The 111,723-nt window shown below is 61.4% G+C and carries 109 protein-coding genes and 2 tRNA genes (1 of these 111 only partly in view); 61 read left to right on the top strand and 50 right to left on the bottom strand.

The window, feature by feature from the left end; all coding sequences use genetic code 11:
* Positions 1 to 32 precede the first annotated feature (32 nt).
* Positions 33 to 455 carry a DUF1489 family protein gene (locus RBB29_RS12565; protein WP_306115260.1) on the bottom strand — a complete coding sequence of 141 codons (423 nt, stop codon included), beginning with the start codon at positions 453 to 455 and terminating at the stop codon, positions 33 to 35.
* A 163-nt stretch (positions 456 to 618) separates the two neighbouring features.
* Between RBB29_RS12565 and RBB29_RS12560 the strand changes: the two genes are divergently transcribed.
* The gene (locus tag RBB29_RS12560; protein WP_306115255.1) at positions 619 to 2,913 is read left to right on the top strand and encodes an adenosylcobalamin-dependent ribonucleoside-diphosphate reductase; all 2,295 of its coding nucleotides are present in this window, start codon (positions 619 to 621) and stop codon (positions 2,911 to 2,913) included.
* Between the two features lie 189 nt (positions 2,914 to 3,102).
* Here the strand turns inward: RBB29_RS12560 and RBB29_RS12555 are convergent, their stop codons facing one another.
* Positions 3,103 to 3,378, bottom strand: a complete 276-nt coding sequence (locus RBB29_RS12555) for a hypothetical protein (protein ID WP_306115254.1) — start codon at positions 3,376 to 3,378, stop codon at positions 3,103 to 3,105.
* A 355-nt stretch (positions 3,379 to 3,733) separates the two neighbouring features.
* The gene (locus RBB29_RS12550) at positions 3,734 to 5,518 is read right to left on the bottom strand and encodes a trypsin-like peptidase domain-containing protein (protein ID WP_306115253.1); all 1,785 of its coding nucleotides are present in this window, start codon (positions 5,516 to 5,518) and stop codon (positions 3,734 to 3,736) included.
* 165 nt (positions 5,519 to 5,683) lie between these two features.
* Here RBB29_RS12550 and RBB29_RS12545 point away from each other — a divergent pair, with 165 nt between their 5' ends.
* From RBB29_RS12545 to RBB29_RS12515, 7 genes are all read left to right on the top strand, one after another.
* The gene (locus tag RBB29_RS12545; RefSeq protein WP_306115252.1) at positions 5,684 to 6,625 is read left to right on the top strand and encodes a glycine--tRNA ligase subunit alpha; all 942 of its coding nucleotides are present in this window, start codon (positions 5,684 to 5,686) and stop codon (positions 6,623 to 6,625) included.
* On the top strand, positions 6,622 to 6,984 hold the full coding sequence (locus RBB29_RS12540) for a glyoxalase superfamily protein (protein ID WP_306115251.1): 363 nt from the start codon (positions 6,622 to 6,624) through the stop codon (positions 6,982 to 6,984). Before RBB29_RS12545 ends, RBB29_RS12540 begins: the two co-directional genes overlap by 4 nt.
* The gene (locus RBB29_RS12535; RefSeq protein WP_306115250.1) at positions 6,981 to 7,508 is read left to right on the top strand and encodes a DUF6446 family protein; all 528 of its coding nucleotides are present in this window, start codon (positions 6,981 to 6,983) and stop codon (positions 7,506 to 7,508) included. Before RBB29_RS12540 ends, RBB29_RS12535 begins: the two co-directional genes overlap by 4 nt.
* A gap of 21 nt (positions 7,509 to 7,529) precedes the next feature.
* On the top strand, positions 7,530 to 9,788 hold the full coding sequence (gene glyS / locus RBB29_RS12530; RefSeq protein WP_306115249.1) for a glycine--tRNA ligase subunit beta: 2,259 nt from the start codon (positions 7,530 to 7,532) through the stop codon (positions 9,786 to 9,788).
* A gap of 106 nt (positions 9,789 to 9,894) precedes the next feature.
* Positions 9,895 to 12,468, top strand: a complete 2,574-nt coding sequence (locus RBB29_RS12525; protein WP_306115248.1) for a putative PEP-binding protein — start codon at positions 9,895 to 9,897, stop codon at positions 12,466 to 12,468.
* Positions 12,469 to 12,636: 168 nt separating this feature from the next.
* Positions 12,637 to 13,245 (top strand): cell wall hydrolase, encoded by a 609-nt coding sequence (locus RBB29_RS12520; RefSeq protein ID WP_306121160.1) that lies wholly within the window; start codon positions 12,637 to 12,639, stop codon positions 13,243 to 13,245.
* Positions 13,246 to 13,402: 157 nt separating this feature from the next.
* Complete coding sequence (locus RBB29_RS12515) at positions 13,403 to 13,900, top strand: DUF2244 domain-containing protein (RefSeq protein ID WP_306115246.1); 498 nt, start codon at positions 13,403 to 13,405, stop codon at positions 13,898 to 13,900.
* Between the two features lie 57 nt (positions 13,901 to 13,957).
* Here RBB29_RS12515 and RBB29_RS12510 read toward each other — a convergent pair whose 3' ends face one another.
* Positions 13,958 to 14,419, bottom strand: coding sequence for a GatB/YqeY domain-containing protein (locus RBB29_RS12510; protein ID WP_306115245.1), 462 nt, complete (start codon positions 14,417 to 14,419; stop codon positions 13,958 to 13,960).
* Positions 14,420 to 14,604: 185 nt separating this feature from the next.
* Here RBB29_RS12510 and carA point away from each other — a divergent pair, with 185 nt between their 5' ends.
* Together carA and RBB29_RS12500 are read left to right on the top strand one after the other, a co-directional pair.
* The gene (gene carA / locus RBB29_RS12505) at positions 14,605 to 15,750 is read left to right on the top strand and encodes a glutamine-hydrolyzing carbamoyl-phosphate synthase small subunit (RefSeq protein WP_306115244.1); all 1,146 of its coding nucleotides are present in this window, start codon (positions 14,605 to 14,607) and stop codon (positions 15,748 to 15,750) included.
* Positions 15,751 to 15,850: 100 nt separating this feature from the next.
* Positions 15,851 to 17,782, top strand: coding sequence for a glycosyltransferase (locus tag RBB29_RS12500; RefSeq protein WP_306115243.1), 1,932 nt, complete (start codon positions 15,851 to 15,853; stop codon positions 17,780 to 17,782).
* On the opposite strand, the gene RBB29_RS12495 is transcribed toward RBB29_RS12500, so the two are convergent.
* A complete protein-coding gene (locus tag RBB29_RS12495) occupies positions 17,723 to 18,367 on the bottom strand; it encodes a GntR family transcriptional regulator (protein ID WP_306115242.1) in 645 nt (214 codons plus the stop codon). The genes RBB29_RS12500 and RBB29_RS12495 overlap by 60 nt on opposite strands.
* A gap of 108 nt (positions 18,368 to 18,475) precedes the next feature.
* Between RBB29_RS12495 and RBB29_RS12490 the strand changes: the two genes are divergently transcribed.
* The 3 genes from RBB29_RS12490 to RBB29_RS12480 all read left to right on the top strand — a co-directional run bounded on the left by RBB29_RS12490 (position 18,476) and on the right by RBB29_RS12480 (position 21,066).
* Positions 18,476 to 19,120, top strand: a complete 645-nt coding sequence (locus RBB29_RS12490; protein ID WP_306115241.1) for a pyrimidine 5'-nucleotidase — start codon at positions 18,476 to 18,478, stop codon at positions 19,118 to 19,120.
* A 62-nt stretch (positions 19,121 to 19,182) separates the two neighbouring features.
* Positions 19,183 to 20,382, top strand: a complete 1,200-nt coding sequence (locus RBB29_RS12485) for a UbiH/UbiF family hydroxylase (protein ID WP_306115240.1) — start codon at positions 19,183 to 19,185, stop codon at positions 20,380 to 20,382.
* A gap of 3 nt (positions 20,383 to 20,385) precedes the next feature.
* Positions 20,386 to 21,066, top strand: a complete 681-nt coding sequence (locus tag RBB29_RS12480; RefSeq protein ID WP_306115239.1) for a M50 family metallopeptidase — start codon at positions 20,386 to 20,388, stop codon at positions 21,064 to 21,066.
* A gap of 296 nt (positions 21,067 to 21,362) precedes the next feature.
* Here the strand turns inward: RBB29_RS12480 and RBB29_RS12475 are convergent, their stop codons facing one another.
* The 3 genes from RBB29_RS12475 to RBB29_RS12465 all read right to left on the bottom strand — a co-directional run bounded on the left by RBB29_RS12475 (position 21,363) and on the right by RBB29_RS12465 (position 23,500).
* Complete coding sequence (locus tag RBB29_RS12475) at positions 21,363 to 22,490, bottom strand: aminotransferase class V-fold PLP-dependent enzyme (protein ID WP_306115238.1); 1,128 nt, start codon at positions 22,488 to 22,490, stop codon at positions 21,363 to 21,365.
* 99 nt (positions 22,491 to 22,589) lie between these two features.
* A complete protein-coding gene (locus RBB29_RS12470; protein ID WP_306115237.1) occupies positions 22,590 to 23,048 on the bottom strand; it encodes an Lrp/AsnC family transcriptional regulator in 459 nt (152 codons plus the stop codon).
* Positions 23,045 to 23,500 (bottom strand): Lrp/AsnC family transcriptional regulator, encoded by a 456-nt coding sequence (locus RBB29_RS12465; RefSeq protein WP_306115236.1) that lies wholly within the window; start codon positions 23,498 to 23,500, stop codon positions 23,045 to 23,047. The genes RBB29_RS12470 and RBB29_RS12465 overlap by 4 nt, the downstream gene beginning before the upstream one ends.
* Before the next feature lie 128 nt (positions 23,501 to 23,628).
* Between RBB29_RS12465 and ilvC the strand changes: the two genes are divergently transcribed.
* Positions 23,629 to 24,651 (top strand): ketol-acid reductoisomerase, encoded by a 1,023-nt coding sequence (gene ilvC / locus RBB29_RS12460; RefSeq protein ID WP_306115235.1) that lies wholly within the window; start codon positions 23,629 to 23,631, stop codon positions 24,649 to 24,651.
* Between the two features lie 82 nt (positions 24,652 to 24,733).
* The gene (locus RBB29_RS12455; RefSeq protein WP_306115234.1) at positions 24,734 to 25,651 is read left to right on the top strand and encodes a DMT family transporter; all 918 of its coding nucleotides are present in this window, start codon (positions 24,734 to 24,736) and stop codon (positions 25,649 to 25,651) included.
* Positions 25,652 to 25,912: 261 nt separating this feature from the next.
* Here the strand turns inward: RBB29_RS12455 and folP are convergent, their stop codons facing one another.
* The 3 genes from folP to RBB29_RS12440 all read right to left on the bottom strand — a co-directional run bounded on the left by folP (position 25,913) and on the right by RBB29_RS12440 (position 28,625).
* Complete coding sequence (folP, locus tag RBB29_RS12450; protein ID WP_306115233.1) at positions 25,913 to 26,929, bottom strand: dihydropteroate synthase; 1,017 nt, start codon at positions 26,927 to 26,929, stop codon at positions 25,913 to 25,915.
* 104 nt (positions 26,930 to 27,033) lie between these two features.
* Complete coding sequence (locus RBB29_RS12445) at positions 27,034 to 27,963, bottom strand: dihydroneopterin aldolase (RefSeq protein WP_306115232.1); 930 nt, start codon at positions 27,961 to 27,963, stop codon at positions 27,034 to 27,036.
* Between the two features lie 431 nt (positions 27,964 to 28,394).
* Positions 28,395 to 28,625: a YdcH family protein gene (locus tag RBB29_RS12440; protein ID WP_306115230.1), complete on the bottom strand. Its 231-nt coding sequence runs from the start codon at positions 28,623 to 28,625 to the stop codon at positions 28,395 to 28,397.
* Between the two features lie 141 nt (positions 28,626 to 28,766).
* On the opposite strand from RBB29_RS12440, the gene RBB29_RS12435 reads away from it, so the two are divergent.
* Both RBB29_RS12435 and RBB29_RS12430 read left to right on the top strand, forming a co-directional pair.
* Positions 28,767 to 29,699: a hydrogen peroxide-inducible genes activator gene (locus RBB29_RS12435; RefSeq protein WP_306115229.1), complete on the top strand. Its 933-nt coding sequence runs from the start codon at positions 28,767 to 28,769 to the stop codon at positions 29,697 to 29,699.
* 132 nt (positions 29,700 to 29,831) lie between these two features.
* On the top strand, positions 29,832 to 30,146 hold the full coding sequence (locus RBB29_RS12430) for a hypothetical protein (RefSeq protein WP_306115228.1): 315 nt from the start codon (positions 29,832 to 29,834) through the stop codon (positions 30,144 to 30,146).
* A gap of 107 nt (positions 30,147 to 30,253) precedes the next feature.
* Here RBB29_RS12430 and ctaD read toward each other — a convergent pair whose 3' ends face one another.
* From ctaD to RBB29_RS12415, 3 genes are all read right to left on the bottom strand, one after another.
* A complete protein-coding gene (gene ctaD, locus RBB29_RS12425) occupies positions 30,254 to 31,927 on the bottom strand; it encodes a cytochrome c oxidase subunit I (protein WP_306115227.1) in 1,674 nt (557 codons plus the stop codon).
* A 243-nt stretch (positions 31,928 to 32,170) separates the two neighbouring features.
* Positions 32,171 to 33,532 carry a diguanylate cyclase domain-containing protein gene (locus tag RBB29_RS12420; protein ID WP_306115226.1) on the bottom strand — a complete coding sequence of 454 codons (1,362 nt, stop codon included), beginning with the start codon at positions 33,530 to 33,532 and terminating at the stop codon, positions 32,171 to 32,173.
* Positions 33,533 to 33,634: 102 nt separating this feature from the next.
* On the bottom strand, positions 33,635 to 34,177 hold the full coding sequence (locus tag RBB29_RS12415; RefSeq protein ID WP_306115225.1) for a TetR/AcrR family transcriptional regulator: 543 nt from the start codon (positions 34,175 to 34,177) through the stop codon (positions 33,635 to 33,637).
* A gap of 96 nt (positions 34,178 to 34,273) precedes the next feature.
* Here RBB29_RS12415 and RBB29_RS12410 point away from each other — a divergent pair, with 96 nt between their 5' ends.
* Positions 34,274 to 34,894, top strand: a complete 621-nt coding sequence (locus RBB29_RS12410) for a glutathione S-transferase family protein (protein WP_306115224.1) — start codon at positions 34,274 to 34,276, stop codon at positions 34,892 to 34,894.
* A gap of 18 nt (positions 34,895 to 34,912) precedes the next feature.
* Positions 34,913 to 35,587: a cupin domain-containing protein gene (locus RBB29_RS12405; protein ID WP_306115223.1), complete on the top strand. Its 675-nt coding sequence runs from the start codon at positions 34,913 to 34,915 to the stop codon at positions 35,585 to 35,587.
* A 107-nt stretch (positions 35,588 to 35,694) separates the two neighbouring features.
* Here RBB29_RS12405 and RBB29_RS12400 read toward each other — a convergent pair whose 3' ends face one another.
* The 4 genes from RBB29_RS12400 to RBB29_RS12385 form a co-directional block, all read right to left on the bottom strand.
* A complete protein-coding gene (locus RBB29_RS12400) occupies positions 35,695 to 36,471 on the bottom strand; it encodes a hypothetical protein (RefSeq protein ID WP_306121159.1) in 777 nt (258 codons plus the stop codon).
* Positions 36,472 to 36,691: 220 nt separating this feature from the next.
* Entirely contained in the window at positions 36,692 to 37,852 is a 1,161-nt protein-coding gene (locus tag RBB29_RS12395) for a M20 aminoacylase family protein (protein WP_306115221.1), read from the bottom strand.
* A gap of 100 nt (positions 37,853 to 37,952) precedes the next feature.
* Positions 37,953 to 39,299 carry an FAD-binding oxidoreductase gene (locus RBB29_RS12390; RefSeq protein ID WP_306115220.1) on the bottom strand — a complete coding sequence of 449 codons (1,347 nt, stop codon included), beginning with the start codon at positions 39,297 to 39,299 and terminating at the stop codon, positions 37,953 to 37,955.
* Positions 39,296 to 41,110, bottom strand: coding sequence for an ABC transporter ATP-binding protein (locus tag RBB29_RS12385; protein ID WP_306115219.1), 1,815 nt, complete (start codon positions 41,108 to 41,110; stop codon positions 39,296 to 39,298). Before RBB29_RS12385 ends, RBB29_RS12390 begins: the two co-directional genes overlap by 4 nt.
* A gap of 298 nt (positions 41,111 to 41,408) precedes the next feature.
* On the opposite strand from RBB29_RS12385, the gene RBB29_RS12380 reads away from it, so the two are divergent.
* The gene (locus RBB29_RS12380; protein ID WP_306115218.1) at positions 41,409 to 43,106 is read left to right on the top strand and encodes a peptide ABC transporter substrate-binding protein; all 1,698 of its coding nucleotides are present in this window, start codon (positions 41,409 to 41,411) and stop codon (positions 43,104 to 43,106) included.
* Positions 43,107 to 43,292: 186 nt separating this feature from the next.
* Here RBB29_RS12380 and RBB29_RS12375 read toward each other — a convergent pair whose 3' ends face one another.
* The gene (locus RBB29_RS12375; protein ID WP_306115217.1) at positions 43,293 to 43,838 is read right to left on the bottom strand and encodes a hypothetical protein; all 546 of its coding nucleotides are present in this window, start codon (positions 43,836 to 43,838) and stop codon (positions 43,293 to 43,295) included.
* Positions 43,839 to 43,953: 115 nt separating this feature from the next.
* Complete coding sequence (gene lipB / locus RBB29_RS12370) at positions 43,954 to 44,670, bottom strand: lipoyl(octanoyl) transferase LipB (RefSeq protein ID WP_306115216.1); 717 nt, start codon at positions 44,668 to 44,670, stop codon at positions 43,954 to 43,956.
* 161 nt (positions 44,671 to 44,831) lie between these two features.
* On the opposite strand from lipB, the gene RBB29_RS12365 reads away from it, so the two are divergent.
* The 7 genes from RBB29_RS12365 (at position 44,832) to speB (ending at position 48,404) form a co-directional block, all read left to right on the top strand.
* A tRNA-Leu gene (locus tag RBB29_RS12365) sits at positions 44,832 to 44,917 on the top strand.
* 56 nt (positions 44,918 to 44,973) lie between these two features.
* Positions 44,974 to 45,318, top strand: a complete 345-nt coding sequence (locus RBB29_RS12360) for a hypothetical protein (RefSeq protein WP_306115215.1) — start codon at positions 44,974 to 44,976, stop codon at positions 45,316 to 45,318.
* A 249-nt stretch (positions 45,319 to 45,567) separates the two neighbouring features.
* Positions 45,568 to 45,858 carry a hypothetical protein gene (locus RBB29_RS12355; RefSeq protein ID WP_306115214.1) on the top strand — a complete coding sequence of 97 codons (291 nt, stop codon included), beginning with the start codon at positions 45,568 to 45,570 and terminating at the stop codon, positions 45,856 to 45,858.
* 92 nt (positions 45,859 to 45,950) lie between these two features.
* Positions 45,951 to 46,376: a hypothetical protein gene (locus RBB29_RS12350; protein WP_306121158.1), complete on the top strand. Its 426-nt coding sequence runs from the start codon at positions 45,951 to 45,953 to the stop codon at positions 46,374 to 46,376.
* A gap of 24 nt (positions 46,377 to 46,400) precedes the next feature.
* A complete protein-coding gene (locus RBB29_RS12345) occupies positions 46,401 to 46,781 on the top strand; it encodes a hypothetical protein (protein ID WP_306115212.1) in 381 nt (126 codons plus the stop codon).
* A 200-nt stretch (positions 46,782 to 46,981) separates the two neighbouring features.
* Positions 46,982 to 47,230: a hypothetical protein gene (locus tag RBB29_RS12340; RefSeq protein ID WP_306115211.1), complete on the top strand. Its 249-nt coding sequence runs from the start codon at positions 46,982 to 46,984 to the stop codon at positions 47,228 to 47,230.
* Positions 47,231 to 47,447: 217 nt separating this feature from the next.
* On the top strand, positions 47,448 to 48,404 hold the full coding sequence (gene speB / locus RBB29_RS12335; RefSeq protein ID WP_306115210.1) for an agmatinase: 957 nt from the start codon (positions 47,448 to 47,450) through the stop codon (positions 48,402 to 48,404).
* 40 nt (positions 48,405 to 48,444) lie between these two features.
* On the opposite strand, the gene RBB29_RS12330 is transcribed toward speB, so the two are convergent.
* From RBB29_RS12330 to RBB29_RS12310, 5 genes are all read right to left on the bottom strand, one after another.
* Positions 48,445 to 49,251, bottom strand: coding sequence for an ABC transporter permease (locus RBB29_RS12330; RefSeq protein ID WP_306115209.1), 807 nt, complete (start codon positions 49,249 to 49,251; stop codon positions 48,445 to 48,447).
* An 82-nt stretch (positions 49,252 to 49,333) separates the two neighbouring features.
* Positions 49,334 to 50,218: an ABC transporter permease gene (locus RBB29_RS12325; RefSeq protein ID WP_306115208.1), complete on the bottom strand. Its 885-nt coding sequence runs from the start codon at positions 50,216 to 50,218 to the stop codon at positions 49,334 to 49,336.
* Positions 50,219 to 50,241: 23 nt separating this feature from the next.
* Positions 50,242 to 50,544, bottom strand: a complete 303-nt coding sequence (locus RBB29_RS12320) for a hypothetical protein (protein WP_306115207.1) — start codon at positions 50,542 to 50,544, stop codon at positions 50,242 to 50,244.
* Positions 50,545 to 50,562: 18 nt separating this feature from the next.
* Complete coding sequence (locus RBB29_RS12315; protein WP_306115206.1) at positions 50,563 to 51,279, bottom strand: transporter substrate-binding domain-containing protein; 717 nt, start codon at positions 51,277 to 51,279, stop codon at positions 50,563 to 50,565.
* 34 nt (positions 51,280 to 51,313) lie between these two features.
* Entirely contained in the window at positions 51,314 to 52,090 is a 777-nt protein-coding gene (locus RBB29_RS12310; RefSeq protein ID WP_306115205.1) for an ABC transporter ATP-binding protein, read from the bottom strand.
* Positions 52,091 to 52,424: 334 nt separating this feature from the next.
* Between RBB29_RS12310 and RBB29_RS12305 the strand changes: the two genes are divergently transcribed.
* On the top strand, positions 52,425 to 52,961 hold the full coding sequence (locus RBB29_RS12305; RefSeq protein WP_306115204.1) for a J domain-containing protein: 537 nt from the start codon (positions 52,425 to 52,427) through the stop codon (positions 52,959 to 52,961).
* Positions 52,962 to 52,978: 17 nt separating this feature from the next.
* Here the strand turns inward: RBB29_RS12305 and RBB29_RS12300 are convergent, their stop codons facing one another.
* From RBB29_RS12300 to RBB29_RS12290, 3 genes are read right to left on the bottom strand one after another with little or no spacing between them, the layout of a single operon-like run.
* Positions 52,979 to 54,274, bottom strand: coding sequence for a tetratricopeptide repeat protein (locus RBB29_RS12300; RefSeq protein ID WP_306115203.1), 1,296 nt, complete (start codon positions 54,272 to 54,274; stop codon positions 52,979 to 52,981).
* Between the two features lie 22 nt (positions 54,275 to 54,296).
* Positions 54,297 to 54,737, bottom strand: a complete 441-nt coding sequence (locus RBB29_RS12295) for a TerB family tellurite resistance protein (protein WP_306115202.1) — start codon at positions 54,735 to 54,737, stop codon at positions 54,297 to 54,299.
* Between the two features lie 39 nt (positions 54,738 to 54,776).
* A complete protein-coding gene (locus RBB29_RS12290; RefSeq protein ID WP_306115201.1) occupies positions 54,777 to 55,214 on the bottom strand; it encodes a TerB family tellurite resistance protein in 438 nt (145 codons plus the stop codon).
* A 164-nt stretch (positions 55,215 to 55,378) separates the two neighbouring features.
* Between RBB29_RS12290 and RBB29_RS12285 the strand changes: the two genes are divergently transcribed.
* Both RBB29_RS12285 and RBB29_RS12280 read left to right on the top strand, forming a co-directional pair.
* Positions 55,379 to 55,627, top strand: a complete 249-nt coding sequence (locus RBB29_RS12285) for a hypothetical protein (protein ID WP_306115200.1) — start codon at positions 55,379 to 55,381, stop codon at positions 55,625 to 55,627.
* Between the two features lie 88 nt (positions 55,628 to 55,715).
* On the top strand, positions 55,716 to 56,297 hold the full coding sequence (locus RBB29_RS12280) for a hypothetical protein (RefSeq protein WP_306115199.1): 582 nt from the start codon (positions 55,716 to 55,718) through the stop codon (positions 56,295 to 56,297).
* Between the two features lie 385 nt (positions 56,298 to 56,682).
* Here RBB29_RS12280 and RBB29_RS12275 read toward each other — a convergent pair whose 3' ends face one another.
* The 5 genes from RBB29_RS12275 to RBB29_RS12255 all read right to left on the bottom strand — a co-directional run bounded on the left by RBB29_RS12275 (position 56,683) and on the right by RBB29_RS12255 (position 61,071).
* Positions 56,683 to 58,326 carry a CTP synthase gene (locus RBB29_RS12275; RefSeq protein WP_306115198.1) on the bottom strand — a complete coding sequence of 548 codons (1,644 nt, stop codon included), beginning with the start codon at positions 58,324 to 58,326 and terminating at the stop codon, positions 56,683 to 56,685.
* Between the two features lie 162 nt (positions 58,327 to 58,488).
* Positions 58,489 to 58,848, bottom strand: coding sequence for a preprotein translocase subunit SecG (gene secG, locus RBB29_RS12270; RefSeq protein WP_306115197.1), 360 nt, complete (start codon positions 58,846 to 58,848; stop codon positions 58,489 to 58,491).
* Positions 58,849 to 59,355: 507 nt separating this feature from the next.
* A complete protein-coding gene (locus RBB29_RS12265; RefSeq protein ID WP_306115196.1) occupies positions 59,356 to 59,715 on the bottom strand; it encodes a hypothetical protein in 360 nt (119 codons plus the stop codon).
* Positions 59,716 to 59,824: 109 nt separating this feature from the next.
* Positions 59,825 to 60,220: a DUF6524 family protein gene (locus RBB29_RS12260; RefSeq protein ID WP_306115195.1), complete on the bottom strand. Its 396-nt coding sequence runs from the start codon at positions 60,218 to 60,220 to the stop codon at positions 59,825 to 59,827.
* Between the two features lie 116 nt (positions 60,221 to 60,336).
* Positions 60,337 to 61,071 (bottom strand): hypothetical protein, encoded by a 735-nt coding sequence (locus RBB29_RS12255; protein WP_306115194.1) that lies wholly within the window; start codon positions 61,069 to 61,071, stop codon positions 60,337 to 60,339.
* A gap of 153 nt (positions 61,072 to 61,224) precedes the next feature.
* On the opposite strand from RBB29_RS12255, the gene RBB29_RS12250 reads away from it, so the two are divergent.
* The 4 genes from RBB29_RS12250 (at position 61,225) to RBB29_RS12235 (ending at position 64,185) form a co-directional block, all read left to right on the top strand.
* The gene (locus RBB29_RS12250; protein ID WP_306115193.1) at positions 61,225 to 62,520 is read left to right on the top strand and encodes an adenylosuccinate synthase; all 1,296 of its coding nucleotides are present in this window, start codon (positions 61,225 to 61,227) and stop codon (positions 62,518 to 62,520) included.
* Positions 62,521 to 62,524: 4 nt separating this feature from the next.
* Entirely contained in the window at positions 62,525 to 62,773 is a 249-nt protein-coding gene (locus RBB29_RS12245; protein ID WP_306115192.1) for a DUF2842 domain-containing protein, read from the top strand.
* A gap of 107 nt (positions 62,774 to 62,880) precedes the next feature.
* Positions 62,881 to 63,870: a sodium-dependent bicarbonate transport family permease gene (locus RBB29_RS12240; RefSeq protein ID WP_306115191.1), complete on the top strand. Its 990-nt coding sequence runs from the start codon at positions 62,881 to 62,883 to the stop codon at positions 63,868 to 63,870.
* A gap of 3 nt (positions 63,871 to 63,873) precedes the next feature.
* Positions 63,874 to 64,185: a P-II family nitrogen regulator gene (locus tag RBB29_RS12235; protein ID WP_306115190.1), complete on the top strand. Its 312-nt coding sequence runs from the start codon at positions 63,874 to 63,876 to the stop codon at positions 64,183 to 64,185.
* 4 nt (positions 64,186 to 64,189) lie between these two features.
* Here RBB29_RS12235 and RBB29_RS12230 read toward each other — a convergent pair whose 3' ends face one another.
* Complete coding sequence (locus tag RBB29_RS12230; RefSeq protein WP_306115189.1) at positions 64,190 to 64,747, bottom strand: TIGR00730 family Rossman fold protein; 558 nt, start codon at positions 64,745 to 64,747, stop codon at positions 64,190 to 64,192.
* A gap of 104 nt (positions 64,748 to 64,851) precedes the next feature.
* Here RBB29_RS12230 and RBB29_RS12225 point away from each other — a divergent pair, with 104 nt between their 5' ends.
* The 3 genes from RBB29_RS12225 (at position 64,852) to RBB29_RS12215 (ending at position 68,343) form a co-directional block, all read left to right on the top strand.
* Positions 64,852 to 66,024, top strand: a complete 1,173-nt coding sequence (locus tag RBB29_RS12225) for a LysM peptidoglycan-binding domain-containing protein (RefSeq protein WP_306115188.1) — start codon at positions 64,852 to 64,854, stop codon at positions 66,022 to 66,024.
* Between the two features lie 69 nt (positions 66,025 to 66,093).
* Positions 66,094 to 67,920, top strand: coding sequence for an ABC transporter ATP-binding protein/permease (locus RBB29_RS12220; RefSeq protein ID WP_306115187.1), 1,827 nt, complete (start codon positions 66,094 to 66,096; stop codon positions 67,918 to 67,920).
* A 30-nt stretch (positions 67,921 to 67,950) separates the two neighbouring features.
* The gene (locus RBB29_RS12215; protein WP_306121157.1) at positions 67,951 to 68,343 is read left to right on the top strand and encodes a hypothetical protein; all 393 of its coding nucleotides are present in this window, start codon (positions 67,951 to 67,953) and stop codon (positions 68,341 to 68,343) included.
* A 36-nt stretch (positions 68,344 to 68,379) separates the two neighbouring features.
* Here the strand turns inward: RBB29_RS12215 and RBB29_RS12210 are convergent, their stop codons facing one another.
* Together RBB29_RS12210 and RBB29_RS12205 are read right to left on the bottom strand one after the other, a co-directional pair.
* Positions 68,380 to 72,129 carry an efflux RND transporter permease subunit gene (locus RBB29_RS12210; RefSeq protein ID WP_306115185.1) on the bottom strand — a complete coding sequence of 1,250 codons (3,750 nt, stop codon included), beginning with the start codon at positions 72,127 to 72,129 and terminating at the stop codon, positions 68,380 to 68,382.
* Positions 72,126 to 73,358 (bottom strand): efflux RND transporter periplasmic adaptor subunit, encoded by a 1,233-nt coding sequence (locus RBB29_RS12205; RefSeq protein WP_306115184.1) that lies wholly within the window; start codon positions 73,356 to 73,358, stop codon positions 72,126 to 72,128. The genes RBB29_RS12210 and RBB29_RS12205 overlap by 4 nt, the downstream gene beginning before the upstream one ends.
* Positions 73,359 to 73,588: 230 nt before the next feature.
* Here RBB29_RS12205 and RBB29_RS12200 point away from each other — a divergent pair, with 230 nt between their 5' ends.
* The 4 genes from RBB29_RS12200 (at position 73,589) to RBB29_RS12185 (ending at position 78,779) form a co-directional block, all read left to right on the top strand.
* Positions 73,589 to 74,254: a tetratricopeptide repeat protein gene (locus RBB29_RS12200; RefSeq protein WP_306115183.1), complete on the top strand. Its 666-nt coding sequence runs from the start codon at positions 73,589 to 73,591 to the stop codon at positions 74,252 to 74,254.
* Positions 74,255 to 74,316: 62 nt separating this feature from the next.
* Entirely contained in the window at positions 74,317 to 75,645 is a 1,329-nt protein-coding gene (locus RBB29_RS12195) for a PQQ-binding-like beta-propeller repeat protein (RefSeq protein WP_306115182.1), read from the top strand.
* A 52-nt stretch (positions 75,646 to 75,697) separates the two neighbouring features.
* The gene (gene der / locus RBB29_RS12190) at positions 75,698 to 77,155 is read left to right on the top strand and encodes a ribosome biogenesis GTPase Der (protein ID WP_306115181.1); all 1,458 of its coding nucleotides are present in this window, start codon (positions 75,698 to 75,700) and stop codon (positions 77,153 to 77,155) included.
* 478 nt (positions 77,156 to 77,633) lie between these two features.
* Complete coding sequence (locus tag RBB29_RS12185) at positions 77,634 to 78,779, top strand: DUF2235 domain-containing protein (RefSeq protein ID WP_306115180.1); 1,146 nt, start codon at positions 77,634 to 77,636, stop codon at positions 78,777 to 78,779.
* Here RBB29_RS12185 and RBB29_RS12180 read toward each other — a convergent pair.
* Entirely contained in the window at positions 78,776 to 79,468 is a 693-nt protein-coding gene (locus RBB29_RS12180; protein WP_306115179.1) for a hypothetical protein, read from the bottom strand. The genes RBB29_RS12185 and RBB29_RS12180 overlap by 4 nt on opposite strands.
* Positions 79,469 to 79,639: 171 nt before the next feature.
* On the opposite strand from RBB29_RS12180, the gene RBB29_RS12175 reads away from it, so the two are divergent.
* Positions 79,640 to 80,236 (top strand): hypothetical protein, encoded by a 597-nt coding sequence (locus RBB29_RS12175; protein WP_306115178.1) that lies wholly within the window; start codon positions 79,640 to 79,642, stop codon positions 80,234 to 80,236.
* 4 nt (positions 80,237 to 80,240) lie between these two features.
* On the opposite strand, the gene serS is transcribed toward RBB29_RS12175, so the two are convergent.
* The gene (gene serS, locus RBB29_RS12170) at positions 80,241 to 81,533 is read right to left on the bottom strand and encodes a serine--tRNA ligase (protein WP_306115177.1); all 1,293 of its coding nucleotides are present in this window, start codon (positions 81,531 to 81,533) and stop codon (positions 80,241 to 80,243) included.
* 344 nt (positions 81,534 to 81,877) lie between these two features.
* Here serS and yajC point away from each other — a divergent pair, with 344 nt between their 5' ends.
* The 9 genes from yajC (at position 81,878) to RBB29_RS12125 (ending at position 88,721) form a co-directional block, all read left to right on the top strand.
* Positions 81,878 to 82,156 (top strand): preprotein translocase subunit YajC, encoded by a 279-nt coding sequence (yajC, locus tag RBB29_RS12165; RefSeq protein ID WP_306115176.1) that lies wholly within the window; start codon positions 81,878 to 81,880, stop codon positions 82,154 to 82,156.
* A 43-nt stretch (positions 82,157 to 82,199) separates the two neighbouring features.
* Positions 82,200 to 84,833 carry a protein translocase subunit SecD gene (gene secD / locus RBB29_RS12160; RefSeq protein WP_306115175.1) on the top strand — a complete coding sequence of 878 codons (2,634 nt, stop codon included), beginning with the start codon at positions 82,200 to 82,202 and terminating at the stop codon, positions 84,831 to 84,833.
* On the top strand, positions 84,826 to 85,578 hold the full coding sequence (locus tag RBB29_RS12155) for a sulfite exporter TauE/SafE family protein (protein ID WP_306115174.1): 753 nt from the start codon (positions 84,826 to 84,828) through the stop codon (positions 85,576 to 85,578). Before secD ends, RBB29_RS12155 begins: the two co-directional genes overlap by 8 nt.
* A 12-nt stretch (positions 85,579 to 85,590) precedes the next feature.
* On the top strand, positions 85,591 to 85,944 hold the full coding sequence (locus tag RBB29_RS12150; RefSeq protein WP_306115173.1) for an Mth938-like domain-containing protein: 354 nt from the start codon (positions 85,591 to 85,593) through the stop codon (positions 85,942 to 85,944).
* Positions 85,945 to 86,009: 65 nt separating this feature from the next.
* Positions 86,010 to 86,627 carry a heme ABC exporter ATP-binding protein CcmA gene (gene ccmA, locus RBB29_RS12145; RefSeq protein ID WP_306115172.1) on the top strand — a complete coding sequence of 206 codons (618 nt, stop codon included), beginning with the start codon at positions 86,010 to 86,012 and terminating at the stop codon, positions 86,625 to 86,627.
* A complete protein-coding gene (ccmB, locus tag RBB29_RS12140; protein ID WP_306115171.1) occupies positions 86,624 to 87,280 on the top strand; it encodes a heme exporter protein CcmB in 657 nt (218 codons plus the stop codon). The genes ccmA and ccmB overlap by 4 nt, the downstream gene beginning before the upstream one ends.
* A 28-nt stretch (positions 87,281 to 87,308) precedes the next feature.
* Positions 87,309 to 88,040 (top strand): heme ABC transporter permease, encoded by a 732-nt coding sequence (locus RBB29_RS12135; RefSeq protein WP_306115170.1) that lies wholly within the window; start codon positions 87,309 to 87,311, stop codon positions 88,038 to 88,040.
* Positions 88,037 to 88,195: a heme exporter protein CcmD gene (gene ccmD / locus RBB29_RS12130; RefSeq protein ID WP_306115169.1), complete on the top strand. Its 159-nt coding sequence runs from the start codon at positions 88,037 to 88,039 to the stop codon at positions 88,193 to 88,195. The genes RBB29_RS12135 and ccmD overlap by 4 nt, the downstream gene beginning before the upstream one ends.
* Positions 88,188 to 88,721 (top strand): DsbE family thiol:disulfide interchange protein, encoded by a 534-nt coding sequence (locus RBB29_RS12125; protein WP_306115168.1) that lies wholly within the window; start codon positions 88,188 to 88,190, stop codon positions 88,719 to 88,721. The genes ccmD and RBB29_RS12125 overlap by 8 nt, the downstream gene beginning before the upstream one ends.
* A gap of 77 nt (positions 88,722 to 88,798) precedes the next feature.
* Here RBB29_RS12125 and RBB29_RS12120 read toward each other — a convergent pair whose 3' ends face one another.
* A complete protein-coding gene (locus RBB29_RS12120; protein ID WP_306115167.1) occupies positions 88,799 to 88,933 on the bottom strand; it encodes a hypothetical protein in 135 nt (44 codons plus the stop codon).
* Between the two features lie 366 nt (positions 88,934 to 89,299).
* On the opposite strand from RBB29_RS12120, the gene RBB29_RS12115 reads away from it, so the two are divergent.
* Positions 89,300 to 91,168: a DUF3857 domain-containing protein gene (locus RBB29_RS12115; protein ID WP_306121156.1), complete on the top strand. Its 1,869-nt coding sequence runs from the start codon at positions 89,300 to 89,302 to the stop codon at positions 91,166 to 91,168.
* 194 nt (positions 91,169 to 91,362) lie between these two features.
* Positions 91,363 to 91,737 carry a hypothetical protein gene (locus tag RBB29_RS12110; RefSeq protein ID WP_306115165.1) on the top strand — a complete coding sequence of 125 codons (375 nt, stop codon included), beginning with the start codon at positions 91,363 to 91,365 and terminating at the stop codon, positions 91,735 to 91,737.
* Positions 91,738 to 91,798: 61 nt separating this feature from the next.
* On the opposite strand, the gene RBB29_RS12105 is transcribed toward RBB29_RS12110, so the two are convergent.
* Positions 91,799 to 92,494, bottom strand: coding sequence for a thioredoxin family protein (locus RBB29_RS12105; RefSeq protein ID WP_306115164.1), 696 nt, complete (start codon positions 92,492 to 92,494; stop codon positions 91,799 to 91,801).
* A 220-nt stretch (positions 92,495 to 92,714) separates the two neighbouring features.
* Between RBB29_RS12105 and acnA the strand changes: the two genes are divergently transcribed.
* Positions 92,715 to 95,402 (top strand): aconitate hydratase AcnA, encoded by a 2,688-nt coding sequence (acnA, locus tag RBB29_RS12100; RefSeq protein ID WP_306115163.1) that lies wholly within the window; start codon positions 92,715 to 92,717, stop codon positions 95,400 to 95,402.
* Between the two features lie 307 nt (positions 95,403 to 95,709).
* Here the strand turns inward: acnA and RBB29_RS12095 are convergent, their stop codons facing one another.
* Positions 95,710 to 96,924, bottom strand: coding sequence for a bifunctional alpha/beta hydrolase/OsmC family protein (locus RBB29_RS12095; RefSeq protein WP_306115162.1), 1,215 nt, complete (start codon positions 96,922 to 96,924; stop codon positions 95,710 to 95,712).
* Between the two features lie 331 nt (positions 96,925 to 97,255).
* On the opposite strand from RBB29_RS12095, the gene RBB29_RS12090 reads away from it, so the two are divergent.
* Both RBB29_RS12090 and RBB29_RS12085 read left to right on the top strand, forming a co-directional pair.
* Complete coding sequence (locus RBB29_RS12090) at positions 97,256 to 97,966, top strand: GGDEF domain-containing protein (RefSeq protein WP_306115161.1); 711 nt, start codon at positions 97,256 to 97,258, stop codon at positions 97,964 to 97,966.
* A gap of 254 nt (positions 97,967 to 98,220) precedes the next feature.
* Entirely contained in the window at positions 98,221 to 98,427 is a 207-nt protein-coding gene (locus RBB29_RS12085) for a hypothetical protein (RefSeq protein WP_306115160.1), read from the top strand.
* Between the two features lie 27 nt (positions 98,428 to 98,454).
* Here RBB29_RS12085 and dddP read toward each other — a convergent pair whose 3' ends face one another.
* Positions 98,455 to 99,798, bottom strand: coding sequence for a dimethylsulfonioproprionate lyase DddP (dddP, locus tag RBB29_RS12080; protein WP_306115159.1), 1,344 nt, complete (start codon positions 99,796 to 99,798; stop codon positions 98,455 to 98,457).
* Positions 99,799 to 100,039: 241 nt separating this feature from the next.
* Between dddP and RBB29_RS12075 the strand changes: the two genes are divergently transcribed.
* Complete coding sequence (locus RBB29_RS12075; RefSeq protein WP_306115158.1) at positions 100,040 to 100,483, top strand: hypothetical protein; 444 nt, start codon at positions 100,040 to 100,042, stop codon at positions 100,481 to 100,483.
* Between the two features lie 46 nt (positions 100,484 to 100,529).
* On the opposite strand, the gene RBB29_RS12070 is transcribed toward RBB29_RS12075, so the two are convergent.
* From RBB29_RS12070 to RBB29_RS12040, 7 genes are all read right to left on the bottom strand, one after another.
* On the bottom strand, positions 100,530 to 100,961 hold the full coding sequence (locus RBB29_RS12070; protein WP_306115157.1) for a glyoxalase superfamily protein: 432 nt from the start codon (positions 100,959 to 100,961) through the stop codon (positions 100,530 to 100,532).
* 218 nt (positions 100,962 to 101,179) lie between these two features.
* On the bottom strand, positions 101,180 to 102,154 hold the full coding sequence (locus RBB29_RS12065) for a metallophosphoesterase (protein WP_306115156.1): 975 nt from the start codon (positions 102,152 to 102,154) through the stop codon (positions 101,180 to 101,182).
* Between the two features lie 3 nt (positions 102,155 to 102,157).
* Positions 102,158 to 102,946: a lytic transglycosylase domain-containing protein gene (locus tag RBB29_RS12060; protein ID WP_306115259.1), complete on the bottom strand. Its 789-nt coding sequence runs from the start codon at positions 102,944 to 102,946 to the stop codon at positions 102,158 to 102,160.
* Between the two features lie 134 nt (positions 102,947 to 103,080).
* The gene (locus RBB29_RS12055) at positions 103,081 to 103,953 is read right to left on the bottom strand and encodes a hypothetical protein (protein ID WP_306115155.1); all 873 of its coding nucleotides are present in this window, start codon (positions 103,951 to 103,953) and stop codon (positions 103,081 to 103,083) included.
* Between the two features lie 213 nt (positions 103,954 to 104,166).
* Positions 104,167 to 105,120 carry a DNA repair protein RadC gene (gene radC, locus RBB29_RS12050; protein ID WP_306115154.1) on the bottom strand — a complete coding sequence of 318 codons (954 nt, stop codon included), beginning with the start codon at positions 105,118 to 105,120 and terminating at the stop codon, positions 104,167 to 104,169.
* Between the two features lie 188 nt (positions 105,121 to 105,308).
* Positions 105,309 to 106,715 carry a type I glutamate--ammonia ligase gene (glnA, locus tag RBB29_RS12045; protein ID WP_306115153.1) on the bottom strand — a complete coding sequence of 469 codons (1,407 nt, stop codon included), beginning with the start codon at positions 106,713 to 106,715 and terminating at the stop codon, positions 105,309 to 105,311.
* Between the two features lie 35 nt (positions 106,716 to 106,750).
* Positions 106,751 to 107,089 carry a P-II family nitrogen regulator gene (locus RBB29_RS12040; RefSeq protein WP_306115152.1) on the bottom strand — a complete coding sequence of 113 codons (339 nt, stop codon included), beginning with the start codon at positions 107,087 to 107,089 and terminating at the stop codon, positions 106,751 to 106,753.
* Between the two features lie 170 nt (positions 107,090 to 107,259).
* On the opposite strand from RBB29_RS12040, the gene RBB29_RS12035 reads away from it, so the two are divergent.
* Positions 107,260 to 108,939 carry an NAD(P)H-hydrate dehydratase gene (locus tag RBB29_RS12035; protein WP_306115151.1) on the top strand — a complete coding sequence of 560 codons (1,680 nt, stop codon included), beginning with the start codon at positions 107,260 to 107,262 and terminating at the stop codon, positions 108,937 to 108,939.
* Positions 108,940 to 108,979: 40 nt separating this feature from the next.
* Here the strand turns inward: RBB29_RS12035 and RBB29_RS12030 are convergent, their stop codons facing one another.
* Complete coding sequence (locus RBB29_RS12030) at positions 108,980 to 109,441, bottom strand: Hint domain-containing protein (protein ID WP_306115150.1); 462 nt, start codon at positions 109,439 to 109,441, stop codon at positions 108,980 to 108,982.
* Between the two features lie 188 nt (positions 109,442 to 109,629).
* Between RBB29_RS12030 and RBB29_RS12025 the strand changes: the two genes are divergently transcribed.
* From RBB29_RS12025 to tig, 3 genes are all read left to right on the top strand, one after another.
* Positions 109,630 to 109,714: transfer RNA gene (locus RBB29_RS12025), tRNA-Leu, on the top strand.
* A gap of 574 nt (positions 109,715 to 110,288) precedes the next feature.
* A complete protein-coding gene (locus RBB29_RS12020) occupies positions 110,289 to 110,525 on the top strand; it encodes a hypothetical protein (protein ID WP_306115148.1) in 237 nt (78 codons plus the stop codon).
* A gap of 176 nt (positions 110,526 to 110,701) precedes the next feature.
* On the top strand, positions 110,702 to 111,723 hold the 5' portion of the coding sequence (gene tig, locus RBB29_RS12015) for a trigger factor (protein WP_306115258.1). Its footprint extends 310 nt past the window's final position; only the first 1,022 of its 1,332 coding nucleotides appear in the window; its start codon is at positions 110,702 to 110,704; its stop codon lies off the right edge, out of view.

The following is a 111,723-nucleotide window of genomic DNA, read 5'->3' as shown; positions in this document are numbered from 1 at the left end:
GTCCGCCCTCATGAGGCGATTTGGGGCAGTGTTCAGAGGACGCCGATATCGGCGAGCGCCGCCGAGAGGTCGTCGGGCAGGCTGTCGTCGCTCTCCCGGGTCCGTGGCAGATCTGCGGGGGCATCTGCGGGGTCGAGGTACCGCCATCCCTGGAACGGGCGGCGTTTCGCACTTGTGGTGCGGATAAGGTGCGGTTCCAATACGAAGGCGCAGCGGCGGATACCGTCATTGCCAATCACCTCGTCGAAGCGCAGGATGCGTTGGCGGCAGCGGATAAAGCCCTGAATGACCCAGAAGATACTGCCGCCTTCGAGGATTTCGGCCTCCCGTTTGGGCCACATGCGGGTGACGTGGCGGGGCAGGCCGTCAGGGCCTTGCGCGCGCTTGGTTTTATGCCATGCGGCCAGGCTGTCGACGCTTTCAGTGCCAACACTGAGTTTGAGCAGGTGCATCATCGCCACAGAATCCCCCTTTGGGCCGCATATGGTAGTCGAAAATACGGTTGCTGCAACTTGTTGTGGTTACTTGCGGGATTAACACAATGAGAACAAAGTAGTTTTTTCTGCTGTCACCGCCCTTCGATTGCGCTATTCTGGGTCCTCTCGAGAGGACCCAGACATGACCCGTTTCGCCGCGCCGATTGCCGAGCAGATTTGGAATATGAAATACCGTTTTTCGCCGATGGGCGAGGAGGGGGGTGATCAGTCCGTTGAAGATACCTGGCGGCGGATTGCGCGGTCTTTGGCGGAAGTTGAGGATCAGCCGTCGCAATGGGAAGACCGGTTTTATGCGGCGCTCGAGGATTTCAGGTTTCTGCCGGCGGGGCGGATTACCTCGGGGGCCGGGACCGGCCGGGCGGTGACACTCTTCAACTGTTTCGTCATGGGGACGATCCCGGACGATATGAGCGGCATTTTCGATGCGCTGCGCGAAGCGGCGCTGACCATGCAGCAGGGCGGCGGGATTGGCTATGATTTCTCGACAATCCGGCCCAAGGGGGCCGAGGTCAAGGGCGTGGGTGCGGATGCCAGCGGCCCGCTCAGCTTCATGGATGTGTGGGATGCCATGTGCCGTACGATCATGAGTGCAGGGAGCCGCCGCGGGGCGATGATGGCGACCATGCGGTGCGATCACCCGGATATCGAGGATTTCATCAGCGCCAAGGCCGATGCGGCGCGTTTGCGCATGTTCAACCTCAGCGTCCTTGTGACCGATGATTTCATGGAGGCAGTCAAGGCGGATGGCCCGTGGGAGCTCTCGTTTGGCGGCAAGGTCTATCACACGATCCAGGCGCGCGATCTGTGGAACCGGATCATGCAGGCCACGTATGATTTCGCCGAGCCTGGCGTGATTTTCATCGACCGGATCAACCAGGCCAACAACCTGGCCTATTGCGAGACCATCGCGGCCACCAACCCGTGCGGAGAGCAGCCATTGCCGCCTTATGGTGCCTGCCTGCTGGGCTCGATCAATCTGGCGCGGCTGGTCAATGATCCGTTCGAAGAGGCGGCAGGGCTTGATGAAGCGCAGTTGAATGATCTCGTCGCCACCGCGGTTCGGATGATGGACAACGTGGTGGACGCCTCGCGCTTTCCGCTGGAGGCGCAGGCGCGCGAGGCGCAGGCCAAGCGCCGGATCGGGTTGGGAGTGACAGGGCTTGCGGATGCGCTCCTGATGGTGGGCCTGCGCTATGGCTCGGACGAGGCGGCGCGTCAGACGTCGCACTGGCTCCGCGCGATTGCCCGCGCCGCGTATCTGGCGTCGGTCGATTTGGCGAAGGAAAAAGGGGCGTTTCCGCTGTTTGACGCGGGCGCCTTCCTGGCCAGCGGCACCATGCAGGCGATGGACGAGGATGTGCGCGCCGCGGTGGCCGAGCACGGCATTCGCAACGCGCTTCTGACCTCGATCGCGCCCACCGGGACGATCAGCCTTTACGCGGGCAATGTGAGCAGCGGGATCGAGCCGGTCTTTGCCTATTCCTACACCCGGAAAGTGCTTCAGAAGGATGGCTCGCGCACCGAGGAAGAGGTTGTCGATTACGCGGTGGCGCTCTGGCGGGAGAAATTCGGCGATGCGCCCCTGCCGGACTATTTCGTGAACGCCCAGACATTGTCGCCCGCCGATCACGTCAAGATGCAGGCAGCGGCGCAGAAATGGGTCGATAGCAGCATCTCCAAGACCATCAACTGCCCCGAGGATATCAGTTTCGAGGCGTTCAAGGATGTGTACCTGCAGGCCTGGGATACGGGTTGCAAGGGATGCACCACGTACCGGCCCAATGACGTGACCGGGTCGGTCCTGAGCGTCAACGAGGCGGAGGACAAGACGCCGAGCGAGGCGCCTGCGCAGGTACCCGGCGATTTCCCGGCGGAAGGCGGCGAGATCGTCTACATGTCCGAGCCGCTCGACCGCCCGAACGCCTTGGAGGGCAACACCTACAAGCTGAAATGGCCCGACAGCAACCACGCGATTTACATCACCGTGAACGACGTGGTCCTGAACGGCCATCGCCGACCGTTCGAGGTCTTCATCAACTCCAAGAACATGGAGCATTTTGCCTGGACCGTGGCGCTGACCCGGATGATTTCGGCGGTGTTCCGGCGCGGTGGCGATGTGTCTTTCGTGGTGGAAGAGCTCAAGGCGGTATTCGATCCGCGGGGCGGGGCGTGGATGCAGGGGAAATATGTGCCGTCGATCCTGGCGGCGATTGGCGGCATCCTTGAAAAACACATGATCCAGACCGGGTTCCTGGCCGGTGAGGGGATGGGCCTGAAGGCGGACCCGCAAGCGGAAGTGGTCAATCTTGGTGAGGCGCCGCGTGGTCAGGCCTGCCCGTCCTGTGGAGAATACGGCCTTCGGATGGTCGAGGGCTGCATGACCTGCCCGAGCTGCGGCCATTCGAAATGCGCGTGACCTGCTAAACCATCGGAAATCGGGAAAAAGGGGGCGCCGCGCGGTGATTGCGTTTGCTGCTGGACGGGCAGATTGCGATCACCACGCGGCGCTACTCACCAACCGCCCGGTCGGGATGGTCATGCGGGTGCTTTGGTTACAGGACAGGAAAAGGGACCAAAGCGGTGCATGCAACCGGGCGGCCGGAGATCAGTAGGCGTCGCTGAACCCGCGTTGCACGATATGGGTCGGGCAACCCGGTTTGACGGTATTGACGATCAGGAACCAGACGATCTCGCCGGGGCGGCCCGCGCGGGAATACTCGCAGCCTTTCGGATGGGTCCACCATTGGGCGCTATAGCCGTCCGGGGGCATGACCGTGTCATGGCGGACGATCTGAACCGTCTCATCGCCGCTGGCCGCTATGGACGGACCGGCACAGGCGAATGCCGCGAGGGCGGCGGTGAGAAGGGTGGCATTTTTCATGGCAGGGCTCCGGGCATTCCTGACGAACTGTTTCCACGGAGCATGCGAAGGGCAGATGGCAGTTTGGGTGAGAAAATACGGCGGAAAACTGGATATTGCCTCGGGTTTTTGTTGAATTTTCGAGGTTTGGTTGGTGCGCCGACTAGGAGCCACGGAAGACCTGTTCCGCAATGGTCAAAGGCGGCTCGCACGCCGCTACTCAAATATCGCCAGAGGTTGGTCGCGGGAAATGAGGGCAGGAGATGACTGTGGGCCGGGCCCGAGTGCCTCTAATCCCCCCGAAGTCCGTTTCGGTCGTCATAACCCGGCAGCTTGTGACACCTGGATCAGATAGCGAAATGTCCGCGTAGGCGGGCTATTCCCAGCAACTCACCAACACAGTCATGTCCGCCGCCTTGCGGGTCAGTACCTCGGGCGCGATCTGGGTGATACCGGCGGTATCTTCGGCCGAAACACCGGCCTCGGCCAGAACCTCTTGTACCGCGCCGGCATTGGCGGCGAAACTGACGCCGTCGGGCAGTTGCCGACCGCTTTCCGGTTCGGGCAGAAGCATGCCCAGGACCGCGCCACCGGCATCAATCACCGGGCCGCCGGCGTCACCATCCAGGGGCGCCAGCGCCAGGCGCTTGACGCTTTCCTCGCCGTTCAACCCCCGCAGATCGGCCAGCTTTCCGAAGGTCAGGGTCGGCGCGCCAAGCAGCCCACCATAGGAATACCCGGCGACGGCCACGACCGATTGAAGACGCGGGATGTTACTCTGGAACCGGGCGATGGAAATCGGCGCGAGGCTCTCCTTGGGGCGCAACACGGCGATGCCAAGCCGGTCATTGTTGAGGGTGACCTGCGCCTCGTACTCCTGGTCTATGGTGATCCGGCCGCAGCTTTGCACCACATCGGCGGTGGTCACGACGGTCCCCTTGGTGTCAACGTAGAAGCCGGAGCGAGAAATACGCGGTTTGCGGATTTCGAGCCCGGCGACCAGATCGACACTCTGATCTTCGACCGAGCCTGTTGTCGGGTCGAGAACACCGTCAATCCGCCGGAAACTGGCCTGCATCTCGCTCAGGAGGCGCGTGCGCCGCTCTTCGTCGCCAGCGGGCCAGAGCAGGGTGAACCCCTTGATCTGACCATCTTCTAGCTGGGCCTGGGTGAAGGAGATGTTCAACGCCCCTTCGCCGATCAGGGTGAAGCCGTTTTCATCAATCATGCGCGGGCCGGTCTCGGGTACGATCTCAAGCGTTTGCATGATGTCGTAAAGCCCTTGCAGCGTGTTGGCATCGCCCTCCTGGCTGATAAGCAGGATCTTGGCGTCCACATCGCCGACCGGGTTGAAATGGGCGAAGGGGGGTTCGTATTTGGCGAACTCGACCACCCCCGATGGCAGCTTCATTTCGATACCCATATTCTCGTCGCGGACAACCTTCAGGTCCAGGCCTTCAAGCACCGCATTATACTGACGGAAAAGCTCCGCCCGTTGCTTGGTGGTCAGCACACCGGTCGTCTCGAACGAATTGGCTTCCTGCCAGCGGGACATGGAGGCGCGCGTTCCCCGTCCGAATGAGGCATCAATCCGACCCTCATAGAAACCCGCCCATTTCAGCGCCACCTGCAATTGCGCACGTTCCTCCCGGCTCAGCAGGCGCTCGTTGGCGCGCGCTTCGCGCAGGGTTTCATCGGCGGGTTCCGGTTCGATCACCGGGGTGGTTTCGGGCAGGGCCGTTTCTTCCGGCTCGACCCGGGCGGTTTCGGTGTCCGGCGTGGCCTCGGGTGCCGGGGTCGGCTCGGTCAGGGCAGGGCGGTCCAGGACGTTCACGCCCACCGGCCAGAATTGCTGGCGATAATCCGCGCTTACCGCGATGTAGCTATCGCGCGGGATCGCCCGCTCTGCGCGGTAGACCTGCAGGACGCGCTCGGCATCTTCGCGCGTGTAAGGGCCAAGCGCGATCGCGTACCAGCCGCCGCGAATGGTGAACCCGTTGACGTCCTGCAATTCGGTGGCGTAACGGCGGATGCTTTCCTGCGCCCGGGCGAGGCTCGGCTGCGCCTCGATCTGCACCCATGCCAGGTTCTGCCCTTGTGAAAATGCCGCCGGAACTGCCAAACTCATGGCAAACACCACCGCGATAAAAATGCGCGTCATACGTTACCCCTGCTCATCTCTGGAACAACCTGTTCCTGTCGCTCGATGCCTTTTATCAAATCTGTCGGCAAGCGCACTTAAAATATGCGCGCGCGCGCAATTGACGCTGCTGCAACTGGGCCGTAGGTAAGGGCGGCAAATCCGGGTCAGCCCAAGGGAAGAACCATGACCGCAGCCACCGAGAAACCACGCAGTTTTCAGGAAATCATCCTGCGGTTACAGGCCTATTGGGCGCAGAAGGGCTGCGCGGTGATGCAGCCCTATGACATGGAAGTCGGCGCGGGGACGTTCCACCCTGCCACGACGCTGCGCTCGCTCGGCTCGCGCCCCTGGGCGGCGGCCTATGTGCAACCCTCGCGCCGCCCCACGGACGGGCGATATGGCGAAAACCCCAACCGGTTGCAGCACTATTATCAATACCAGGTGCTGATCAAACCCAGCCCGCCGGACCTGCAGGACCTCTACCTCGGCTCGCTCAAGGCGATCGGGATCGACATGGGGATGCACGATATCCGCTTTGTCGAGGATGACTGGGAAAGCCCGACACTTGGCGCCTGGGGCCTCGGCTGGGAGGTCTGGTGTGACGGGATGGAGGTCAGTCAGTTCACCTATTTCCAGCAGGTCGGCGGCCATGACTGCCATCCGGTCTCGGGCGAGTTGACCTATGGTCTGGAACGCCTGGCGATGTATGTGCTGGGCATCGACCATGTGATGGACATGCCGTTCAACGATCCCGATGCGATTATCCCGCTCAGCTATGGCGACGTTTTCCGCCAAACCGAGCAGGAGTATTCCCGCTGGAACTTCGACGTGGCCAATACCGAGGTGTTGCTCAGACACTTTGAGGAGGCCGAGGCGGAATGCGAGGCGATCCTCACCCAGGAACATGAGGACCCAAAGACCGGCAAGCGCATTATCATGGCCCACCCGGCCTATGACCAATGCATCAAGGCAAGCCACATCTTCAACCTGCTCGACGCGCGCGGCGTGATCTCTGTCACCGAGCGCCAGGCCTATATCGGTCGCGTCCGGGCGCTGGCCAAGAAATGCGCCGATGCCTTCGTGCAGACCGAAGCCGGAGGATGGGCCGAGGAGCCGGCCGCATGAGTTTTGAAAACATCAGCCCGATGATCCGGGTGAGCGACTACGCCCGCGCCAAGGCGTTTTACATGGACGTGCTTGGCTTTGACACGCTGGTCAACGAAGCAGGTGAACCTGAGCCGGGTTTTGGCATCCTGCGCTGTGGCAACGCGCAACTTTTCCTGCATTCCTGGGACGGTCCCGGCGAGACTTGGGAGAACTGGCGCGCCTATGTCTATGTTACCGATCTGGACGCGTTCGTGGCCCGGCTGACGGAAAAAGAACAGCCGTTCAAAGGCCCCGAAGTGACGTGGTACGGGATGCGCGAGGTCGAGGTTGCCGATCCCGACGGAAACGTACTGTGTTTCGCGCGGGATGCAGCATGACCGGGAAACTACTGGGGATTGCAATCGTGTTGACCGCATTGGTGGCCGGGGCGGTCATGTATTACCTGCAGGTGTATTACTTCTATGACGAGGTCTCGGCGACAGGCACCGATGACGTGCAGATGGTTTCCCTGGTCACGGGAGAATCTGAGCCCGTGCTCTACGACGACTTCAAGGCCATCGACGCCACCAGTTCCCCGATCCGCTACCGCGCCTGTTTCACCACCACCATGTCCACCGCGATGCTGACCGAGACCTATGTCTATTACGACGCGCCGGAGCCCCTGACCGCGCCCGATTGGTTCGCGTGTTTCGACGCCGAGGCCCTGGGCGCCGCGCTGGAGGACGGCACGGCGCTGGCCTTTCTGGGCGAGAAAGACGTGCAATACGGCATCGACCGGGTGGTTGCGGTCACCGATGACGGCCGCGGCTATGTCTGGCACCAGATCAACGATTGCGGCGAGGTTGTCTTTGACGGCAAACCCGCCCCCGAACACTGCCCTGAGCCACCCTCGGGGTACTGAGCGAAATGAGAACCAACCGATATGCCTGATCTTCTGATCGAACTCTTCTCCGAGGAAATCCCCGCCCGCATGCAATCCCGCGCGGCGGAGGATCTGAAAAAACGCATGACCGACGGTCTGGTCGAGGCCGGGCTGACCTATGCGGGCGCGGCGGGGTTTTCGACGCCGCGGCGCCTGACATTGGCGGTTGACGGGCTGCTTGCCGAAAGCCCGACGGTCCGAGAAGAACGCAAAGGCCCGCGCACCGACGCACCCGAGAAAGCCATCGAGGGCTTTTTGCGTGGCGCAGGGGTCTCGCGCGATGATCTCGAAGTGCGTGACGAGAAAAAGGGGCAGGTCTATTTCGCCACCATCACCAAACCGGGCCGTCCTGCCGCGGGTATCGTGGCCGACGTGCTCGACGATGTGATCCGCAACTTCCCCTGGCCCAAATCCATGCGCTGGGGCGCGGGCACGCTCCGCTGGGTGCGGCCGCTGCATTCGATCCTCTGCATCCTGACCGATGACGCGGGGGAGGCGCAGGTGGTGCCGCTTGACGTCGACGGGATCGCGGCGGGCAACACCACGCGCGGTCACCGTTTCCTGGCGCCGGACGCCTTTGCGGTCACGTCCTTTGACGACTACGCCGCCAAGCTCAAACGCGCCTCGGTGGTGCTCGACCCGGCGGAACGGGCCGATCACATCTGGCAGGACGCCACCAATCAGGCCTTCGCCGCGGGCCTCGAAGTGGTCGAGGACAAGGGATTGCTGGCCGAGGTCGCGGGGCTGGTGGAGTTGCCGGTGGTGCTGATGGGGACAATCGACGATGATTTCCTCGACCTGCCGCCCGAAGTGCTGCAAACCAGTATGCGCGAGCATCAGAAGTTCTTTTCGGTCAAAAACCCCAAGACGGGCCGGATCGAGCGTTTCATCACCGTCGCCAACACGCAGACCGCCGACAATGGCGCGACCATTCTGGCAGGCAACCAGAAGGTACTTTCGGCGCGTTTGGCGGATGCGAAATTCTTCTGGGAAAACGACCTGCGCGTCGCGAAGGACGCGCAGATGCAGCCTTGGCTGGACAGCCTGAAAAACGTCACCTTCCACAATAAACTCGGAAGTCAGGCCGAACGCATCGACCGTATTGCAGCTCTCGCGCGCGAAATCGCGCCCGTGGTCGGTGCCGATGCTGACCTGGCCGAACAAGCCGCGCGCGTTGCTAAGGCCGATCTCAGCTCCGAAATGGTCTATGAATTCCCCGAGCTTCAGGGCCTGATGGGGCGGTACTATGCCGAAGCCGCAGGCATGCCCGCCGAGGTCGCAGCTGCCTGCGAAGAACACTACTCTCCCCTCGGCCCTTCCGACGGCGTCCCCACCGCGCCGGTCTCCGTCGCCGTGGCACTGGCCGACAAGCTCGACACGCTCGCTGGCTTTTGGGCGATTGATGAGAAACCGACCGGCTCAAAAGATCCTTTTGCTCTTAGACGGGCAGCTCTCGGTGTCGTTAGGCTGATCGTAACTAATGATCTTCAGGTCAATCTTTTGAAAAAGCTTATGAATTGGCAAGTGGTCGCAGACAAAGCCTTTCGTGCAAAAGGTTTTCACATTGTGTTTCCTTCTAGCGAAGAAGGAAGCATCGGATTTGGCCCAGAATTCGAAGGTGATATAGAGTATCAGGAGTTCGGCGATGCCTTCGGCTTTGTGCGTACTGAGCGCCTCGACGAAACTTCATTTGAATTTGCAGACATCGTTTTTGCTGAAGCTAGTAACTGGGTTGGTAGTCTTATGGCCTTCTTCCACGACCGCCTCAAAGTCTATCTCCGCGATCAGGGTGTTCGCCATGATGTGATCGACGCCTGCATCGTGATGGACGGCAATGACGATCTGACCCTGCTGGTGAAACGCGCCGCGGCGCTTAGTGACTTCCTCAAGACCGACGATGGCGGGAACCTCCTGCAAGGCTTCAAGCGCGCCAACAACATCCTCACCCAGGCCGAGGAGAAGGATGGGGTGGAATACTCCTATGGCGCGGATGTGAAATTTGCCGAGACCGACGAAGAAAAGACGCTCTTCGCGGCGTTGGATGCGGGCGAGCCTGCCATCGAAGCGGCGCTCAAATCCGAGGATTTTGCCGGGGCGATGGGGGCCATGGCCGCGCTCAGAGCGCCGATTGACGGGTTTTTCGAGGGCGTGCAGGTCAATACCGACAATGACATTATCCGCCGTAATCGCCTCAACCTGCTGAGCCGCATTCGCCAGATTTGCCTGCAGGCCGCCGATCTGACCCGGATAGAGGGATAGCCCAACCCGTCCCGGGACCTCTCCCGCCCGCGCCAGGAGGCCCCGGATCAGGTCCGGGGCGCGTTGTCGTCGGTTTGTTACGCTTGCCTTGTAGAATTTCCTGCTTATGCTGCATCAACAGCATAAAGGTGCCGCAGTGCAGCAAAACGACCCGCATATCACCCTGATCACGCCCGACGCGCCGATGGCGGCGGAAACCCATGGCGGGCGGGCGAAGTGCCTGCAACGCCTGGTGCGGCTTGATCTTCCGGTGCCGCAGACCGTGGCGCTGTCCTTTGACGCGGTGCACGGGATTGCCGCCGGGGATATGCCCGACATGGCGGCGCTGTTGGCGCCTTTTGGCGCGGATCCGTTGCTCTGTGTGCGCCCGTCCTCGGAGGATCCGGACTGGGGCGGCCCTGGTGCGATCCTGAACATCGGTATGAATGACGCGCTCTGCGGGACCTTGGGCAAGCGCATCGGCAAGACCGCCGCGGCCACGCTTTACCTGCGCTTTATCCAATCCTACGCGATCCATGTCGCCCGACTGGACCCGGACATGTTCGATGACGTGTCCGACGACCCGATCAAAGGGTTGCAGCAGGCGCTTGACGCCTATGCCGACGAGACCGACGAGGATTTTCCGCAGGATCCGGCGGTGCAACTGGCCGAGGTGCTGCGCTCCATGGCGCGCGCCTGGGAAGGGACGACCGCGCGGCTCTTGCGGCAGGCCAAGGGCGCGCCCGCCGATGCGGGTCTGGGCCTTGTGGTGCAGGCGCTGGCGCTTGGGCTGGGCAAGGGCGAATGTGGCTCGGGGGTGATGCAACTGGTCAACAGTGAGACCGGCGCGCGGCAGATCACCGGGCGGTACCTCTCGCAATCGCAGGGCCGCGATGCGCTCAGCAGTGGCAGCGACGCGATCTTCCTGACCCGCGATCCGCGGGGCCCGTCACTCGAAGATCAGGCGCCCGACGCGTTCGAGGAGCTCCGCAAGCACACCGACCTGATGCGGACCAAGCTGCGCGAGGAGATGCAGGCGGAGTTTACCATCGAAAACGGCAAGGTTTTCCTGCTCGACGGGGTGCGCGTTGCCCGCAATGCCCGGGCCGCCGTGGCCATTGCCGTGGCGCTGGCCGATGACAAGATCATCCCGCGCGAAGAGGCGTTGATGCGGGTCGAGCCGCGCGCGCTCAACGAACTCCTGCACCGGCAGGTCGACCCGGAGGCGGATCGCGATGTGCTGGCCCGCGGGATTGCGGCCAGCCCGGGGGCCGCCGCCGGGGCCATCGTCTTTGATGCGGCCGAGGCGCAGGCTTACGACGCGCGGGGCGAGGCCTGCATCCTGGTGCGGCGCGAAACCAGCCCCGAGGATATCCGCGGCATGCACGCCGCTGTGGCGGTCCTGACCGAGCGCGGCGGGATCACCAGCCACGCGGCGGTGATCGGGCGGGGGATCGGCCTGCCATGTGTGGTGGGGGCGTCCGAGATCCGGTTCCAGCCGCGCAAGAAACAGCTGACCTTCCCGGATGGGCGTGTCGTGCGCGAAGGCGAGGTGCTGACGCTGGACGGCAGTCATGGCGAGGTTCTGGCGGGCGAAACACCGCTTCTGGAATCGGCCCGCGACGATGCGCTCAAGAGCCTGATGACCTGGGCCGACGACATCCGCGACATCGCGGTGCGGGCCAATGCCGATACGCCTGCCGACGCCGATCTGTCGCACAGCTTCAAGGCGCAGGGGATCGGCCTTTGCCGGACCGAGCATATGTTCTTCGAAGAAGATCGCCTGACCGTCATGCGCGAGATGATCTTTGCCGATAGCAGCGCGGACCGGGCGGCGGCGCTTGAACTGCTGCTGCCGATGCAGCGCGCGGATTTCATCGAGCTCTACCGGATCATGCATGGCAAACCGGTCTGTATCCGCCTGTTCGACCCGCCGCTGCACGAGTTCCTGCCGACGGACCGGGCAGGGCATCTGCAGCTGGCCGAGGCGCTGGACCTGCCATTGTCAATCGTCACCCGGCGGGTCGAGGCGTTGGGCGAATACAATCCCATGTTGGGCATGCGCGGTGTGCGCCTCGGGATCACGGTGCCGGAGATCTATGACATGCAGGCCCGCGCCATTTTCGAGGCGGCGGTCGAGGCGAGCCAGAAGGGCCCCGATGCAATTGTGCCCGAGATCATGATTCCGCTCGTTTCCGCGCGCAGGGAGGTTGAGATCGTCAAAACGCGCATCGACGCCGTTGCGGCAGCGGTGCGGAACGAGACCGGGCATGATTTCCGTTATCGGATCGGGGTGATGGTGGAAACGCCGCGTGCCGCGTTGCGGGCGGCGGAAATCGCGCCCCTGGTGGAATTCCTGAGCTTTGGCACCAACGACCTGACGCAAATGACCTATGGGCTGTCACGCGACGATGCGGGGCGGTTCATGTCGGATTACGTGCAGCAGGGCGTCTATCCCGAAGACCCGTTTCACACGCTTGATGCCGAAGGCGTGGGAGAGCTTTTGCAGATCGGCTCGGAGAGGGCGCGGGCGGCCAATCCGAACGTGGTATTGTCGATCTGCGGCGAACATGGCGGCAATCCCGAATCGATTGCATTTTGCCGTTCTGCCGGATTTGACTACGTTTCCTGTTCGGCTTTCCGGGTTCCGGTGGCGCGACTTGCTGCCGCACAGCTGGCCGTCCAAAGTCGAATTTCATAGCGAAACAAGGGTTTCGCGCAACATAATGAACGCCGTGCGGCGGATTTCTTTCCAAAAGTTGCGATGCGCAAAAATCCGCTGCTGCGCCGGGTGGACGCACAGTTAAGAATTCGGTAATCGCCCCGGATGCTTTTGGGAGCTTTCCCTGATGAGCACGGAGTGGAGTCGATGTTAAGGACATATTTAGCCATTTTTGTGGCAATGTCGTCGATGGCGGTGGCCGAAGCACCTGCGGTGGAGCAGGCGGATGACGCGCGCGCAGAGGGCCGCGAGTACGCGGTTGATCGTCTGGCGACAAACGTATTTTTTCAGGAAGAAGAGATCGGGTACAGCCGCGCATGGATTGATGCGCAGCCCGTCGTCAAAGGCGGTGACCAATGGGCATGCCTGGCCGAGGCGCTTTATTTCGAGGCGCGCGGCGAGAGCGTGAAAGGGCAGTTTGCGGTGGCGGAGGTAATCCTGAACCGCGTCGATAGCCCGCAATTCCCCGATACGATCTGTGCCGTCATCAACCAGGGCACCGGCCGCAAATATGCGTGCCAGTTCACCTATACCTGTGACGGTCACAAGGAGATCATCAACGAGCCGCGTGCGTTCCAGCGTGTCGGTAAGGTCGCCAAGCTGATGGTCAACGGTGCGCCGCGCCAATTGACCGATGGAGCGACCTACTACCATACCCGCGCGGTGAGCCCGCGTTGGTCGCGTAAATTCAATCGCACCACCTCGATTGGTGAACATCACTTCTATCGCCCGCAAACGCGCGTTTCGCTGAACTAAAGGACGCGGCCTGACCTTCGCCTGGACACGATGGGCGAGGGATAGATCTGCCCCGGGAGCATCAGCCGCCCGCTTGATTGACGTGTTCGCAAGAAATTGCGGACACGTTTCGTTTGGCCGCACTTCCATCGCCGCCGGACTGCGCTAAGGTAGAAGCATGCCCTATGAATGGTCGACATTCTCGGATCCAACGCCGCAGACCCGCCTGATGCTCTGGCCGCACCGGTCATTGCCCCGGCGGGGTTTCGCCGCATTCGTCCTCGGCACCTTCACCCTGATTACCATCCCGCTCTATCCACTGCTTGGGACGGTGGTGTTGTGGGGGCTTTTGCCGTTCCTGCTGATGGCGGTCGGGGGGATTTGGTGGGCGCTTGAGAAATCCTATCGCGACGCCCGGATGCATGAAGAGCTGACCATCGGCGACACGGATGTGCACCTGGTCCGCACGAACCCCCGGGGCGATCAGCAGAAATGGACCTGTAACCGTTACTGGGCGCGTCTCTTGATGCACCCCAAGGGCGGGCCGGTGGATCACTACCTGACCCTCAAGGGCAGTGACCGGGAGGTCGAGATCGGCGCTTTCCTGTCCGAAGACGAGCGCAAGGTGCTTTACGGCGAACTCACCGATGCGCTGCGCCCGGCGCAGGTCTCCTGAGCCATCCGGACAGACCTGGAATGAAAGAAACCGGGGCAGGGCGCCCCGGTGTTTCGCTTACTGGCAGAGCTTTTCTTTGACCTTCGGGCCGACCGCGCCAAAATCCATCTGACCGGTATAGCTCTCCTTGAGGGCGCCCATGACCTTGCCCATGTCCCGGATCGAACTTGCGCCAAGATCGTCGATGGCCTTGTTGATCGCCGCGTCTGTTTCGGCATCGTCCATCTGTTTTGGCAGGAATTCCTCGATCACCTCGATCTCGCCGCGCTCCCGCTCCGCCAGATCAAGCCGTCCGCCTTCTTCATAGGCGCTGGCGCTTTCCTTGCGCTGCTTGGTCATCTTGCCAAGGATCGCCAGGATTTCGGTGTCACCGATATGACCGTCGCCATCGGCGCCGCGCAGGGCAATCTCCTGATCCTTGATCGCGGCATTGATCAGCCGCAGCGTCGTCAGGCGGTCTGTCGCCTTGTCCTTCATGGCCTGTTTCAGGGCCGAATTGACGCGTTCGCGCATGTCCATACCGTTCCATCCCCATGGTTGGTCACAAGTCATTTACAATACCGAAACCCGGACCGAAGGGCAACCGCCTCTCACGCCACGTAACACCTTATTTTGCTGGCCTGAACGGTGCGTATCTTCGGCCTTGACCCTTGGCAGACACCCCCTTAGGTTCGCGCCAATTTGCACATCCGGAGAATCCCGCCATGGCGCACACCCCGCAGCCGCACCCGACCGCCTGTCTTGCTCTCGCGGACGGGACATTGTTCTATGGCCGCGGCTTCGGCGCCACCGGCGAGACCACCGCAGAGCTTTGCTTCAACACCGCCATGACCGGCTATCAGGAGATCATGACAGACCCTTCCTACGCAGGGCAGATCGTGACCTTCACCTTCCCCCATATCGGCAATACCGGCGTCAATCCCGAGGATGACGAGACCGCCGATCCGGTGGCCGACGGCATGGTCGTCAAATGGGACCCGACGGAGCCCAGCAACTGGCGCGCGACCGAAACGCTATCGGACTGGTTGGCGCGGCGTGGCCGGATTGCCATCGGCGGGGTGGACACGCGCCGCCTGACCCGGGCGATCCGGCATCAGGGCGCGCCGCATGTGGCGCTGGCCCACGATCCGGACGGGAATTTCGACGCCGCCGCTCTTGTCGAGAAAGCACGCGCCTTTGCCGGGCTGGAAGGCATGGACCTCGCGCGGCAGGTGACCTGCGCTCAATCCTATCGCTGGGACGAAATGCGCTGGGCCTGGCCCGAGGGCTACACCAGGCAGGACAACCCCAAACACAAGGTCGTGGCGATTGATTACGGCGCCAAGCGCAACATTCTGCGCTGCCTAGCCAGCGCCGGATGCGACGTCACGGTGCTGCCTGCGACCGCGACCGCCGAAGAGGTGCTCGCCCACGATCCGGACGGGGTTTTCCTTTCCAATGGACCCGGCGATCCGGCGGCCACAGGCGAATATGCGGTGCCGATGATCCAGGGCATCCTCGACAAGGATCTGCCCGTCTTTGGCATTTGCCTGGGACACCAGATGCTGGCGCTGGCGCTTGGGGCGAAGACCATCAAGATGAACCACGGTCACCACGGCGCCAACCATCCGGTCAAAGAGGTCGATACCGGCAAGGTCGAAATCACGTCGATGAACCATGGTTTTGCCGTAGACAGCCAGAGCCTGCCCGATGGGGTGGTCGAGACGCATGTGTCGCTCTTCGACGGTTCGAATTGCGGCATCCGGATCAAAGACCGCCCGGTCTTTTCGGTGCAGCACCACCCAGAGGCGAGCCCCGGCCCGCAGGACAGCTTTTACCTTTTTGAACGGTTTGCCGCGTCGATGAGTTAAACTCTACCGGACTTTTAAAGCTCCGGTTAACCTATTGTTTACGCATCATTAACCAACGTGAACCAAACTCCTCTCCGGTATTGCCGGTAAGGAGTATTTTATGGGTATCTCGGAACTGCGACAGCTGGACACGCAGTCGCTGAAGATTGCCGGCCCGCACAATTCGCTGGAAAGTGATCTTGTGTCGGCGGGCGCGATCACGCAATCCGACGCCGCCCTGGCACAGCTCGTCGCACGTCATTGCGACACCTCGCTGGACCGGATCTTGCGGGCCGAGGGGCTGGCCTCCGAGCGTGATCTGCTGGACATGCACGCCAAGCGCGTTGCCAGTCGCCGGATGAATGCGGTCGCTCTCGAAGCGACCATTCCGCGCGACACCACGATGGATATAAAAAGTCTTTTGAAACATGGCATTATGCCGTTCTCTGAAAGTGACGGAACCGACGCTGTCGCGATCAGCAGCCCCGAGGATTTTCGCGCCGCACTGGCGGAATTCCCGTCCGAGATCGCGCGCGCAAAGATGGTCGTGGGTCCGCGCGATGCGATTCAGGATACCGTTGCCAAACGCAACCGGTCGCTGCTGACCCGGGCGGCGCAGGCGCGTGTGCCGTTGATCGAAAGTTGCCGCACCTGGGGCAATACATTCGGTAGGCGGCTGACCCTGACCCTGGCCTTTCTGACCGCGCTAGCGGGCGTCACCCTGGCCTTTCCCACGGTGATTTTCGGGGGATTCGTTTTGTGGGCCGTGTTTACCCTTATGGTTGCCGCGGGGTTAAAGACCTCGGCCTTTGTTGCAAGTGTCACAAACCGTGATACCCCCGAAGTGGTTAACAAGCCGAAGCAACCTCTGCCCAAAGTGTCCATCCTCGTGCCGCTCTTCCGCGAGACCGAGATCGCCCATGCGTTGATCGCGCGGCTGAGCCGTCTGACCTATCCGAAATGCCTCCTGGACGTGATCCTCGTCATGGAGGAGGAGGACGAGACCACGCGCAATACTCTTGCCGCGATCGACCTTCCCGCGTGGATCCGTCCTGTGATCGTGCCCGACGGTTCGCCCCGGACCAAACCCCGCGCCATGAACTATGCGCTCGATTTCTGTCAGGGTGACATCATCGGTATTTTCGACGCCGAGGACGCGCCAGACCCCGACCAGATCACCATCGTCGCGCGACGGTTCCAAACCGCGCCGCCGGATGTGGTCTGCCTGCAAGGGGTACTCGATTACTACAACCCGCGTCAGAACTGGCTGGCGCGCTGCTTTACCATTGAATACGCGACATGGTTCCGGCTCATGTTGCCGGGGCTGGCGCGGCTTGGCTTTGCAATTCCTCTGGGTGGCACCACGCTATACTTCCGCCGGGACGTGCTGGAGGAACTTGGCGGATGGGACGCACATAACGTAACCGAAGATGCCGATCTGGGTTTCCGGCTGGCGCGCCACGGCTACCGGACAGAGATGATCGACACCGTGACCGAGGAGGAGGCGAATTGCCGCCCCTGGCCGTGGATCAAGCAACGCTCGCGCTGGCTCAAGGGTTATATGACGACCTATCTGGTGCATATGCGTCAGCCCGGGCTTCTTTATCGGCAGCTTGGCGCGTGGAAATTCCTGGGGTTTCAGGCGCATTTCCTGACCGCGCTGTCGCAATTCATCCTGGCGCCGTTCCTGTGGTCCTTCTGGTTGGTCCTGTTGGGCTACTGGCACCCGCTCGACAGCGTCGTGCCGCGTTCGGCCCTGATGGCGCTTGGCAGCATGTTCCTTATCGTCGAAGTGCTCAACATCGCCATCCACGTCACCGCCGTTTCGGGGCGCAAACACAAGCACCTGATGGCCTGGGCGCCGACGATGCACTTCTATTCGCCGCTTGGGGCAATCGCGGCCTACAAGGCGCTCTATGAGCTTGTTCTGAAACCGTTTTTCTGGGACAAGACCGCGCATGGTCTGTCCCTTGCCGCGATCCGGCCGCCGCCGTCAGACGACCGCGTCGACCTCACCGGAATCGAGCTTGAGGCGCGTCACGAAAGCCTTTGAGATATGCGCCTTGAGTGCTTCGCCCGCGGCTTCGGGTTTCCGCGCGGCGATGGCATCGACCAACGCCTGGTGTTCGTTCAGCGCATCCTCATCCCGCCCCACGGCCGCCAGCGACGTGGTCGCCATCAGCGCCATGGATTGATGCACAAGGCCAAGCTGCTGTACCAAAAACCGGTTATGCGAGGCCAGGTGGATCTGCTTGTGGAACCGCCGGTTGGCGCGGGCCATCGCGGTCGGATCGCCCATCAGTTTGCGGTCATCTTCGACCATATCCTGCAACACGCGCACCTCTTCGTCGGTCGCATGGCGCGCAGCGAGGTTGGCGGCCAGTGCCTCGAGCTCGGCACGGACAACGTAAAGCTCGGCCAACTGGTTGTGATCGAGCGACGACACGATCAGGCTGCGTCCGTCGCGCGTCAGCAGGGATTGTGTTTCCAGCCGTTGCAGCGCCTCGCGAATGGGGGTGCGCGACACGCCGAACTGTTCCGCCAGATCGCTTTCCACCAGCCGGTCGCCGGGTTTGTAGGTCCCCATGTCGATCGCTTCGAGGATCAGGGTATAGGCGTCTTTTTGCGGCGTTTTCATACGATGAATGTCCCTGCGCTGAGTTGTTCCGCGACCCTAGCCGCGCTTTGGCCAATCAATCAAGCCTTGGCGATTGCGACTCTTGTCGCAGGCGCCTAGGTTGCCGCCATGCCAAAACAGCATTTCACACATGTCGATACTTGGGTCTTTGACCTCGACAACACGCTTTACCCGCCCGAGGCGCGGCTTTTCGATCAGATCGAGGTCAAGATGACCGAATACGTGATGGCAACCCTGCGCGTGGACCGTGCCGAGGCCGACCATCTGCGCAACAAGTACTGGCATGAACACGGCACGACGCTTGCGGGTCTGATGAACGAACACGGCATTGATCCCGATCCCTACCTCATCGAGGTGCATGAGATTTCTCTGGATCATCTGGAGCCCGATGCCGAGCTCAACACCCGCATTCGCGCGTTGCCGGGGCGCAAGATCGTCTACACCAATGGCTGCGCGCCCTATGCCGAACGGGTGATCGCGCAGCGTGGCCTCGCCGGTGCCTTTGACGCGGTTTACGGTGTCGAACATGCGGGATTTTTGCCCAAGCCGCAGCAGCAGGCGTTCGATGCGGTGTTTACCCGCGACGGGATCGCGCCGCAACGGGCGGCCATGTTCGAAGACGAGGCACGTAACCTCAAAGCACCCCACGCGATGGGGATGCGCACGGTGCATGTCGCCCCGGAGGCGCAGGCGCTCGATCATGTGCACCACCACACCGATGACCTGACCGATTTCCTCGGGCGGTTGCTGTGACAGGCTGCCGCTTGGAAACCACGCCTTTCATGCCCTATGTCGATTAGCAGGAGGGCAGGCGCATGACCCAATTCGATCACGATATCCTTGTCTCGGGCGGCGGTGTGGCCGGCCTGGCGGCGGCCTGCATTTTCGGCTCTGCGGGGTTTTCCGTGCTCTGTCTCGACCCGGCGCCGCCGGTCACGGACCGGGACCAATCGGGATCGGACCTGCGGACAACCGCTTTCCTGCAACCGGCGCAGGCGCTTCTGGATCGGGCCGGTTTGTGGGCGCGCCTGGCCCCTCATGCCGCTGATTTGCAGGTGATGCGGATCGTCGATGCGGGCGGCGAAGTGGCCGAGCCGCGGATCACCAAGGAATTCGATGCGGCGGAGATTTCCGACAAACCTTTTGGCTGGAACCTGCCCAACTGGCTCTTGAGGCGCGAGATGGTTGCGCATCTGGAGGGCTTGCCAAATGTCACCTTCCGCCCCGGCATCGGCACGACCACGCTTTTCACCCGCGAGGTCGAGGCGCGCGTGGGCCTGAGTGACGGCACCCGCGTCCGCTGTCGGCTGGTGATTGCCGCCGACGGGCGCAACTCCCCCATGCGGGAAGCGGCGGGGATCGACGTGAAGACAACGCATTACGGGCAGAAAGCACTGGCCTTTGCGGTCACCCACGCGATCCCGCACGGCAACGTCTCGACCGAGATCCACCGGTCCGGCGGGCCGTTCACCCTGGTGCCGCTGCCGGATTACGAGGGCCGCCCGTCCTCCGCCGTGGTGTGGATGGAGGAAGGCGCGGAGGTGCAGCGCCTCGCCGCCCTGCCGCAACCGGAATTCGAGGCCGCGATGAACGACCGCTCCTGTCGCCTCTTCGGGCCGCTCACGCTGGCGTCGCGGCGCACGGTCTGGCCGATCATCAGCCAGGTTGCGGGCGAGATTTATGCCGAGCGCGTGGCGCTTGTGGCCGAGGCGGCGCATGTGGTGCCGCCCATCGGGGCGCAGGGGCTCAACATGTCACTGGGGGATCTGCGGGTGCTTTTGGACCTGGCCGAGGCTGCGCCGGAACGCCTGGGCGATCTGCAGACGCTCGAAACCTATCACCGCCGTCGTCATACCGAGATCCGCGCGCGGGTCGCGGGCATCGACCTGCTGAACCGTGCCTCGATGATGCGGGCGCAGCCCTTGCGCGACGTCCGTGCCATGGGGCTAGATGCGATCTATGCCCTCGCACCGGTCCGCAAGACGCTGATGCAGCTCGGGCTTGGGGTGCGCTGATTGATGCGCCGCCTGGCCCGGGGTCACTGGCAACTTGGTCTGCTGACCCTGTTGATCGTTCTGTTCTGGCCCACCTGGGTGGTGGCACCGCTCAAGGTGTTGATCGTCTTTCTGCATGAGATTTCCCATGCCATCGCGACCCTTCTGACCGGCGGATCGGTCCTGGGCCTGACAATCGACCCGATGCAGGGCGGCATGGTGATCTCGCGCGGGGGCAACCGCTTTCTGATCCTGACCGCAGGTTACATGGGGTCGCTGCTGATCGGTGCTTTGCTGATGATAGCCGCGGTCCGAACCCATTGGGACCGCATCGTTCTGGGCGGTCTTGGCCTGGTGCTGCTTGCAGTGACGGGGCTTTACGTGCGCGATTTCTTTGCCATCGGCTTTGGTATGGTGACGGGTCTGCTGATGCTGGGCGTGGCGCGGTTTTTGCCACGGGACGTCAACGACCTAACCTTACGGGTGATTGGCCTGACCAGCATGATCTACGTACCGCTCGACATTTACAGCGATACGATCGCGCGGTCGCATCTTCTTTCGGACGCGCGCATGCTGGCCGACGAGTTCGGCGGGACCGCCACGCTTTGGGGGTGGGCGTGGCTGATCATCAGTCTTGCGGTGATCGTCCTGACCCTGCGCAGGGGATTGGGGCGCGACAGCAACATCCGCCTGCGTGGTCGCTGATCTGGACAAGGGCAGCGCATTAGAAACCAGACCAATTGGGAACTGAGTTGTCCAAGTTCTGAACTTTCGTGCGGAATCAAGCCCGCAGGGCGCCGCGCGATCGCCAGACCGCCCCCCGGGCTGGCGATTGGTTGATGTTGGTGCATTGCCCGGAGGTTCTGCTGACTTGGCTGAGATAAAGAACTTCCCTCGCAAAGCCGGTCGCCATCCCGCGGCTTTGACGTTGTCCGGTCGATGCCCCGTCCGGACCAACCCGGTTCGAAGCCTTTTCAATTGCAACGGAGACCGTCTAACCTTCAGAGAACTCTGTCGAAAGCGTCCTCAAGCCGTTTCATCGCGGCGGGCACGTCATAGAGCTTGTCGAGGCCGAAAAGGCCAAGGCGGAAGGTGCGGAAGCCCTCCGGCTCGTTGCATTGCAACGGCACACCGGCGGCGATCTGCATGCCCTCGGCTGCGAACTTCTTGCCGTTCTGGATATCCGGATCGTCGGTGTAGCTGACCACAACGCCGGGCGCGCCGAACCCGTCGGCGGCCACGGATTTCACCCCGCGCGCGGCCAGCATGCCGCGCACGCCATTGCCCAGTTCCCATTGCGCATCCCGCAGCTTTTCAAACCCGTATTCCTTGGTCTCCAGCATCGTGTCGCGGAAAGCGCGCAGGGCATCGGTGGGCATCGTTGCGTGATAGGCATGACCGCCGTTTTCATAGGCCTGCATGATCGAATGCCATTTCTTGAGGTCGATGGCAAAGCTGTTGGATTGGGTGTTTTCCATCCGCTTGACCGCGCGGTCGGACATCATCACGAGACCCGCGGAGGGCGACGCGGACCAGCCCTTTTGCGGGGCGGAGATGAGCACGTCCACGCCGGTGGCCTTCATGTCGACCCAGGCGCAACCCGAGGCGATGCAGTCGAGCACCATCAGCGCGCCGACCTCATGGGCGGCCTCGGCCAGCGCGGTCACGTAGTCATCGGGCAGGATCAGCCCGGCGGAGGTCTCCACATGCGGCGCGAAGACGACGTCCGGCTTCACGTCACGGATCTTGGCGGTGACCTCGTCGATCGGGGCGGGAGCGAACGGCTCCACGTCGCCATTGCCGGTCTGGCGCGCCATGCAGACGGTGGTATCGGACGTGAACTGTCCCGCGTCGAAAATCTGCGTCCAGCGGTAGGAGAACCAGCCGTTGCGCACGATCAGCGCATGTGCATCGGTCCCGAACTGGCGCGCGACGGCCTCCATCCCGTAACTGCCGCCGCCGGGGATCAGGGCCACCGCATCGGCATTGTAGACGTCCTTGAGCATGCCCGAGATGTCGTTCATCACCTGCTGAAAGCTGGCCGACATGTGGTTGAGCGACCGGTCGGTGAAAACGACCGAATATTCAAGCAGACCGTCGGGGTCGATATGGTCGAGAAGGGCAGTCATGGCGGCGTCTCCGTGAAACAGGTGTTTGATCCCGCATATCAGAACGCCGCGCTGGTGGCATCCCGAAAAGCCGCCAGTTTCCCGGTCGTTTTCGACAGCTTAGCCTATGGGTCCGGGACGGCGTTCCTCGCTCAGAAGCACATTGGCTTCCACATCACCTACGCCGGGTAACATCATGATACGGCGCCGTAAAACCCGCTCAAAATCCGAGATATCCCGCGCCACGACCCGCAGGCGATAGTCATAGACGCCCAGGATATGCTCCACCGTCTGCACTTCGGGGATGGCCGAGACGGCACGCTCGAAATCGTCAAGGCTCACGCGCCCCTTGGTGGCGAGCTTGATGCCGAGAAAGACCGTGACGCCAAATCCGAGCTTTTCGTGATCGAGGTCAAGCCGCTGCCCCTTGATGACCCCGCTGTCATAGAGCCTGCGGATGCGCCGCCAGGTGGCCGGTTGCGACAGGCCCAGGCTGCGGCCAAGCGCGCTTGCCGATTGCGTAGCGTCCTGCGTCAAGGCCCGCAGGATCAGGCGGTCGGTTGTGTCGAGTTCGATCACAGCGGCAGAACCTCGTCCGATTTGATCCGCGCGACGTGCATCAGCGCCTCGACCTCGGCGATATGGGGCAGGGTGAGGATGGCGCTGCGATAGATCTGCTGATAATGCGCCATGTCGCGGGCAATCACTGAGAGGCGCACATCAACCCGGCCCAGGAACGTCTGGATTTCGATGATATCCGGCACGTCGCGCGCGGCGGTCATGAAATCGTCAAAGGCGCGGGGCTGCGTCTTGTCGAGCGCGATGCGCAAGGAGACCTCGACCTCATAGCCGAGCGCGCGCCAGTCGATCACTGCGCGGTTGCCCCGGATGATGCCCGCCCGCGCCATCCGGTCGAGCCTGCGGGTGCAGGTTGCGGGTGTGACGCCCGCGAGATCGGCAAGCTCCGCCGGTCCAAGCGTGGCGTCATGTTGATAGTGGCGCAGGATGCGCCGGTCCGTGTCGTCGAGCATGAAATTTTGCCAAAATAAGATTATGACGAATGAATATATCATCAAATGGCGAAAGAAAATGATTTATGTCCGGTTTATCGCGCGGAAAGGCGTAGGTTGGCTACAGACCAATCAACCAGGAGAAACTCATGCGCGTTTATTATGACCGCGATTGCGACATCAACCTCATCAAGGACAAGAAAGTGGCCATTCTTGGCTATGGCTCCCAAGGCCACGCCCATGCGCTGAACCTGCGCGATTCGGGCGCGAAGAACCTTGTCGTCGCCCTGCGCGAAGGCTCGGCCAGCGCCAAGAAGGCCGAAGGCGAGGGCCTGACCGTCATGGGCATCGCCGAAGCGGCGGCCTGGTGTGACCTCATCATGTTCACCATGCCCGATGAATTGCAGGCGGAGACCTATAAGAAATACGTGCATGACAACATCAAACCCGGTGCTGCGATTGCCTTTGCCCACGGGTTGAACGTGCATTTCGGGTTGATCGAGCCCAAGGAAGGCATCGACGTTATCATGATGGCGCCCAAGGGCCCGGGCCACACCGTGCGCGGGGAATATGTCAAAGGCGGCGGCGTACCGTGCCTTGTGGCGGTTGACACCGATGCCTCCGGCAAGGCGCTTGAGATTGGCCTCAGCTATTGCTCGGCCATTGGCGGTGGCCGATCGGGCATCATCGAAACCAACTTCCGCGAGGAATGCGAAACCGACCTCTTCGGTGAGCAGGCGGTGCTGTGTGGTGGTCTGGTCGAACTGATCCGTTGCGGGTTCGAGACACTGGTCGAGGCGGGTTATGCGCCCGAGATGGCCTATTTCGAGTGCCTTCACGAGGTGAAGCTGATCGTTGACCTGATCTATGAAGGCGGCATCGCCAACATGAACTACTCGATCTCGAACACCGCCGAATATGGCGAATATGTCAGCGGTCCGCGGGTCATTCCCTACGAGCAGACCAAGAAAGAGATGAAGGCCATCCTGACCGACATTCAGAAAGGCGCCTTTGTACGTGATTTCATGCAGGAAAATGCCGTTGGGCAGCCGTTCTTCAAAGGCACCCGTCGCATGAATGACGAGCATCAGATCGAAGAGGTTGGCCGCAACCTGCGCGCCATGATGCCGTGGATCTCCGCGGGCAAGCTGGTCGATCAGGAAAAGAACTGACCGGACGGTCAAATTCTAGGCTGAATTGGATTGACCCCGGCCAATGGCTGGGGTCTTTACGTTCCAGAACCAAGAGGCGCGCATGACCCCCATCAATCCGATCAACTGGCTGAAACTCTTCATCCTCGGGGTGATCTGGGGCGCGTCCTTCATGTTCGTGACCGTGGCGCTCACCGGGGTGGGGCCGTTGACCGTGGCAGCCATCCGGCTGACCCTTGGCGCGGTGCTCCTGGTGCTTCTCTGCGCGGTGCGGGGGATTGGCCTGCCGTCGCTGTCGCAGGAAAACGGCGGCAAGATATGGATATTTGCCATCATCATGGGGCTATTTTCGAACATTGTGCCGTTTTCTCTTCTATCCTGGGCGCAGCTTTCGGTCGCGTCGGGGTTTGCGGGCGTCTGCATGGCGGTTGTGCCGCTCATGGTGCTGCCGCTGGCGCATGTGTTTGTGCCGGGTGAGACGATGGTGCTGCGGCGGTTGATCGGTTTCCTGATTGGCTCGGCCGGGGTGATCGTCTTGATCGGAAAATCGGCGTTCGTCTCGACCGGGAGCGACTTGGAATCGCTGGCGCGCATCGCCTGCGTGGCGGCGGCGGGCTGTTACTCCATCGGCGCCATCGCCACACGGCTCTGCCCGGCGGTGAACATGCTGTCGCTTTCGGCCGCCGCTCTGAGCGTGGCCAGCGTGATCGCACTGCCGCTCGCGCTTTATGTCGAAGGGGTGCCGTCGGGGGTGAATACCAAGGCGATGTTTGCGCTTCTCTACCTTGGCGTCTTGCCGACCGCGGTGGCGCAGGTGTTGCTGACCCAGGTTATCCGCGATGCCGGGCCGGTCTTCATGAGCCTCGTGAACTATCAGGTGCCTTTGTGGTCGGTCTTCCTGGGCGCGATGATCCTGGCGGAGCCGTTGCCGCCGAGCCTGCTGGTCGGGATGGCGATGATCCTGAGCGGGGTTGCCCTGAGCCAGCTTGGCGCTCTCAGGCGGTTGTTTGGCCGGGGGTGAGAGACTGGCCATCTAGTTCGGCGGTTTTCTTGCGCGGAATCAAGGCCGCAGGCCGCCGCGCAATCGCCAGACCGCCCGCAAGGGCTGGCGATTGGCAGAGGTTGCGCAATGATCGGGGCATTTTCGGATTTGGTAGAGATAAAATGCGTTCAACAGCGGTTGATCGCCATCCCGCGGTCTGGCAATCGAGCGGCTAAGCGCAGGGTTGCGAACGGAAGGGTTAGGCCGACAACATTATGCGTGGCTTAGAGCGGATCGCCTTTACGCCGGCTCTCCACCCGTCGCCGCTTGCCAGAGCTTCAGCGCGGCGGCGGTCTCGGCGACGTCGTGAATGCGCAGCATCTGGATGCCTTGTGCAACACCCGCGATGGCCACGGCAAGCGATCCCGGCACGCGCTCGGACGCCTCGTTCACCCCGCTCAGGTCACCGATGAAGCGTTTGCGTGACGCACCCAGCAGGATGGGACAGCCCAAGCCGTGGAAAAGCGACAGGTTCTGCAGGAGCACGAGGTTATGGGCGCGCGTCTTGCCGAAACCGATGCCGGGATCAATGATGATCTGATCCCGGGCAATGCCTGCCGCCACAAGCGCATCGACCCGCTCGGAAAGCCAGTCGTAGATATCAAGCGCCGGATGGTCATAGCGCGGATCGTTCTGCATCGTCTCCGGGCGGCCCTGCGCGTGCATGACACAGACGGGCAGGGCGTTTTCGGCACAGTAGGGCGCGAGCGTGTCGTCAAAGGTGAACCCGGCCACGTCGTTGACCAGGTTCGCGCCCGCCTCATGGGCCGCGCAGGCAACGGGTGTTTTGCGGGTGTCGATGGAAATTGGCACATCGGACTGCCCGCGGATCGCTGCGATGACCGGGGCGGTGCGCGCGATTTCATCGGCGACGGGAACGGGTTCCGCGCCGGGGCGGGTCGACTCGCCCCCCACGTCGATCATGTCCGCGCCTCCGGCGATCATCGCGTTCGTATGGGCGATGGCCGCATCCGGCGCGTTATGGCGTCCACCATCGGAGAAGCTGTCCGGTGTGACGTTGAGGATGCCCATCAGGCGCGGCGTCTCGAAGCTCAGGCCGCAGATCGGTGCGCGCGGGGCGGTCAGCCGTCCAAGGGTCTTGTCGGGCAGGTTCGAGGCGTGGATCAAACGCGACGTGCCATCGCGGGTGATTTCTTCGGCCATGTCGAACCAGGTCCACCCCCCCGCAAGGAGCAGGGCGCCCTCGGGGCGGATGTGGTCGGTGCGGGCGATGGGGCGATAGTAGCAATCAGCCATGGTCGGGACCTAGCGCCACCATATCGCAGCCCGATGCGCGCGTGCCGGGCTGGTGTGGAGGTCCCGGGTCAGGCCCGGGACGGGTGGTTTGCGGAGGCGTCGGTTCATAGCCCGGATTGCGCGATGTCCTGCACCAGAACCGGGACCGGCGAGCTGGTAGGGGGGCGTTCCCCGATCAACAGGAGATCGGAGGCCTCGACATGACCTGAAAACCACGCGGCCAGCGCCACCGGGTCGTTCGGGCCGACGGTGGGGCCGTCAACCGCATCCAGGACAATCTTGGAGGGCGCCCAGACGCTGATCTGACCGTTCTTCATGGCCCAGTCGAGCTCGGTCCGGGTATCGACCACGACGCAACGGTCGTCGCGTCCGGCCAGCATCCAGGCGTTTTGTTCAATCGCAAGCAGGTCAACGCGCCTCTGGGTCATCTTGTGGCCAGTCTTGGGGCTGTCGACATCCGGCAGGCCGACGCAGAGGATCACCGGTTCGGCCCGCGCCTGCAACTGATCGAGCCAGCGCGGCAGGTTCGGAGAGCCGATCGCGGCGTTGGTCAGGAAGACCACGTGCGGGTGCGGCGTGGTGTCGGAATGATGCGCCACCGGCTTGGTCGACAGATCGTCCACCGAGCGGACGATTTCCACACCAAGCGCACCGGGGCCACGGTCGAGCTTTTCGATCCGCACGAAGCTGCGCACGGCCTGCGGCTCCAGCAGGATGCGCTCGGCAATGCGCTCTGCAAGGGTCTCGAGCAAGTTCAGGCGTTCTTCGGCCAGTTCGGCGGCGATGGCCTCGGTCACCCGGTCATAGGACAGGATGCGATCGACATCGTCCGCCACCGGGTCGGTCAGCGGACGCACCTCGACCACGACGTTAAAGCAAATCCGTTGGGTGATGCCGCGTTCGGCCTGAAACGCGCCGATCTCGACCTCCACGATGTGATCGCGCAGGGAGATACGGTCCAGCGGACCATCCGGTGCCGTCGCGTCGGCACGTTCCGAGGGATGTTCGAACGCCAGTCTGATTTCATTGCTCATCTTGCCCACTCCGCTCAGGCTGCCAGCGGGGCTTAGCATGGGCCGGGGGGCGCGTAAAAGGAGATTTCCGACAGGTCCACGACGTTCTGCGGCCGGTTTCACCCATTGCAGACGGAAAAAAGACCCCGGAAAGCCGGGGTCTTGGCGCAAGTGGTGGCCTTTTTTGCGTTTAGGGCGCGGGCGCTCTTGGCGAAGTGCCGGTTTGTCCGGCAGGCGGCATGAAATCCGCAAGGGGCTTTAGCGTCCGCGCCCCAGGCCCGGTATTGGGGACGAGAGGGCGTTGCCTCACCGGGCGGGGGTCGGGCGGGTCGGTCAGCGCCTCTTTCAAACCGTCGATATCGCGGCTTTGAAAGAAGCGGCCAGACATCACGCCAATCGTAAAGGGCCACATCATTGTCATCGTCCTCCCTGTTGGACGGCGGCGCAGGCGATCAAAGGGCGGGGCGGGGCGATCGTTGCGCGGTGCGGGCCAGAAGGGCTTGGGCGCCGCGGATCGCGTCACGCAGATGCAGCCGTTCCTGCTTGAGCCGTTTCATCATCGAGGGGTCCGACCAGTTTCTCACCTGTTCCTGGGTGACGCGGTCATCCAACTCACGGTGGCGGCGGCGCAGCGCCTCGATCCGCATGGCAAGGGAACGGTGTGAGATTTTCCTCTCTGGCATCAAAGTCTCCTGGGTTTGGGTCAGCGCGGGATTACGCCGCCATGGCATAGATATCGGGTGTCCGCGCAGAATTTTAATCCTATTGAACGTGAAAGTTTGATTTGAAAAACCTATCTTAGGCTGAGGAGACCGGAGGATGGGATGGCAGATGAAATCACCTTGCGGCAGCTGCGATACTTCGTGGCCCTGGCCGAGACACGGCATTATCGCCGCGCGGCGGAGCGGATGGGGGTCAGCCAGCCCTCGCTCAGTCAGCAGATCGTCAACCTCGAAGCGGCCCTTGGCCTTGAGGTGGTCGAACGCGGACGGCGGGGCGCGGTCCTGAGCCCGGCAGGGCGCGATGTGTTGACCCATGCGCGCCGCGTTCTGGACGAGGTTTCGGCACTGGCGGCGCTGCCACCCGCTTTGCGGGACGGGGCGGGCGGGACGATCCGGCTGGGCTCAACCCCCACGCTCGGCCCTTACATCCTGCCTTACGTGGTGCGGCGCCTGCGGCGGTCCTTTCCGGATCTCAAGGTCATCATCCGCGATGCGGCCCCGGCGGTGTTGCGGGACGAGCTGATGGAGGGGCTGCATGACATCATCCTGACGCAACTGCCGGTCATCTCCGGCGATGTCGAGGTGCAGCGCCTGTTTCGTGAGCCGTTGAAACTGGTCGTGGCGCAGGATCACCCCCTCGCCGGGCAAGCGGCCGTGTCGGACGCGGAACTGGCCGGGCAGGACATCCTGGCGCTGTCGAGTACCTATGTGCTGCACGATCAGATCAGAGAACTCAGCGCCGAGCTGGGCGCGACGCTGCGGCAGGATTACGAGGGCACGAGCCTCGATGCCCTGCGGCAAATGACGGCGCTGAACATGGGCGTGTGTTTCCTGCCCGCGCTCTACGTGCTGTCTGAGATCCCGGCACAATATGACGACGTGGCGGTCCTGCGGTTCCGGCAGGACCGTTTCACGCGGTCAGTGGGGCTGGTCTGGCGCCGCCAATCTGCCCATGGCGCGGTGATCGAACGGGTGACCGGCGTCGTCCGGGGCGTTGCCCGTGACCGGTTTGCAGGCCATGTGACCGTGGAGTGAGCGCGGCTGTGGTGGGATTGCGGCAGGGTTCACCGCAGGGACCGGCGTTAACGATGTGTTTACCTTTTTGTTGCCCCGAGGCGCGACGGCGGCCTACTCTTGTGGCCTGTTTCCCGATGGAGGAATTGCGCGATGTTGCTGCGGAGTATGGCACCTGCGATGTGTTTCGCCCTGGTCGCCTGTGGGAGGGCGCCGGCGCCCGAGGTGGCGCAGTTCCGTGGGCATGACCTGGAAATCCTGCATCCCGCTCCCTATGCGAATTATGTCAGCGTGGCGCCGGGCCGCCAAGACGCGGCATTGCCCGGCCCGCGGCAGATCAGAAGCCGGAGATTCTCGCGGTTTCTGCGGGAAAAGACTGGCTGCGTGATGGACCCGTCGCGCGAGATGGCGGTGCTGGGCCATAAGAAGATGCCCGCGGGTTACATGGTGCCGGTGGTCTGTCTGTAAGGTCAGGGTTGAAGCGCGGCGCGCCTCGAAGCCGCGCAAAGTGCAGCGGCAAAAGAAAAGCCCCCGGCGTGTACCGGGGGCTTTCGACTTTTCTCAGGAATCGGCGCTTAGTGCGCGTGGCCCTTGTCCCACTCCTCCTGCTTGGGCAGGATTTCGAACGTGTGTTCGGGTGGGGGCGAAGGCAGGGTCCATTCCAACGTGTCCGCATACTCGTTCCAAGGATTATTCTCGGTCACCCGGGCTCCGGAGCGCAGGGTATAGATGATAATCCCGAAGAAGAAGATGAAGGACGCAAAGCTGAGGAAAGCGCCAATCGACGACCACCAGTTCCAGGGCGCGAACGCCTCGGGGTAGTCGATGTAGCGGCGCGGCATGCCCTGACGGCCCAGGAAGTGCTGCGGGAAGAAGGTCAGGTTGGCCCCGATGAACATCGCCCAGAAATGCAGCTTACCAGCCCATTCCGGGTACATACGGCCCGACATCTTGGGCAGGTAGAAATACATGCCCGCAAAGATGGCAAAGACGGCCCCCAAGCTCATCACGTAGTGGAAGTGCGCCACCACGTAATAGGTGTCGTGATAGGCCCGGTCGATACCGGCCTGTGACAGAACGATGCCCGTCACGCCGCCCACGGTGAAGAGGAAGAGGAAACCGAAGGCCCAGAGCATCGGCGTCTTGAACTCGATCGAACCGCCCCACATCGTGGCAATCCAGCTGAACACCTTCACACCCGTGGGCACCGCGATCACCATCGTGGCCAGCATGAAGTAGCTCTGCTGCGTCAGCGACATGCCAACGGTGTACATGTGGTGCGCCCAGACGACGAAGCCCAGGAAGCCGATGGCGATCAGCGCCCAGACCATCGGCAGATAGCCAAAGACCGGTTTGCGCGAGAAGGTCGCGATGACGTGGCTGATGATGCCGAAGCCGGGCAGGATGATGATATACACTTCCGGGTGGCCAAAGAACCACAGGATGTGCTGATAAAGGATCGGGTCACCGCCCCCGGCAGGATCGAAGAAGGTCGTGCCGAAGTTACGGTCGGTAAGGAGCATGGTGATCGCGCCCGCAAGAACCGGCAGCGAAAGCAGAATCAACCACGCGGTAACGAAGATCGACCAGCTAAAGAGCGGCACCTTGAAGAGCGTCATGCCCGGTGCGCGCATGTTCAGGAAGGTCGTGATCATGTTGATCGCACCGAGGATCGAACTTGCGCCCGAGACGTGCACGGCAAAGATCGCGAGGTCCATCGACATGCCTTGTTCTGTCGTGGATAGCGGCGGGTAGAGCACCCAACCTACGCCCGAACCAAGCTGCCCATTGCCACCCGGCGACAGGAGCGAGGCGACGCCAAGCGACGTGCCGGTCACGTAGAGCCAGAACGACAGGTTGTTCATCCGCGGGAAGGCCATGTCCGGCGCACCGATCTGCAACGGCATGAAATAGTTGCCAAAACCGCCGAAAAGCGCGGGGATCACCACGAAGAACATCATCAGGACGCCGTGATAGGTGATCATCACGTTCCAAAGATGCCCGTTTGGCGTACATTCACCTGCGGCAGCGGCGGTGAAGCGCGCGCCTTCGAGGCACATGTATTGCACGCCGGGCTCCATCAGCTCGAGGCGCATGTAGACGGTAAAGGCAACCGAGATCAGACCGACAACAGCCGAGACGATCAGGTAGAGGATGCCGATATCCTTGTGATTGGTAGACATGAACCAGCGCGTAAAGAACCCGCGTTCATCATGGTGTTCGTGGCCGTGAATGGCTGCGTCTGCCATTGAATGCCTCCTGCTGACATAATTTACCGGGTGCGTGAATCTATCTCGGCGCGCCCGTATTCCCCATTGGTTTTAGAACGAGCGCCGTGGCGGGGCAATGTCAGAATTTGACGCAGATCAAATATTTTGTCGCACCCTGACAGGTGGATAGGCGAAATCTACCCGGACACCTCTTGAATTCCGTGATCTGCTACCGTCCGGCCTTGCGCAGGGGAGCCATGTGTTTGCCGCGCAGGCGTCCGTTCAGGCCGGCAGAGCCGACGTCATGGATTTGCAGAAATGTACCGGGGATTTGGCGTTCTTCCTCTTGGACCAGTACATGGCCGCGTCGGATTGCGACAGGAGTGTTTCCCATTGGGTGCCGGGGCTCGCGACGGAAACGCCGACGGAAGACTCGACCACTTGCTCGTGGTCTTCGAACGAGATGGGTAGCCTGCTGGCCTCGATGAAACGCTCGGCGACTTTGGCTGCGGCCTGCTCCGGGTTGTCATCCGCGATCACACAGACGAATTCGTCTCCGCCGAGGCGGGCAACAAAATCAGAGGGGCGCACGGCATTCTGCAACCTTTCCGCAGTCACCTTGAGGGCGATATCGCCGGCGTTATGTCCGTGGGTATCGTTCAACTCTTTGAATTTATTGAGGTCCACGTATATCGTGGCAAGTTGCCCAAGGGTCAGCCTTCGGGCGACGGCCTTGCGCCGGAGAAGGGCGGTAAGCCCTGCGCGGTTCAACAGCCCGGTCAGTTGATCCTTGATCGCGATTTCATTCGCCTGTTCAAGCGACAGGTGCTGCGCGTGGAAGTACCGCGCGGCCGCGCCGCAGATGCCCAACAGGCCGAGACAGAAGAGGATAAGCCCGGGCATGATCTCTCGCCGCAGTTTGCTGCCGGTGTATTCCCTTGTCCAACGGAGCGCGGCGAAGGCGGCACCATGGGCATCGGTCAGGATGGGCGCGTCGGCGGCGATGCGGCCCAAATCCCGCGTCAGGACGAAATCACTGATCCTCACCTTGTCGGCCAAATCCGATCGCCACGCCTTGTCGAGCCGTTTCGTCCCCAGCATTACCGGGTAAGCGCGGTCGGGATTGGCCGTGACATTGTCGGGGGTGATCCAGGCGGCAGACACCATGTAGAATTGCCCGGCGCTTTCGATCACGCCGGCGACGGACACATAGTCTTGCGCGGTGTATTCGTTGAGCGCGGACAACGGTGTCTCAAAGGCGGGCGGGTGGAATGCCTGGCCTGCGCCGGTCCCGAGATGCTGATCGTAGGCATGAAGAAGCCGGCCCTCGGCGTTCAGGATGAAAATCTGATCGAAAAGCACACCTTCTGTGGCGCCCGATCCGATATGTTCGTAGATCGCGGCCTGATCGCCTGCGGCGACGACCTCGTAGGCAAGCGTCCAATAGGCGTAATCCTCGACCGCATGCACCAGTTTTTCACCCTTCTCCGCAAGGGAAAGTTGCAGCAGGTCGCGCGTTCTTTCATGTTCCGCCTGGTCGATCCGACTGGTCATCCAGAACAACATGCCCAGCACGGAGATGGTCGCAAAGGTGCCCAGCGACGCGAGCATCCAGAAGATGTATCGCCACGAAATCTGTTCCATCGAGTTTGGCACCTCCGCAAATTTCAGAGGCGCAGACTAGTCGCGACAGATTAAAATCGGGCTAAACCCGGTGTGGGGTGCCACGGCGTTTGGGTCGTGGCGTCAGGCGTCCACGGATGCCTCGGCGCAGATGCGGGCGCTGGCCGTGTCAAGGATGCCCGGATCCTGCAGGCTGACGGCAACGGTCATGGCGCCCTGTAACTGGCATTGGATGGCAAGGGCTGCCTCGTCTTTGTCTGGAAAATCTTTGGGCATGCACGCCACCAGCCAGTCGAGGTTTTCGCGGAAGAACCGGCTGACCCGGGCGTTGATGCGATCCGGCAGGCCCGGGCTTTCGGCGGCCAACATCCCGCACAGGCACTGCAGGTCGGATTTTTGCAGAGCGTCGCGATAGACCTGACAGAACATCGCCAGGGCGTCCGGCCAGGGATGGTCCCCCGGGGCGCCAAGGCTCGCCCCGATCCGCTCGGCATAGCGATCGACCAGGGCCAGACCCAGATCCTCCTTGTGGCGGAAATGATAATGGATGCTTGCCGACTTTATTCCCAATTCGTCCGCGAGGTCACGGAAGCTGACGGCGTGATACCCGCGCAACCGCACGGCACGTTCTGCCAGGTCGAGGATTTGGGTGCGTGTGTCGGACATGGTCTCACAAGGTTGCGATCTATCAGTAGATAGGCTTGACGCGGTCGTGACGCAACCGTAGAAATCTACCTACTACTAGATAGAGGAGAATCGAAAATGAAAGTCTACGAATATGCCGGGTTTCCAAATCCGGCCCGTGTCCGCATCGCCCTGGCCGAGAAGGGGCTGCTCAACGAGGTCGAATTCGTGTCGGTCAATGTGCCGGAGGGCGAGCACCTGTCAGATGCTTACCGCGCCAAGAACCCGTCGGCGGCGGTCCCGTTGCTGGAGCTGGAGGACGGCACCTGCATTTCGGAGTGCACCGCGATTACCGAGTATCTCGACCAACTTGATGGCGCGCCGACCCTCACCGGCGAGACGCCCAAGGACCGCGCGGTCATCCATATGATGCAGCGACGGGCCGAATCCGGTCTCCTTGACGCGGTGGCGACCTATTTCCACCATGCAACACCCGGTCTTGGCGCGGAGATCGAAGGTTATCAATGTGCCGAGTGGGGCAATCACCAGAAAGAAACCGCGCTAAAAGGGATGCGGTATCTTGACGGCGTGCTGTCGGATCAGCCCTATCTTGCCGGTGAGGATTTTACCGTCGCTGACATCACCGCCTATGCGGGGCTGGTCTTTGCAGGTTTCGCCGAGATCGCCGTGCCGGAGGACTGTGCCAATCTCAAGAACTGGCATGCGCGGGTTTCCAGCCGCCCGTCAATCGCGGCCTGACCGAAAAGGGGAACGACCATGGGACGACATGACGATTTTTCCAAACGCGCCGCGGTGCACAGTGCCGAGGAGCCATGGGTCGCGTCGCCCATGGCCGGTGTCGACCGCCGGATGCTCGACCGTATCGGTGACGAGGTGGCGCGCGCCACGACCATCGTTCGCTATGCGCCGGGCAGCAAATTCTCCTCCCACGTCCACACCGGCGGCGAGGAATTTCTTGTGCTTGATGGGGTGTTCCAGGATGAACATGGGGATTTCCCCGCGGGCAGCTATATCCGCAACCCGCCGGAATCGTCGCACACGCCGGGGTCCGAGCCGGGCTGCACGATCTTTGTGAAACTCTGGCAGTTCGATCTGGCCGACCGCACCCATGTGCGCGTCGACACCGGCAAGATGCGCTTCGTGGCGGAACGAGACGGGGTCGAGGTCATGCCGCTCTTTCACGACGCGCGCGAGGATGTGGTGCTGGAACGCTGGGCGCCGGGTGCGGAGGTGACGCTTGATGCCTCAGGCGGGATGGAAGTGCTGGTTCTCGAGGGCGCGTTTACCGAAGCCGGTGAGGTCTTCCGCAAGGACAGCTGGCTCCGCCTGCCGCGCGATAGCCGCTCCACCGCGACAACCGGGCCGGAGGGTGCGCGCGTGTGGATCAAACGGGACCATCTGCGCGAAGACCCCAGGGCACCGGCGGTCTGACGGCGGCCAAGCACCGTTCGGGCGGCGAGTGCGCCGCCCGATTGGGCCGCTGAGCAGGAACACCGCTGAACCAACCAGAATTCGGAGTTTTCGAAAAGGATGCCGGATCAGAACCTGTCGGCGGTTTTCTTCATTGTCCGTATCATCAGGGTGGCAATCTCTGTGGGTTTGGCGGCCAGCTTGCTGACCACCTGCGGGTTGGTATCCAAAATGGCGGCCTTGTTCAGGATATCCTGGTAGAACGCGCGTTCATTGCTCTGTCCCTTGAGCTTGAGCGCGATGAGCATTTTCGTCAGCCGGTCGAATTGCGCCTGCGTTGCGGTGCAGGCCTTGTGGGCCTGATGCGTATTGTTCAACGCAATGCCGCCCAACGCCCCGGCACCGATGCCCCCCAATGTGCCGAGGGTCGAACCGCCCGTTACCCAGTTCCCGACTTTGCCGCCCAACACGGCGCCCCCGCCGCCCGCGAGAAGATCCGAGGAGGTTGTGGCGTTGCCACCACCACTGACCAATCCCGCCGCGGAGAGGATGTTGTAGAAGGCTTTACCGGCTGGTGTGACCGGGCCGCCGGTCGTCATGACCGCGTTTGCGAAAGCCAGCAACTCGCTGTCGCAGAAGTTTTCGGCCACGTCACTGGCACAGTTTTCGGCGAGCGCCGGTTCCTTGACGCCCTTCAGCAGCTTTGCACGCATGCCCTTTTGCGACGACATCACCCCGATACCGGCGACCCGCCGCTTGTGATTGGCATATGGATAGATCGAGCAGTTATAGGAGTTAATTTTCGACATTGTCTGCGAAATAGTGTTCTGCGCAGCCGCCCGGTCCGGCACCAAAAGGCAAGCGGCGAGGCCGAAAACAATACCCGTTTTTGCAAATAACTTCATGAATTTCCCCAATTTTAACCTAACTGGGAAGAATAGCAGCACAAATGCGCGCGTGTCGCAATGGTCTTCGCTGTTGGTTGTGCCGTCATTTCGGGCGTTTGTGTTACCGAGGGGATCATGACCCGGTTGGGCGGCGTACCGCGCCCGGCGATGAGATTGGCCCGGGGGGGGCTGCCGCAGATCCTCCAGACACAGGGTCGCCGCAACCTTATCGCTGCCGTCAGGCAGGCATGCGTTGTTCGACAATGCCTGCCCACCAGCTACACCCGGCGGGGATGGCGTTATCGTTGAAATTGTAGTCGGGGCTGTGGACCTTGGCGGTATCGCCATTGCCCATGAGGATATAGGCGCCGGGGCGTTCTTCGAGCATGTAGGCAAAGTCTTCGCCGCCCATGATAAGCGGCGCCTCGTCGCACTGGCCGCTGACCGAGCGGGCGACATCGGCGGCAAAATCGGTCTGATCGGCGTGGTTTGCCATGACCGGATAGCTGCGTTTGTAGTCCAGCGTGATCGACCCGCCGAAGCCTGCGCCCATCCCGTCACAAAGCGCCTGCATCCGCGTCTCCGCCAGATCCCGCATCTCTGCACTCATCGTGCGGACCGTCCCAAGAAGATGAACAGATTGCGGTATCACGTTGAAAGCATTTGAAGAACTCTGGATCGACGTCACCGACACCACAAGCTGCTCCGTGGGGTCGGCATTGCGTGATGTGATGGTCTGCAGGGCCGAGATCAACTGCCCGGACATCACGATCGGGTCAATGGTTTCATTGGGTTTCGCCGCATGGCCGCCGAGACCTTCGATCCCGATATTGAACACGTCCGTGGCGGCAAAAAACGGGCCGGGACGGATGGCGAACTGCCCCTCGGCGATGCCGGGCCAGTTGTGCATGCCGTAAACTTCCTGCACACCGAAGCGGTCCATCAGCCCGTCTTCGCACATTTCGCGGCCGCCGCCGCCGCCCTCTTCGGCGGGCTGAAAGATCACCACGCAGGTGCCGTCGAAATTCCGGGTCTCGGCCAGGTATTGCGCGGCGCCCAGAAGCATCGCCGTATGCCCGTCATGGCCGCAGGCGTGCATCTTGCCGTCCACTTTGGAGGCATAGTCCACTCCGGTCTCCTCGTGAATGGGCAATGCGTCCATGTCGGCCCGCAATCCGATCACCCGGCCGGACCCGGTGGCCTTGCCGCGGATGACGCCGACAACACCCGTCCGGCCGATCCCGGTGACCACCTCGTCACAGCCGAACGCCTTCAGCTTTTCCTCGACCAACGCCGAGGTGCGGTGCGTGTCAAACATCAGCTCCGGGTGTTCGTGCAGGTCGCGCCGCCATTCGGTGATCTGGTCATGCAGTTCGGCAAAGCGGTTCTTGACGGGCATGGGGTTTCTCCTCGGGGGTTCGCGGCATTTGCGCGCAACCTGACGCAAAGCAGGGTCCCCGGCAAGGGCCACCGTATCACATTTCCCGGACCGCGTGCCCTTACATCCCCGGTCCCATGACCAGCTTGCTGCCGTCGGTGAACCGCCCAAATCGGAACCGGGCCATGTCGTGGCCGGGCTCCGCACCGGTCATCATATCCGCAAGGATGCGCCCGAAGGCCGGACCGATGCCAAAGCCATGGCCGCTCATCCCGGTGCCGACCCACAGGCCGGGCAGGGTGGGGACCTTGTCGACGATGGGCACCACGTCGGGCATCACGTCTATCATCCCGGCCCAGCTGGCCTGCATCCCGACCGGTCCGAGCCTGGGAAAGAGGGTCTGGAAATCCGACAGGAGTCGTTTTACGCGACCCTGATGCGGCGCAGGGTTGAGCACCCGCATCGCCTCAAACGGTGACGGCGCGTCCATCGACCAGCGCCGTGATGTGCCCCAGGCATCGGGGAACCCCTTGGGCGCCGCGGGCAGGTAATGACGGCTGAACGGGCTTTTGAGCAGCGGACGCAGATAGGTTGGCAGCCCGCGCAGGCCGTCGGGGCCGATGTAAAACTCGTGAAATCCCTCGGGGGCGAGGGTGTAGCCGCCATCGCGCCGACGCCGGAAGGCCAGCGTATGATCCGCCGCCCCGCCGGCATAAACCTCTTCAACGGGCGTGGTGGCAACAACCGTGGCCTTGACCGAGATCTGCGGGATCTTCACCCCGTGCCGGCGCAGCAGCAACGAGGACCAGGCGCCACCGGCAACCAGGACCTGATCAGCGGCGATCCGGCCTTTCTCCGAGATCACCCCGGCAATGCGTCCGGCGGCCAGATCAAGCCCCCGCACGGCGCAGTTTTCGATCAGGGTGGCGCCTTCGCGCACCGCTGCCCGGGCCAGCCGTGGCACCGCGACCCAGGGCTCGGCCCGGTAATCCGATGGCGTGTGGAGCGCGCCCAAGTAGCCACGCGACGCGCCGGGCAGCATTTCGGCAACCTCCTGCGCGCTCAGGATGCGGCTATCGACACCATTGGCACGGGCAAGCGGCAGAAATTCCTCGAACTCGGCCATGTCCTTTGCGGTCACGCCCAGATAGGTCAGACCTGATTGCACCAGCCCGAGGTCTTCGTTGATCTCACGCTGCAATTCCGGCCAGAGGCGGTTGGCCTCGACCATGATCGGGAGTTCCGCCGCATCACGCCCGGTCTGGCGGACCCAGCCCCAGTTGCGCGAGGATTGTTCCCCGGCGATCCGGCCTTTCTCGAGCAGCACGACCTTCCGGCCTTTGCGCGCGAGAAAATAGGCGGTCATCACGCCAATCACACCGCCGCCGATGATCGCCACATCTGCGCGATCGGGCAGGCCGGTGTCATGTTCGATGGGGGTCTCTTCGGAAATCGGGAAGGTGCTCAATATCCACTCTCACTGGTCAGGACGAAATGGCCGGGGGTGACCTCGGCATATTCGGACGGGCCGGGCGCATGATCCACCGGGTGGATCGGGGACGGGATCGGCTTGAAATTCAGGTCCTTCTCCAGTTTTCGCTGCCGCGGGTCGGCAATCGGCACAGCGCGCATCAGGGCCTGGGTATAGGGGTGCTGCGGGTTCTCGAAAATCGCCGCGCGGGGGCCTTTTTCGACGATCCGGCCAAGATACATCACCGCCACGTCATGGCTGACCCTTTCGACCACGGCCATGTCGTGGCTGATGAAGAGATAGGAAAGGCCCAGCTCGGCCTGCAATTCCATCATCAGGTTCAGCACCTGAGCCTGCACGCTGACGTCGAGCGCGCTGACGGCCTCATCGGCGACGATGAGTTTCGGCTTGAGCGCAAGGGCGCGGGCAATCGCGACCCGCTGCCGCTGCCCGCCGGAGAGTTCATGGGGAAACCGTCGCAGGAAACTGCGCGGCAGGCCAACGCGGTCGAAAAGCTCCGTCACGCGGGTCTGACGCTCCGCTGCGGACACGCCGAAATTCAACAGGGGTTCGGCAACCTGATCGGCCAGGCACATCTGCGGGTTCAGGCTGGCGAACGGATCCTGGAATACCATTTGCATGTCGGCGCGCGCGCGCCGCAGGTCAGGGCCGTCAAGGGCCATGATATCGACGCCATCGAGCATGATTCGCCCCGCCAGCGGCTCCACCAGGCGCAGGATCGACCGGCCCGCGCTTGACTTGCCGCAGCCGCTTTCGCCCACGAGCGACAGGGTGCGGCCCTTGTTGAGCGTAAACGACACGTCCTCGACCGCGTGCACATTGGCGACCGCGCGGCGCATGAGGCCGCCGGTCACGGCAAAGCGCGTGATCAGACCCTCGACCTGCAAAAGCGGCGTGTCGGTGCCGGGGATGGGCCGGGCCACGGTATCACTGCCGACCAGCCGCATCGGTTCCGGCGCGGATTTGCCCCGCATTTCGCCGAGGCGCGGCACGGCGGCCAGCAGCGCACGGGTGTAGTCATGCTGCGGCGCCTCGAAGATCTCTTCGACGCGGCCCTCTTCGACCTTGCGGCCGCGGTACATGACTACCACGCGGTCCGCCATCTGCGCCACGACCGCCATGTCATGGGTGATGAAGACCACCGCGGTGCCGGTTTCCTGTTTCAATCGGTCGATGAGGGCCAGGATTTCGGCCTGGATGGTCACGTCGAGCGCCGTTGTCGGTTCATCCGCGATCAGAAGGCGAGGGCGACAGGCGAGTGCCATCGCGATCACCACCCGTTGCCGCATCCCGCCGGAAAGCTCGTGCGGATATTGCCTGAGGCGGCGTTCGGGTTCGGGAATGCGGACTTCGCGCAGCAATTCGATCGCCCGGGCGCGGGCGGCACGTCGATCCATCCCGCGATGCAGGCGCAGCCCCTCGGTCAGTTGCCGCTCGATCGTGAAAACTGGGTTCAGGGCGGTCATTGGTTCCTGGAAGATCATCCCGATCTCATTGCCGCGGATCTGCCGCATCAGGCCCTGTTCGGTTTTGGCGAGGTCAACCGTGCCGCCATCCTTTCGGTCAAAGATCAAATGCCCGCCCGCAATCTCGCCACCGCCAAATTCAACGAGCCGCATCAGCGAGAGGGAGGAGACCGATTTGCCGGAGCCGGATTCACCGACCACGCAGACCGTTTCGCCGGGGCCGACCTCGAATGACAGGTCCTCGACACCCACCACCGGGCCGTCGCGCGTCTCGAACGCGACCCGCAGATTTTCGATCCGGGCAATGGGGTGCGCCACCATGCTTTGCAACGGCCTTTTTCATTCCAGAAACTGGCGCCACGCTACAGACGCGGCATCGGGTCGTCAAACCGCTCGCACCGCCATCTAGCACTACCATAACGAGAGGGCTGCCACGGAAGACTTGCTTTTTTTCTCCAACCGGTCTGAGATGGGGAGGACAGCAAGGAAATAAGGGTTAACAGCGTTATTTCGGTCTGCATGAGGTTACGGGTTTTCGGGTTCATGCGATCGTGGCGTTGCAAAAGCCTTTTGTGCAGAAGGCGGAACCACGCAGTTCCGTCTCAGACGGGAGAAAAAGATGCGGACTATCCCAACCTCAATCACCGCTGCCGCGGTGTTGACCTTTGCAACGATGGCGCAGGCGGAACGCGGGGCCGATGGGCAGGCGAGTATTCTTTACTGGCAGGCGCCCTCGATCATGAACCCCTACCTGTCGGGCGGAACCAAGGACATGGAGGCCGCAAGCCTCGTGATCGAACCGCTGGCGCGCTATGACGAGGGCGGCAACCTCGTGCCTTGGCTGGCGGAGGACATCCCGACTGTCGGCAATGGCGGCGTCCGCAAGGACCTCACCGCCATCACCTGGGTGCTGAAAGAGGGGTTGAAATGGTCCGATGGCAGCCCGGTGACCTCCGAGGACGTGAAATTCACCTGGGAATACTGCACCGCCGAGGGTGGCGGATGTGCGCAGGCCGAGAAGTACATTGATGTGACCTCGGTCGAGACCCCGGATGACCGGACCGTGGTGGTGAATTTCGGTGTGCCGAAACCCTTCCCCTATGGTCCTTTCGTGGGCGGGCAGGCGCCGATCATCCAGAAAGCCCAGTTTGCCGATTGCCTCGGCCCCAAGGCGCCGGAATGCACAGAGGCCAATTTCAACCCGATCGGCACCGGCCCTTTCACCGTCACCGATTTTCGGCCCAATGACGTCATCCAACTGACTGCGAACGAGAATTACCGCGATCCGGCCAAGCCCGCGTTCCAGACGATCCTTTTCAAAGGCGGCGGCGATGCCACCGCTGCGGGCCGCGCGGTTCTTGAAACGGGCGAGTTCGACTATGCCTGGAACCTGCAATTGGCCCCGGATGTCCTCAAGAACATGGAAGCCGCGGGCAAGGGCAAGGTCGTGTCGACCTTTGGCACGCTGGTCGAGCGGATCATGATCAACTTCACCAACCCGGATCCGGCGCTCGGGGATGAACGCGGGACGCGAAAGCACCCGCATCCTTTCCTCACCGACAAGGCGGTCAGACAGGCGCTGTCGATGGCCATCGACCGCGAATTGCTGGTCGAAATCGGCTATGGCAATGCGGGCCGGGTGACGTGCAACGTGCTGCCTGCGCCGGAAATCTATGCCTCGACCGCCAATGACGCCTGCAAGACGCAGGATATTGCCGGTGCCAACGCGCTTCTGGACGCGGCTGGCTGGGCCAAGGGCAGTGATGGCATCCGGGCCAAGGACGGTGTGCGCCTGTCACTGCTGTTCCAGACCTCGACCAACGCCGTGCGCCAGGATTTCCAGGCGCTCATCAAGCAATGGTGGAGCGAGATCGGTATCGAGACGGAGCTGCGCAACATCGACGGGTCAGTATTCTTCGGCGGTGATCCGGGCAGCCCGGACACGTTCCAGAAGTTCTTTGCCGATGTCGAAATGTACGCCAATAATTTCGATGGCACCGACCCCGAGAATTACATGGCACGCTGGGCCTGCGATCAGGCACCGGCCCCGGAAAATCAGTGGCAGGGCAACAATATGGGGCGGTTCTGCTCACCTGAATACGATGCACTTGTGGCGGAAATGGCCACGACCGCGGATCTGAATGAGCGTGCACGGCTGGCCAAGGCGATGAACGATGTGCTGATGCAGGAATACGCCATCCTACCGCTTGTCGACAGGGGCCGCACGTCGGGTCACTCCAACGCATTGGGCGGTGTCGTGCTCAACATCTGGGACAGCGAACTTTGGAACGCGGCGGACTGGTATCGGGTCAAGTGACTTGATCCACAAGGGACGTTTTGCAACGGCTGCCGGGTCCGGCGTTTATTGCGCCGGGTGGCCGGTGACGTTGAACACCAGATGGTCGGAAGGTGATGCTTTGGCACCACCTTTTGCGGGCCAGGCGATTATGGAAAGGTTGCAATTCCCGCGCAAAGAACCGTTTCCGACTGTCGTGCCATCGCTTTAGAGGCCGGACTTTTCCATCATTCGAGGCAATGCCTTGAAAATGCAAACGGCATCGTTGAGCGCGTCCGGCTGGAGCCTTGGAGGATCGTACCGCACCATCACGTCGGCGGCGCGGCCGTTGATGTCGGCTATCTTGATCTCTGCACCAGACGCATGGTTCTTGCGAATGTTGTCGGCAAACAAGCGTCCGGTAAATGTCTTGTTTTCGGCATAGAAGCCAAGACCGGTATTGCCCTTTTCTCGGCGCCGCAACCCTTCGATCGCAAGGGCAATACCCTGGACAAAACGCACACGTTTATCATCCCGTGTATAGGCCTTTTGGCTGGTCCTCGCGCGACCACGTACGGTGAGATTGATCTCGCCGATTTTCGTGCCGTCGGTGACGACATCGAAAAACGCGGTATCTAGCATCAACGCATCCTTTTTGGTGGTAAGTTTAAGGTCGATCTCACACGCTTTTGCGACCGTGCCCGAGACATTCCATGCCATCAGGGTGGCGCAGACGGAGATCGCAAGTGATTTGAAAAACCTGTTCAGACTCATGTTGTTGTTATAGCTGCTGCAGCGAAGAAACATGCAATACGACTATGACTGACCTCAAGGGGCCGATGACATCGCGCCACCCCCGGGGGGACCGTCCGCATGGCGCGCAAGATGGTCATTCGTGCTTGCCAAACACATCGCTAAACGTCCGACGCAACGCCACGTCAACATCCGCCATGGTCACCGGCAGGCCGAGATCCACGAGGCTGGTCACACCATGTTCGGTAATGCCACAGGGCACGATGCCGCTGAAGTGCTCCAGGTCGGGTTCCACATTGATCGAAATGCCGTGGAAGCTGATCCATTTCCGCAGGCGAATGCCGATGGCGGCGATCTTGTCTTCGGGTTTTGCACCGGTTGGCGACAGAGGTTTGTCATCCCGTGTAACCCAAACGCCCACGCGGCCATCGCGTATCTCACCGGTCACGTTGAACTGATCGAGGGTGGTAATCACCCAGGTTTCGAGCTGTTGCACGAAGCGGCGCACATCGCGGCCCCGGCGGCCCACGTCCAGCATCACGTAGATCACCCGTTGTCCCGGGCCGTGATAGGTGTACTGCCCGCCGCGCTGGCTGACATGGACCGGGAAGCGGTCCGGCGCGGTCAGGTCCTGTGGTTTCGCGCTGGTACCTGCGGTGTAGAGGGCAGGGTGCTCCAATAGCCAGATGGCCTCCGGCGCCTTGCCCGCCGCAATGAGCGCCACGCGGTCCTCCATCGCCGCCACCGCCGCCTCATACCCGACCAGCCCGGTCGAGACATGCCATTGGACGGCACCACCTTGCAGATCGGTTGGCAGGGGCAGGAGCAATTCAGGGTTCCTTGAGCGGGTCATGTGGTGCGCCATCACCCGCTATCTAGCCGCTGGTGTCGCGAGTTTCAAAGCCCAATCGCCGGTTCAATTCCACACAGAAAGGCGCGCCGCACAAATTCTGGCAAAAAACGCTTCACAAGCGCCGGGCGCATTGATATAGCCTCGCCACCAAGCCTAGACGTGCGGTCGTGGCGGAATGGTAGACGCGCAGCGTTGAGGTCGCTGTGGGGTAAAACCCGTGGAAGTTCGAGTCTTCTCGACCGCACCATACCTTCAGGTTTCTCCTGAAATCTCAGAAAGTTACGCGGTTTCAATGAGTTGTAGATGCCCTATCGCTACAAAGGGCGCTACAAAATGTCTATCAGAATGACCAAGCTTTCACGTAAACCAAATGGTGACTGGTTCGCTCGCAAGGGTATCCCTGCGGGCGTTCGAAAGGCCTACAAGCTTGCCTATGGCAAATCACAGGAAGAGCGGTTTCGGCGGGAAGCATCTTTGCCATCGAATAGGGCGAAGATGGAATTTGCTGATTGGCTGGCAGAAATCGAAGACCGAATAGATCGGCTGCGATCGTCTGGGGATGCCCCCAAGGAGGCTCTCACACAGCGTCAGGCGCACGCTTTGGTAGGCCGCTGGTACGGACTGGCTCACGACCAACAAGGCCGATGAGGGACTCAATGCGGAAGCGGTAGAAGACATCTACGAGCGATACCGCAATGTCGTCGAAAGCAGCATCGTATCTCTTGACCCGGTCTTGGATGAAGATGACGATGACCAAGAACGGTCGGCAGTCCACGCAGCACGCGTCAGGGCTTTCGTGGCGGCGTTCTCCGAGATAGACTTCTTCATGGCAGCCGAGGGTGTCACCCTATCTGAGAGCGCTCGTGATGCCCTATAGATAACCTAGAGAGCGACTTCGTGGCCGCGCTGGGTCTGCTGAGGCGGCGTGCTGATGGGGACTATTCGTCAGACGAGCGCCTCAAGGCGTTCCCCGAGGACCAGATAATATCTAAGGTGCAGGCCAATCGAGGCCATACAGGCATGACCATCTGGCAAGCTTTCGAGAGTTGGGTGACAGAGCGCAAGCCTGCAGCAGCTAAAGTGAACCGTTGGAGGGGCGTTTTTGAGAACTTGAACGCATTCCATGAGCACCGTGATGTAGTACTGTTCTCGGAAGATGATGCGGTGCCGGAAAGAACTCGCTCGTGACTGGCGGCAGGGGGACAAGAACCATCAACGAGGTTTGGCTTACGTCTGCCCGCACAGTGTTTGAATGGGTCAAAACTCGGAAGAAGATTAAGGTGAACCCTCTGGAGGGTGTGAAGGTTGCCGGGGCGAACCAGCCGCTGAAGACCAGAGAGCCGGAGTTTACTGAGGATGAGATCGCGAAGCTCCTTCAGGCAAGTCTGAAACCCATGTCGACACGTATTCAAGCGAAGCTTAGGGCGACCTATGGCTGGGTGCCCTGGCTGTGTGCCTATACGGAGGCCAGAGGCGGAGAGATGACGCAGCTTCGCAAGGAGGATTTCATAAGGCACAGGAATGGCTTTTGGGTCATCAAGATCATGCCGGAGGCAGGTGACGTTAAGGGCAACACCTATCGCGAAATCCCGGATCATGAGCACTTGATTGGCCAAGGGCTTTTGGACTTTGTTGAGAGGAGCGTGGCTGGCCCGCTGTTTCGCGATGGCACGATGGCACGAAGGCTAACACCATTGACCCCCTGAAACCGCCACGACTTGCGCATGTGATTGCACGAAACAAGCTGCAAACTGGTCTTAAATCTAGGACCACCTCTCACCTCTTATAGCGACATCGTTTTCCGGCGCGTCCTCGGGCTGCTTTGTCTTGGCGTCATCCTGGCGGCCTGGCGGAAAACGCCGGCCGATATCCGCAGGAGACTCTGGCCCGCGCTCTGGCTCTTCTGCGGTGTCGTCGCAAGCGGTGTCGTTGTCGATTTCTTCCACAACTTCACCGGTGAAAAGACCGTCGTCTCTGGTCTCCTGCTGTTGCTGGAAGACGGCGGCGAAATGATCTTCATCTCCCTGATGCTGGCTTACATCGCCAGGGCCTTCAGCGGAGAGATGGCGGATGCGCCGGTTTCAGAGGCGTCCTTGAACCAAAATCACTGATCTCCCTGATCGTTCGTCATCCTGGCGCGCCGCTTGTGATGCGGTTGATCCTGCATACCCAATGATCCCATGGCCCTCCGGGGGATACGGGCCATAGCTATAACGCACCGTACGCCGCCTGCGCGGACTGGTAACGGTGTCGGGGCATCCTGATCGGCTTAAAGCGTTTGCAGACGCGGTAGCTGCCCGGAGGCCCTTTCATGATCGAAAATCTTCTTCCTTATCTCGACCTCTACCTGATCGGCGTTGTCTGGATCTTTGCCGGGGTGGTGACGGGCATCCACGCGATGGGGGTCTGGCAGGCGTTTCAGGAGGAGGAATACGGACCGCCAGCCATCGACCTAGGGCATAAGTGGTTTTTCATGTCCTGCGTCTGCCCGCCGGCGTCGATGTTGACCACCAAGCTGTTTTTCCCGGATGTCAGGTTTCGCAAGCCCCGTTGGTTCTGAAGCGACGGCGGGAAAATCAGAACTGATTTCCGGCTCGTAGAAGGCGCCGGATCAATATGTCAGAGCCTCTCTCCTGACACAGATCCAAAACTGATACACTAGGTTGCCCGCCGAATTCGGTTGACGGGCGGCGTCTGTTTCGGACAGTGATCCGTAACGGACGCCGCGTGGCTTTTGGCCTTCCGGCGACGGCAGATTGACCGGGAGGGAGAGCGGCATGAGCGGACATGGATACGAAGCAGGGCGTCTGAACCTGCCCTTTGTTGGTATTTCGACCTTCGGCAAATCCCCCTATGTGCAGGACTGGGGCGCCATAGACGCGGATGTGGCCATACTTGGTGCGCCGTTCGATTTCGGCACGCAATTCCGGTCCGGCGCGCGGTTTGGGCCGCGTTCGATCCGCGAGGCCTCGACGCTCTTTTCCTTCGGTCATGGTGGCGCCTATGACCATGAGGATGACATCACCTACATGCCCGCGGGTGAGGTCAGGATCGTCGATATCGGGGACGCCGATATCGTGCATACGGACACGATCAAGAGCCACGCCAATATCGAACATGGTGTGCGCCAGATCCTCAAGGCTGGGGCAATCCCCGTGGTGCTGGGCGGCGATCATTCGGTCAATATCCCTTGCGTAAACGCCTTCGAGGGGCAGGAGCCGATCCATATCGTGCAGATCGACGCGCATCTCGATTTCGTCGATGAACGGCACGGGGTGCGTTACGGCCATGGCAACCCGATGCGGCGTGCGGCGGAGAAGGGTTATGTGACGGGCCTCAGCCAGATCGGCATTCGCAATGTGTCGTCCACTGCAAAGGAAGGCTATGATGATGCTCGTGCGATGGGGTCGGATATCCTGTCGGTCCGGCAGTTCCGCAAGCTGGGCGTTGAGCAGGTCTTGTCGCGCATTCCCGAGGGTGTGCGGTATTACGTGACCATCGACATTGACGGGTTCGATCCTTCCATTGCGCCCGGAACCGGCACGCCCAGCCATGGCGGGTTTCTCTATTACGAGGTGCTGGAATTGCTGGACGGACTCTGCAAGCGCGGGAACATCGTTGGGCTTGACCTGGTGGAGGTCGCACCGGATTACGACCACACCGGGACTACGGCCATTCTGGCGGCGCAGATCCTGATGAACACGATCGGGCGGATGCTGCACCATCGCGGGTGATCTACGGACAGCATGACGGCGCGGCTTGCGGGGTGGCAGCTTACCGGATCAAGTTCATCCTGAGTTTGATCTTGCGCTTGACCTCTTGCGGCAGGTGTTTGTTGAGCCGGGCGTTGATGAGGCCGAAGATGCTGACGACGATGAGGGTCAGGATGATGAAATACATCGCCAGGATCGGGTAGGGGACAAACGGGTTGAAGGTCTTGTCCGCGAAGTAGTTGGCGTAATAGAGCGCGTCGCCCCGTTGTTGCCAGGCCGGGAAGCCCGAGAAGAAGACCAGTGCCGTGGCGTGGAAAAGAAAGATCGCCTCGTTCGTATAGGCGGGCCAGGCGAGGCGTAGCATGGTGGGCCATACGATTTTCTTGAAGCGCGGCCAGCCGGAGAAACCATAGGCATCGGCGCTCTCCACGTCACCCTTGGGGATCGAGCGCAGCGCGCCATAGAAAATCTCGCCGGAATAGGCGGCAGTGTTGAGGAAGAGCACCACCAGCGCGCCGAGCCAGGCGGCGGTGAAGGGTTCGAAGAACGCGTAGTGCTGTTTCAGGCTGAGAAAGAGAAAATAGCCGAAGAAGAACTGCACGAAAAGCGGTGAGCCGCGGAAGAGGAAGATGAACCATTCCGCCGGTTTGCGCAGCCAGACATTGCGCGACCCCTTGCCCAGGGCCAGCGCCGTGGCAAAGAAGAACCCGGCGATCAGGGCCAGCACCCCGAAATAGACGTTCCAGATCATGCCGGAGCCGATCAGGGTGAATTGCTGACACAGCGTGAAGTCATCGCGCGGGAGCAGGCGCTCGCCATAGCCCACGGAGCGCAGGGCATAGTCCTGAATGGTTTGCCAGCAGCTCATGCAAGGGCCCTCCGGCAGAGCGCCCGATGGCGCGAAAGCGGTTGCGAAGCAATCGCGTGCGCCGCTGATCGGGACACCAACATCATGCCGCAACCTTTCTCTGGGCTTCGCCGCCGGTGGTGGCCTGACCCTTGGTGAGGCGTTTCATCGTGCGCTCAAGGAAGATCTCGGAGACCCGCGTGAAGGCGAGGTAGAAGACCAGAAGCGCCAGGAAGTACCACATGCGCCAGTCGCCATGGGGATAGTCGGTGAACTTGGCGGTTTTCGATCCGCCCATCTCCCGCGCCCAATAGACGATATCTTCGACGCCGAGCAGGAACAGAAGCGGTGTCGCCTTGATGAGCACCATCCAGAGGTTGCCAAGGCCGGGCAGGGCATAGACCCACATCTGCGGCACCATGATCCGGCGAAAGGCCTGTTTGCGGGTCATGCCATAGGCCTCGGCGGTTTCCATCTGTGCCCGCGGCACGGCGCGCATGGCCCCGAAGAGGACGTTGGCGGCAAAGGCGCCGAAAACGATCGCGAAGGTAAAGATCGCGAGGAAAAATCCATAGGTCTCGTGCACCCATTGCGGGGCGGTGCCAAGTGGCATCTTGGCCGCGGCACAGACGACGAAGTCATTGCCCTGGCGCACCGGTTCCGTCCATTCCGGGCAGAGGAGCTTGTGGCGGGTCCATTCGATCGCCTGATCGAGTGCGATGACGAAGAAGAGGAAAAACGCGATGTCAGGCACACCCCGGACAATCGCGATACAGGTCTTGCCGATCCAGCGCAGCGGCGCGATTTGCGACCGCGCGGCCGTGGCCCCGAAATACCCGAAGAGAAGCGCCGTGGGCGCGGTAATCGCCAGAAGCAGGAGCACTGTCCCGAAGGACAGGTAGAACGCCATGTGCTTGCCCGTGGTCAGGTAGCAACTCAGCCAGGTCAGGCCGGAAAGCGTCGAGGGATCGGTACAGTAAGAGAACACGCTCTCGCCCCTATCTTTGCGTATCAGCTTGCATAATAGACTCGACCGCCCAACTGCTGAACCTTGTCTGGTTCTTTGAAATCTTCTTCATCCAAAACAACCGCATCGTCGATCTCCACGCTGAGAACATCAGCCGAATCTAGAAACGATTTAGCACTTTCTAGCGCAAGCTCTTCGTTTAAACCACGGACACCTACCCAAACGTAGTATCCTTTCGCACTGCTGCCTTCTGGCCCATGATGGTTCGGTTGTATCAGTTGCACGTCACAAAAAACGCCAATTCCAGCCTGGGACATAGGTGGAGCAACCATCTCGTTCTTCGACATGATTGCTCCAAGTTCAGATCAGAAGGTTTCGCCGATGTCCCATTTGGTGATCAGCTCGTTGAGCGAGCCATCGTCCTTCATCGACTGGATGGCCGCGTCGAACTTGGCCTTCAGCTCACCGTCGCTTTCGCGGACCCCCATGCCGACGCCACCGCCGAGCATTTCGGTCTTTTCAAGCAGGACCAGTTCGGAGTCCTCATCCGCGATCGGGGCGAGGTAGCCCTTGTCGGCCAGAACTGCGTCGGCCTCGCCGTTACGGACGGCGGCGATGGTTTCCTCGGGCGTGGCGAATTCCACCAGCGTGGCGCCGGTCGAGGCGATGTGGCTCGCCTGGATGGTGCCGGTCTGCGCGGCCAGAACACCGCCGCTGACGTCAACATCCGAAGACATCGCCAGGTAGGCAGACGGATCAGGTTGCGTATAGTTCTGAGTGAAATCAATTACTTCGTCACGCTCGTCGGTGATCGACATGCCGGCGATGATCACATCGTAGTTGCCCGACACGAGGTTCGGAATGATGCTGTCCCACTCGTTGGTCACCCATTCGCAGGTCAGCTCCGCGCGTTTGCAGAGCTCATCGCCCAGCTCACGCTCGAACCCGTCGACTTCACCCGCGTCATTGATGAAGTTCCACGGAGGGTAGGCGCCCTCGGTCCCCATGCGGACCACATCGGCGCCAAAAGCCATGCCCGCGCTGAGCGCGAAAGCGGCGGTAGTAAGGATCAGTTTCTTCATGTGCTATCTCCCGTTAGCTTGGTTTTTTGTTGTCTCAGGCGGCCATTGTCGAGCTGAGGAACTGCTGCAGCCGCTCGGATTTCGGGGCGCCAAAGAGGTCTTTGGGTGCGCCTTCTTCCTCGATCAGCCCCTGATGCAGGAACACGACGTGATCCGACACATCAGCGGCCATTTTCATGTCATGGGTGACGATCATCATCGTCCGGCCCTCGGTGGCCAGGTCCTTGATAACCTTGACGACTTCCTGCTCCAGCTCTGGGTCGAGGGCGCTGGTCGGTTCGTCGAAAAGAAGCGCCTGCGGCTCCATGCAGAGGCCGCGTGCGATGGCGGCGCGCTGTTGCTGCCCGCCCGAAAGCTGCGCCGGATAGACGTCGCATTTGTCGCCGATGCCGACCTTGTCGAGGTAGTGCCGCGCTTTGTCTTCCACTTCGCTGCGCTCACGGCCCATGACGGTGACCGGGGCCTCCATCACGTTTTGCAGGATCGTCATATGGGCCCAGAGGTTGAACTGCTGGAACACCATGCTGAGATTGGTGCGGATGCGCAGCACCTGTTTCGGATCGGCGGGGTGACGGTTCAGGCCTTCACCCTTCCATTTGACCGGCTCGCCCTTGAACAGGATATCGCCCTGCTGGCTTTCTTCGAGGAGGTTGGCACAGCGCAGGATGGTTGATTTGCCGGAGCCCGACGATCCGATGAGCGACACGACATCGCCTTTGTGGGCGGTAATGTCGACGCCCTTGATCACCTCGAGCGCGCCATAGGCCTTGTGAAGATTGCGGATTTCGATGACGGGTGTCTGATCGGTCAAGGGGGCATCCCGAATGGTTGCAAGCAGCTTCAGGAAGGTAATAGGGCCGAAAAAATGGCATAATGCAACTTGCAAAACGGTAGAATGCGACGATTAAGTTCCGAATTGACGTTGGGTAAGTCCGTTTCGGAAGTGCAGGGTGGCGTCGGAAACCTTCGGCGGGACGGAGATTGGCGGGCCGTTTTCGCGCGATCGCGCGTCCGGTCAGGAGCCATGTCGCGGGTTCTGCGCAAGGCTCGTTGGTTAACCAAGAACAAATGTAGGCGTATTCGTCTAAAGTTTTCCGAATTAGACTGAGAAAACTTTAGACGTATCTTATGTTGTTGGAGCGAACATGGCCGCGACACCAGAACATGCCGCAAGGGTTTTAGGCTTGAGCCTTGATGCGACGCTTGATGATGTCAGGCGGGTGCGGCGCAAGATGGCGCTCAAGTATCATCCGGACCGCTCGACCGATCAGGCGCGATCGACACGGCACATGGCGCGCATCAATGCGGCGGCCGACACGCTGATCGCGTTTCTGAAAAAGCGGGAGGCCGTGCGTCCGCAAGGGGGCCATGGGGCGGCTGGCCGTCATTCTGCACATAAAGGCGCCGAGGCTTCCTCGGCCCGTTCGAAAAGAACCAAACCGAAGACGGAGCGCCAGCACACCGACGCCCGCCCCCGGCAGGAAGAACCGCGACGCGACGCCAACAGGCAGGCTGCGAATGCGCCAGGTGGACCCACCAAGGCACGGGTCCGGTCAAAGGCGGAACTCGCCCGGGTGTTCCTTGCAACGCAATCCTACGGCAAGGTGCTCTCGCGGATTGGCGGGCAGTCAGAGGGGCCTCGGGTGGACCTCAGGGTGATGAGCTTCGCGAAAGCAAGCTAGGCGAGGGGGCGGCAGCCTCAAGCCTCTGCCACCAGACCCCGCCACGCGGCGGATTGCGCGAGGATCGGACGGCGCAGCGCAAGCAGGTGCCGGGCTTCCCCCGACCGACCGAGTTTCAGCAGACAGGTCAACAGCGCATGTTCCAGAAGGTCGCGTTGCGCGCGGCTGCCGCCGATACGGGCGTGATCGGCCATGCATGCGGTCAGGTGACGGGCCGCTTGCGCCCAGTTCTTCGCCGCGATTTCACGGCAGGCAAGGGCGGCATCGGGCACAAGATCGGCGGCGGGTCCGGCCGGATTGCTGATGATCTCCTGCAGCGGTTCGCTCGCCCCGGCCATCGCATGGGCAAGCGCGGCGTGCATGTCGATGAAAGCATTGCCGCATTTCGGATAATGCTGCCGGGCGTAGTCGCTGACCTTTTGCCATTGCTCGGGCGCGACGGTCTCCCCGGCCACCTCCGCGCGGAAAAGGATCGAGGCCGTGTCGGTCAGGATATTGATCGGCAGGCCAAGCGCCGCCCCGGGGGCCACGTCCGCATCGACGATCTGCCACATCCGGTCGGTTTCCCCCTGTTCCAGTGACCAGAGCGCGGCATGCCATGACAGATGCCCGTGCATGACGCCGCTGCGGTCGTAGCCTGCCAGCCAGTCGGTAAGGTAATCGGTGCCAGCTTTGGTTTCGCCCACCTCGTACCAGATATGCGAGCGGATATGGGCGCCATTGGCATTGTCGGGGTTGAGCGCCAGCGACCGGTCGATCATCCGGTCGGCCTTGGCCAGGTTGCCGGTTTCACAAAGCGCAAAGGCATATTGGCTCAGGCACCACCAATCATCCTCGCCGTAATGGGGCAGGAGTGCCGCGTTGAAGGCCAGCATCTCGGCTTCGCGCCCCGGTTGGCCGGAGAAACCGATCAGCCCGAAGATCGAACTACAGGTCTGAGCTACCATCGCGTCGCGGGGATAGGCATCCATATGGGCGCGGATGGCGGCATAGGCCTCTGCCGTCTTGCCCGAGATCAGCAGGTCAAGCGCGTGGATATGGCTTTGCTCCCGCTCGGTGCCGTTTGCGCCAAGCGCCTTGGCCTGCTGCATCGCCGCGCGCGCCGCGAGGCCATCGTTGATGTTGAGCAGGGCCCGGGCCAGCCCGACATGGGCCAGCGCGAAATGGGGGTCTTGGGCGATGGCCTCCTGGAACGGGGCGATCATGTCGACCTGGGCTGCAAGCAGGCGGTGCAGACCGGTGGAATAGGCCTCCGCTGCGGTCTGGTTGCTGGTGCTGAGCGGGTTGTCGTAGAGATCGGTGCAGACGGTCATGGGGCCATTCCTGTTGCCGACCTTATGCCGTGCCGGCCATGCGTTGCCGGGCGCGGGCGCTGTCCATGTCGCTGACGCCGAGGAACTTGACCACCAGCCGCAGCAGCGCGTCTTCGTCCGCATCGCGTTCGCCATCGGCTAGGGCCACCTGCCAAAGCGCCTCGACAACGCCCAACCGGTTGTCATAGTCCACCGCCTGCTTGATCGCCTCGGTGAAGACGACGGTATCCGGCGCTTCGGCCTCGAGCGTTTCGGCATGCTGGCGCAGTTCCGACGCCTCGAACGGCGACAGGCCATAGCGTGCGGCGGTGATCCGGTCGATCCGGTCTTTTTCTTCGGGCGCGTAATCGCCGTCGGTGCGGGCCACCCGGACCAGAAGGGCGGTCAGCGCCAGGCGCGCGTCATCATCGTTCAACGGGACAGGGGCGGGCTCGGAAAGTCTTTTGAGGAATGAACCAAACATGCAGGTGTTATAGGGCCGCTTGCGGCCATGTCCAAGAGGTCATAGACCCTCGGCGGTCGCACGAGCCGTATCGCTGTCGGAAACGCTGAGGCCCATGGCAACGCGGGCGGCCTCGATCACTTCCTTCTCTTCGTCATGGCTTTCACCATCGGCCAGCAACACCTCCCACATCGCCTCAAGCGCGTCGATACGTGCCTGGAAACTGGTCGTTTCGCGAATGACATGGGCGAAATGGTCGGTCTCGGGGGCGGCGCGCTCGAGTTTTTCGCAAATCGCACGGGTCTTGGCCGCCTCGACCGGGTTGAGCCCGAAAAGCCGCGTCAGGAGCCGGTCAATGCGGCTGATCTCTTCGAACTGGTAATGCTGGTCGGATTTCGCTACCCGCACCATCAGGGCGCCGAGCGCGAGCTTTTCGTCGGGTTCGGGCAATGGCTCTGGTTTTGGGGCCGCAAAGGCGTGCAGGATACGGTTCAGCATAGGCGCAGAATAAGCACGGCGCCGACCGTCCAGCCAAGCGTTTTTTGCCAGTAAATGCCTGCCTTGATGCGCATGCGCCACAACTTTCGGGGGCTGGCAGTGAGATAGGGCGGTACAAGACCGACGCACGTCGCAAGCGCCTCCGTGTTTCGGGGACAAACGCGATGGATGATGTCCCCGCGATGAACAGCGATCTTGGCCGTCACGGGATTGGTCTGCGGTTGTGCAATTCTTATGTCGCCGAGAGGTGCGTTTTCTATGGTTTTGCGGAGGAGATTTGTCCAGTAAATTACTGTAAAAATGTCTTTTTTCGACCTTCTCGGCTCCTGAATCCGGTGCTGGACAGTGAGGAAAAGACGATTTGGAAACGGCAGGTTTCCGCCGACGCAACAGCCGGGGCCGAAACGCCATAAGAGCGTCACATTTGCACCCAAGAATTTTCGCGTTGCTCCTGCACATCTGGTCCCAGAGGCAGCAGCGGCGCAGGTTCGGAGAAACGCAATGCAAGAGTTCGAGAATTTCGACTGGCACCAGGGGAGTGCCGATGAGCACCTTGCGATGGCCCGTTTGGGCAGCGCGGATCAGATCTGCGCGCTGGCCAGGGAATATAGCTGGTTCCAACATCCCGAACGGGTGCTCGGGTGGATCATGGCGCAGAAATGCGTCGATCTCGGTACCGCGCTAACGGTGTTTCTGAACGGCGAGCCGGAGCGGTTCAACTACATGCCTAAGCGTGACATCCCCGAGGGCTATCGTGGCGTTGTGCGGCTTCTGGACAATATCTGCCAACGCCTCAACAGCGGCTTTTACCTTGCGGACCCCAACAGCCCGTTAAGCGACCGGCGCCGCATCACCAAATGGGTCGCCTACCAGGCATTTGACCGCGATGAGGGCAGTGTAGGCCGCTGGCAGCTTGATGAGTGCATACTCGAACCTCTCCTGAACGACACGCTGCGCCTCGAGGTGCCGGAAGAGGAGCAAAAGCAGCCTAACCTCTTGATGGATATCCTCAGCCCGGCAATCGATCTGGCGACCAAGCGGGTGATCGACGACGAACCCGAACCCGCGTCCGAAAGAGGTTGAACGCCGCCAACCGGACCGCCACTGGATCGTCGATACGCGGTAACGCAGGAGGTCGTACGCCTTCAACGTCTGTGTGTCAAAGAAGTGCAACGACCGTTTCGAGTACTCCGAGGAAATTGCCCCCGCCCGGAATCAAGGTGCGAAGCACCGCCGGGCAGCGCCCGACCGCCCCATGGGCGGGCGCTTCGTCACCGTTTCAATCCCAGCGATTGTTGGAGGTATGCGTCACCATAAAGTGCGATGAACCACGTGGGTGCGCCCACCCGCGGTCGGGCGATGCCCTCTGTTTCAATGGTGATCGAAGGGCTGCTATGTTCGCTTTACGGCCATCTCTGACAGCTTGTAGTCCTGAACCAACGCTTGAAAACTCACGTGAAAGCGTCTTTCAGACCAGCCTTGACGTCTCGACCGCAGCGCGGATGAAATCGGCAAAGAGCGGGTGCGGCTCAAAGGGTTTCGACTTGAGCTCCGGATGGAACTGCACGCCGATGAACCAAGGGTGATCTTTCCATTCCACGATCTCGGGTAGGCGGCCGTCCGGCGACATGCCGGAAAACTGCAGCCCCTGTTTTTCCAGCGCCTTGCGGTACTTGGTGTCGACCTCATAGCGGTGGCGGTGACGCTCATCAATCGCCGTTGTCCCATAGACCTGGGCCACCTTTGATCCTTCGGCCAGCGTAGCGTTATAGGCGCCCAATCGCATCGTACCACCCTTGTCGTCGCTGACCTTGCGCTTGACCTTCTCGTTGCCCTGCACCCACTCCTTGAGGTGATAAACCACCGGAGTGAAACGCTTTTCCCCGGCCTCGTGGTCAAATTCCTCAGAGCCGGCATCGGGCAGGTCGGCCACGTTCCGGGCGGCCTCGATCACGGCCATCTGCATGCCGAGGCAAATGCCCAGATAGGGGATCTTATGGGTGCGGGCGAACTCGGCCGCCTTGATCTTGCCCTCGGTGCCGCGCTCGCCAAAACCGCCAGGGACAAGGATCGCATGGAAGCCTTCGAGATGCGGGGCGGGGTCCTGCGTGTCGAAAATCTCGGCATCGACCCATTCGACATTGACCTTCACGCGGTTGGCCATGCCACCATGGGTCAGGGCCTCCTTGATCGACTTATAGGCATCTTCAAGCTGCGTGTATTTGCCGACAATCGCCACGTTGACCTCGCCATCGGTCACGTGAATGCGGTCATAGACATCCTGCCAGATGCTGAGGTTCGGCTGCGGCGCAGGCGAGATGTTGAACGCATCCAAAACGGCCTGATCGAGGCCCTCGCGATGATAGGCGAGCGGTGCTTCGTAGATCGAACTGAGGTCATAGGCGGCCACCACGGCTTCTTTGCGGACGTTACAGAAAAGCGCGATCTTCTCGCGTTCCTTGTCCGGGATCGGCTGTTCGGAACGACAGACGAGGATATCGGGCGCAATGCCGATGGATTGCAATTCCTTGACGCTGTGCTGCGTCGGTTTGGTTTTCAATTCACCCGACGCTGCCAGATAAGGCAGTAGGGTCAGGTGCATGAAAATGCACTCGCCGCGCGGCTTGTCATGGCTGAACTGGCGGATGGCTTCGAAAAACGGCAGGCCTTCGATGTCACCCACGGTGCCGCCGATTTCGCAGAGCATGAAATCGACCTCATCCTCACCGATCGAGATGAATTCCTTGATCTCGTTGGTGACATGTGGGACCACCTGAATGGTTTTGCCGAGGTAATCGCCGCGGCGTTCACGCTCCAGCACGGTGGAATAGATGCGGCCCGAACTGACCGAGTCGGTCATGCGCGCGGGTACGCCGGTGAACCGTTCGTAATGGCCAAGATCGAGATCGGTCTCGGCCCCGTCGTCGGTCACGAACACCTCGCCATGTTCGAACGGGCTCATCGTGCCGGGATCGACGTTGAGATAGGGGTCGAGTTTACGCAGCCGGACGGAGAACCCGCGCGCCTGCAAAAGCGCGCCCAAGGCGGCCGAGGCCAGCCCTTTTCCGAGGGAAGAAACAACGCCACCGGTAATGAAAATAAAGCGTGCCATAGGCGCGGCATCCCCCGTGATATTCAGCAGTTAATGAGGCCCTGAGCGGGTCTGAAAGACCGCAGCACCACGGGACTCGACATATATAGGATTCGCATCTCTCGCGCAAGACAGCCGCAAGATGATGTTGCGTTAACCTTCTGGAGCCTCAAGCGGTTGTGGTCAGTCCGCCGTGGGGGTCAGGGGGGCATCGCCGTCTGCCGAGGGGGTCAGGCTGTCGTCATCTCCGGTTGGCTCTTCGGCTTCGACGGCGGGTGTGGGCGCATCGACGATCCGGTCGAGGACCGAACTGCCCGAGGCGTTTCTTGCCGCGATGATGGTCAGCGCCATTGACGTACAGATGAAGGCAATTGCCAGGATCCAGGTGAGCTTGCCAAGCGCGGTGCCCGCAGAGCGACCCGAGATCGCACCGCCGCCACCGCCGCCCATGCCAAGACCGCCGCCCTCAGAGCGTTGCAGCAGCACCACGCCGATCAGGGCGAGGGCCAGAAGAAGGTGAACGGTAAGGACGACGTTTTCCATGTAGCACGGCCTGTCATGTGATAAGGGCTCAGCGCGCTATCTATGCAATTCCCGCGCGCCCCGCAACCCGGCAATATGGTTGATCGTGTCGCGAGGGGGCGGTGGACCGATGGCCGTCATTCCTAATTTGAACACAAGCCGCGCATTGACGACGCGCGCGGTGGCGATCCAAACGTATGTGACCGGTACTTTATCCCTGCCGTCCCGAAAAACCTTCCTGTATCGCACAGACCTGACCCAATCGCCGCCGCGTGGGGGTGCGTCGGCGATGCGCGGCGGGCTTCGCCCTCGATTCCGCGCTTGGTTTAAACTCGAAGGTCCACCTTGGGCTACAAGCGGCCATCTGATGATTTCTGTCAGCTAATTTTGCGTCAAAGGCCGGTTTGCGGACATAGTCGCCGTTTGCCTCAGCACCGTGAATGGCAACTATCGATAATGACACGACCAATCGCGTTGCATTTGGTTTCACGGTTTTGTTTTTTGTCCAAGACAAGGCCTCGAGGAATTTCAGCCATCAAGTCCGTTGTCGATTATCGCCAGTAAGCTGCCTTCGCTGTCGTAAATCACGGCAAAGAAAGCGCCGAAGAGTGAGTAGCCAACGATTTGATTTTCGGGGTCAGCAATTAGCTCCTGAAATGGGGCCACGAATTGGTAACCTCCCAAGAATGACCGGTCTACCTGACGCGAAAACAAAAGACCTTTGCGCTCCTCTATGACCGCACGTGTGTTTCCAGAGCTTATCTGCTCATACTTAGCCGATACGTAGTAAAAGCAGACCAAAAAGACAGTAAACCAAGCAATGTATATCACGATGAGCGCGGCAATCACCGCTGCTATCCACTTCAAAAATAGCCTACCTGCAGGCATCGGTGCTCCTAGCCTACCGTTCGCCTCAAATTAACGACTGCCGCAAAGGTGACATTCGCACAACTCGTGGCTGGTGTCACTTTGGGCTCGATGCGGACTTGGGCAACACTCACTCATCAACGTCATCCATGTCGGCCTGGCCGGAGAGTTTGCGTCGGACATGGCTCCAGCTGAGGCCCACCCCGAGGATCAGTGACAGGGCGATCAGCCCGATCCAGAGATTGACCGACCGGTTCTCCAGTCGGAGCCAACCGAAATCGTAGAGCACCCACAGTAGCGCCGCGACGAGCGCCAGCACCAGCCCCATACCGAACGCGCCGATGGAACGCAGCGTGGCGCGCAGGTAGATGATGTAGCCCACCAGCAAGAGCAGTCCGAAAAGCACGGCGAGTGGCATCTGTTCGTTCCAGTTGGCCTGCACCCACCGGGCGTAGTTCCATTCGGTCGGGTTGAAAGTCGCCGCCAGCAGCACGAAAGCCACCAGCCAGCGGAGCACGAATCCCATTTTACAGCCTCCGGTCTGCTAGTTGTGGCCAACCTGTTCCAATCGCGGGGCCTCTGTCCAGTGCCCGTGACGAATTATCAATTGGTCTGCGTTGCGCTGCTACCAGCCGCGCCTGCTCAGAAATCAGGGGTCTTTTGTTGCCGATGCCGGAACCAGCCAAACGCACTGGCCAAAAAGACGATGATGGCGGTGCCGAAATACAGTGTGGATGAAAGGGCGCCTTGTGGTGCGGCCATGCCCAAGAGGCCAAGGAGTAGCTTATGCGTGACAAGTGTCACCAAGATGCCAGCAAACACCGCTTCGCCAGTCAGGTCCTTGCTGGCACGCCGGCGCGCCCTGGGCGTGTTGCGCCGGGCAGCATCCAGGTCACGCTGCGCTTTGCGGCTGCGTTTTTGCGCGGGAATGGCCAGGCTGAAAGACGCGAGGTACCCAAGGCTTGCAACGGCACCGATGATGCACCAGACGCCAAAGGCGGGAAAGACGTCGGCCGATAGCAGGCCAACACCTATCGCGCCCTGTCCGATTGTCAGGTAGCTCAGCAACCGTCTCCACCGGCGGGCATAGATCTGCGCTGCCGTTGGGCCCGGGGCAGGGGTATTTTCGGGCACTTCGCGGAAATGCCATATCAAAACCCCCTTTGTCGTTGCCGCACATCCTGCAACGACCGCGATCAAGGCCCAGAACCCCGATGTCGAAAGCAAGATGAACATGAAGGCGGTATCGGGGCTGTCGAACACGATCAGCGCGCCGAAAATCAGGTGGTGGGCCAGAAAAATCATCCCGCAGACGCGGCCCCAAAAGAGTTTTCGGATGTCACCGTAGGGTGGTTTGATACCTTCACTGTGAAACATGTCTGCCTCTATGCCGTTCTGAACAATGCTCAATGCGTCATCGGCGAGCAATGTGGCGGATGTCGGGGCAAGTCTTGGGCATTTTGGGGTTTCACAGCCGAGCGCACCCCGCTATACGTCGCGCGGTTTTGAACTGGCGTTCAGGAGGCTGGAATGGCAAATGTCGTCGTCGTGGGAGCCCAGTGGGGTGACGAGGGAAAAGGCAAGATCGTTGACTGGCTGAGCGAGCGTGCCGATGTGATCGCGCGGTTCCAGGGCGGCCATAATGCCGGTCACACGCTGGTCATCGACGGCAAGGTCTACAAGCTGCACGCGCTGCCCTCGGGCGTTGTGCGGGGTGGCAAGTTGAGCGTGATCGGCAACGGTGTGGTGCTTGACCCCTGGCATTTGATCAAGGAGATCGAGACGATCCGCGCCCAAGGGGTGGAGATCACGCCTGAGACGCTGATGATTGCCGAGAACACGCCGCTCATCCTGCCGATCCATGGCGAGTTGGACCGCGCCCGGGAAGAGGCCGCCAGCAAGGGGACAAAGATCGGCACCACTGGCCGTGGCATTGGCCCCGCCTATGAGGATAAGGTTGGCCGCCGGTCGATCCGTGTGGCGGACCTGGCGGATGATGCCACGTTGCAGGCGCGGGTGGACCGCGCGCTTCAGCATCACGACCCGCTGCGCAAGGGCCTCGGCATCGACCCGGTGGACCGCGACGCGCTTGTCGCGCAGTTGCAGGAGATCGCGGCGCAGATACTGCCCTATGCCGCGCCGGTCTGGAAAGTGCTTAACGAGAAACGAAAGTCCGGCAAACGGATCCTGTTCGAAGGGGCGCAGGGCGCGCTTCTCGACATTGATTTCGGCACCTATCCCTTTGTCACCTCGTCGAACGTGATCGCGGGGCAGGCGGCCACCGGTGTGGGGGTTGGGCCCGGCGGGGTCGACTATGTGCTGGGCATCGTCAAGGCCTACACGACCCGCGTGGGCGAGGGGCCGTTCCCGACCGAGCTTGAAGACGAAGATGGGCAGCGCCTCGGTGAGCGCGGTCACGAGTTTGGCACGACCACCGGGCGTCAGCGCCGCTGCGGCTGGTTCGATGCGTGCCTTCTGCGTCAGACCTGCGCGACCAGCGGCGTCAATGGCATCGCGCTGACCAAGCTCGACGTGCTCGACGGGTTCGAGACGCTCAAGGTCTGCGTCGGCTACGAATTGGATGGCGAACAACTCGACTACCTGCCCACTGCTGCCGACCAACAGGCGCGCTGCACGCCGGTCTATGAGGAATTGCCCGGCTGGACGGAATCGACCGAAGGCGCGCGGAGCTGGGCCGATCTGCCCGCCAACGCGATCAAATACGTGCGCCGGGTCGAGGAATTGATCGACTGCCCGGTGGCGATGGTGTCGACCAGTCCCGAGCGCGAAGACACGATCCTCGTCACCGACCCGTTCGCGGATTGACGCGATGGCGCTGAGCTACAAAGCCCGTCGGCGCTGGGCGCTCATCATCCTGCTGGTGGGCTTGCCCATTTACATCGTGGTGGCGGTGACCCTGACGGATTGGTTGCGGGCCAATGTCTATGACGGTCCGCAAATCCTTCTGGAGCTGGTGGTGTTCGTGGTGCTCGGGTTTTTGTGGATTGTCCCGCTCAAACCGATTTTCAAGGGTGTCGGGCAAGCAGACCCCGATGCCGAAGATAGTGACAAAAGCTAGACCGCACCCGCACGACGATTGGTCAGAATGCGATGTTTTGGCGCAGTAACGGCCGGTTGAACGGGCGCGGATCATTCATAGGTGAAGCGAAATTTTAGGGGGATTTGATGGGATCGGCACTTGAACTCGCGGTAAACAACTTCGTTTCGCCGGTTATTTTATGTTTTCTGCTGGGATTGGCTGCCGCTCTTGCGCGATCGGATCTGAGCTTTCCGCAGGCCGTTGCCAAGGGCATGTCGCTCTACCTCCTCTTTGCCATCGGCTTCAAGGGCGGGGCCAGCGTGGCCGATCACGGGGTTGATGCGCTGCTCATCATGACGCTGATTGCGGCGGTGATCCTTTCGGCGGGGCTTCCGTTCCTGGCATTCTTCCTGCTCAAGGTGATGACCCGGCTCAGTACGCTTGATGCGGCGGCGGTGGCGGCGCATTACGGCTCGATCTCCATCGTGACATTCGTGGCGGCAACCTCTGTCCTGCAGGCGCAGGGCGTGGCCTCCGAAGGGTTCATGGTGGCCGTGGCCGCGGCGATGGAAGCACCTGCAATTGTCTCGGCGCTCTGGCTCATCTCGCAGCGGGGCGATTCCGGCGCGCAGAAAAGCGGGATGAGTGCCGAGTTGATGCGGGAAATCCTGCTTAACGGCTCCATCGTGCTTCTGGTGGGCGCCTTCGCCATCGGCTGGATCACCGGGGCAGAAGGCAAGGCGGAAATCGACCCGTTCATCACTGCGCCGTTCAAAGGCGTGCTCTGTCTCTTCCTGCTCGATATGGGGCTGGTCGCGGGCCGGGGCCTGCGCGAGTCGAAGGGTGCGATGTCCCGCGGGCTGGTCCTTTTCGGGGTCATCATGCCCCTGGCAGGCGCAATGTTTGGCTTGGGCGCGGGGGCGCTCCTCGGCCTCTCGGCAGGGGGGGTGGCGCTTATGATGGTGCTCTCGGCCTCGGCCAGCTATATCGCCGTCCCGGCGGCCATGCGCGTGGCCTTGCCCGAGGCCAACCCGGCGGTCTACCTGACGGTTTCCCTAGGCATTACATTCCCCTTCAATGTCACGATCGGCATTCCGATCTATATTGCAGTGGCAACAGCGGTGATCGGAGGATAGGCGATGGAGATGCACGAGGCAAAACGGGTCGAGATCATTATCGAGGCGATCATGACCAAGCGGCTCACCGATCTGTTGATGGACAGCGGCGTCACCGGGTTTTCGGTCCTGCCGGTCAAGGGCGGGTCGGGGCGATCGGGCCATTGGACGCGCGAAGGCACCATAGGCCGCGCCGATGGCATGTCCTGCGTGGTGTGCATGATCCGTCCGGATCGGCTTGACGGGCTGCTGGAGGCGGTGATGCCCGTGCTTGAGCGTCACATCGGCGTGGTGAACGTGACCGATGCCCACGTGATGCGGGCCGAGCGGTTCTAAGGGCTCAGGCTGGTTTCAGCGCCTTGCGCAGGTCGACCGACAGTTCCTTGACCGACCCCACCACCTGCACGTAGTCGAGCAGGGACGCCTCGGCAAAGCCCTCGGCGATGACATGGCCCAGCATCTGGATGAGCGGCTGCCAGAAATCCTCGGTATTGAGCAGGAAGATGGGCTTTTCGTGCAGGCCCAGTTGCCGCCATGTGAGCACCTCGAAGAACTCGTCAAGGGTTCCGGCGCCGCCGGGTAGGACCACGATGGCGCTGGAGTTCTTGAACATCAGCTCCTTGCGCTCGTGCATCGTGGCGGTGACGATCAACTCGTTGAGGTCTTCCTTGCCAACCTCCGCCTGCATCAGGTGTTCGGGGATGACGCCAAATGTCCGGCCACCGGCATCCTGCGCCGCGCGGGCCGTGACCCCCATCAGCCCCACATCCCCTGCGCCATAGACCAGCCGCCAGCCGTGATCGGCCAACATCTGCCCCACGGCCCTGGCTTCTTCTTCGAATATCGGTTGCACGCCCGAACGTGCGCCGCAAAAGACACAGACTGAGCGTGCTACCATGAATTACCCCCGTTTCGCGCAGCGTTGTTTTGACCAGTGATACCCTTGTTGTTATCGTCCGACAACCGTGCAGGGATTTGGACGCGGGCCATGGAAGGGAAAAGATGAGCGAAGGCAATGGTTTGTCCCAGGGGGCGACCCTGGGGTTTGTGGCTGCCGGCGTAGTGGTTGTTGCCGTCGCAGGGGCGTATTTCGGTGGTTTCCTGACGCCCGGCAACACGCCCGATTCCGATGTGGTCGCCGTGGGACAGCCCGCCGAGGCCGATCCGGCAGTGCAGCCCGAACCGGAAGAGCCAGCCCAGACCACCGAAGATACCGCCGCGACACCCGATGATAGCACCGAAACCGCGACCCTTCCTGAGCCGCCGACGATTGACACGTTCCGGCTAGACGCTGATGGCCGGATGCTGATTTCGGGGCGGTCGCAGCCCGACTGGGAAACCTCGATCCTGCTGGACGGGGATGAGATCCGCGTGGCGCAGGCCGATGCCGGGGGGCAATTTGCCGAGTTTGTCGACATCGCCCACAGCGATCAGCCGCGGGTGTTGTCATTGTCGATGCGCGATGGCGACACAGTGATCACATCGGTTGAAGAGGTCATCATCGCGCCGTCCCCCGCCGCAATTGCCGAAGCGCAAACCGATCCCGCCGATACACCAGAGGGAGGTGTCGCCGAACCAGCGTCGGATCCAGAGGTTGCCAGCGCAGAAAATGCAGCGCCGGAACCGGGCCAGACCGCCGTCTTGCTGAGCGACGAAAGCGGTGTGCGCGTCTTGCAGCCGCCGGAGCCGTCGGAGGATGGTCCTGAACTCATGTCAACCGTTGCACTTGATGCGATTGCCTATTCCGACGATGGGCAGGTGCAGATTTCTGGCCGGGCGCAGGGTGACGGGCATGTGCGGGTTTACCTCGATAACGCGCCGATCACGACCACGCCGATTGCGGAGGATGGCAACTGGCGCTCGGACCTGCCGGAGGTCGATACTGGCGTCTACACGCTCAGGATCGACCAGGTCGATGCCGAGGGCAACGTGACATCGCGGGTCGAAACCCCGTTCAAACGCGAAGGCGATATCGTCGTGACCGAGACCCAAGGCGCGGGCAATCAGACGCAGGTAACCGCTGTCACGGTCGTTAAGGGCTCGACCCTCTGGGCGATCTCCCGCGCGGCCTATGGCGATGGCGTGCTCTACGTCCGCGTGTTCGAGGCCAACAAGGACCGGATTCGTGATCCTGACCTGATCTATCCCGGCCAGGTCTTTACCATCCCGCAATAGCGCCCCGGGGGTGGCAATCACCCCGCCTGCGGCCTATGTCTGGGCGACGGGATTTGAACGAAGGCCCTGATGCGTCGATCCAGCCTGACCACCACCGAAACCCCCAAGAACGGATGGCGCACCATCCGGCGGGTGGCCCCCTATCTCTGGCCCGACGGGCAGGGATGGGTCAAACGCCGCGTGATCTTTGCCCTTGTGGCGCTGGTCCTGTCCAAAATGGTCGCGGTCAGCACCCCGCTTTTCTACAAGGCGGCGGTGGATGCGCTGGCCGGCGAGGGGGGCGGCGAGGCCTGGGCGCTGGCGCTTGGTGCGATTGGCCTCACCGTCGCCTACGGCATGGCGCGGCTCATGGTCGTGGGCTTCCAGCAATTGCGCGATGCGATTTTCGCGCGCGTGGCGCAGCGCGCCCTGCGGTCCCTGGCGCTCAAGACCTTCCACCATATCCACGCCATGTCGATGCGCTATCACATCACCCGCAAGACCGGCGGCCTCAGCCGCATCATTGAGCGCGGCGTCAAGGGGGTGGAGTTCCTGCTGCGGTTCCTGCTGTTTTCCATCGGCCCTCTGATCCTCGAACTTCTGATGATCTCGGTGGTGCTCTGGACGCTCTTTGATTTTCGCTACGTGGCCGTCGTGGTGGGCGTCATCGCGGCCTATACGCTTTTTACCTTCAAGGTGACCGAATGGCGCGTGAAGCTGCGCAAGGAGATGAACGACCAGGACACCGATGCCAACCAGAAGGCGATCGACAGCCTGCTCAATTTCGAGACGGTCAAGTACTTCAATGCCGAGGGCCGCGAGGCGTCGCGGTATGACGCGGCCATGGCCGGGTATGAGAAGGCGGCGCTGAATTCGAGCTATTCGCTGGCGGCGCTGAATTTCGGGCAGTCGTTCCTGATCACCGGCGGGCTGGTTGTCGTGATGGTCATGGCGGCGGTCGGGGTGCAGGCCGGGACCTTGACCGTGGGCGATTTCGTGATGGTTAACGCCTACATGATCCAGATCACCATGCCGCTTAATTTCCTGGGCACGGTCTACCGCGAGATCCGCCAGTCGCTGGTGGATATGGGCGAGATGTTCGACCTCCTGGAGCAAACCCCCGATGTCAGGGACAAGCCCGATGCCCAACCGCTCCGGGTCGATGGCGGGGATTTGAGCCTTGACGATGTTCATTTCGGATACGAGCCCGAGCGGCCGATCCTGAAAGGGGTCACGCTGTCGGTGCGTCCCGGTGAAACCGTCGCCGTCGTCGGGCCGTCCGGTTCGGGCAAATCCACCATCGGGCGGCTTCTCTTCCGGTTCTACGATGTGCAGGCTGGCGCGTTGACCATTGACGGGCAGGATGTCCGCGACGTGACCCAGGAAAGCCTGCATGCTGCCATTGGCGTCGTGCCGCAGGACACGGTGCTTTTCAACGACACGGTCGGCTACAACATCGGTTACGGGCTGGACGGTGCGACGCAGGCGCAGATCGAAGAGGCGGCAAGGGCGGCCCAGATCCATGACTTCATCGCGGCGCTGCCCGAGGGGTACGAGACCCTTGTAGGGGAACGTGGCCTGAAACTTTCGGGCGGCGAGAAGCAGCGGGTGGGGATTGCCCGGACGCTGCTCAAGAACCCGCCGATCCTGCTGCTGGACGAGGCGACAAGTGCGCTCGACAGCGAGACCGAACAAGGCATTCAGCAGGCCCTGGCCGTGGCCGGCAAGGGTCGTACGGTCATCACCATCGCGCACCGGCTGAGCACTGTTGCGGATGCCGACAGGATCGTTGTCCTGGAGAATGGCCAGATCGCCGAAGAGGGGACACATGCGGAATTACTGGCCCGGCAGGGGCGCTATGCCAGCCTCTGGGAGCGCCAGGCCAGCGAACGCAGTCCCGAAAAAGCTGCAGAGTGACGTAACGTCACAAGGACGCCTCAGGGTTGTTTGGCGTTTTTTGATTTCAACGCGCCGTTTTTCCCCTTTGGTGAGCGCCTCTCTGGGCGCATGACCTCTCCATCACATGAATTTCGTGGTTCCGGTGGATTGGATGCCGGATCAGTCGGTCTGGGACGGGCCGGTAAGGGCATTATTTTATTTGGAGTGGTTGGAATGATCGAAGGTGTCGTTCTGTTCTTTTCGCCGGGTGGCAAGATTGCGCATATCTGGTGTGTCTTGGGGGAGGTACCGTTATGCGTGGCCTACCGCGAGGATTTCCCGAAGCTGTGGCGCGATCTGCAGATCGGATCACGGGTGCAACTACGGGCGCGCCCCTTTGGTACGCTGATGCGCGTGTTTGACCTCAAGCTGTTCACGCTCGAAACCGCCGGTGGGACCTGACGTCTCGCCGTCAGGTTCGGCGGCACTGCGCGTGTGTCACTCCGCGGCTTTCAGGGGCTTGCCTGGTGGCGGTACCGGTGCCTCGTCGCCGGTGCTGGTTTCAAAAGCGGGTTCAATCCCCCAAATGATCTCCGGCGCCTTGACGCGGCGCGCCTCGATATTCAGCGCCCAGTCCCGCGCAACCCGGCTGCCACGGCCAAGCGAGAGCTTGGCGAGGCCCAGGGAAATCCATTTGACATAAACACCCGCCCAGATCCGCAGCGCCAGCATCGACGGCGTGAAGATCAGGGTCAGCACCGTCGCCACGCCCAGGCCGAAAACCACCGCCGTGGCCAGTTGCGTCCACCAGAGCGCCGTGGGGCTGTTGAAGGAATAGCCGCCATCGGCGAAGTTCAGGCTGAGGCCGAACATCATCGGCGCAAGCCCTGCCATCGTCGTGATCGTCGTCAGCAGAACCGGCCGGATCCGCGCTTCGGCGGTGCGGGTGATCGCCTCGATCCGGGGCATGTAGCGGCTGAAATCCTGATAGGTGTCGATCAGGACGATATTGTTGTTCACCACGATCCCCGCCAACGCCACGATCCCGGTCCCGGTCATGATGATCGAAAACGGCTGGTTCATGACCAGCATCCCGATCAGCACACCGGTGGTTGACAGCACCACTGCGAGAAGCACCAGCACGGCGTTATAGACACTGTTGAACTGCGCCAAAAGGATGATGAACATCAGCCCGAGCGCGCCCAGGAAGGCCTGTTGCAGGAAGGTACCGGATTCCTCCTGATCCTCCGCATCTCCGGTCCATTCATAGTCGATCCCCGCCGGGATCACGCCGCTGTCGAGCCATTTGGTCAGTTCGGCAATACGTTCATTGGCGGTCAGCGGCACCTCGGTCGGATTGCCGTTTTCGTCGGTCGCGGGTGACATCAGCCCGTCAACAATCGCGGCCTTGACGTCGAAATACCGTGTCTGATCCACGCGGTTGATCTGCGCCAGTTGCGGCACGGGCTGGCGGCTGATGAAGTTGCTCAGCGGCACAAGGCCGTTCGGCGTGCGCAGCTTCAGCGTATCAAGCGTGCTCAGCACCCGGTCCTCTTCGGGCAGGCGGATGCGAATGTCGATCTCTTCGTCGCTGCTGTCGACCCGCATCGTATCGAGCAGGATACCGCGCGTGACCAGTTGCACCATCGCGCCCACGGTGGCCACGTCCGCGCCATAGCGCCCGGCCTTTTCCACATCGACATCGATCTGCCAGTCGATACCGGGCAGGGGCAGGGTGTCTTCGACAAGTTTCAGCCCGTAGGTTTCGTCGAATTTCGCGCGGGCCACTTCGGTGAAGTCCTTGAGCACTTCCCAGTCATCGCCCTTGAGGCGCAGGTGCACCGGTTTGGCAGATGCCGGTCCTTGCTCAAGCGCGAGGATTTCGATCTGCACGCCGGGGATCTTCTTCAGCGCGGCGGTCAGCTCGTCGATCGTCTTGTTGCCATCGGTTTCGGGGCTGGAAACCTTGCGGTCAATGTCGATGCCCAGGATCGGGATCGTGAACCAGGTCTCATAGGCGGTCGGGCGTTCCTCCCAAGGGTAAAGCTCGATCTGCACCTGGCCCACGGTATCGAGCGGCGCCTCGGCCCCGCCGGTATTATTGTTGAGGCCACCATCCCCCGCGAAGGCAAACGCGCTTTTGATGTTGGGATGGGCCAGCACGATCTTTTCGGCCTGGTCTACCAGTGCGTCTTTCTGATCCAGCGAGAGGTTGCCGCGCGCCTTGACATAGACGAGGGCATTTTCCGGTTGGCTATCGACAAAGAACTCAACACCGCGGTTGTTGTTGATGAAATACATCGTCACAGAGCCGACCAGCACGAAGATCGCGCAGAACGAGAGGAGCGGCGCAATTGGGTTGGCGGCGATAAGGTGGATGAAATGGCCGAAAGGTGTGCGCCGGTATCCCGCGTTGACCCGCGCCCGGCGGTGTGGAAAGACCCGTTCGCGCAGGCGACCCAGAAGGTTGCCGAACCGTCGGGGCAGGGCCAGCAGACCCAGAAGCGTTGCCACCACGGCGGCCAGCCCGGCCATGGCAAACCCCATGACACAAACCAGCAGCGCGAAGGCCATGACAAGTGTCGGCAAGACCGACCCAAGGATGCGGGTGCCGTCCATGCCTGTGAACTGTGCGCTGACGGCTTCGAGCAGGAGCGGCACAGCGGTCCCCGCGATCAGGAAGGTCACGGCCGTCACACCGAAGAGCATCACGTGCCAGTACCAGCTTGCGCCGGCGATCTGGTCCATGCGCTCGTTGAACCACCGCTCCAACCGGCCGGTCACGCCGCCCACGACGGGCAGGTAGACCAGCGCCACCAGCAGCGAGGCCGACAGAACGAAGATCAGGGTCACGGGCAGCATCCGCATGAACTGGCCCGGGACCCCGGGCCAGAAGAGCATCGGCATGAAGGCGCAGAGCGTTGTCGCGGTCGAACTGACGATGGGCCAGAACATCCGCTTGGCGGCCTCAACATAGGCGTGCATCGGGCCCGAGCCTTCGCGGATGCGTTTGTCGGCGTATTCCACCACCACGATGGCGCCATCGACGAGCATGCCCACGGCGAGGATCAGCCCGAACATCACCATGTTCGACACCGCGACCCCCATCAGCGCCAGCAGCGCGAAACACAAAAGGAACGAGGTCGGGATCGCGAAACCCACCAGCAGCGACGGGCGGATGCCCAGCGTGGCCAACATCACGATCATCACCAGTGCAATCGCCGTCAGGACCGAGCCTTCGAGTTGCCGCACCATTGAGGCGATGATGCGCGATTGGTCATTGGAGGTGCCGACATTGATTGCGGCCTGCAGCTCCGGCGGCCAGGTCTTTTCTGCCGCGGCAACGGTCTCACGCACAAGCTGGGCGGTGTCGATGACGTTATACCCCTTGCGCTTGACCACCTGTAACGCAACGGTGTTTTCGCCGTTGAACCGCGCGGTGCCGATGCGATCCTCGAAGGTCAGGTTGATCGTGGCCAGATCGCCCAGGGTGACCACGCGATCCCCATTGGTCTTGACCGGCAGGTCATAGATGTCGCGGGTTTCATCGAAGGAGGAGGGGATCTTGACAGCAAATGTGCCTTGCTCGGTCTCAACCTCACCGGCGGCAATGAGCTGATTGTTGTTGCGCACCACGTTGATGAGCTCGTTGGCGGTGACGTTATAGGCCTCAAGCCGCACCGGGTCGATTACCACCTCGACCATCTCGTCACGATTGCCCGCAATCCCGGCTTCCAGCACCGGTTCAAGCGATTCAAGCCGGTCCTGCAAATCCTTGGCCAGCCGCGCCATGGTGCGCTCCGGCACTGCGCCTGCAAGGTTCACAATGATGATCGGGAATTCGCTGAAATTGATCTCGTTGATCGTGTATTTCTCGGCGCCTTCCGGGAAATCCGCCTCGGCGGTGCTCATCGCGTCGCGCACATCTGCGAGGATCTTGGTCTTGTCCCAGCCGAATTCGAACTCCAGCGCGACACCGGCGTAGTTCTCTGCCGCCGTGCCGGACATCTTCTTGAGCCCGTCAAGATCACTCAGCTCGGTCTCCATGACCTTGACCAGCAGTTTTTCGCTATCCTCGGCCGAGATACCGGGGAAAGGGACTGAGACGAAAAGCGCCGGGATTTCGATATCCGGCTCACCCTCTTTCGGCAGGCCCACATAGGCAAGACTGCCCGCCAGAAGCGACAGCACGATAAAGGCGATGACCATCCGCGCCCGGGCGGCGGCCCAGTCGACAAGGCCCGTCATTGACCGACCTCCTGGTAGGTGGGGGCGACGCGGACGCCGTCGATCACGAATTCCTGGCCGATGATGATAACGTCGGCCTCGTCGGGCAATCCGCCGAGCCAGACACCGTTCATCGTATCCCGCAGCAGGGTCACGGGGATGAATTGAGCGGTTGATTCCCCGGTGACGATACGAACCCCGAGGTCGCCCTGATCGTTCAGGGTGAGGGCCGATTGCGGCAGAAGATGCGCGTTTGTGCCGTCGGCGGCGATGACGATTTCGGCGGTCTGACCGTCGCGCAGCGTTAGGTCGGCATTCGGGACCTCGATTTCCACCCGAAAGGTGCGGGTTTCGGGATCGGCGGCGCGAGACAGGAAGGTCACATTGCCCTCGACCTGGTTACCCGCAGCCAGGCGCGCCCCGGCGCGGGCGCCCAATTCGACGCGGTTCACCTCGGTTTCAGGGACAAATCCCACCAGCATCACCGGATCAAGCTGCATGACCGTCGCGCAGAGATCGCCGGGCTGCAGGAGACTGCCAAGCTCGGCGGTATCGGATTCCAGCAATCCGGCAAACGGGGCCTTGATCGACAGGCGCGAGATTTCGGTTTCCGCGGCGGCCACGGCGGCCCCGGCGGATTGAATGCCGGATTGGGTGCTCTCAAGTCCCGATCGGGCCGTTTCCACGCCGGCCATCGCGGCGCTAACGGCAGCCTTGGTGGCGGCAACGCGGGTCTCGGACGCAAAACCGCCCTCGGAAAGCCGCGCGGCAGCGTTGTCGTTGATCCGCGCCTCTTCGAGCCGCGCGATGGCCTCGTCAAGCCGGGCCTGCGCTTCGGGGATACGCGAGCGGGCCTCTTGCAGGCGGGCCTGTGCTTCGGCCAGGGTCGCTTCGCGCGCAGCGGGGTCAAGGCGGCACAAAAGCTGACCTTTTTCCACGAACGCGCCCTTGCGCAGCGGCGTGGAGGCGACCTGACCCGATGTTTCGGCGCGCAGGTCCACCTGCCGGTCGGCCTCGGTCTGACCGCGCAGGACGACCGCACTGTCGATGGCACGGGCGACCGAGCGAACAGCGACGACACCGACCTGATCGGCGCTCTCATCGCTCTCGTTCGCGGTCCCGGTATCGGCATTTTCTTGCGCAACGGTGGCATCGGGGGCATCCCCCGCGGTCAGCGCATCGCGCTGAAAGATGAACACATAGATCAGGGCGGACACCAGAATCGCCACCAGAATCGGAAGTAGTCGCATCTCGAAACCTTCAAAAACCAAGAGCGCAGAGGGCTAACCCTGAAATTCCTACCGTGATAGATGACCACGATGCCGGAGAAATCAATGACCCTATACGCTAAACTATCCAGTTCAGATTAAACTTTTCGCTCCCCCCCTGCAAGGTGGCGATTTCCATGCTGGTTGCGGACCCCTTGGCAGGGCCAGAGGGACAGGTTAAGAGGGGTCGGAAAGTCAAAGAGGCAAGCGGCGTGAGCGATACCGACAGTTTTATTGATGAGGTCACCGAAGAGGTGCGCCGCGACCGGCTGTTCAAGGCGATGCGGAAGTATGGATGGATCGCGGTTCTGGCCGTGATTGCCATCGTCGGCGGTGCGGCCTGGAACGAATGGAACAAGGCGCAGGCGCGGGCCGCTGCCGAGGAATTCGGCGATCAGATGCTGGCGGCGCTGGCTGTGCCGGACGCTTCGGATCGTGCGGATGCCCTGTCGGCCGTTGCGGCACCAAGTGAGGCCAGCCAGGCAATGATCGACCTTCTGGCGGCGGGGGAATTAGCCTCGGACGCGCCCGCCGAGGCGGCGGAACGGCTTCTGGCCCTCGCGGATCGCAGCGGCATCGACACGGTCTATCGCCAGATCGCAACGCTGAAAGCGGTCAGCATCCCCAAGTCCGGCCTGTCGATCGACGATCGCCGCAGCCGCATGGAGGGACTGGCCCTGGGGAGCGGTATCGTGCGCCTTCTGGCCGAAGAGCAGCTTGCGCTGATCGAGGTTGAACTGGGCGACAAGGACGCGGCCATTGCACGGCTGCAGCAACTGGTCGCCGATGCCGAAGTGACGCAGGACTTGCGCACGCGGGCATCGCAGGTGATTGTGGCTCTTGGCGGCGAACCTTCCGGGGCGTCGGCAAACGAATAGACACTGTCTTGGTCCGGGCGTCGCCGGGACGAAGAGAAACAGGGGACAAGTGGGGGCGTAACGTGTTTAAACCAAGTGGTATCTTGCTGGGACTTGCGGGCGCCATCGCGCTTGCGGCCTGCGCCAAGGAAGACCCGATCCTGCCGGGCAAACGTGAAGGCATCCGCGATGTGATCGTCGATCCGGCGGATATTCCGGCGCCCGAGGTTGCCCAGAACACCAATCGCCCGCTGGCCCTGCCGCCTGTGACATCGAACGCCAACTGGACCCAGAGCATCAGCTCGCCGGCAACCCGCACGGCGCATCCGGCGCTTTCGTCGGCGCCGTCGCTGGCTTGGTCGGTGCCGATCGGGGCAGGAGATGGCCGCAAGAACCGCATCACCGCCGATCCGGTTGTCGGAAATGGCCGGGTGTTCACCCTGGACGCCGAGGCGCGCGTTACCGCCGTCTCCACCAACGGTGCGGTGCTCTGGTCGACCGACTTGGTGCCGGTCAACGATGCCAGCAAGGATGCAAGCGGCGGTGGTCTCGCCTACGCGGATGGCGTTGTCTACGTCTCCTCCGGCTTTGGCCTGATGACCGCGCTGGATGCCGCGACCGGTGCCGAGGTCTGGCAGCAGAACCTGCGCGCCACCGGCTCGGGCGCGCCGAGTGTGAGTGGCGATCTGGTCTACCTGGTGGCCGGGGACGAGGTCGCCTGGGCGCTTGACCGCAAGGACGGGCGCATCCAATGGCAACTCTCCGCAACGCCCGACATCAACAACGTCATGGGCGGCCCGGCCCCGGCAATTACCGACAAATACGCGATTTTCGCGTTCGGCTCCGGCGAGATGCAGGGCGCGTTCCGCAAGGGCGGTCTGCGGCTTTGGGACGCGCAGGTGGCCGGTCAGCGTCCGGGTTACTCCGCGGCGCGTATCGGCGACATCACCGGCGATCCGGTTGTCGTGGGCGACAGGCTCTATGTCGGAAGCCATTCGGGCCGGACCGTTGCGATGAATATCGGCAACGGCAAACGTATCTGGACGGCGCGGGACGGGGCGTTGAACCCGGTCTGGCCCGCGGGCGACTCGATCTTCATGGTGTCGGATCGCAACGAACTCATGCGCCTCAACGCCGAGGACGGTACCAAGATTTGGGGCGAGGAACTGCCGTTCTTCGTCAAGGACCGCCCGCGCCGTCAGGCCGAGATCTTTGCCCATCACGGGCCGATCATTGCCGGTGGCAACCTGATCGTGGCCTCAAGTGACGCGCAACTGCGGCTGTTTGATCCGGCCTCCGGTGCGCTGCGCCGCGCGGTGTCGATGCCCGGCGGTGCCACGACCAATCCCGTGGTGGCGGGCAACACGCTTTACGTGGTCACAACCAAGGGGCAATTGGCCGCTTTCCGTTAGGCGCGGGATGCTGTAACAGGGCGACCTGATTACAAACCGGAGCCGTTTGGCCATGTCTTTCACGCTTGCCATCGTGGGCCGCCCCAATGTGGGCAAATCCACGCTGTTCAACCGCCTTGTCGGCAAACGCCTGGCGCTGGTCGATGACCAGCCGGGCGTGACGCGTGATCTGCGCGAAGGCGAGGCGCGTCTGGGCGATCTGCGCTTCACGGTGGTCGACACAGCCGGCCTCGAAGAGGCCACGGACGAGTCGCTGCAAGGCCGGATGCGCAAATTGACCGAACGCGCCGTGGACATGGCTGATGTCTGCCTTTTCATGATTGACGCGCGCACCGGAGTGACGCCTACGGATGAGATGTTCACCGACATTCTGCGCAAACGCTCCGATCATGTCATTCTGGCCGCGAACAAGGCCGAAGGGGCGGCGGCGGATGCGGGCGTGATCGAGGCCTATAGCCTGGGTCTGGGCGAGCCCATTCGCCTCTCCGCCGAGCATGGCGAGGGGTTGAACGACCTCTATGCGCAGCTGATGCCGCTGGCCGATCAGTTCGAAAAACGCGCCGCGTCTGAGGCGCCAGAGACCGATGTGGCGGTTGATGAAGAGGGCGAGGACGGGGTCCGCGTCCCCACCAAGGCGCGCCCGCTGCAAGTGGCCGTTGTGGGGCGGCCCAATGCGGGAAAATCAACTCTCATCAATAAGATACTGGGCGAAGATCGCCTTCTGACCGGGCCAGAGGCCGGGATCACCCGCGACTCAATCTCGCTCCAGATCGACTGGGATGGCATGCCCACGCGGATTTTCGATACGGCCGGAATGCGCAAGAAGGCGAAGGTGCAGGACAAGCTCGAAAAGCTGTCGGTCGGCGACGGGCTCAGGGCGGTGAAGTTCGCCGAGGTGGTTGTGGTCCTGCTCGATGCGGCGATCCCCTTCGAGCAGCAGGATCTGCGCATCGCCGATCTGGCCGAGCGTGAGGGCCGCGCGGTGGTGGTCGCGGTGAACAAATGGGACGTGGAGCCGGAAAAGCAGCAGAAGCTGCGTGATCTGCGCGAAGCCTTCGAGCGTCTGCTACCGCAATTGCGGGGCGCGCCGCTGGTCACTGTCTCGGCCAAGACGGGCAGGGGCCTCGACCGGCTGCGCGCGGCGGTGGAAAAGGCCAACGAGGTCTGGAACCGGCGGGTCACCACAGCGCAGCTCAACCGCTGGCTCACCGGCATGCTGGAACAACACCCGCCCCCGGCACCCGGCGGCAAACGGATCAAGCTGCGCTACATGACCCAGGCCAAGACGCGGCCTCCGGGGTTCGTGGTGATGTGTTCGCACCCCGACAAGCTGCCCGAGAGCTATTCGCGCTACCTGGTCAACGGGCTGCGCGAGGATTTCGACATGCCCGGCACGCCCATTCGCCTGCACATGCGCAGCCAGTCGGACAAGAACCCTTATAAGGCCAAGAAAAAATCGACCCCTTCGCGCCTGCGCAAGCATCTGGGCAAACCCAGCCCGAAATCCTGAAGGCAGCGGGACAGCCATGCCCGCCATTCGGATTCGGCGAAATGTGTTGGTCGTACTCGAGCCCAAAGCAGTCAGTTGAGTTCGAACCCCGCGCGGAATCAAGGCGCGCAGCGCCGCCGCGCGATCGCCAGACCGCCCGCAAGGGCTGGCGATTTGGAGAGGTTGCGCAACGAATTGAGGTTTTTCGGACTTGGCTAAGGTAAAGTGCATTCCACTACAGGAAGTTCGCCATCCCGCGGTCTGGCGCTCCCGCGGCTTGCTCTCAACCGTCCGCTTTGTCCGCAGGCCAGATCTCACCCGCATCCTGTCAATAAGCCGGAACCAACCATTCGCATCCCCTCGCCAACGGGCCGCGTGAGGATTTCGACATGCCCGGCTCGAAATCCCGCTTTTCCGGTTTCCCTTACCTTGACGCAGCCCTTGGTTGTGGTCGATGTTTGCCGCACAAGCCGGGACAACCGGTCCAAGGGGGGACATCGTGAAACGCATACTGATTTTCTGTGACGGGACGTGGAATTCCCCGGATGACGCGCGGGTGACCAACGTGGTCAACCTGCGCAATGCGGTGGTGGAGGATGAAAATCAAACCGTGATCTACATCCCCGGGGTCGGGACCGGCGGGCGGTGGACCACCTTTGTGGGCAAGTGGATGAACAAGATCGGGGGCGGGGCCTTCGGCTGGGGTCTGAACCAGAATATCAAGGTGGCCTATGCGGCCCTGGCGGAGCAATACAACCCCGGCGACAAGATCATGATCTTCGGCTTTTCGCGCGGGGCCTACACGGCGCGTTCCTTGGTCGGCATGATACGCAAATGCGGCTTGCCCGCCAAGAACAAGGTGACAAAAGCCACGGTCAACAAGGCCTTCCGGATTTACCGCAAGCGCGGCACCAAACACCGGCCTGATGCCGACAAGATCTGGCCCAGACGCAAGCGCATTTCACCCTACGCCACGTCCAAGACCGATCAGACCAAGCGGGGCGATAACGCCTTCATCCTGCATATCGAGTATCTCGGGATCTGGGACACCGTGGGCGCGCTTGGCATTCCTTCGAACCTGCTGGGGACGTTTTCACGGCACGTCAACAGCCGGCACCAGTTTCATGATACTCACCTGACCAAGATGGTGAAATCCGCGCGCCATGCGGTGGCCCTGGATGAGCGCCGCAAGTTTTACCTGCCGTCCCTGTGGGAGAACCTCGATAGCGGCCCGGGTGGCGGGCTCAACAATGGCAAGACGGGCGCCGCGCGGCGGTTCCAGCAGATGTGGTTTATCGGCGATCACCGGGTCCTCGGCGGGCGCAGCACGGCGGGGGGGCTTGTCTCCTATCCGCTGCAATGGATCATTGATGGGGCCACGAATTACAATATGAAGCTAAAATCCAATGTGCGGCTCCCGAAAGATACGCCCAATGCAATGCAGGCGGCACCCGAGATGAACAACCCGAAGGGGTTTTACAAGCTCCAGCCCGGTTTACTTGGCTGGCGCACGGGGCCGCTTCAGGACGCGGACCGGCATCCGTCGGTGGATGAGCGGCTCGCGGCGGACCCGCTCTATCGGCCGCGGTCCATGGCCAGCCTGCGCCCCGATCTCTGGCCGCAGAGCCGAAGCCGGATCACCTAGCGGACACGCGCGCGGAGCGCCAGGACACCGATGCCGATCGCCCCGGCAATGGCCAGTGCTGCGATGCCGATCTGGTCCGGCCAATTGGCGATGGCCACGGCAATGAGCGCCCAGATCAACGCGACCCCGTACTCCGGCGCCCGCGCAAGACTTGTCTGTATGCCTGCGCCAAAGACAAGCGCCGCAACAAGCGCGGCCCAGGCCCATCCGACCTCACCAAACCCTATGCCATATCCGGCGCCAAGCAGGCCGATGGAGACAAAACTGGCGGCGGTCAGCCAGCCCGCGTAGATCGCGAGCGGCGCCTGCAGGAGCCAGCGGTCGGGGCCAGCGGAGCGGAAGAGCGCCATCAGCGCCGTGATCAGCATGACCCAGATCAGTATGGTCGCCATGACCGGGCTGGTCTCTGCGACCGACAGCCACGAGGCGCCGACCGCAAGACTGATGAAAAGTGGCCAGCGCGTGCGGTCCCACGCCTCATCGGTGTCACGCTTCAACAAGCCGAACGCACCATGCCCCAGAAGCCATAGGTAAATGAGGCCCCAGATCGAAAACGCGTATCCCGCGGGCTGCACCGGCGGGTTGTCTTGCGGGATCGGGTATTTGTTCTGGTCAAAGCCGTCAAACGGCACGAAAAAAGGCGACACAGCGAACGCAAGGGCCGCGACCGCCACCAAGATGGCCTTCATTCTCATCGTATCCATGCCTTTGTAACGGCCAGGGAGGGGTTTTGGTTCACTTTCGGCAGATCTTTTTTGCGCCAGCACGGGGGCTTAGCCGAAAACCATCGTCGTTCTGCAACTTATCCGCGAGTCTCACCGTGTCTATGACACTGTTAATCAATTTTAGGAGTGAAGATTATGGCAAAACCTACAACACCCAATGGCCCCGTGTCCCGGATTGATGAGTTTATCGACGGGCTGCGCGATTTGCCCAAGGCGATCGTCAAGGGCGCCCATCGCGCGGCGCAGCAACGTGGCGATGACGACGCGGTCAAGATCGTCGATGTTTATGGCCCTGTTCTGATCGACAGCATGGCCCGCACCGCTGACCTTTTGGCCGAGGGCAAGCGCCGGGCCGACAAGGTGATGATCGAAGACGCCGAGCGCATGTTCAGCACCATGGCCTCGGACACGCTGATGCGGCAGGCGGGCGAGATGGCCGCAAGTCAGGGCAGTTTCCCCCGCGCGCTTGGCGTGGCGCAGATCGTCCAGCTTGTCAAAAAGTTGATCGACTGGCTGATCCAGACCTTCGATTTCGGTTTCGGCTGGATCAAGAAACTGATCGACTTCATTGACGAGGTCCTGAACGCGATGCTGGGCGGCGGCAACTCACGGGCGACGCATGAGCTGTCGCTGCGCGAGCAGGACTACCTCAAGGAGCTCACGGCCCTCGCCAATCTCGAATCCGCATCCTTCCAGCGGGTCGAGTTCAGCGAGGTCGCCGAGGAGTTCTGAGCGATCAGGCGAGCAGACCATCCGCGCCGAGGCGGGTTTTGCCGCCAAGATACGGATGCAGCACTTCGGGCAGGTCGACGGAGCCGTCGGCCTGCTGCCCGTTTTCCAGAACCGCGATCAGACACCGCCCAACCGCGAGGCCCGAGCCATTGAGTGTGTGCAGGAATTGCGGTTTGCCGCCATCCTTGGGCTTGAACCGCGCGTTCATCCGCCGCGCCTGATACTCACCGCATACGGAAACCGAGCTGATCTCGCGATAGGTATCCTGCCCGGGCAACCAGACCTCGATGTCGTGGGTCCGGCGCGCGCCGGCGCCCATGTCTCCCACGCAAAGCACGACGGTGCGATAGGGCAGGCCGAGCTTTTCCAGGATGCCCTGCGCGCATCCGGTCATCCGGTCCAACTCATCGCGGGAATGGTCGGGATGGGTGATGCTCACCATCTCGACCTTCTCGAACTGGTGCTGGCGCAGCATCCCCGACGTGTCACGCCCCGCGCTACCAGCCTCGGAGCGGAAACATTGGGTGTGTGCGACATACCGGCGGGGCAGGTAGCTTTCTTCGACCGTCATGCCATTCACGATATTGGTGAGCGTCACCTCGGCGGTCGGCACCAGCCACCAGCCATTGGTGGTCTCATAGCTGTCCTCGCCGAATTTCGGCAATTGCCCGGTGCCGAACATCATCTCGGGCCGGACCAGAACCGGTGTCCAGGTTTCGGTCAGGCCGTTTTCGTCGATATGCGTGTTAAGCATGAACTGCGCCAGCGCCCGGTGGATGCGCGCCACGGCACCCGACATGACAACGAAACGCGCCCCGCTGAGCTTGGCGGCGGTCTCGAAATCCATGCCCGGTTTCACGCCTTCAAGCTCGTAATGCTCCTTGGGTTTGAAGTCGAAGCTGCCGGGGGTGCCCCAGCGGTGGATTTCCACGTTGTCGTCTTCGTCCTCGCCATCGGGCGTGTCGTCAAAGGGCAGATTGGGCAGGCCCATCAGCAATTCGTTGAGCTGCGCGTCCATCTTCTTGGCCTCGGCTTGCATCGCGGCAACCTCGGCCTTCTTCTCGGCAACAAGGCCCCGCAGACGCTCGAATTCGGCGTCGTCGCCCTTGGCCTTGGCCGCGCCCACTTCCTTGCTGGCCTTGTTCTGCTCGGATTGCGCGGTCTCAGCCGCATGGATATGCGCCCGGCGCGCTTCGTCGATCTGCAGGATCTCCGACGACGGCGCGTCTACCCCCCGGCGGGCCATGGCGGCGTCGAAAGCGGCGGGATTTTCGCGGATGGCACGGATATCATGCATCTTGGGTCGTCCTTCTGGATCTGCTGAGTCGAATTTCGCGGGTTATGCACCAGAAATCCGGCGGGGTGTAGGGTTTGTGAACGGGAATGGGCGGCCGCGTTCAATCAGTCGCTGCCTGCAGGCGGGCCCCGTACCGGCCGATGATGGCGCAGCCTTGTCCGCGGCACAACCTATCCGCGTTAAATCGTGCCTCAAAAACCGCAAATGAGCGGAACCGGCGCGACAAGGCCCCACCGAGCGGCGCGCGCGCCGTTTCGTACCTTGCAAATGGGCGGTTCCGGCCATAGGTTCCGTCAAAATTCGCGGGGGCCTCCCCGCCCTCTGACACGAAGGAAGCCTCGCTCATGGACGCATTTGCACAATTCGTTCCCCTCATTCTGATCTTTGCCATTATGTGGTTCCTGCTGATCCGCCCGCAGCAGAAAAAGATGAAGGAACACAAGGCGATGGTTGATGCCGTGCGCAAGGGGGACCAGGTGATTACTCAGGGCGGCCTGATCGGCAAGATCTCGAAGGTGAAGGACGCCGATGAGGTCGAGATCGAGATCGCTTCTGGCGTCAAGGTGCGGTTGGTCCGGAACACGATCGCGCAAGTCCTGTCGAAGACTGAGCCGGCTGATTAACTAAGTTCAATACCGCACAACAAATCTTTGAAAAGGCAGGATAATGCTTCAAATCGACCTGTGGAAACGCATTGTGATCTGGGGCATGGTGGCCCTTGGTCTGCTGATGGCCCTGCCAAACGGGTTTTACACGCGGGTCGAGACCCATAACGATGCCGTCGCGGCGATGGAGGCCGGGCAGACCGATGCCTACCTGGCCGACGATATTGCGCTTTGGCCCAGTTGGATGCCCTCGGGGCTGGTCAATCTGGGGCTTGATCTGCGCGGTGGGGCGCATCTTTTGGCCGAGGTGCAGGTTAGCGACGTCTACCAGGCGCGGGTCGAGGGCATGTGGCCCGAAGTGCGTGATTTGCTGCGCGAAGAACGTGCCACCATTGGCCCGATCCGCCTGCAACCCACCGATGACGCGGAACTACGTGTCCGGCTGGTGGAAAACCCCGATCAGGTCGAGGAGGCCGCGGCGCTGGTTCGTGGGCTGGCGCGACCCGTCACAACGCTGACCGGCGTGGGTGCGAGCGACATTGACGTGACTACCGAGGGCGACAGCATTGTCGTCCGGCTCAGCGAGGCCGAACAGCTTGCCACCGATGAGCGGACCGTGCGGCAGGCGCTTGAGATCATCCGCCGCCGGATCGACGAGGTTGGCACTCGCGAACCCACGATCCAGCGGCAGGGCGCCGACCGTATCCTGATCCAAGTGCCGGGTGTGGGCAGTGCCGCGGAGTTGAAGGAAATCATCGGCACGACTGCGCAACTGACCTTCCAGCCGGTGGTCAGCCGCACGTCGAATTCCGCGGAAAACCCCGGCGCAGGCAATGAAATCCTGCCATCCCTTGATGAAGAGGGCACATTTTACATCCTTGAACGCGCCGCGGTTGTTACCGGCGAAGAACTGGTCGACGCGCAACCCGACTTCGATCAGAATGGGCGCCCTGCGGTGTCATTCCGATTCAACCCGACCGGCGCGCGGAAGTTCGGCGACTACACCGCCGAGAATATCGGTAACCCCTTCGCCATCGTGCTGGATGGGGAAGTCATCAGCGCGCCGGTGATCCAGAGCCATATCGCGGGCGGCTCGGGCATCATCACCGGACGGTTCACGGTTGAGGAATCGACCAATCTCGCCGTCCTGCTGCGCGCCGGTGCGTTGCCTGCGGGGCTTGAGTTCCTCGAAGAGCGCACCATCGGCCCGGAACTTGGCGCGGACAGCATCGAGGCGGGCAAGATCGCCTGCATCGTGGCTTTCGCGCTGGTGCTGATTTTCATGTTCCTGAGCTATGGCACCTTTGGCCTCTTCGCCAATATTGCACTCATCGTGAACGTGGGGCTGATCTTCGGTCTTCTAAGCCTTATTGGCGCGACGTTGACCCTGCCAGGGATCGCGGGGATCGTGTTGACCATCGGGATGGCGGTCGATGCCAACGTGCTGGTCTTCGAGCGGATCCGCGAAGAGATCAGGACCGCCAAAGGTCCGGCGCGGGCGATTGAACTGGGCTATGAAAAGGCTCTGAGCGCAATCACCGACGCCAATATCACCACCTTCATCACCGCGCTGATCCTCTATGCGATGGGCTCCGGCCCGGTGCGTGGATTTGCGATTACCCTTGGCCTCGGCATCATCACCTCGGTCTTTACCGCGATCTTCGTGACCCGCCTGATCGTGGTCATCTGGTACGAACGCAAACGGCCCAAGACCGTGTTGCAGGGGCGGGCATTGCGCCTGGTGCCGAAAGACACCAAGTGGGATTTCTTCCGCCGCTGGCGCATGTCGCTTGGTATCTCGGCGGTGCTGATCGTGATCGCTTTCGGGTCGTTCATGCTGCAGGGGCTGAACTTCGGGATCGACTTCCGCGGCGGTACGACGATCCGCACCGAAAGCGCGCAGCCCATCGATGTCGGGCAGTATCGCGATGCCATCGGGCAGCTTGAGTTGGGCGATGTGTCGATCACGGAGGTGTTCGATCCGACCTTCGGCCCGGATGAGAATGTCGCGATGATCAAGGTGCAGGCGCAGGAGGGCGAGGAAAGCGTGTCGAACGACGTGATCCTCAAGATCGAAGACACGTTGCAGGCGGCCTTGCCCGACCTCAAGTTCACCGCGGTCGAAAGTGTCGGACCAAAGGTGTCCGGCGAACTCATCACCGCGGCGATTATCGCGGTCAGCCTCGCGATTGCCGCCGTTCTGATCTATATATGGCTCAGGTTCGAGTGGCAGTTTGCCGTGGGCGCGGTGGCCGCCCTGGTGCATGACGTGGTTCTGACCATCGGCATCTTCTCCGAGCTTCAGATACAGTTTGACCTTGCGATCATCGCGGCGCTTCTGACCATCGTGGGCTATTCGCTCAATGACACCGTTGTGGTCTTTGACCGCGTTCGGGAGAACTTGCGGAAATACAAGAAAAAGCCGCTTGCCGAGGTGCTCAACATCTCGATCAACGAGACGCTGAGCCGGACGATCATGACCTCTGTGACCACGCTTCTTGCGCTGCTGGCGCTTTACGTGCTGGGCGGGGATGTGATCCGCGGCTTTGTCTTTGCGATGATCTGGGGTGTGATCGTGGGGACGTACTCATCGGTCTTCGTGGCCAGCACGATCCTCTTGTGGCTGGGTGTGAAACGCGACTGGAGCAAGCCGGATGCCAATACCGGCAACCAGTTCGCAAACGTAGATGCCTGACATCCTGGCGCAGGTCTGGGCCACGCCCGGCCTGTTCTGGATCATCCTGGTGATTAGCCTCGCGGGTATCGTGCGCGGGTTTTCGGGGTTCGGCACGGCGCTAATCTTCGTCCCGGTCGCGGGCATCTTCCTGCCGCCGCAGACGGTGATTGCCGTGATGGCCCTGACCGGCATCGCCAGCACCGCTGCCCTGATCCCGCGGGCCTGGCGGCAGGCGGCCCGCGCCGAGGTGGGCCTTCTGGCGCTGGCGGCGATGCTGACCGTGCCGGTGGGCCTCTGGATATTGACGATCCTCGATCAGATTACCGTGCGCTGGATCGTGGCCTTCATCGCGGGGGGCACGCTGGCGGTTTTGGTCGCAGGCTGGCGGTTTTCCGGTAGTGTCAACTTCATTGGGCTCATGGCCATCGGTGCCGCGGCCGGCGTCGTGGGCGGCATGACGGGCCTTACCGGGCCGGTGGTCATCCTCTTCTACCTCGCCGGCCAATCGGTGGCGCAGCGGGTCCGGGCCAACACGATCCTCTTTCTTGCGGCGCTCGACGTGGTGCTTGTCGCCAACCTGCTTTTCGGGCGCGTCATCGGTTGGGGCGAGGTCGCACTGGCCATCACGCTCGCCGTGCCCTATTTCACCACCACTATGATCGGGCAGGCGCTGTTTGATCCGAAACACGAGAGGCTGTACCGTTGGGTGGCTTATGGCGTCATCGGCCTTGCGGTGGTCAGTGGCCTGCCGCTCTGGACATAAGGACCGTTTGCGATGCAATTGACTGAAATCACCTTCTCGCAGGCCACGCCGATTGATGGCTACGGCCCTGGGTTCTTCCGCGTTGGCGGGCAGGTGGTCGAGGGATCGGTCTGCGTGACCGCCTCCGGCGCGCGCTCCTGGGGCGGATATGAGGACGCTGAGGCGCTGCTGGCGCTGGCGGGGGAGGTTGACGTGATCTTTGTCGGCACCGGGGCGGATATCGCCCATATTCCTGCCGATTTACGCCAGCCGCTGGAGGAAGCGGGCCTTGGCGTCGAGGCGATGAACTCTCCGGCCGCTTGCCGCACCTTCAACGTGCTTCTGTCCGAAGGACGCCGTGTCGCCGCCGCCCTGCTGCCGGTCTGACATGGGGCGATTGCCGCTGGTGATCGCGCTTTTCCCTTGCAGCCGATTGCGCTAAGCACGGGGCCATGGGGATAGAGGTTTCCGATCTTTCCGTTGCCCGGGGGGGCATCAAGGTGCTCGAAGGGGTGAGCTTCAAGTTGGCCCCCGACCGGGTGCTGATCCTGCGTGGGCCGAATGGCATTGGCAAGACAACCCTGTTGCGAGCGATTGCCGGGTTGCAACCGCCGCTTGGCGGGACGATCAGCTGCGCCCCGGATAGCCTTGTGTATGCCGCTCACGCGGATGGGTTGAAGGCAACGCTCAGCGTGGTGGAGAACCTAACATTTTGGGCGCAGGTCTTTGGAACCAAGGATATTTCACCGGCGATGGCGGCCTTTGATTTGACCACCCTGGCAGATCGGCCCGCGGGCGCGCTTTCGGCCGGGCAAAAGCGCCGGTTGGGGCTTGCGCGCCTCTTGGTGACCGGGCGTCCGATCTGGATCCTCGATGAGCCGACCGTATCGCTCGATGTAGATGCGGTGGCGATGTTTGCCGGCGCTGTGCGCGCGCATCTGGCGGGGGGTGGTTCCGCGCTGATGGCCACGCATATTGATCTTGGGCTGACGGAGGCCGACACGCTGGACATCGCGGGGTTCCGTGCCAAGGCCCCGGCGCCGGATGATTTTGACGGGGCGTTCCTTTGATTGCGCTCCTGATCCGTGATCTGAAACTGGCGATGCGCGCGGGGGGCGGGTTTGGCCTCGGGCTCGCCTTCTTCCTGATCGTTGTGACGCTGGTACCCTTCGGCGTTGGCCCCAAAAGCTCGCTTCTGGCCGCCATTGCACCGGGCATCCTCTGGCTCGGCGCGCTTCTGGCCTGCCTTCTGTCGCTGGATCGGATTTTCGCGCTCGATTGGGAGGACGGGAGCCTTGATCTGCTGGCCACGGCCCCCTTGCCGATGGAGGCGATCGTGAGCGTCAAGGCGCTCGCCCATTGGCTCACAACCGGGTTGCCGCTGGTGCTGGCCACGCCGGTTTTCGGCCTGCTGTTGAACCTGCCCCTGGCGGGATACACGCCGTTGATCCTGTCACTTCTTATTGGCACGCCGGCGCTGAGCGTGATCGGCACGTTCGGCGCGGCCCTGACCGTGGGGCTCAAACGCGGCGGGTTACTCCTGAGCCTGCTGGTGCTGCCGCTCTACGTGCCAACGCTGATTTTCGGCGCGGAAATGGCGCGACGTGGTGTCGCGGGGCTGGACATTACCACACCAATGTCAATGTTGGCCGGGATCACCTGTGGCACAATCGCGCTGCTGCCCTTTGCGTCGGCGGCAGCATTGAGGGTCAATCTGCGGTGAGGACCGTGACGAAAAGGAAGGAAGCCCGGTGAGTTCGATCTGGGAATATGCCAACCCCAAGAAGTTCATTCAGACCACGGACAAGGTCTTGCCGTGGGTGTCGATCCTGTCGGCGTTGGCGCTGGTCATCGGCCTGATCTGGGGCTTTTTCTTCACGCCCGACGATTACCGGCAGGGATCGACTGTCAAGATCATCTACCTGCATGTGCCAAGCGCGCTGATGGCGATAAATGCCTGGCTGATGATGCTGGTGGCGTCACTCATCTGGATCGTGCGCCGCCATCACGTGAGCGCCCTTGCGGCCCGCGCGGCGGCGCCGGTGGGCATGATAATGACCGTGATCGCACTGGTAACGGGCGCGATCTGGGGGCAGCCGATGTGGGGGACATGGTGGGCCTGGGACCCGCGGCTAACCAGCTTCCTGATCCTGTTCCTCTTTTACCTGGGTTACATGGCGCTCTGGGCCGCGATTGAAAATGACGATACGGCGGCCGACCTGACCAGCGTTCTCTGCCTCGTGGGGTCGGTTTTTGCGCTGCTCAGCCGCTATGCGGTCAATTTCTGGAACCAGGGCCTGCACCAGGGCGCATCGCTCAGCCTCGACAAGGAGGAGAACGTGGCGGATGTGTTCTATCACCCGCTTTTGATTTGTATCGCGGGGTTCGTGCTGCTTTTCATTGCCTTGGTGCTCTTGCGCACCCGCACGGAAATCCGCGCGCGCCGGATGCGGGCGCTTTTGGCACGGGAGAGGATGGGATGATGCCGGAATTGGGGAAATACGCCGATACCGTGCTTTCGGCCTATGCGGTGTCGATCCTGCTGATCCTCGGACTGGTCGCGGTCAGTCTGCTTCGCGCGGGTAAAGTGAAGAAGCAGCTTCAAGAGATTGAAGATAAAGTGAAAAACAATGGCTAAGATATCCCCTTTGATGGTGCTTCCGCCGGTGGTCTTTCTGGGGCTCGCCGCCTTGTTCTTCGTGGGGATGCAGCGCGAAGATCCCGACGGGCTGCCCTCGGCGCTTGTCGGCAAGCAGGCACCGGCGGTCGCGCTCACACAATTGGGAGATCAACAACCCTTCACCGACGGTGATCTGCGGGACGGTAATGTCAAACTGGTGAATTACTGGGCCAGTTGGTGCGGGCCTTGCCGCGCCGAGCATCCCAACCTTGAACTGCTGGCCGAGGAGGGGGTGACCATCTATGGGGCGAATTACAAGGACAAGCCGGAAAATGCGCTCGGCTTCCTCGAAGAGTTGGGCGACCCGTACACCGCCATTGGCGCCGATGACAGCGGGCGCATGGCGCTTGATTGGGGCGTTTACGGCGTGCCGGAGACCTATGTGATCGACGGTGACGGCAATATTGTTCTGCGCTTTGCCGGGCCGATCACGGAGCGGGCGTTGGAAAGCACCATTCGACCGGCCATCGAATCCGCCCGCTGACGTCCAGCGATCCGTTCAGGGCTGGAAAGCGCAGGGAAGATTCGGGACCGACCCACCACAAAGCATCGTCGCTCTGGTCACTTGCCGCAATTCCGTTCAGCCACCGGCGCGGTGACCGGGCAGTCAGAGGTATCCGTCGTATCCCCTTGGGCACCCAGAACGGCAAAGAGCGAAAGGGCGGCGGCCTGTATCGTGATGAGAAAGATGCGCATTTGCGTGCCTGCTTGTGTTTTTCGTTCCGGCCAAGATGGGGTTTCAGCGCGCGGATCAAAGGGGAAGAATGCAGAAAATACCTCACAATTTGGTGTCGGGCGGATATCGGCCTGCTGGGTGGTTTGCGGACAATGCCGATCCGCAACCGATGATTGTTTCCTAGTCGCGCGGAGCTATTGCGGGATGACCTGATTATCGCTAGTTTTCCCCGGGGGAATTAGAAGGAAAGCACCGTGTTCGTAAGATTTGTTGTGTGTTGCACATTTTTGTTTTCATTTGGTTTTCCCGCGACTTCGCAAGAGATATCAACCTATGCCAGCCAAGCCGCGCCGCCCCCTTGGGTCGAGGTTGCAGAGGCCGAAAAAGTGCAGGCCGATCCCGATGGCGATTATCCGCTGCAATATCTCATCGCGGACCGACAGACCCGCGCCGATGCCGAAAACCGCCATTCCTATGCCCGCTATGCGTTCCGGCTGAATACGACCGTCGCCGTCGAAGAAAACTCGACCGTGATCGTGAACTTCGATCCCGAATACCAGAGGGTCGTGCTGCATACGCTCAAGGTGGTCCGAGGCGACGAAATCCGCACGCTGCTCGACTTGTCGGATTTCAGCATCTACCGGGCCGAAACCGATCGCGACAACCTGATCTACAACGGCACGTTGCAGCTTTCTTACATCGTGCCAGACCTTCGGGTCGGCGATGTTCTGGACTACTCTTTCAGCGTCGTGGGTAAGAACCCCGCGATCGGGTGGCATTTCTCCGAGCATGTGCAGCATGAATATGCCATTCCGGTCCGTTTCCTCCGAGATCGGCTGATTTTCCCCGCGGATTACCAGATCAGGACCACGCCCTTGGCCGGGGCAGCGATGCCCAAGCGGGAGACATTGGGCAAAGACTCGGTTTATTCCTGGATTGCGCGTGATGTTGCTGCGCGCCACGTCGAAGGGGAACAGCCCGGGGATGCGATCAGCTATGCCGGGACGACAGTCAGCAGTTTTGAGAGCTGGGAAGAGGTCGGCCGGTATTTCGCACCGTTCTATGACACGACAGGCATGGCATCTGACCGGATCAATGAAATCGCTACGACGATCAAGCAAGCCCATCGCAGCGATGCGGCACGCCTCAGGGCGGCGCTCGGCTTCGTGCAGCGCGAGATCCGCTACCTCGGGATCGAGCTTGGGGCAGGCGGCTATATCCCACGTCCGGCGCAGAAGGTGCTGGACCGGAGGTTCGGTGATTGCAAGGACATGGTGGTCCTCGTGACAAGCCTGCTCAGTGCACTTGATATCGAGGCCGCACCCCTGCTGGTCAATTCCGGGACCAAGGGCGGTGTGGCGCTGCTTGGCCCGACCTACGAGGCCTTCGATCACGTGATCGTTGCCGCCCGGCTCGATGGCAAGACCTACTTCCTCGACCCGACGCGCGGCGAACAACTGGGTGATCTGCACAATCTGCAGCAGGGCAATTTCGGCAAAGGGCTCATCATTGCGCCCGACAGTCCGGGCCTTGTAGATGTCAGCGCACCGGTGCCGCCGTTTTTCAAGGTGTTCAAGGACCGGTTCGTGACCTCGCCCGACATGGATGCCATCCGCCTGATCAGCACGTCTGAATATTACATGGGCGAGGCCGACAAGATCATGAGCTGGATAAAATCCGACGGGAAACAGGATGTTGAGCGGCGTTTTCTGGAGTATTACCAGGGGCTTTTCGATGGGCTGGAGCCGACGGGCCCGCTGGAGGTGGATGTGTTCGAAGAGGAAGGGAAGGTGCGCCTGACCGCGGATTACCGCATCCCCGAAGGTTGGGAGCATCGCGAGGATGATGATGGCGAGCTTTGGCGATACCTCTCGGTCGAGCCCAATGGTTTCTTCGACCAGCTTCCCGAGTTGGACGCGACACCGCGCCAGACCGCCCGGGCCATTGCGCATCCGGTCCGCACCCGGGTCGAGGTCGAGGTGGTGTTGGATGACACTTGGGAGCTTGAGCCGGAAAACGACCGGTTCGAACACCCGGCCTTCGATGTCGGGCTGCGGACGGAGTTTCGCGACGGGATCCTCAACCGGCGCTTTACCTATGTCTCCAAGGCGGGGCGGATTGAGCCGCAGGATATCCGCGCGGGCCGAACTGCCCTGCGCGATCTACGCCGGATCTCCAGCTACACCCTGCGCGGCGATGTTCCGGAGACGGGAGAGGTGATGCAAAACCTGCGCCGCCTGCTTCTCGGAGAGTAAGAACCTGTCGGCTGTCCCGATGTCGCTTGGCGGAAAACGGTGCTGACCGCTTGTAGCCGAACAGCAAAGGTGATGTGCCGGCTCGCTTTCAGGGACCAATCGCCACAAGATCACTCTTTTGGCAGCCCTTGGTGCCATTTCTTCTTTCCATCCGTTGGTCGATTGAGGAACGGTGAAGGATAGCGGGGTTTTCGATGTATCAGGAGGATTCGTTTCTGACACTTGGGGCGTGGGGCAGGGTCGGGTTGGTGATCCTGTCGCTCTGCCTTGCGATGTTGATGCTATGGGTCGTTCGGATAGCGGGGCGTGGGAGGGGCATTGCCTTGCGCATTCTACTGGCGTTTCTCCTCTTCTGGGCCTTCCTCTGGCTCTCTCCGCAGATCTACTACCTCTACTACCTCATGCTGTTTGATGGCCTCCCTTGGCAAAACGTCGTGCAACCGCCACCAAGCCCGTCCGAGGTGTTGAAGGTTTTGAGCTTCACCGATGAGATCAGCTTATCGAACCATGGAAAGGGCGTCCTGGGTTGGGCAATGATCTTATGTTGCTTCTGGACAGTGCGAAGATGACGCTTTGCCGTCCGTGTCCGCAAGGCGAGCCAAACGGGCTTGTCAGTTTAGGGCGACCCCATCACCGAACCCGTGCCACGGCGGCGATCGGTCCGACGCCCTTGTGCTGGACCAGGACGACAACCGGTGCATCACCTTCGACCTTGGTCGTCATCGACAGGGGTTTGCGGGTGTCCCATTCCCTCAGCACGTTGAACTCGGTGACGACATTGGCATAGCTGAGCCGCCGTCCGGCGTTTTCGCCGCGTTTGATGTCCACCGTCGATTTCGGCTTGTAGCGAATGAGCTGCACCACCAACGTGTTTTTCTGGCCGTTCCCGGCTGTGGCATCAATCCGCAGGGTATTGCCGTCGCGGGCCACATCAAGGTCCACATCGCCGGCCCCGGATTTATGCTTGTTGATAAGGTCCACCACATCGCGCGGCCGGTTGCCGACCACATGTTCGCGCCCGTTGATGATCATCTGCGGGGTGTAGATCATCTTGCGACCACCGGCCCGAGCATATGCGCGCTGCCGCTTGGTGTTCTCGGCGCTGGCAAAGATGTCCTTCCACCCGATGTAGTCCCAGTAGTCCACATGCATCGCCAACGCGATGACATCCTCCCGGTCGGCCAGCTTGTGCAGGAACGCATCTGCCGGTGGGCAGGACGAGCACCCTTGCGAGGTGAATAGCTCGACCACCACGGGGGTGTCGTCGGCCTGGGCGGGGCTTGCCAACAGGAACGCGGCGGCAAGCAGGGTGGCGATCTTACGCATGTTATCTTCCGATGGACTCAGCTTCTATGTCACAAGACGTACCTAAGGAAACAAGCAATCAATGGCCAATCAAGGTTTCGCGAGAGAATAGTGAAACTTGAAACATTGACCATTGTGTGCAATAGTATACAAAAATACCGCTCCCCCTCTTGATTGCCTGTTTGAAATCGGTCAGAAGCGGGACAACTTTATCGGAACCCACTCTGAAAGGAAGGCCCGGATGCCTATTGTTGTCGGACAGGATACAGCCAAAACCCGCAAGACCCTGAGTGTAGGCGACGCCTCCGTGTCGTATTATTCCATCGCCGCGGCCGAGGCTGCGAGCCTTGGCGATTTCTCCCGCCTGCCTGCTGCCTTGAAGGTCGTGCTGGAAAACATGCTGCGGTTCGAAGACGGCAACACGGTGACGACCGATGACATCAAGGCCTTTTCTGAATGGGCCGAAAAAGGCGGCAAGAACCCGCGCGAGATTTCCTATCGCCCCGCCCGCGTGCTGATGCAGGATTTCACCGGCGTTCCGGCGGTCGTGGACCTCGCCGCGATGCGCGACGGGATCGTGGCTCTTGGCGGCGACGCGCAGCAGATCAACCCGCTCAACCCCGTTGACCTCGTGATCGACCACTCGGTGATGATCGACGAATTCGGCAACCCCCGCGCTTTCCAGATGAATGTGGATCGCGAATATGAGCGTAACATGGAACGCTACCAGTTCCTCAAATGGGGGCAGGGCGCGTTCAACAATTTCCGCGTGGTGCCGCCGGGCACCGGCATCTGCCACCAGGTGAACCTGGAATACCTGGCGCAAACCGTCTGGACCGATACGGACCAGAATGGCGAAGAAGTCGCCTATCCCGACACGCTGGTGGGCACCGACAGCCACACCACAATGGTCAACGGCGCGGCAGTGCTTGGCTGGGGTGTCGGCGGGATCGAGGCCGAGGCCGCCATGCTCGGTCAGCCGATTTCCATGCTGATCCCCGAAGTGGTCGGGTTCGAATTGACCGGCGCGATGGTTGAAGGCACCACCGGCACCGACCTCGTGTTGAAAGTCGTTGAAATGCTGCGCGAACGCGGCGTTGTCGGCAAATTCGTCGAGTTCTACGGCAAGGGTCTCGACAACTTGCCGCTCGCGGACCGCGCGACCATCGCCAACATGGCCCCGGAATACGGCGCCACCTGCGGCTTCTTCCCGATTGACGACGAAACCCTGCGCTATCTCACCAGCACGGGCCGTGATAAGGATCGCGTCGCGTTGGTCGAGGCCTATGCCAAGGAAAACGGTTTCTGGCGCGATGCGGATTATGCACCTGTCTACTCCGATACGCTGCATCTCGATATGGGGACGATTGTCCCGGCAATCTCCGGTCCGAAACGCCCGCAGGATTACGTGGCCCTGACCGATGCGAAAGAGGCCTTCAATCGCGAGATGAAGGAGACCTTCAAACGTCCGATGGACAAGGAAGTCCCCGTCGCGGGCGAGGATTATACGCTGAGCTCCGGTGACGTGGTGATCGCCTCGATCACCTCGTGCACCAACACATCGAACCCTTACGTGATGATCGGCGCGGGATTGGTGGCGCGCAAGGCTGCGGCGTTGGGACTGGACCGCAAGCCTTGGGTCAAGACGTCGCTTGCGCCCGGCTCGCAGGTCGTGTCGCATTACCTTGAAGCGGCAGGGCTGCAGGACGACCTCGACAACATCGGGTTCAACCTCGTGGGCTATGGCTGCACCACCTGCATCGGCAACTCCGGTCCGATCCAGAAAGAGCTTTCAGAGGCGATTGCCGAGGGCGACCTGGTGGCGACATCGGTCCTGTCGGGTAACCGCAATTTTGAGGGCCGGATCAGCCCGGATGTGCGCGCCAACTACCTGGCCTCGCCGCCGCTGGTCGTGGCCTATGCGCTGGCCGGCACCATGGACATCAACCTCGCCTCTGACCCGATCGCGCAGACGCCGGACGGCAAGGATGTCTACCTCAAGGATATCTGGCCGAGCCAGGCGGAGATTGCCGAACTGGTCGAAAAAACCGTGACCCGTGAGGCATTCCAGGAAAAATACGCGGATGTCTTCAAGGGCGACGAAAAATGGCGCGCCGTCGAGACGTCCGAAGGCGAGGTTTACGATTGGCCGCCGCAATCGACCTATGTTCAGAACCCGCCCTATTTCCAGGGCATGTCCAAGGAGCCCGGCACGATCGAAAACATCGAAGGCGCCCGTGTTCTAGCGCTTCTGGGCGATATGGTCACCACCGACCACATCTCGCCCGCAGGCTCGTTCAAGGACACCACGCCCGCCGGTCAATACCTGACCGATCGTCAGGTGCCGGTGCGCGAATTCAACTCCTATGGCTCCCGTCGTGGCAACCACGAGGTGATGATGCGCGGCACTTTTGCCAATATCCGCATCAAGAACGAGATGCTCGACGGCGTTGAAGGTGGCTACACCAAAGGCCCCGATGGTCAGCAGACCTCGATCTATGAGGCCGCGATGGCGCATCAGGCCAATGGTACGCCACTGGTGGTCTTTGGCGGCGAGCAGTACGGCGCGGGCTCGTCACGTGACTGGGCGGCCAAGGGCACGGCGCTTTTGGGCGTGAAGGCGGTCATCGCCGAGAATTTCGAACGCATCCACCGTTCGAACCTCGTCGGCATGGGGGTGATCCCGTTCGAGTTCACCGGTGGCGACACCCGCAAATCCCTTGGCCTGACCGGCGAAGAGGAGGTGTCGATCTCGGGTCTTGATACGATCAAGCCGCTGCAGGAGGTTCCCTGCACGATCAAGATGGCAGACGGATCGGTCAAGGAGATCACCTTGAAATGCCGGATCGATACGGCGATCGAGATCGACTACATCAAACATGGCGGGGTGCTGCATTACGTGCTCCGAAACCTCGCCAAAGCCGCCTGAGGAACAACTCAAGCACCGAAAAAGCCCCGCATCACGCGGGGCTTTTGACATTTTGGTTGGGGCGCAAACCGGACATTGCCCGCGCCCGGAATCAAGGTGCGCAGCACCGCCGGGCAGCGCCCGACCGCCCCATGGGCGGGCGCTTCGTCGCCGTCTCAATCCCAACTATCGTTGGATGTACACGTCACCATAAAGCGCCATGAACCATCTAAGTGCGCCCACCCGCGATCGGGCGCTGCCCTTTGTTTCAATGGCGATCCAAGGTCTGCTTTGTCCGCAATGCAGCCTCTCGTGAGGTGTCGATAACTCAGCCGGCCTCTGTGATGATGGTCGAGCTTTGCTCTAGCGTGCGGTGGACCGGGCACTTATCCGCGATTTCCAAGAGCCGCGCGCGTTGTTCGTCGCTGAGGTCGCCCGTGAGCTTGATGACCCGTTTGAACGTATCCGCCTGGGCATTTCCGCCGCCGCTCTTGGCATCCTGTGCATGGACCTTGTCATGGCTGACGGCCACCTGCACATGATCGAGCGGCCAGCCCTTGCGGCGGGCGTACATGCGGATCGTCATCGAGGTACACGCCCCGAGACCCGCCGACAGGAACCCATAAGGCGACATGCCGCGATTGGTCCCGCCATAGGCGAGCGGTTCATCTGCCAAGGTGTGATGATCCGGGCCGGAATTGATATCCTGCAGGAAGCCGTCGGCATCGGCCTCGGACACGCAAACGATCCCTTCGGGCGCGCCGGGGGGCGGTGCGGGGGGGCGCAGTTCGAGGTATTTCGTGGCCCAGGCAGCGATCACCTCGGCGGCGTATTCCGCATCGGTGGGATCGGTTATCAGGTGATCGGCGTTGTCGAGAGTCACGAAACTCTTGGGGTGCTTGGCGGCGCTAAATATTTCGCCGGCGTTTTCGATGCCCACTGTCGCGTCGCGCGGGGCATGCAGCACCAGGAGGGCGCGGTGCAGGTTGGCGATCTTGTCGGTCAGGCTTTCTGCCTTGACGTTTTCGACAAACCCTTGACCGATGCGGATGGGGCGCCCGCCCAACATCACCTCGGCCGTGCCTTCGGTTTCGATCTCCGCCAGGGCGTCGCCGAAATTATGGGTGACGTGACCGGGATCATAGGGCGCGCCGATGGTGACCACGCCCTTGACGCTGTCGATATCGCCGGCCGCGCCCAGCACCGCCGCGCCACCGAGGGAGTGGCCGATCAAAAGGCTGGGCGCCATCTTGCGCTCGGCAAGGGCCTCTGCCGCGAGGACCAGGTCACGGATGTTGGAGGAGAAGGACGTGTTGGCGAATTCGCCTTCGGAATGGCCCAGTCCGGTGAAGTCAAACCGCAGCACCGCGATGCCTGCTCCGGCTAGGCGCGCCGCGATGCGGCGGGCGGCGGGGATGTCCTTGGAACAGGTAAAGCAATGCGCAAAGAGGGCGGTGGCCAGAAGGGGGCCTTCGGGCAGATCCAGACGGGCGGCAAGGGTACTGCCATCGTGACCCGTGAAGGTGAGGCGTTCGGTCGGCATGGGACGTCCTTAGGTTTTCGGCGTGTTTTGAGGGTAATCAGAGTGCCGCGGGTGCACCAGTATTGTGTCAGCGCCGTCACGCTAAGGTGACAGTATGAAATGCGGGGCTGTCTCTATTGTGATCCGGCGGCTCTTGAAGTTTTCCAGCGGCCCTGTCGTCTGTTGCGGATGGCGATGCCACTTTTGGCTGAGCTGTTAAAATTTTCTATGTATTGAAAGTTGAAAAGCGGCTATGGCAATTGGACCTTAACCGCCAGATGCAAGTATCAAAATTTGTTTAGGTCATGTCGGTGCCATGCAGTTACGGCTGAAAAACCATTTTGAGGTCAGGATGTTCTCGCTTGTGATCACAAGCGTGGTGATATTCGGCAACCTGGTCCTCTTGAGCCTGATGCTGCCGATGGAGATCGTGCGGGAGATTCTCGTAGAAGGCTGTTGCATCGCGGCGATGCTGTCCGCGCCGATCAGCTATTTCGTGGGGCTGAAGTTACTGGACATCAATGTTTTGGCGGAAAAACTGGAACATGCGGTCAATCACGACAACCTGACCGGTGCCTGCACCCGGGCGAGCTTTTATCAGCGGTTGGAGCGGATCGAGGATCAGGATCTTGTGGTGATCGTTGCGGATATCGACCATTTCAAGCAGGTGAATGACCGGTACGGCCACAAGGTTGGTGACGTTGCGTTGCGGCAGTTTACCGGCACCCTGGTGCGTAATTGCCGGGAAGACGACGTCGTGGCACGGTTTGGCGGTGAAGAATTCATCATTCTGCTCAACGGCGTCCGCGAGGACGAGGGGGTCGCCACGGCACAACGCCTCTGCGACTGCGTTCGGGCCAAGAAAATCTATGCGGACGGGCATGAGTTGAAGATCACCGCCAGTTTCGGCGTGGCGGCAATGACGTCCGTCTCGCAAGTCGAGGAGGCTTTTCAGAAAGCGGACTTGGCCGCGTATCGTGCCAAGCGGGAAGGCCGGGATCAGGTGTGCCTTTACGATCCCGAAAAGGATGGTGAGGTGGTAACACCGCAAGTGGCGGCCTGAGAGCGGGCAGGGGCAAGACGCTGCCGGAGACGGCCGTCGACGGATTCAAGAGACAGCGGAATTGTGGTTCATTACCTGAAGCCTGGGACGTTCTCGGCTTAGGCACATGGTGCGAAAGGGTAATTGCCGATCGGGATGATCAGCGACCAACCTGATAATCATATTTCGTGATATATAATCTCACATATATTCGTTTTTTTCATGTTTCCGGCGCGCCTATGTTGCCTCTGTCAACCTTTGATGGAGAGACTGAAATGGCACATGACATTTACATACAACGTCCCGCCGCCGCCCGCCTCGCGGGGCGCGCAAAGGGCGGGTTTATTGCCGTATTTCTGGTGCTGATTGCCTTGCTCGCGATTAGCGGGAGCGGCGCCGAAAACGGATCACAAGAACAAGTTGCCGATCCCATGATCGAGGATTGGCACGGCAACGTCCGCCGGTCCCACGGCGTTCGGTGAGCCCGGCCGATGACCAGTGGGGCGGGCTCAGGCCTGCCCCATCAGGCGCGGATCGAACGGATAGGCGGTCAGGTTTTCATAGCCGGTTTCGGTAATCAGAACCTGATCCTCCAGCTTGATCGAGAAATCCCCGCCGACCGCGCCAACCGCGGCCTCGACACACAGAACCATGCCGGGTTCCAGCGGGTAGTCGAACGCCCCCTCAACGGCCTGATCGGGATAAGCGACAAGAGGCCATTCGTCACAAAGCCCAACCCCGTGCATCAGGCAGCCATATTTCTGCGCCTGAAACTGGTCATCCAGACGATGACTATTGGCGGTCAGTTCCGGTATGGTCACGCCGGGCTTCAGCATTTCCATATTGGTCATGATATGTTCGTGGGCGTGCTGCATCGCATAGACCATGTCATCACGCGGCTTCTCATCCCCGATCCACCAGGTGCGGGAAATGTCCACGCAGATGCCATAGCTGCCGATCAGATCGGTATCGAAAGCCACGATCTCGTTATTTTGCACGATGCGCGGGCCGCATTCCTGGAACCACGGGTTGGTGCGCGGCCCTGAGGACAGAAGCCGGGTTTCGATCCATTCCCCGCCCCGGCGGATGTTCTCTGCATGAAGCACGGCCCAGATGTCATCCTCGGACATATCGCCCCGCGGTACACCGGCCCGCGCGGCATCCTCCATTGCCTTCACGGCGGTCTCGCACGCATGGCTGGCGCAGCGCATCGCGAGGATTTCATCGGGGCCTTTGACGGAGCGGGATTTCTCGGTCACCTCTTCGCCATCCATGATCTCGAACCCCTGCGCCTCAAGCGCGCGCAGCCCGTGCAGCATGATCTTGTCCACCGCGAGCCGCTTGTTGCCCGGTGCGTGTTCGGCGAGGAGCACGCGGATCTCGTTCGAAAGGACATCGGCGGCCACGTCGATCTTGTCGCCCCGGTCGAAGTAAAACAGGTCCGCCCCCGAGCGTTGTTCGCGTACCAGCGGGTTGAACGTGCTGAGGAAAGGCGCGTTCTTGTAATCCCAGATCACCATGTAGCCATCGGCGCAGACAAGCAGCGCCCGGAACGGGTTATGGGTGTTCCAGAGTTGCATGTTGGTGCTGTCGGTTGCATACCGGATGTTCAGCGGATCAAAGAGCAGGATACCGGCATAATCGCGATCGACCACATGCTGCGTCAGGCGCTCCCACCGGTGACGGCGCATCGCCTGCAGATCCGGCAGTTGTAGCCCCGCGGCCTCCCATTCGTCGAAGGCAAGCCGGGTCGGGCCGATCTCGATCCGGTTGGCGTCGTTGGGGGTGTTGTCGCCCAATGTGGCGCCCTTGCGCGGGTCGATCTTGCGGGTGTCGCGATAGTGGGTATTCATGGCTGGCCTCGCTTGCGTCTTGGCCAATCGTGGGCGCGTGTGCGCCGTGCTGCTTGCAGATTAGCGACATTTTCTTGTGTCTTTGGACCGGTTCGGAGGTGGTGCCATGTGGCCCTCTGTCGAGTTAGCGAACCTGCGCCAACGCCGGTAACCGATTGAAAAGAAGCGCAAGCTGCCCTACTACTGCACCGGGTTCGCGTCTCTTTGAGGCCGGATCGCGCGAACGATGGGGAGGTTCGGTATGAGGGTTTGGGGTTCGATCCTGGCGGTGGTGGCGCTGACCGCGCCGTCAATAGGTGCCGCCGAAGAGGCGGTCAGCGATTTCGTGAAATACTCGCTTGATATGCAGGGGTCGCGCGTGAAGGGGGTCATGCTGGTGGCGCGGCTCGTTGATGGCGAAGAGGTGCCGCAGGGTTATTCGATGCGCCGGGTGGTCGATCTCATCACCGATGATTGTGCCAGCGGCAAGGTAAGCCAATTCAAGCTCGGCAAACGCCGGACCAATGAAGGCAGGGGCGTTGTCAAGCAATCCTTCCGTGCGCGGTGCCTAGGCGGGCCACATCCGCGGATCGGGGCGCCGCAGGAGGCGGAGGTCATGGTGACCCGGCAGGAAGACGGGCGCGACCTGGCCGAATATTCCTATTTCAACGATGGCCGCACGGTCAAAATCGAACGATATCGCTGAACCAAGGGGACGCCGCGCGACCTTGTGTGGTGGCGCGGCGCCGGTTTCAGGTCATCTTCAACACCAGATGCGGTTTCCCGTCTGATGTTTTCTGATGGGTGACGCCGCGGGCGTTGACCGTGGCGCTGATCTGGCGGCGCAGGGCGCTGAACCGCTCGGAAGCGACAACATCAATCGGTTCGTCAAAAACCAGCGTCAGGTGCCAGTGGCCGCCCGAGGCCTGGCGCACGGATTTTAGCCGTCCGGTAAAGTCATGGCCGAGGTACTGCCCGGCAACCGCCTGACCAACCTGCCAGACCGGCGTCGCGGTCTCCGCCGCCGCAGACAGCGTGTTCCAGTCGCGAAACCCCCATTGGCCGGCAAGGGTTTCGAGGGCCGCCGAATGGCTGATCGGTGTACCCTGCTGGGCAAGGGTGTTGCGCAGCCGTTTGGCCTGCGTTTTGAGCGCATCGCGCCCGGGAAGGATTTGTGGTGTCATGGTCCAATTCCTTGACGGGTCGGTGACATCATAGAGGGGTGTTCGCGTTGCCATCCGGTCGGTGACCTCTGGGTCAGAAACTGGATCAGGTCAGAGCAGGGCTTCACCATGGGCATCTGCCCTGCGAACGGCGGGGGCCTGCACCCCGAGACCGCGGAAATAGGAATTGATTTCGGTGCTGTCAAGGGGACCGCCGGGGGCGGCGATCATTCCCTTTTCTACTTTCTTGGCGTGCGGCGAAGCGGTTGTTCGGGGTTGATGAAAGGCTGGATTGCGAAGGGGTAGGGACCGTCGGCATCGACCAGGACGCGCACCGCATGCATGTGCTTGGCGCCAAAAGTCTCCAGCGCCATGATGTTGGGCCCTTTCCTTGGGAAGGGGCGGAACATCCTGAATACGTGGCTGTCGCCATAGGTCAGGAGCACGGGGCGATCAAATTCGGTCGCCTGCCAGATCAGCGTTTCGCCGAAACCGGCAAAGCCGGAATGCCGGAGGAACCCTTCGCGGTCCCAGGGCGGGCCAAAACCGAACTCGAACATGTCCGCGTGGATCGCCAGAACAAGCGCCTTGGCATCGCCGGCGGCTGCGAAACTGTCGATCAGCCATTGCTTGTTGGCCGCATCGCGGGCTGCGAATTCGGCAGCGGCGCCGGGCCGGGTCGCTTCGAAATTGTTGTTTGAGCCAACCACATGGGCGGTCACATACATCACGTCGCCCAGCCTCACCCGGGCGTTTTCGGGATAGCCTTGCGCGCCCTGGTGGGTGAGCGTGATCGGGTTCTGGCCGAAGGACGTGGCGGGCTCATCGAAATAGGTGGCGCGGATATGGGCCAGCCGTTCCTCGGGGTCATGCGCGCCGGCCACCAGCCGGTAACAATCGGTCCATTCGTTGTCGCCCGGCGCATAAAGCGTCGGTGCGGTGAACCGGTTTAGGTAATCGAGCCGCTCGGCCAGAAGGTCGTCAGAGCAGAAAGTGCCGCCGGACTTTGTGTCCCCGACGTGAATGACGAGGTCGGGCGCGGCGTCGTTGATCGCATCCACCAGGCCCAGGTAGATGTCATGGATCTCCGCCCCGGTGCCGTAGGGTTGATCGCCCACGATGACAAAACTGAACGGTTCGGCTGCGCTGACCGATGACCAGAGGGCGAGGCTCGCGGCGGTGATCCAGTGGTGGATTTGGGCAGACAGGCGCATCACTTACTGGTCAATCCGCGCGGCCATGATCGCGATGGCCTTCTGATAGACGCTGGCGGCATTCCACTGCTGGATGACTTTGAAATTGGGTTGGCCTTCCTGGTAGCCCTTGCCGGGTTTCCACCCCTTTTGCCGCAGGAAATTCGCAGTCGAGGCGAGTGCATCCGCCTGGCTATAGAAATCGACACGCCCGTCGCCATTGGCATCCACGCCGTATTCGAGCGCATTGCCCGGCAGGAACTGGGTATGACCCAACTCGCCATGTTTTGCGCCCTTGGTCGCGGGGGTGATCGCCCCCTGATCGACCAGTTTCAGGGCACCGATGGCATGCGGAATGAAGAAATCCGAGCGGCGGCAATCATAGGCCAGCGTCGTGATGGCCGAGACAATGGCGCTGTCGCCCATGAAGCCGCCAAATCCCGTTTCCATCCCGTGAATGGCGATCAGAACACCCGCCGGGACACCGTACTGCTTTTCCAGCGCCGCGTAGAAACCCGGGTTGCGCGCCTTGCGTTTGCGCCCCTGCGAGACGATGGCCTCGGCGCCACGCACCCGCATGAACTTTTCGAGCGTGTATTTGAAACTCTTCTGGTTTCGGTCGGCGGCAATGGTCCGGGTGGCATAACGCGCGCTGGCCAGGGCCTGAAGCCCGTTCTTGCGCACGCCCGCGCGCTTCGCCTCCTTGGCAAAGGCCGCTTTCCAGGCCTCGAACCCGTTCGACGTGTTCCCGCACTGGGCGGCCTCCACCGGGGAGGAGAAAGCCAGGATGACAGCGGTTGCGCCGCCTGCGATGAGGGTTGAAAAACGGGGCACGGGGTCAAAAGCTCCTGTTGGGGAAATACTCAGGGCAAAGTGTAGCCGAGCGTGCGGGCCGCTTCAAAGTCTAAACGCGCTTGATTGGGTCGCAATCCCCGAACGGGCGGGCCTCAGCCGATCAGACCGTGGAGCAGCGCCATCGTTTGCGCCGTGGCGCCGTGGGCATCAAGCGTGATGAACGTCCCGGTCAGAGCCGCCGCCTGGGACGATAGGCGCAGGTTCTCGCCCTTGAGAATGTTGAACACCAGGAGGGCGGCACCGACGGGCAGGGCAAAAATCATCACGGTAAACGACACCATCCAGGCGGACAGGCGCAGCGCGGCGGTCTTTTCGCGGATTTCCTCATCCGGATCAGCGTGGCTGATGCTTTCAATGTCCGACAGGAACGCGGCGTAAAGGCTCCCATGCTTGCCGGATTCGATCGACAGGACGGCCTTTTGCGTCAGCGTATCCTGCAACTGGTCGTTGGTTTCATCGACATTCGGCAAGGTATAGCGGCGCTCGACCACACCGGACGGGGTGCGCGATACCGACATTGTCGGCTCGACGGTTTGCTCGGTGGGCTCAGGCTGCGTCGTGGCCATCACGAAATCGGCACTGCTCAGGATGGCGCCGGGGGTCACCCATTTCACCTGATCGGCCGACAGCGTCCAATGGAGGGATTTCAACGCGTGGGCCAGAACCGTGTCTTGGTGGGGGCAATCCTCGTTCGGTTGGTGCGGGCTGTTGATGGTGAGTTCAACGACCAGTGGCGCAGGACGCGGAAGGCCGTCAACCATGTGATCTTCGAACACTGCAACCGTGACGTCATGGTTGAGCGACGAGATACAGGCGCGGTCATTCGACAGGATCCGCACCCCGGTTACATTTTCTTCAAGCGCCTCGAACGCATTGCTCACGCGGTTGCCGATCTTGACGATATCAAGATCCCGCAACCCCTGAAAAATCAGTCCGGCGCTTGCCATTGTCGTGGTCGTTGTCATCACCCAACCCGCTCAGATACTCTTTCTTAGCCTGTTTTCTGCGGATGAAAGATGTGAACAATTTGTTTCAAATGCGGAACCATTGAGGCAATCGGCCAAAAATGAGCCTTTTGGAGCCATTTTCGCAACAATTCCCGGAGTTGGCGGCGTCAGGGCAGGGTTGAACGACTGGAACCGCAGGATGAAGTCTGTTTGCAGGGCCTGCCGGCGTGCTCAGGTCGCCATCTCGAAATATCCCTCGGAGCGGAAGGAAAACTCCGTCTCCTTGCCGATGACAACATGGTCATGGATGGTCACCCCGATCGCATCGCAGGTGGCCAGGATTTGCGTCGTCATGCGGATATCTTCGGGGCTTGGGGTCGGGTCGCCCGAGGGGTGGTTATGCACCAGGATAATGGCGCAGGCATTGAGTTCCAGCGCGCGTTTGGCCAGCTCACGGGGGTAGACCGGCACATGGTCCACCGTGCCTTCGGCCTGTTCTTCATCGGCAATAACGGTGTTCTTGCGGTCGAGATAGAGCACCCGGAACTGCTCCGTGTCACGATGCGCCATCGAGGTGCGGCAATAGGTGATGAGATCGTCCCAGGATGACACGACCTCGCGCTGCAGCACCTTGGCCTGTCCCATCCGGTGGGCGAAGGCTTCGGCGATGCGCAATTGCAGATAGACCTTGGGGGTCGCCCCCTCGACCTGCAACAGCCGGTGCTCGGATGCCGCAACAACCCCGTTCAGATCGCCGAAGGCCGCGAGCAGGCGTTTGGCAAGAGGTTTCACGTCGATCCGCTCGATCGCGTTGAAGAGCAGAAGTTCCAGCAATTCGTATTCCGGCATCGCCTTGTGGCCACCTGAAAGAAACCTCTCGCGAAGGCGTTTGCGATGCCCCCAATAATGCGGCCGCTTGGAGCCGTCCGCATTGGTCAGGAGGCCACCCCCCGCCGCCACATCGGGCGCGAGGCGGGCGTTGTTCTGATAGGTTTTCTCAAAGGCCGGGCGGGCGTCGATCCCGGGCGGCACGCAGCGCGCATCAAGATCTTCCAATCCCCGAAGCGCCTCTTCGGAAAAGCCGTCATGATCTTTTGCAGGGGCCTTGCGCCGTTTCGGAAACCCCGCCATCTCCCGCATCGGTTCCCAGAACGCGCCGAAATGTGTCTTGGATTTTCCGTTCATGTCAGCTCCAGAAATACCGGCGGTGTGCGCTTCGCACCTGTCCCCCCGATTTCTATCGCTTAGTATTTGCGAGACTTGGTTAACCCTTGGTTAAACGTCGCTGGGGCAGGGCCACATCATGCCCCATCACGCGAAAAAAAAGGGCGCCCCGCAGGACGCCCCTTGTTCTTGTTGCTCAGCGGATGCGCTTAGCAGCTATAATACATGCCGAACTCGACCGGGTGCGGCGTGTGCTCGAACAGCTCGACCTCTTCCATCTTCAGCGCGATGTAGCCGTCGATCTGGTCCTTGGTGAAGACGTCGCCAGCCAGCAGGAAGTCGTGATCCCCCGCCAGCGCATCAAGTGCCTCACGCAGGCTACCGCAGACGGTCGGGATGCCTTCCAGCTCTTCCGCGGGCAGGTCGTAGAGGTTCTTGTCCATCGCCTCACCGGGGTCGATCTTCGACTTGATCCCGTCCAGACCCGCCATCAGCAGGGCGGCGAAGGCCAGGTAGGGATTGGCCGCCGGATCGGGGAAGCGGGCCTCAACACGCTTGGCTTTGGGGCTTTCGGTCCACGGAATACGCACGCAGCCCGAACGGTTACGGGCCGAGTAGGCGCGCAGGACAGGAGCCTCGAAGCCCGGGATCAGCCGCTTGTAGCTGTTGGTCGAGGGGTTGGTGAAGGCGTTCAGCGTCTTCGCGTGCTTCAGGATGCCGCCGATGAAATAGAGCGCCTCCTGGGAAAGATCGGCATATTTATCGCCTGCAAACAAGGGTTTGCCGTCTTTCCAGATCGACATGTTCACGTGCATGCCGGTGCCGTTGTCGCCATAGATCGGCTTGGGCATGAAGGTGGCCGACTTGCCATAGGCCTGCGCCACGTTGTGGATCACGTATTTGTACTTCTGCAGCTCATCGGCCTGCTTGGTCAGGCTGTCAAAGATCAGGCCCAGCTCGTGCTGACAGGACGCCACCTCGTGGTGGTGCTTGTCGACCTTCATGCCAAGACGCTTCATCGTGCTCAGCATCTCCGAGCGGATGTCCTGCGCGTCGTCAATCGGGTTCACCGGGAAGTAGCCACCCTTGATGCCGGGACGATGACCTGTGTTGCCCATTTCGTATTCGGTGTCGGTGTTCCACGAGGCGTCAACCGCATCAACTTCGTAGGATACCTTGTTGATCGAATTGGAAAAACGCACGTCGTCAAACAGGAAGAATTCTGCCTCGGGGCCCATGTAGGCCACGTCACCGATGCCCGAGGATTTGAGGTAGGCTTCGGCCTTCTGTGCCGTGCCGCGCGGGTCGCGGTTGTAGGGCTCGCCGGTGTCGGGTTCGACCACCGAGCAATGCAGGCAGAGCGTTTTCTCGGCATAGAAGGGATCGACATAGGCGCTATCGGTATCTGCCATCAACTTCATGTCGGAGGCTTCGATAGACTTCCAGCCGGCAATCGAAGAGCCGTCGAACATGAACCCCTCTTCGAGGAAATCCTCATCGACCAGATCGGCCACGATGGTCACATGCTGCAGCTTGCCGCGCGGGTCGGTGAAGCGGATGTCGACATACTCGATGTCGTCGTCCTTGATCTGCTTGAGAACGCTATCCTTGCTCATTCTCTTCTTCCTTCTTTTTTAACTGAAATAAGGGGTTACAGGGCGTCCGAGCCGGTCTCGCCGGTACGGATGCGGATGGCTTGTTCAACGGGGCTGACGAAAATCTTGCCGTCGCCGATCTTGTCGGTCTTGGCGGCCTCGGTGATGGCTTCGATCGCGGCGTCGACCTGGTCGTCGTCCAGCACCACGTCGATTTTGACCTTGGGCAGGAAATCCACGACATATTCAGCGCCGCGGTAGAGCTCGGTATGGCCTTTCTGGCGGCCAAACCCCTTGACCTCAATCACGCTGAGGCCCTGGATGCCCGCGTCCTGCAGGGCTTCTTTGACCTCATCAAGCTTGAACGGCTTGATGATCGCTTCGATCTTTTTCATTGGATGGCCTCCTGATCCGAAATTTCAGCCTCTGAGACCACTTCTGTTTACCGGCCTCAATCGGATAGGGTGGTCGCGCGCGTGGGTGCGGGTGCGGAAGATAGCCGTTGCACAAAAAATAGGCAGATTGCGCAAAAAGTGACCGAAATTGAATCGCTGAAAGTTAAGACATGACCGAATTGCTGACCGCCGCGCAGATGCGCGCCATCGAACAGGCCGCGATTGAGTCGGGTGAAGTGACGGGCCTGGAGTTGATGGAACGCGCCGGGCGGGGCGTGGTCGAGGCGATTTTCGAGGAATGGCCGGAGTTGGCGAAGACGTCGCATCGTGCGGTGGTTCTGTGCGGGCCGGGCAATAATGGCGGCGACGGGTTCGTGGTGGCGCGGCTCTTGAAGGAATGGGGGTGGGAGGTGGAAGTTTACCTCTATGGTGACCCCGAAAAACTGCCACCGGATGCGAAGGTGAATTGTGAGCGGTGGCTGGAACTGAGCGAGGTCAGTCGATTGATTGTAGGTGCACTTAGATCTGCCATCGAAAAGTCATTCCGAAATTACGGCGAAAAATGCGAGGATGGAGAAATCAGCCGGGCAAGCTGGGCTCAAGAAACAATATACGTTGATGCTTTGTTTGGAACCGGACTTTCAAGACGATTCGAAGACGATCTCCTAGAGATTTCGCGAGAATGGGCCGACATCTGCTATGACCATGGTGTCGCTGTCGATATACCCAGCGGTCTTTGTTCGGATTCCGGAAAGGTGGTTGGTGGAAACTGGTTTTTTTCTAAGTTAGTAGTTGCGTTCGAGCGGCCAAAGCAAGGCCAGTACCTAGGTGACAACATGTATGATGTTAAGTCATTACATTGCGTTGATCTGGATATCGAGTGGCCAAATGGAACTTGGAGTGAAGCGGTGCGCTCCATTTCTAAGGAAGACTTGTCTTTGGACAAAAATGGGTTCTTTGAAGATGGCCTGCAAAAACCACTTAGAACCCACAAATACACGCATGGCCACGCGCTGATCCTCTCGGGCGGTCCCGGTAAGACCGGCGCGGCGCGGTTGGCGGCGCGTGGGGCGCTGCGGATCGGGGCGGGGCTGGTGACCTTGGGCGTGCCACCTGCGGCGCAGATGGAGGTGGCTTCTCACATTACGGCAATCATGCTGACGCGCGTTGAGGATGGCGACAGCTTTGCGGATGTGCTGACGGATGAGCGGCTCAACGCGCTTTGCCTTGGGCCCGGGCTTGGGGTGGAGCGAGCCCGCAGACTGGTGCCGATCGCACTCCGCGCCCCGGCCCCCGAGCCGGGGCCTCGCGCCCAAGGGGGAGGTTCCGGCTCAGGTCGGGGGCGGGCGGTTGTGCTGGACGCGGATGCGCTAACGGCTTTTGCGGAGGCGCCGGAAGAGCTCTTTGGGATGCTGCACGAACATTGCGTGCTGACCCCCCATGACGGAGAATTTGCGCGGCTCTTCCCGGATATCGCCGAGAAGTTGAACGCACCCGCCAACAAGGGCCCGGCTTACTCAAAAGTTGATGCCACGCGCGAGGCGGCGAAACGCGCGGGATGCGTGGTGCTCTACAAGGGGGCCGATACAGTTATCGCAGATCCCGATGGGCGGTGCTCCATCAATTCGGCGCAGTATGACCGCGCGGCGCCCTGGTTGGCGACCGCAGGATCAGGCGATGTGTTGGCGGGTTTCATCACCGGGCTTTTGGCTCGAGGCTTTGACCCGATGAGGGCGGCGGAGACGGCGGCGTGGCTGCATGTCGAATGCGCGCGGTCCTTCGGGCCGGGCCTGATTGCCGAGGATTTGCCGGAGCAATTGCCCAAAGTGTTTCGCGACCTGGGTTTGTAAACGGTATGTGGCCGGTGCCGGCGGGCAAACGGTGCATTTGTCAGGCGGCGATTTCGGAAACCGTGGCGGTCACCTGGCCCACCACCTCGAACCCGTCCACGTAAAGAACATGGCGTCGGTCAAATGCGATGTCACAAAGGGTCATGCAGGTGGGGCCAAGACGTGTGACGAATTCGCCGTCCACCAGCCGGTCAGCGGGAATGACCGCCTCGCGTTTGCCAAAGAGCGCCTGCGCCCGCCAATCGCGGATCAGGATGCCTTGTCCCGCTGGCAGGATCGTGTCGTGATCGGGACGGGTATCGCCAAGTGAGCCCGCCAGAAACCGGATCGCTTCGAACCGGATTTGGCGGCGCAGGACGGCGCGGACCACCGCAGTGCCGCTGTTGCGGGTCACGATGCGATGACCAGGCCGAACATCCCCCACGCGCATCTCGCCCGAAAGGGTCAGTATGGTGCTGTTGGCCAGCAAGCCCGATGGGCCCGGGGGTGAAAAGCTCTTCATGATACCACTCTGCCGCCTGACCGTTTTCGGTTTCATGGCGGTTCTTGCCGTTATCTGCCTCAATAGTTTCGCCATTATAGGTCGCCATTGCGTAAATGTCGCGCTGTTTGTGTGAACGGAGGATTGGTGAATGCCAGCAATTTTCTACTCGCAACCGACGGCGAGCTTTGTTAGAGACCGCGCACAGTGCGGGTGTGGCGAAATTGGTAGACGCACCAGATTTAGGTTCTGGCGCCGCAAGGCGTGGGGGTTCAAGTCCCTCCACCCGCACCATTACCGGTTATCACAAGTATAGGTTTGGACGGGCTGAAATAGGCGCCTTTCGCCGCCGTTTGGGTGTGTGTTCAAGAGTGTTTCCCGAACGACGGACAGCGGGCGAAAACTGTGGTCACGGTGTGTCGCCGCAGTGCGGCAAATCAACGAATCTCTCTCGGGCGGCCACCTGTTGCGGCGAGTGGCCTCGTGAACATGACCCAATGAATGCTGAGAAAACCGCAAAAAACGCTCTGTTTCCAAAAAAAGCCGCCACACACAACATGTGGTTTGGCGGTGATATGAAACCGCCAGAGGCGGTGAGTTTGTTGGTGAATTGGAAACAATACCGGGGGTGGTGCGCCTCCCTGAGCGCCGGCGATCCTGAATTTAGGAAAATTCGAGGGAAATCTGAAACAGCGATTTTGCCGTTGCGGCGTAGGAGGGGAGTTGTCCGTGCCCGGCGCCTCAATTGCGCCTCAGTCGTGCCTTTTTCTTGCCACAATTGCGCGGCGAAAAGGGGACGTGTTGTAACGAGTATCTGCCTGTCGGGTTTGCGACATCTGCCCGAAAACCAGATCCCGGAATGCAAAGAATGGTGACCGTCATTACCATTTCTTTAGGGGATTTGTCGTACCTGACAGGCGGTTTTCTGGGGGCTAAAATGTTGTTTGCGACGACCAAGAGGGAAGACGACTTCCCGATCCAAGATCTTCTGTCCGCCTTGCCGACCGGTGTGGCCGCGCGGAGGGCACATCGGCGCCTGATGCTGGTGACCGGCGCCACGGCGTATGTCAGTGGTGCAACTCTGCTGCTGTCCTTCCTGTCCTGAGGCGCGACGGGCTGCGGCACAGCGCAGCACCTTGGACGCTGGCAGACATTAACGAAAATGCGACCTGAATAATGCCGCTTTGCCCTTGCGTGTGGGCGGGGCGGCAAATAGAAGGGCGACTGATTTTGACCGCTGCGGACGCCTCCGCGGCCCCAAATGCAATGAGAAGGACGAACATGCAGGTCACCGAAACCCTGAACGAAGGTCTCAAGCGAGGCTACAAGATGGTCCTGTCGGCCAAGGAGCTGGACGACAAGGTAATGGAGAAGCTGAAGGAAGCGCAGCCCGATGTGGAGCTGAAGGGCTTCCGCAAGGGCAAGGTGCCGCTGGCGCTTCTGAAGAAGAATTTTGGCCAGCGTGTCATGGGCGAAGCTATGCAGGAAACTGTTGATGGCGCCATGTCCAAGCATTTCGAGGAGAAGGGTGAACGCCCCGCTGCCGAGCCGGACGTCAAGATGACGAACCAGGAATGGAAAGAGGGCGACGACGTCGAGATCGAGATGACCTACGAGGCGCTGCCGGAAATCCCGGAAGTGGACCTCAAGTCGATCAAGCTGGAGCGTCTCGTGGCCAAGGCCGATGACAAGGCCGTGGAAGAGGCCCTTGGTAACCTGGCCGAAAGCGCGCAGGACTTCAAGGATCGCAAGAAGGGCTCCAAAGCCAAGGATGGCGATCAGATCGTGATGGATTTCGCCGGTAAGGTCGATGGAGAACTGTTCGACGGCGGCAGTGCCGAGGATTATCCCCTCGTCCTGGGGTCGAACAGCTTCATCCCCGGTTTCGAAGAGCAATTGGTGGGTGTGAAGGCCGAGGAGGAGAAATCCGTGACGGTCAGTTTCCCCGAGGATTACCAGGCCGAGCATCTGGCCGGTAAGGAAGCCGTGTTCGATTGCACCATCAAGGCGGTCAAGGCACCGGCCCCGGCGGAGATTAACGACGAGCTGGCGCAGAAGTTCGGTGCTGAGGACCTCGACGGTCTCAAGACCCAGATCCGCGAGCGCCTGGAAGAGGAATATGCCGGGGCGTCCCGCGCGATCCTCAAGCGCAAGCTGCTGGACGAGCTCGACAAGAAGGTGAGCTTCGAGCTGCCGCCGAGCATGGTCGACATCGAATCCAAGCAGATCGCGCATCAGCTTTGGCATGATGAGAACCCCGACGTTCAAGGTCACGATCACCCCGAGATCGAACCCACCGACGA

It is taken from the genome of Roseovarius sp. MMSF_3359 (genome assembly GCF_030733385.1).
Classification (GTDB): domain Bacteria; phylum Pseudomonadota; class Alphaproteobacteria; order Rhodobacterales; family Rhodobacteraceae; genus Roseovarius.
The sequence above is the reverse complement of the archived record's forward strand: the minus strand, read 5'-3'. Positions and strand labels throughout refer to the sequence as shown.

Excerpts from the sequence above, each read along its gene's own strand:
- RBB29_RS12565 (WP_306115260.1), bottom strand. The coding sequence starts at position 455 with ATGATGCACCTGCTCAAACTCAGTGTTGGCACTGAAAGCGTCGACAGC.
- RBB29_RS12560 (WP_306115255.1), top strand. The coding sequence starts at position 619 with ATGACCCGTTTCGCCGCGCCGATTGCCGAGCAGATTTGGAATATGAAA.
- RBB29_RS12555 (WP_306115254.1), bottom strand. The coding sequence starts at position 3,378 with ATGAAAAATGCCACCCTTCTCACCGCCGCCCTCGCGGCATTCGCCTGT.
- RBB29_RS12550 (WP_306115253.1), bottom strand. The coding sequence starts at position 5,518 with ATGACGCGCATTTTTATCGCGGTGGTGTTTGCCATGAGTTTGGCAGTT.
- RBB29_RS12545 (WP_306115252.1), top strand. The coding sequence starts at position 5,684 with ATGACCGCAGCCACCGAGAAACCACGCAGTTTTCAGGAAATCATCCTG.
- RBB29_RS12540 (WP_306115251.1), top strand. The coding sequence starts at position 6,622 with ATGAGTTTTGAAAACATCAGCCCGATGATCCGGGTGAGCGACTACGCC.
- RBB29_RS12535 (WP_306115250.1), top strand. The coding sequence starts at position 6,981 with ATGACCGGGAAACTACTGGGGATTGCAATCGTGTTGACCGCATTGGTG.
- glyS (WP_306115249.1), top strand. The coding sequence starts at position 7,530 with ATGCCTGATCTTCTGATCGAACTCTTCTCCGAGGAAATCCCCGCCCGC.
- RBB29_RS12525 (WP_306115248.1), top strand. The coding sequence starts at position 9,895 with ATGCTGCATCAACAGCATAAAGGTGCCGCAGTGCAGCAAAACGACCCG.
- RBB29_RS12520 (WP_306121160.1), top strand. The coding sequence starts at position 12,637 with ATGTTAAGGACATATTTAGCCATTTTTGTGGCAATGTCGTCGATGGCG.
- RBB29_RS12515 (WP_306115246.1), top strand. The coding sequence starts at position 13,403 with ATGCCCTATGAATGGTCGACATTCTCGGATCCAACGCCGCAGACCCGC.
- RBB29_RS12510 (WP_306115245.1), bottom strand. The coding sequence starts at position 14,419 with ATGGACATGCGCGAACGCGTCAATTCGGCCCTGAAACAGGCCATGAAG.
- carA (WP_306115244.1), top strand. The coding sequence starts at position 14,605 with ATGGCGCACACCCCGCAGCCGCACCCGACCGCCTGTCTTGCTCTCGCG.
- RBB29_RS12500 (WP_306115243.1), top strand. The coding sequence starts at position 15,851 with ATGGGTATCTCGGAACTGCGACAGCTGGACACGCAGTCGCTGAAGATT.
- RBB29_RS12495 (WP_306115242.1), bottom strand. The coding sequence starts at position 18,367 with ATGAAAACGCCGCAAAAAGACGCCTATACCCTGATCCTCGAAGCGATC.
- RBB29_RS12490 (WP_306115241.1), top strand. The coding sequence starts at position 18,476 with ATGCCAAAACAGCATTTCACACATGTCGATACTTGGGTCTTTGACCTC.
- RBB29_RS12485 (WP_306115240.1), top strand. The coding sequence starts at position 19,183 with ATGACCCAATTCGATCACGATATCCTTGTCTCGGGCGGCGGTGTGGCC.
- RBB29_RS12480 (WP_306115239.1), top strand. The coding sequence starts at position 20,386 with ATGCGCCGCCTGGCCCGGGGTCACTGGCAACTTGGTCTGCTGACCCTG.
- RBB29_RS12475 (WP_306115238.1), bottom strand. The coding sequence starts at position 22,490 with ATGACTGCCCTTCTCGACCATATCGACCCCGACGGTCTGCTTGAATAT.
- RBB29_RS12465 (WP_306115236.1), bottom strand. The coding sequence starts at position 23,500 with ATGCTCGACGACACGGACCGGCGCATCCTGCGCCACTATCAACATGAC.
- ilvC (WP_306115235.1), top strand. The coding sequence starts at position 23,629 with ATGCGCGTTTATTATGACCGCGATTGCGACATCAACCTCATCAAGGAC.
- RBB29_RS12455 (WP_306115234.1), top strand. The coding sequence starts at position 24,734 with ATGACCCCCATCAATCCGATCAACTGGCTGAAACTCTTCATCCTCGGG.
- folP (WP_306115233.1), bottom strand. The coding sequence starts at position 26,929 with ATGGCTGATTGCTACTATCGCCCCATCGCCCGCACCGACCACATCCGC.
- RBB29_RS12445 (WP_306115232.1), bottom strand. The coding sequence starts at position 27,963 with ATGAGCAATGAAATCAGACTGGCGTTCGAACATCCCTCGGAACGTGCC.
- RBB29_RS12440 (WP_306115230.1), bottom strand. The coding sequence starts at position 28,625 with ATGCCAGAGAGGAAAATCTCACACCGTTCCCTTGCCATGCGGATCGAG.
- RBB29_RS12435 (WP_306115229.1), top strand. The coding sequence starts at position 28,767 with ATGGCAGATGAAATCACCTTGCGGCAGCTGCGATACTTCGTGGCCCTG.
- RBB29_RS12430 (WP_306115228.1), top strand. The coding sequence starts at position 29,832 with ATGTTGCTGCGGAGTATGGCACCTGCGATGTGTTTCGCCCTGGTCGCC.
- ctaD (WP_306115227.1), bottom strand. The coding sequence starts at position 31,927 with ATGGCAGACGCAGCCATTCACGGCCACGAACACCATGATGAACGCGGG.
- RBB29_RS12420 (WP_306115226.1), bottom strand. The coding sequence starts at position 33,532 with ATGGAACAGATTTCGTGGCGATACATCTTCTGGATGCTCGCGTCGCTG.
- RBB29_RS12415 (WP_306115225.1), bottom strand. The coding sequence starts at position 34,177 with ATGTCCGACACACGCACCCAAATCCTCGACCTGGCAGAACGTGCCGTG.
- RBB29_RS12410 (WP_306115224.1), top strand. The coding sequence starts at position 34,274 with ATGAAAGTCTACGAATATGCCGGGTTTCCAAATCCGGCCCGTGTCCGC.
- RBB29_RS12405 (WP_306115223.1), top strand. The coding sequence starts at position 34,913 with ATGGGACGACATGACGATTTTTCCAAACGCGCCGCGGTGCACAGTGCC.
- RBB29_RS12400 (WP_306121159.1), bottom strand. The coding sequence starts at position 36,471 with ATGAAGTTATTTGCAAAAACGGGTATTGTTTTCGGCCTCGCCGCTTGC.
- RBB29_RS12395 (WP_306115221.1), bottom strand. The coding sequence starts at position 37,852 with ATGCCCGTCAAGAACCGCTTTGCCGAACTGCATGACCAGATCACCGAA.
- RBB29_RS12385 (WP_306115219.1), bottom strand. The coding sequence starts at position 41,110 with ATGGTGGCGCACCCCATTGCCCGGATCGAAAATCTGCGGGTCGCGTTC.
- RBB29_RS12380 (WP_306115218.1), top strand. The coding sequence starts at position 41,409 with ATGCGGACTATCCCAACCTCAATCACCGCTGCCGCGGTGTTGACCTTT.
- RBB29_RS12375 (WP_306115217.1), bottom strand. The coding sequence starts at position 43,838 with ATGAGTCTGAACAGGTTTTTCAAATCACTTGCGATCTCCGTCTGCGCC.
- lipB (WP_306115216.1), bottom strand. The coding sequence starts at position 44,670 with ATGACCCGCTCAAGGAACCCTGAATTGCTCCTGCCCCTGCCAACCGAT.
- RBB29_RS12360 (WP_306115215.1), top strand. The coding sequence starts at position 44,974 with ATGCCCTATCGCTACAAAGGGCGCTACAAAATGTCTATCAGAATGACC.
- RBB29_RS12340 (WP_306115211.1), top strand. The coding sequence starts at position 46,982 with ATGATCGAAAATCTTCTTCCTTATCTCGACCTCTACCTGATCGGCGTT.
- speB (WP_306115210.1), top strand. The coding sequence starts at position 47,448 with ATGAGCGGACATGGATACGAAGCAGGGCGTCTGAACCTGCCCTTTGTT.
- RBB29_RS12330 (WP_306115209.1), bottom strand. The coding sequence starts at position 49,251 with ATGAGCTGCTGGCAAACCATTCAGGACTATGCCCTGCGCTCCGTGGGC.
- RBB29_RS12320 (WP_306115207.1), bottom strand. The coding sequence starts at position 50,544 with ATGTCGAAGAACGAGATGGTTGCTCCACCTATGTCCCAGGCTGGAATT.
- RBB29_RS12315 (WP_306115206.1), bottom strand. The coding sequence starts at position 51,279 with ATGAAGAAACTGATCCTTACTACCGCCGCTTTCGCGCTCAGCGCGGGC.
- RBB29_RS12305 (WP_306115204.1), top strand. The coding sequence starts at position 52,425 with ATGGCCGCGACACCAGAACATGCCGCAAGGGTTTTAGGCTTGAGCCTT.
- RBB29_RS12300 (WP_306115203.1), bottom strand. The coding sequence starts at position 54,274 with ATGACCGTCTGCACCGATCTCTACGACAACCCGCTCAGCACCAGCAAC.
- RBB29_RS12295 (WP_306115202.1), bottom strand. The coding sequence starts at position 54,737 with ATGTTTGGTTCATTCCTCAAAAGACTTTCCGAGCCCGCCCCTGTCCCG.
- RBB29_RS12290 (WP_306115201.1), bottom strand. The coding sequence starts at position 55,214 with ATGCTGAACCGTATCCTGCACGCCTTTGCGGCCCCAAAACCAGAGCCA.
- RBB29_RS12285 (WP_306115200.1), top strand. The coding sequence starts at position 55,379 with ATGGATGATGTCCCCGCGATGAACAGCGATCTTGGCCGTCACGGGATT.
- RBB29_RS12280 (WP_306115199.1), top strand. The coding sequence starts at position 55,716 with ATGCAAGAGTTCGAGAATTTCGACTGGCACCAGGGGAGTGCCGATGAG.
- RBB29_RS12275 (WP_306115198.1), bottom strand. The coding sequence starts at position 58,326 with ATGGCACGCTTTATTTTCATTACCGGTGGCGTTGTTTCTTCCCTCGGA.
- secG (WP_306115197.1), bottom strand. The coding sequence starts at position 58,848 with ATGGAAAACGTCGTCCTTACCGTTCACCTTCTTCTGGCCCTCGCCCTG.
- RBB29_RS12265 (WP_306115196.1), bottom strand. The coding sequence starts at position 59,715 with ATGCCTGCAGGTAGGCTATTTTTGAAGTGGATAGCAGCGGTGATTGCC.
- RBB29_RS12260 (WP_306115195.1), bottom strand. The coding sequence starts at position 60,220 with ATGGGATTCGTGCTCCGCTGGCTGGTGGCTTTCGTGCTGCTGGCGGCG.
- RBB29_RS12255 (WP_306115194.1), bottom strand. The coding sequence starts at position 61,071 with ATGTTTCACAGTGAAGGTATCAAACCACCCTACGGTGACATCCGAAAA.
- RBB29_RS12250 (WP_306115193.1), top strand. The coding sequence starts at position 61,225 with ATGGCAAATGTCGTCGTCGTGGGAGCCCAGTGGGGTGACGAGGGAAAA.
- RBB29_RS12245 (WP_306115192.1), top strand. The coding sequence starts at position 62,525 with ATGGCGCTGAGCTACAAAGCCCGTCGGCGCTGGGCGCTCATCATCCTG.
- RBB29_RS12240 (WP_306115191.1), top strand. The coding sequence starts at position 62,881 with ATGGGATCGGCACTTGAACTCGCGGTAAACAACTTCGTTTCGCCGGTT.
- RBB29_RS12235 (WP_306115190.1), top strand. The coding sequence starts at position 63,874 with ATGGAGATGCACGAGGCAAAACGGGTCGAGATCATTATCGAGGCGATC.
- RBB29_RS12230 (WP_306115189.1), bottom strand. The coding sequence starts at position 64,747 with ATGGTAGCACGCTCAGTCTGTGTCTTTTGCGGCGCACGTTCGGGCGTG.
- RBB29_RS12225 (WP_306115188.1), top strand. The coding sequence starts at position 64,852 with ATGAGCGAAGGCAATGGTTTGTCCCAGGGGGCGACCCTGGGGTTTGTG.
- RBB29_RS12220 (WP_306115187.1), top strand. The coding sequence starts at position 66,094 with ATGCGTCGATCCAGCCTGACCACCACCGAAACCCCCAAGAACGGATGG.
- RBB29_RS12210 (WP_306115185.1), bottom strand. The coding sequence starts at position 72,129 with ATGACGGGCCTTGTCGACTGGGCCGCCGCCCGGGCGCGGATGGTCATC.
- RBB29_RS12205 (WP_306115184.1), bottom strand. The coding sequence starts at position 73,358 with ATGCGACTACTTCCGATTCTGGTGGCGATTCTGGTGTCCGCCCTGATC.
- der (WP_306115181.1), top strand. The coding sequence starts at position 75,698 with ATGTCTTTCACGCTTGCCATCGTGGGCCGCCCCAATGTGGGCAAATCC.
- RBB29_RS12180 (WP_306115179.1), bottom strand. The coding sequence starts at position 79,468 with ATGAAGGCCATCTTGGTGGCGGTCGCGGCCCTTGCGTTCGCTGTGTCG.
- RBB29_RS12175 (WP_306115178.1), top strand. The coding sequence starts at position 79,640 with ATGGCAAAACCTACAACACCCAATGGCCCCGTGTCCCGGATTGATGAG.
- serS (WP_306115177.1), bottom strand. The coding sequence starts at position 81,533 with ATGCATGATATCCGTGCCATCCGCGAAAATCCCGCCGCTTTCGACGCC.
- yajC (WP_306115176.1), top strand. The coding sequence starts at position 81,878 with ATGGACGCATTTGCACAATTCGTTCCCCTCATTCTGATCTTTGCCATT.
- secD (WP_306115175.1), top strand. The coding sequence starts at position 82,200 with ATGCTTCAAATCGACCTGTGGAAACGCATTGTGATCTGGGGCATGGTG.
- RBB29_RS12155 (WP_306115174.1), top strand. The coding sequence starts at position 84,826 with ATGCCTGACATCCTGGCGCAGGTCTGGGCCACGCCCGGCCTGTTCTGG.
- RBB29_RS12150 (WP_306115173.1), top strand. The coding sequence starts at position 85,591 with ATGCAATTGACTGAAATCACCTTCTCGCAGGCCACGCCGATTGATGGC.
- ccmA (WP_306115172.1), top strand. The coding sequence starts at position 86,010 with ATGGGGATAGAGGTTTCCGATCTTTCCGTTGCCCGGGGGGGCATCAAG.
- ccmD (WP_306115169.1), top strand. The coding sequence starts at position 88,037 with ATGATGCCGGAATTGGGGAAATACGCCGATACCGTGCTTTCGGCCTAT.
- RBB29_RS12125 (WP_306115168.1), top strand. The coding sequence starts at position 88,188 with ATGGCTAAGATATCCCCTTTGATGGTGCTTCCGCCGGTGGTCTTTCTG.
- RBB29_RS12120 (WP_306115167.1), bottom strand. The coding sequence starts at position 88,933 with ATGCGCATCTTTCTCATCACGATACAGGCCGCCGCCCTTTCGCTCTTT.
- RBB29_RS12110 (WP_306115165.1), top strand. The coding sequence starts at position 91,363 with ATGTATCAGGAGGATTCGTTTCTGACACTTGGGGCGTGGGGCAGGGTC.
- RBB29_RS12105 (WP_306115164.1), bottom strand. The coding sequence starts at position 92,494 with ATGCGTAAGATCGCCACCCTGCTTGCCGCCGCGTTCCTGTTGGCAAGC.
- acnA (WP_306115163.1), top strand. The coding sequence starts at position 92,715 with ATGCCTATTGTTGTCGGACAGGATACAGCCAAAACCCGCAAGACCCTG.
- RBB29_RS12095 (WP_306115162.1), bottom strand. The coding sequence starts at position 96,924 with ATGCCGACCGAACGCCTCACCTTCACGGGTCACGATGGCAGTACCCTT.
- RBB29_RS12090 (WP_306115161.1), top strand. The coding sequence starts at position 97,256 with ATGTTCTCGCTTGTGATCACAAGCGTGGTGATATTCGGCAACCTGGTC.
- RBB29_RS12085 (WP_306115160.1), top strand. The coding sequence starts at position 98,221 with ATGGCACATGACATTTACATACAACGTCCCGCCGCCGCCCGCCTCGCG.
- dddP (WP_306115159.1), bottom strand. The coding sequence starts at position 99,798 with ATGAATACCCACTATCGCGACACCCGCAAGATCGACCCGCGCAAGGGC.
- RBB29_RS12075 (WP_306115158.1), top strand. The coding sequence starts at position 100,040 with ATGAGGGTTTGGGGTTCGATCCTGGCGGTGGTGGCGCTGACCGCGCCG.
- RBB29_RS12070 (WP_306115157.1), bottom strand. The coding sequence starts at position 100,961 with ATGACACCACAAATCCTTCCCGGGCGCGATGCGCTCAAAACGCAGGCC.
- RBB29_RS12065 (WP_306115156.1), bottom strand. The coding sequence starts at position 102,154 with ATGCGCCTGTCTGCCCAAATCCACCACTGGATCACCGCCGCGAGCCTC.
- RBB29_RS12055 (WP_306115155.1), bottom strand. The coding sequence starts at position 103,953 with ATGACAACGACCACGACAATGGCAAGCGCCGGACTGATTTTTCAGGGG.
- radC (WP_306115154.1), bottom strand. The coding sequence starts at position 105,120 with ATGAACGGAAAATCCAAGACACATTTCGGCGCGTTCTGGGAACCGATG.
- glnA (WP_306115153.1), bottom strand. The coding sequence starts at position 106,715 with ATGAGCAAGGATAGCGTTCTCAAGCAGATCAAGGACGACGACATCGAG.
- RBB29_RS12040 (WP_306115152.1), bottom strand. The coding sequence starts at position 107,089 with ATGAAAAAGATCGAAGCGATCATCAAGCCGTTCAAGCTTGATGAGGTC.
- RBB29_RS12035 (WP_306115151.1), top strand. The coding sequence starts at position 107,260 with ATGACCGAATTGCTGACCGCCGCGCAGATGCGCGCCATCGAACAGGCC.
- RBB29_RS12030 (WP_306115150.1), bottom strand. The coding sequence starts at position 109,441 with ATGAAGAGCTTTTCACCCCCGGGCCCATCGGGCTTGCTGGCCAACAGC.
- RBB29_RS12020 (WP_306115148.1), top strand. The coding sequence starts at position 110,289 with ATGGTGACCGTCATTACCATTTCTTTAGGGGATTTGTCGTACCTGACA.